Origin of the sequence: Cryobacterium sp. TMT2-14 (assembly GCF_004402465.1) — a bacterium.
Taxonomy (GTDB): Bacteria; Actinomycetota; Actinomycetes; order Actinomycetales; family Microbacteriaceae; genus Cryobacterium; species Cryobacterium sandaracinum.
Genome location: NZ_SOFV01000009.1, coordinates 55,188 through 170,530, shown reverse-complemented (window position 1 = coordinate 170,530; position 115,343 = coordinate 55,188). Strand labels below are relative to the sequence as shown.

Below are 115,343 nucleotides of genomic sequence, written 5' to 3'. Positions count from 1 at the left end.
TGACCAGGATTTGCATCTTTGCTCCTCAGTTGAAACGTCGGTCATTCCAGTATGGCGCGCAAAAATGTGCGGCCTGACGACCCGCCGACGCCGGTTATCGGCGTAGGCGCTACCGCTTCAGGTTGGTGAGCTCCTGAAGCACCTCGTCGGAGGTGGTGATGATGCGCGCATTCGCCTGGAAACCGCGCTGGGCGACGATCAGGTTGGTGAACTCCTGCGAGAGGTCGACGTTGGACATCTCGAGGGTGCCGCCGCTGAGCGAGCCGAGGCCGCCGTCACCGGGGGCGCCGAGAGCCGCCTGGCCCGAGTTGAAGGTGGCGCGGTAGGCCGAGGAACCGGACTTCTCGAGGCCGCTCGGGTTGGTGAAGGTGGCCAGGGCGATGCGGGCGATGGCTGTCTGGCTGCCGTTGCTGAACAGGCCCACCAGGGTTCCGTCCTTGCCGAGGGTGAAGGACTGGAGGGAACCCGCCGTGGAACCGTCTTGGCTGCTGATCGTGGCCGTGCTCAGGCCAGCCTGCCCGGTCAGGGCGGTCAGATTCACCTTGACGTCGTTCACGATGAACGGACCGGTTGCCGTGAGCACACCTTCTGCGTCGAGGGTCAAGGCCGTGGAGCCGGTACCCACTGCGTCGGTGCCGCTCGCGGTCCAGCCGGTGGTCGTACGCGCGAAGGTGACCGACAGGGTACGGGCGGCACCCAACGCGTCGTAGACCTTGACGTCGCGCACGATGGCGGAGCCTGCCGCCGCATCCGCCGGCAGGTTTCCGACCATGGTGACGCCACCGGTTGCCTTCGCCGGGATCATGGCCTGCAGCGGCAGGGTGATGTTGCCCACCGGGCCACCCTCGTTGATCTGCCCGTTGGCGCCGTTCCAGCCCTGCACGATCGCACCGTCCGGGGAGACCAGGCGACCCTCGGCGTCAAAGTCGAAGGCACCCGCACGGCTATAGAGCGTCTCGCCGGCCAGTTGGGTGACGAAGAACCCGTCGCCGGAGATCGCCATGTCGGTGGCCCGCCCGGTGGACTGCGCGGAGCCCTGGGAGAAGTTCGTGGCGATCCCGGCCACCTGCACGCCGAGCCCGACCTGGGCCGGGTTCGTGCCGCCCACCTGCTCCTGGGGGCCACCCGCACCCTGCTTCAGCTGCGAAAGGGTGTCCTGGAACTGTACGGCCGACGCCTTGAACGCGGTGGTGTTGACGTTGGCGATGTTGTTGCCGGTGACGTCGAGCATGGTCTGGTGCGAGCGAAGGCCGGAGATGCCGGAGTACAGGGAGCGAAGCATGGGGTGCTGCCTTTCGGTGGGAAACGAGAACGAGAACGGATGTGAGGTGTGGGTCAGGCGGAGAGGCCGGGAGTGGTGCCGGCGGCGGCGCTCGCGCCCGAGGTGACGCCGGTCACCAGGTCGAGGGCGACGAGGGTCCCGTCGACGGTGACCTGGGGAACGGCCCCGGCGTAGGAGACGCTCGAGGCGGTACCGGTGCCCACGGTGCCGTCGGCCCGCGTGAAGGTGACGTCCTGTCCGACCAGGGCCGCTGCGGCGACGCGCATCTGCAGGGAGAAGTTCTCGTCGGCGGTCGTTGAGAGCGCCGCGAGCTTCTCCATCATGGCCAGCTGCGTGGTCTGAGAGATCATCTGGTTGGTGTCCATGGGCGAACTGGGATCCTGGTTGCGCAGCTGAGTGACCAGCAACGACATGAACGCCTCGGAATCCAGGGTCTGTTTCGGGGCGCGCACGGGGGCGGTCGAGTACATCCCGGCCGGGGCGGCTGCTGCCACTGCGTCAATGGTCAAAGGGTCTCTTTTCTGGGATGGTGGGGTCTGTGTCGGTGGGGTCTGAGGTGGCAGCAGGTCAGGCGAGAACGTCGATGGTGGTGTGTGAGCCGGCGGCGCGCAGGGAAGACAGTCTGAGGTCGGCGGCACGGTCGGCGGCACGGTCGGCGGCAGGGCCGGCCGCACGGTCGCCTCGGGTCGCCCTGTCGTCTTCGGCCGGCCACTCCTGGCGGGCGTCGGGTCCGCCCTGTCGGGAGGCCGAGGGGTCCGAGGCGCGGGCGTCGGCCGACAGGGTGAGCTGCGCGTTCAGCCCGCCGCCCGACAGGTCCCGGCGCAGGTCGGGCAGGATGGCCCGAAGCGCCTCTCGGGCCAGGTCCGTGGGCGCGAACAGCTCGACCCGAATGTGCTCCCCGCGCACGTGAGCCCGCACGGTGACCGGGCCCAGATTGTCGGGACTCACGCTGATGGTCAGCACGTGGTCGCCGTTGGCGGCGCCCACCAGGGTGAACAGGGGTCGGGACACCTGGCCGGCCAGTGGCGCGGGCGGTGCTGCCGGGGCCGAGGCCGGGGCGCCGGGCGGCACAAGGGGGGCGGTGGCCGGGGTGCCGAGCGGCACGAGCAGGGCGGCGGGCGCCGAGGCTTCGGCCTGCTTCAGGTTCACGGTGGCCGCGCGGTCACCGGCGACGGATGTCCCTGCGGCCGCGCCGAGGCCGGTGGGCGCCGTGAGGCCCGTGGGCGCCGTGCCCGCGACAGTCGCTCCGGCGGAAGATGCCGTCCCGGCTACGGGCCCTGCGGTGGCACCGGGCCCTGCGGCGGTGACGGGCGCGGCGGTGACGGGCGCTACGGCGGCGGGTGCTACGGTGGCGGGTGCTACGGCGGCGGGTGCCGGTGGCACCGGCATCGGGGCAGCGAGAGCCCCGGCCGGAAGCGCGGTACCGCCAGCGGCGTTCGCTGCGGTGAAAGTGTTGGAGTCTGCGGCGGACGTCTCCGTGGAGTCTGAGTCGGCTACGGATTCGGTGGCAGCGATGGTGGAAGTCTCGGCGGTGCCGGCGGCGGCGGTCGGGATGGTCACGGCCTCGGTCCCGACGGAGTCGGCGAGGGCAGCACTGTCGGCTCCGGTGGCTATCGCCCCGGTGGCTTTCGCACCGGTCGGCAGTGGCGAGAGGCTGAACCCGGCGGCGGTCGGGATGGCGCTCGGCTGCTGGTGCTCCGGGGCCGGCGCCGCGCCGGTCAGGGCGTTCCTCAGATCAGTGGTCGGTCCGGAGGCCGGTTCGGCGGTGCGCTCCGAGGTCGGCTCGGGAGCCCGGGATGAGGTTGACGCGGAACCCGGCGGAGACGCGATCGCCGAGGTGCGCGGGCCCACGAGGGTGCCCTGCAGCACGGACGCGAATGAGCCGGCACCCGGGCGGGCACCCAGCGGGCCACGCGAAGCCGAGGGGGAGGCGGCGGCGGAGGAGGCGGATGAGGACGCGGCAGCGGATGAGGACGCGGATGCCAGCGCCTGCGCCGCGGTGTGGGGCGTCGGCGCCAGCCGGACGGACGTGGCGCTCATCGGGAGGCTCCGTTCATGAATGAGGCCAGTGCGGCGCTGAGCTGGCTGCCGGCGGCTGACGAAGCGGAGGCCGTGCTCGAGGACGCCGGGCTCGCGGTGGCGGCCGGGGCATCCGGAATCACACGGCGGATGGTGTCGATCTCGGAGTCGTCCATGTAGGCCTCGACCAGTGAGACCGTGCGGCCCTCGTAGGGCGCGTGGATGACCTTGTTGTCGCCGGCGTAGATCAGGATGTGCTCGCCGCCGCCGGTGACGATCAGGTCACCGGGCTTGGCCTCGGCGAGGGAGCCGACCTCGGTGCCGATCTTCATCTGGCCCGACACGAGGCGCGGCACGTCTATGCCCATTTCGGCATACACGGTTTGCACCAACCCGGAACAGTCCATGCCGCTGGCGTCTTCACCGCCGAAGACGTAGGGCACGCCCAGGTACTTCTTCGCGGCGTCGACCACGTCGGCGCCGGTGGCCCCACCCGGGTTCGGTGCGGCCGGGCCGACCGCGGCGGCGCCCGACGCCGACGCGAGGGCGTCGGCGAAGGTGTTCGCCGAGGTGCTCGCGCCCGCCCCGGCGGTGGCGCTGCCGGCTGCGGCAGTGGCCTGCGCCTTCTGGGCGTTCGCCCCGGCCGAGAGCTGAACGAGTGTCGCCTGGATCTCGCTGACCCGGCTCATCGCCGCGATCATGGTCATCGCGGGTCACCGCCCGCGCCCCGGTTGCGGTGCCAGCCGGTCGACGCAATCTCGTCGAGGATGGTCTGTTCGCGGTGCAGGTCGTTGGCCGCGACCAAGGCTCCGTGCCTGCCCTCGAGCTTCTCCAACCGCACCGTATCGGCACGGGTCGCTTCGAAGGCGACCTGCGCCTCGCCGACGGCAACCTGGTAGTTGCGGCCGAGGGCCTCCATGTCGGCCAACATGCTGTGCGCCGAGGCGCGGGCGGAGGCGATCGCCGACAGCGTGTCAGCCCCGCTGGCCAGACTCGGCGCGTGCCGCAGAGTGGCCCTGGTCGCGGCCCGGCGAGCCGCGTTCGCCTGAACGACCGCGTTGGCCTGGGCCAGGTCGCCGGCGGCCTGGTCCTGCTGCAGGTGCCGTAGCCGGAGGAGCCCGGCCAAAGCGAAAGTGCGTTTCATCAGAGCGCCCCCAGCGTTCGAGTAAGTGTCGTGAGTTGGTCCCAAGCGAGCGGGGCCGAGGTCTGGTCGTCCATGCGCTGCTGGAGGAACGCGTTGATGGCGCCCTCGTTGTCGACGGCGGCGTCGACAAGCGGGTTCGTGCCCCGCCGGTACGCGCCGACGTCGAGCAGGTCCTGCGCGGTGCGGCGTGCGGCGAGCACCCGGCGCAACAGGCCGGCGACCTGGTTCTGCTCGGGGCTGTTGACCCGGGAGGCGACACGGGAGATCGAGGAGAGCGCGTCGACAGCGGGGAAATGGCCGAGGACAGCCAGTTTGCGGTCGAGTACGACGTGTCCGTCGAGGATCGAGCGGGCGGCATCCGCAATCGGTTCATTGTGGTCGTCGCCGTCGACGAGCACCGTGTAGACGCCCGTGATCGACCCGGTTTCGTCGGTGCCGGCCCGCTCGAGTAGGCGGGCGAGCAGGGAGAAGGTCGAGGGCGGATAACCGCGGGTGGCAGGGGGTTCGCCGACCGAGAGGCCGATCTCGCGCTGGGCCATCGCCACCCGGGTGAGTGAATCCATCATCAGCATCACGTCGGCTCCCTCGTCACGGAACGACTCGGCGATCCGGGTGGCCAGGAAGGCGGCGCGCAGCCGCATCATGGCCGGTTCGTCGGAGGTGGACACGACCACGATCGAACGGGCGAGCCCCTCGGGTCCGAGGTCGTCTTCAAGGAATTCGCGCACCTCGCGGCCGCGCTCCCCCACCAGGGCGATGACCGAGACCTCCGCGTCGGTGCCGCGGGCGATCATCGAAAGCAGCGAGGACTTGCCGACGCCGGAGCCGGCGAACAGGCCCATCCGCTGTCCCTTCCCGACGGTGGTGAGGGTGTCGAGCACGCGCACACCCAACTGGAGCGGCGTCTGGATGCGGGAGCGGGCCATCGCGGAGGGGCTGTCGTGATCGAGGCCGACGAACCGGGCACCGGAGAGAGGGCCTTTGCCGTCGATGGGCCGGCCGAGGCCGTCGATGACGCGCCCGAACAGGCCGGCGCCGGTGGGCACGAGGTGCGGGGTTCCGTCCGAGCGCACGGGCGCGCCGATCCGAATACCGGTCATCCGGCCGAGCGGCATGCACCGGATGCCGCCCTGCGTCGTGGCGACCACCTCGGCGTCGATCTCCCCGCCGTCGCCGACCGTGACCAGATCGCCGATCGCGGAATTGAGCCCGCGCACCTCCAGACCGAGACCGACGATCGAAGAGACGACGCCCACCCGCTGGGGCCGCGCGGCGTCGAGGGCGGAGCGGATCTTTCCCGCGCGCGGACGCCAGGCGGGGGCCTGCGCCAGGGTCACGACCGGGCTCCGGTGAGTGCGGCCTTCGCGCGGGTAAGCGCGGTGCCGATCCGGGCGTCAAGGAATCCATCGGGGAACTCGGCGATCGCGTCGCCACGGGCGAGGTCGGCGTCCGCCGTGAAGTCCACGCCGGCATCCGCGCGGGTGATCAGGTCGATCAGAGCAAGGTCGGCGGGGTTCATCCGCACGGAGTGCGGGCGAACGGTACCGAGTGCGCCGGTGGTGACGGTCGCACCGGTCACTCCGGTCGCGAGGGCGCGGCCCAGTGCGGCCCGCGCCGAGGCGTCGGCGTCGCCGAGTGAGTAGCCGAGGATCGCTTCGGCCAGCTCCAGCGCGGTCGCGACAAGGGTGTCCTCCGCCTCCTGGATCACCGGAACGGTTCGCTCGTGCAGCGCGGCGGCGGCGGCACCCAGCAGCGCGACCGCCCGGTCGATCCGCGCCTGGCCGATGGCACCGGCGGCGGCCTGCTCGGCGTCGAGCCGCGCGATCCGGGCATCCACCTCGGCGGCGGCCGCCCGGAGTCCCGCGGTGTAGCCGGCGGCGTGCCCCCGGGCCCGGGAGGCGTCGCCGCCTGCGCCCCGCTCGCCCTGCAGGCTGGGGAAGGTCACGGCGGAGAAGTTCGACCGGGCGGTCGCTGCGTCAAACAACATAGTCGTCCTCCTCGGCACGTTGCACGGTGATGCTCCCCTGCGCCTCGAGGTCGCGGATGGCCCGCACGATCGTGGCGCGCGCTTCCTCGACCTGCGACACCCGCACGGGCGCCATGGCTTTGACCTCGTCGTCGAGGATCTCCCGGTTGCGCTCGGACAGGTTGGTGCGAATGATCGAGACCACAGCGTCCGCGGAGCCCTTCATGGCGATGGCGAGGATGCCCGCGTCGATGCCGCGGAGCACCTGCTGTACGTCTCGGTTTTCGAGCTTGACGATGTCGGCGAAGGTCAGCATCCGTGACCGGACCTCTTCGGCCAGGGCCGGATCGCGCGCATCGAGGGCTTCGAGAAGGGCGCGTTCGGTGGCCACATCGGCCCGGTTGATGATCTCGACGAGCGGCTGGATGCCGCCGACGATCTCCACCGAGTCGCGGGAGGAGGCGACGGCGCCGACCCGGGCCTTGAGGGTCTCGGTGACCACGCGCACGGCCTCGGGGGTGGCCGTACCCATGCCGGCGATGCACTGCGCCACCTCCGCGCGCAGGTCGGCGTCGAGGCCGCCGAGCACGGCGGAGGCGTGACCGGGGCGCAGGTGCGCGAGCACGAGCGCGATGGTCTGGGGCAATTCGCCGTCAAGCAGGGTGAGGATCTGCAACGGCTCGGCGGCGTCGAGAAACTCGAAGGCCTTGCCGGCCATCGACGAGGCCACCTTGACCATGACGCCGGCCGCTCGTTCCGCGCCGAAGGATGCCTCAAGCAGGCCGATCGCGTAGGCGTGACCGCCGCGCCGGGTATGGGCACCCTTGACCGTGAGTTCGTGGAACTCCAGAACGGTGGTTTCGGTCACCTCCGGGTCGACCCGGCGCAACTGCACCATCTCCGCGGCGATATCGGCCGCCTCGGCCTCGGTGAACTGCTTCATCACTTCGGTGGCGCGCTGGTGCTCCATGCTCATCAGCACCACGGCGACCTTCTGCGTGCCGGTCAGGGCCGGCTGGGCGTCGATCATGCGGGCTGCCGGTCATCCATCAGGCCGCGGAGGTATTCCGCGGTCTTCGCGGGGTCACGCTGAGCGAGTGCGTCGATCTCCACCCGCATCCGGTCGGAGGCCGGCGGCAGGTAGGCCACGGTCGGGGTGGGGTCGATCATGATCGGCGCGATCGGGGCGCTCAGCGGGAACGGCACCTCCGGCACGGACAGTGCGGGCCGGACCTCCATCATTTCGTCAAGCTCGATGGACTCGCGGCTCTGGCGGCGCGAACGACGCGCGTAGAGGATGAGCCCCAGCACGAAAGTGATGACAATCCCCGCGGTGATGATGGCGATGCGCATGACCTCTGCGAACCGGTCGGCGGCGGCCGCCGCTTCGGTCGCCGCGAGGGCCGCGGCGGCATCCTCTGCCGCGCCGCCGTTGAAGCTGACTACCTCCACGGTGACCGCGTCGCCGCGCTGCACGTCGATGCCCGCGGCCGAGGCCACCAGCGAGGTGACGTCGGCGACGTTGAGCTGACCCACGACGTCGGCGTTCACGGCCACCGAGACCGTCTGCCGGTTGATCTCCCCGGCCGGGATGGTGCGGGTCTCGGTGACCTTGTTGACCGCGTTGTTCTTGGTGGTGTCCTCGGAGGTGAAGGTTCCATCGCCCTCGGTGCCCGCCGGGACGGCGATGTTGTCCGGGCCGAGGACGCCGGCCGCGGAGCCGCCGGAGCCCGTGTACGACTCGGTTTTGACGGCCTCGTTGAGGGCCGGGGCATCCGTCGGGGTGGTGAACGATTCCTCGACCCGCTGGGCCGACTGGTAGCTCATGTCGGCGGCCACGACGACGGTGGCGTTGCCGGGCCCGACGACCTTGTCCAGCATGGCCTGCACGGCCCCCCGCACGCGGTCCTCGTAGGCGCCGGCCTGCTGGTCGGCGGATCCGGTCGCTCCCACGCCGACCGCCGAGAGCACGACACCCGTGGAGTCGATGACGGCCACGTCGGTGGGTGCCATCCCGGCGATGGAGGCCGAGGTGAGGTGCACGATGGACTGCACCTGGTCGGCGTTCAGGGTGCTGCCGGTGGCCGTCTCCACGAAGACGGATGCCGTGGGGTCGCTCTGCTCCGACGCGAACACGGTCTCTTCGGGGATCGCCAGGCGCACCGAGGCGTTCTTGACGCCCTTCATGGCCTTGACGGTGTTGGCGAGTTCGCCCTCGAGCGCCCGCTTGTAGGTGACCGACTGCTGGAACTCGCTGGAAGTGACACCCATGGTGTCGAGCAGCCCGTAGCCGCCCGTGCTGGAGGACGGCAGGCCGGCTGCGGCGGCCTTGAGGCGCTCGTCGTAGACGTTCTGCTGCGGCACCAGGATCGTCGCGCCACCGTCGCTGAGCTCGTAGGCGACGCCGTCGGTGCGAAGCTGCTCGACGATGGTATTCGCGTCGGAACCGCTCAGCCCGGAGAACAGGGGCGTGAAGGCCGGCTTGGTGGCCCACATGCTCAGGGCGGCGATGCCCAGGGCAAGCACGGCGACGCCGATGATGGCGACCGTGCGCTGGGCGACGGAGAAGGACCGGATGCTCTGGCCGAGGCGTGCGAAGGCCGACGTGATCGGGCGCGGCATCAGGCCTGCATCCTCATGATCTCGTTGAACGCGTCGACACCCTTATTGCGCACGGCGGCCACGAGTTCGAGGGTGACCTGGGCGCGAGTCGAGGCCAGGGTGGCCGAGTGGATGTCGGTCAGGTTTCCGGTTATGGCCTGCACCGTGAGGGTGTTGGAGGTGGCCTGCAGCTGCTGCAGATTGTCGACGGCGCCGACCAGGGCGCTGCCGAAGGCCGAACCGTCGGCGCCCTGGCTCCCCGGGGTTCCCTGCACACCCTGCAGGCCCTGCACGCCGGAGAGGTATCCCGTGCCGGTCACGGACTGGATCGGGTTGATCGAACCGATGGTCATCAGGAGCGTCCAATCTGGAGTGCGGCTTCGTAGGTCGTCTTGGCACGGTCGACGACGGCGGCGTTGGCCTGGTAGCCGCGCTGCGCCATGATCAGCGCGCCCATCTGCTCGGCCATGTCGACGTCCGGGCGGCGCACGTAGCCGGCCTCGTCGGCGAGTGGGTTGCTCGGGTCGAAGGTCAGAATTCCCTCGGCGTCGCCGAGTGCCGTCCCGGCCGCATAGGCTCCGGTGGTGCCTTGGCCGGCCTGGGCGACGATGTAGCGCGCCTGGAAGGCGTCACCGTCGGTGGCGGTGACCGTGTTGGCGTTGGCGATGTTGTCCGCGACGGCGTCGAGCCATTTGCGGTGCAGGGTGAGGCCGCTGCCGGCAATCCCGATGGCGTCGAGGGTCATCAGCTGGTTCGCATCGCGGAGCGCATGGCCGTGAACGGCCCGTTGACGGCCTGCGCCGCGAACTGGTACCGCAGCACGGTGTCGATGTTGGAGAGGGTCTCGGTGTCGAGGTTGACGTTGTTGCCGTCGAGGCGGGTGGGCTCGAGGGAACTGGCGGTGGTGGCGACAGTGCTGCCGCTGCCGGCCTGCACAGACTGCGCCAGGGCATCCTCGAACGCCACACGCTTGGCGTGGTAGTTCGGCGTGTTCACGTTCGCGATGTTGTTCGCGATGGTGCGCTGGCGCAGGGCCAGCCCGTCCAGCGCGCTGGAGAGCGCCGTCATGGTCACGGATTCAAACACGGATACCCGATTCGTCGGCAAAACGAGGGCGGCCGATCCGTGGCCTGTGGTCGAGCAATCCCTGCTCGCTCCTAGCTATCGGCCGGTGGCCGAGGCGCGTAAGGAGTTGTCGCGGAACTTCTTTCCTCACGTTTTCGAGCGGAACCCCGCAACTGTTGTCGAAACGGACAACTGTTGCCCGCGCACGGGCAACAAATGTCCGAGCGGGCAACAGTTGGCCCGCAGCGGCGGTAGCCGGCAACGGGCGCGAGGTGGGCGGGCAGTCAGCCGGCTATGTCGAGGTAGACGGCCTGGTCGGTGTGCTGGGCCGAGATGATGGTGCGCACTGCGGCGAGGTGCACGCCGGCGGAGCGCCGGGCATCCTCGATCTCGCTGATCAGTTCGAGCTGGCCGGAGAGCAGGCGCCGGGCGCGCGTCTCGAGGTCGGCGGGCAGCTGGCCCAGGTGTGCGGGCGCACGCCACTGCACGCCGGTAGAGAAGCGCTCCCCCGGGCCGGCCAGCACGGCGTCGCGCGCGCCCGAGCCGAGGCTCGACTCGAGCTGGTCGAGCACATCCAGCCACTCCTGGCGGTCGTTCGCAGATTCGTGGGTGTCGAGCAGAACCCTAGGCAAGACCGTACTCCCCGCCCGCACGCGCCGCGCTCTGGGCCGGCAGCAGCTCGGCCGCTTCGTGCCAGGTCTGCCGCAGCGGCTCGAGCAGGGCGATGGCCTCCCGGGTACGGGCGACATCCCGATGGATGTTGGCGCTCATCAACGCGTTGGACACGTAGGTGTACAGGGCGAACAGACCCTCGCCGCCCTCCCAGGCCTCCACGTTGAGCGAGGTCGACAGTTCGGAGACGATCGCCTGGGCGTGCAGGAGGTGCTCCGAGGCGACGGCCCAGTCCTCGATATTCTGGGCGATCTCGGCGCGGCCGAGATCGAGCAGCAACCGGTCGTAGAGCATCGTGAGCAGGCGCACCGGCGTGGCCGAGAGCACCGCTTCGCGGTTCAACTGTGCGCGCCGGGCCTGTGCCCCACCCATCATGCTCATAACAGCCATCATCATCCTGTGCTCGAGGTCGGGAGCCCGGCAACCTGGGCACTCAGCCACGAGGACTGTGCTTTCAGGGCGCTGAGCTGGGTTTCCAGTGCGGTGTAGGTGCTCTGCAGGGTCGCCCGGCGGGTGGCCAGGCTGCGGTCCCAGTCGGCGATGCGGTCGCCTAAGTTCTTGACCGTGGACTGCTGACCGGTGATCTTCGCGGTGATCTGACCGTCGTATTTGTCCGAGGCCGATGATGCCGCTGCTGCGACGCGGGTCGCGATCTCCTGCACTGCTGCTTTGACGGTTACCGGGTCCTTGGCGAGGGCCGCGGCAAACTTGGCCGCGTCGAACTCCATGGTGCCGGATCGGGTGATGCTGATGCCGTACTCCGACGGCGAGTGCCCGTTGATCGGTGCCGAGGCGGCCGTGAGAATGCGCTGCTTAACGTCGCGCACGGTGCTGTCGCTGGTGAAGATGCCGGCCGACAACACGGCGGCCCCCGACGCGTTGGTGCTGTTGACGACCGCGGACTTGGTGGAGATCAGCGCGAAGACGCCGTTCAGGGAGCTGACCAGACCCGAGGCCAGGGAGCCGATCTGCGCGTCGTCACGAGCGACCTTGATGGTGACGGGGTCAACGGAGACGGCGGATACCGTGATCGCGACGCCGGGCAGCAGGTTCGCGAACGTGTTGGTGGCCGAGGTGATCGTCTGGGCGGCGGTACTACCGGCCCACAGGGTGACGCTGGCGTCCTGGGCGGTGCGGATGACGGCGGCACCCGCGGCGGCCAGCAAATCGGGCGCGCTGTTCGCCGTGACCTCGGCGGCGGTGCCCTGATAGACACTGAAGGCCTTGGCCGCACCGGAGTCATTCCCGGTGAACTGGAGCCGGTACTGAGCGACGCCGCCGGCATCCACTCCGGACGCGACCTTCGTGGCGGTAACTCCGGTGTTGGCGGCGTTGATGGCCGTGGCGACGGCGTCGAGAGAGGTCGAGCTGACGGAGATCTCGGTCGTGACACCGCCGGAGACGATGGTCAGCACGGCCGGGTCGGCGGGCCAGGCGGTCATGGCCGCGGAGACGCCGATCTGGCTGCGAGCGAGGTTGGTGACGACGACGTCGAGTTGCCCGGCGCTGGCGTTGGCCGAGACCGCCGTCGTGACGGTGGGAGAGGTACTGGTGGCCGAATAGAGGTCGAGTGCGGCCGGCTTCGCGGCCTTGCCGGCCAGATCGGCCAGGCCGGCGATCTTGGTGTTGAGGCCCTGCAGCGCCGAGATCAGGTTCTGCGACGAGGAGACCTTGGCCTTCAGCAGCGTCTGCGGAACGGCTTCGACCTGCATCAGGGAGTTGATCAGGGAGGTGGTGTCGAGCCCGGAGACGAGTCCGTCGATGGCGTTCGTCATGTCTTCCCCTCCTTACGTTTCTGCGATCAAGCTGGATGGTGCGGGTGTAAACGTGAATGGCTGGCGGCGACCGAGGGATGAGGTCCAGTTCATCTCTTAGGTCACCACCAGCCATAGTTCACCGTGCGGTTTCCCGAAAGGTTCAGCTACTCAGGGTTAGCGGAGCAGCGACAGCACGCCCTGAGCGGACTGGTTGGCCTGCGCGAGCATGGCGGTACCGGCCTGCGAGAGGATGCTGGAACGGGTGTACTTGACCATTTCCTCGGCCATGTCGGTGTCGCGGATGCGCGAGCCGGCAGCGGTGAGGTTCTCCTTGGAGACGGCCAGGTTCTTGATGACGCTCTCGAACCGGTTCTGGTTCGCGCCAAGCTCGGCGCGTGACGTGGACACGGCCTTGATGTTCAGGTCCAGTGCGGCGATGGTGGACAGGGCCGTTGCTGCGTCCTTGAAACCGTCAGTCGCTGCAGTTCCCAGCACCTCAATGGCGGCACCGATAGTAGACACGTTCGTGAGATTCACAACAATCTGGTCGGTTGCAGCGACGCTGCCAGCGCCGACCTGGAAGGTCAGCGACGCCTTGACGCCGTCGAGCAGGGCCGTACCGTTGAAGTTGGTCGAGGCCCCGATACGGGTAAGTTCCTTGCCCAGGGCAAGAACCTCGGTCGTGATCGCGGTACGCGAATCGGTGTTGTTCGAGTCGTTGCCGGCCTGGACTGCGAGGTCACGAACGCGCTGCAGGATCGAGGTGACCTCGTTCAAGGAGCCCTCAGCGGTCTGGATGACCGAGATGCCGTCCTGGGCGTTGCGGCTGGCGACCGTGAGGCCACCGACCTGCGACTTGAGGCCCTCGGAGATGGCCAGGCCGGCCGCGTCATCCGCTGCGCGGTTGATGCGGAGGCCGCTGGAGAGCTTCTCCAGGGACTTGGACATGTCGTTCTGCGTGGCGGCCAGGTTGCGGTACGTGTTGTTGGCCGCGAGGTTGGTGTTGATCTGCATACCCATGATGAAATCCTCCGTGATTGGGTGGTGAACGCCAGGCCATCCATGGCCTGACACTGTGAGCTATCGGCCTCTGCTGAGACCGCGTTAGCCATTGATCGAAAAAACTTCCCGGGTGTCTGAACCGGCAGGATCGGCAGCATCCGTCGACCCGGCGGCGTACGCCACCCCGCTCGCGGTGGCGAGGCCGAGCATGGCCTGGTCGGCGAGGCGGGCGAGGTAGGCGCTGCGGCGGGCCGGCGCGATGCGGGACTCGGGAACGTATTCCACCTCGGCGTCGTCGGAGTAGTGCGTGCCCAGGCCGTCGCGGAGCAGACGGATGGCCTCCGCCCGCTGCTGAGACACCGCCGAGTGGGTGATTCCGAGCTCGACCGCGATCTCCTTGACCGAGCGGTCGTCGAAGTAGACCTGCTGCACGATCACGCGCATCTTATCCGGCAGTGCCGCGATGGCGGCGTGCAGGTAGGCCAGGCGCTCGGCGGAGAGCAGCGAGTCGCCGGGGAGTTCGGTTCCGGAAACCAGGAACTCGGCGGTGGCGTCATCGAGGGTCGAGACGGTGCGCTCGGAGTCGGACAGGCCGGCGATCGCGGTCTCCCGGTCGACGCCGAGGGCGGCGGCGACCTCGTCGACGGATGCCGCGCGGCCGAGGGCGCCGGCCAGCGTCTGCTGAACGGCACGGGTCTCCTTGATGCGGCGGCGGGCCATCCGAGTAGCCCAGTCGTTGGAGCGCATCTCGTCGGCGAAGGCGCCGATGATGCGGCGCCGTGCGAACGCTCCGAACGGAACGCCGAGGTCGGCGTTGAAGGCATCCGCCGAGGTGATCAGGGCGAGAGCTCCGGCCGAGGCCAGGTCGTCGCGGGAGAGGTGCCGGGCCTTGGCCCAGGTTTCGGAAACGAGGTAGCCGACGAGCGGGAGGTTGTCGATCACCAACTGGTTGCGTTCTGCACGATTCACACGGAACTCCCTGAGTGCTTGACACCTGAATTGTCCCGATCGATCAGGCAAGGGCCTGGTCGAACGAGTGGCCGGGTAGGCACGGGGACGTTGCGAGAAAGCGGGGATGTGACGCAGGGGTTCGGGGCCCAGGCCACAGAACTTCGCGGCCATGATTAAAACGTAAAGGCGCGGTCGGTGGCCGAATGCGCAACGGTGCCCCCACAACGGGGCCAGGCACCCCCACATCGGGGCGGATCACCCCGCAACGGGGGCCAGGCATCCGGTGTCTGCCGGAATCGTGTCCTTCCTTTAGTGGACACCTTCAGTCTCGGCTGGCAGTCTGAATCCACACCGTGGCTAACCGGGGGCCGCCACCTGCCGATAGTCGTAGTAACAAGCCGTTGACCTGCGCGATTTTGCGCGGACCGGCCGCACCAGACGACAGGCAGTTGGAGGAGACGTGGGCGCCAATGAACTATCAGCGTTGCTGTGGCGCGAGCGGGAGCTCCTCGAACTGCTCGTCTTCAAACTCGACGAGGAACAGCTGCTGCTGACCAACGGCAAGACCCGCTGGCTGCAGCAGGGCACCCGTGAGGTGGAGCAGGTGCTCGGCCACGTTCGGGATGCCGGCCTCGCCCGCTCGGTCGAGGTTGCCGCCGTCGCCCTCGATTGGGGAACGGCCGAAGACGCCACCCTGCGCGAGCTCGTGGCTCACGCCCCCGCCGGCCCGTGGTCCGAGATCATGGCCGCGCACCTCAAGGCGATGGGTGAACTGACCACCCAGATCAAGGAACTGCGCGACGCCAACGAGCAGCTGCTGCGCTCCGCCGTCCGCTCCAGCCAGGAGACCCTGGCCGACGTGCGCGCGAACACTCAGACGTATGACGCCACCGGGGCCGCCGGTGCGCGCCCCACCGGCTCCCGACTTTTCGACCAGATTCTGTGAGGGTGCCGCGATGAGCACCTTCGGAGGACTCAACACCGCCTACACCGGCCTGGTCGCCGCCCGGCAGGGTCTCGACGTCGTGGGCCAGAACATCGCCAACGCGAACACGGAGGGGTACACCCGGCAGCGGGTGACGACCTCCGCGGTAGACGCGTCGACCCGTACGGGCCTGATGAATTCCGGGGTGCGCCCCGGCCAGGGTGTCAGCGTCGACGGAATCGCCCGCCTCGGCAGCGCGTCGCTGGACGCCCAGGTGCGCGGCACCGCCGCGGTCGCCGGCTACTCCGCGGTGCGGGCGAACGCGCTGAGCGCCGTCGAGGCCTCGCTGAAGGAGCCCGGCGAGAACGGGCTCTCCGCCCAGCTGCAGGAGTTCTGGGCCGGCTGGCACGACGTGGCCAACGCCGCCGGTGAGACCGCGCCCGCAGGGGTGCTGCTGGCCCAGGCCGGCGCCGTCACCACCCAGATCAGGCAGGGGTACCAGGCGGTCGCCGCAAAGTGGTCGTCGGAACGCGGAAGCGTGGACACCATGGTCGCCGAGATCAACGGCGCGGCCGCCCAGGTGGCCGAGCTGAACGCGCGCATCCGTCAGTCGATTGCTGGCGGCGGAAACGCCAACGAGCTGATCGACCAGCGCAGCGGTCTCACCACGACCCTGGCCGCCCTCACCGGCGGCACCGTCGTCAACCGCCCCGACGGCACCGTCGACGTGCTCGTGGGCGGCAACGCGCTGGTCACCGGCGACACCGCCCGCCCACTCGTTGCGCTCGGTGCCCGCACCCTCGACGGTCCGAACGGCCTCACCGACCCGGTCGGCACCGCCGGGCCCGTGCGCGTGGAGTGGGCCGACCGCACCGGCGCGATCCCCGTCGACGGCGGCGAGCTCGCCGGCGCGCTCTCCCTGCTCACGAAAACGGATGCCGCCGGCACCGGCGGCGCCCTCGCCGAAGCCGCCGCGGCGTACAACTCCTTCGCCACGGGCCTGGCCGCGAAGGTCAACGCGATCTATTCCACCGGCGACAACTCGACCCGCCCCGGCCCCTTCTTCGGCTCGGCGGGCACGGGACCGGCCGCGCTCGGCCTGTCCGTCCTGCCGACGAACGCCGCCGAGCTCTCAACCGGGCTCACCGCGAACGGCGCCCTCGACGGCTCCATCGCCGACAGGATCGCCCAGCTCGGCGCCGGCACGGTCGTGGACGCCGCGGGAAACCCGGTGCGGTCCCCCAGCACCGACTGGTCGAACATTGTCACCTCGCTGGCCGTGACCACGAAGAACGCGCTGCGCCAGGCATCCCTCGCCGACCTCACCTCGACCGCCGCGGTGGGCGCTCAGCTCTCGAACTCCTCCGTCGATCTCGACGAGGAGAACGTCAACCTGCTTATGTTCCAGCACGCGTACCAGGGCGCCGCCCGGGTGCTGACCGCCGTGGACGAAATGCTCGACACCCTGATCAATCGCACCGGACTGGTGGGAAGGTAACCCATGATCGCCCGCGTCACCTCCCAGACCCAGATGCGCTCCGCACAGACCAATCTGCAGGCCAACCTCGCCCGGATGGCGCAGTTGCAGGAGCAGGCCACCACGCTCAAGGCCATCGCCCGCCCCTCCGACGACCCCGCTCGGGCAGCCGATTCCCTCACCGTGCGCGCCGAGCAGCGCGCGGTCACGCAGTACGCCCGCAACGCCGACAACGGCGACGGCTGGCTCACCACCGCCAGCATGGCACTGGCCGAGGCCACGAACCTGCTGAACCAGGTGCGCGACCTGACCGTGCAGGGTGCCAACGACGGTGCTCTCTCCCCCGCCGCGAAGGAGGCCATCGCGGCCCGCCTCGACGGCCTCACCCAGAACCTGCTCGCGCAGGCGAACGCCGACTACCTGGGCCGCAGCGTCTTCGCCGGAAATTCGGATGCCGGGCTCGCCTTCCGGGACGACCCCGACTTCACCTTCACGGGCACCGCGACCGCAAGCGTCGACCGCCGCATCGGCGCGGACACCACCGTGAGGGTCGACGCCGACGGCGCCGCCATCTTCGGCACGGCTACGAATTCGATTTTTGCTCTGATCGGCACCATCGCCGACGACTTGCGCACCGGCACGAACGTGGGTGCCCACCTCACAGCCATAGACTTGGCAATGAAGACCGTGCTCACGGCGCAGACCGATGTCGGTGTGCGTCAGGCCCAGATCCAGAAAGCCGGGGAAGCACTCGTGCAGCACAAGGGAAATCTCGAGGCCCAGCGGGCCGGAATCGAGGATGTCGACCTCGGCCAGGCCATCCTCGACCTGAAACTGCAGGAGGTCACCTACCAGGCGGCCCTGTCGGTCACCGCCCGGGTGCTCCAGCCGACGCTGATGGACTTCCTCCGATGAGCGCCGTTTCGACCGCCGGCACCGTGACCGCCGCCCTGAGCTTCGTGTCCCCGCCGCCCGGGCTGGACCCGCTGACCGAGTTCAGCCTGACCGAGATTCCCGGCGCCGACGGCCTGTTCTCGCTGCAGTCCGCAGAGGACCAGCGAACCCGTCTGTTCGTGCTCGACGCATCCGTCTACTTGCCCGACTACTCCCCCGTGATCAGCGACGAGCACGCGGCATCGCTCGACCTGACCGGGCCGGATGACGCGCTGCTGCTCGTGGTGACGAACCCCGGCGAGGACGGAACGACCGTGAACCTGATGGCGCCGATCGTCGTCAATGCCGCCACCGGTCGCTCGGCGCAGATCATCCTCGATGGCCAGGACTGGCCGCTCCGCGCCGAGCTGGGCGCCCACTCGGCCTGAGCGGACGGCTCACCCTGCCGGCTTGACGACCGAGTGGCTGCACCGCTGGGTGTCGCCCGGCGGATAGCCTTCGGATATGACCCAGGGCATCGATCTGCATTCCGGCGCAGACCACCTCCCCGCAGCACTCGACGTTGAGACGCTCCTGGCCGGCTGGATGCCGGTCGACCCGGCCCAGGCCCGGTTGCGAAGCGAATATATCGACTTCGTGCGGGCGGGCCGCGGTTCTGCGCTCGACCGCGACGGCGGCGCCGAGCATCTGACCGCGAGTTGCTTCGTCTTCACTCCGGACCTGGGTCGCGTGCTGCTCTGCTTCCATAAAAAGGGCCGGTTCTGGGTGCAACTCGGCGGGCACATCGAGGCATCCGACCTCTCCGTGGTCGCCGCCGCCCTGCGCGAGGCCCGCGAAGAGGGCGGCATCGCCGAACTCACTCCTCTCGACGGCCGACTCGTCGCCGGGACCGGCGACCCGTTGCCGGTCGACGTGCACCGGCACGCGCTCAGTTCGCGGTTCGGGCGCTGCACCACGCACTGGGACATCGGTTTCGCGGCTGTCGCACGGGCCGATGCGATGCCCGTGACGAGCCACGAGAGCGAAGACGTCGCCTGGTGGCCGACGGATGCCCTGCCGCAGCAGGTCCCGCAGGGTTTCGGCGACCGCCTGGCCGTGGTGCTTCGCGAGTTGGCACACCGGCTGGGCGCGCACTGAGTACGCGCCGAGCACGCACCGGGCACGCGCCGAGCACGCGCCGAGCATGACGGCCAAGCGAGGGACCGGGCGGCGCCTCCGCGCCGCCCGGGATCGGTGAGTGGGGTGACTGGGGTGGCTAGATCGTCTGCGAGATGCAGATGAAGTTGCCTTCGGTGTCGCGGAACCAGACCGATTTTATGTCTTCGGCCGTGACGACCCCGTTCACCGTCTTCATGCCGGGGATGTCGAATTCCTCGAAGACGACTCCGCGTTCGCGGAGCGTGCTCATCTCGGTGTCGAGGTCATCCGTGATCCAGCCCATCTGGGCGTTCTGGGCCGTGCCGGCATTACTGGTCTCGTAGATCTCGAAGACCGATCCCGACCCGACGTGATACACGAGGACTCCCTCGTTGGTTTCGTCGGGGTCGAGGACAAGCGCGTCGTGGTAGAACGACTGGGCTCGTTTGAGGTCCGCCGCCGGTAACACGGTGTGCAGTTCTTTCATCATTGTGAAACGCCTCCTTGGTGGTGCAGGTGATTCGTGGCGCGTGTGGAGGGGTAGACGTTGAAGCCGCCGCGTATCGGGCATCCCGCGCCGCACTGGATGTCGATCAGGGCGTGCTTCCGAGGCGGAGAGCCGACTGTCGGTGAAGCGGTGAGCGCGAATCGTGGCCGGAACTCCTCGCCCAGCAGGGGTAGGTTGACCACCCCGGCGGGCGTTGACTTTTCGCTTTTTCCACCTCAAACATACGCCGAAGGCCCGCCCGAGTGAAGAGCCGTTTCCGATGGCCAGCCCCGGTGGTCGGCCCGGTGGTCGAGCTTGTCGAGACCCGGTGCGTCGACCTCCAGAGGTTCACCGGGGCATCCGTCGCGGTCGAATTCGCTGACCTCGGAGATTCTCGCGACACGCCGGGCAACCGGCGACCACAACCGGTTTTTTGCCAGAAATCTCCGCGTTTACGTGACAACGGATGCGTGCCGCCGGCCCAGTAGCGGATGCCCGCAGCGGGCCCTGGGCGCATTGCTCTACTCCTCCACAATACGGGTGTGATCAAGTTATCCACAGGGTACTGACGGGTGCCGATCTGGCCCCACGAATGTCAGTGGCCGCCCGTAACGTGTGACTCATGAAGCCCTCCTACCGTGAGCAGCTAGAACGCCTGGGTCGTCACTTCGATGCGATCCGGGAGACGCAGGCGGAGTCCGCCCGGGTCGACGCCCGCCTGGCCGAGCAGGTCGATCAGGCCCGCCGGTTCGCCGAGGTACTGGCCCTGGACGCGGTCCAGGCAGCCAAAGACAAGGCTCGGGAAGGTCCTCCGGCCATATCCGGGGTCACGGCCGGGGTGCCTCGTGCCCGGTGGGATGCCGCCATGGTCGCCAAACGGGAGTTCGTCACCGAGCTGGCGTGCACCCTGCGGCTGCCGGTGCGCTCGACCGAGACCCTGATCGCCGAAAGCCAGACCCTGATGAATGAGCTGCCCGCCACCCGGGCCGCGCTGCAGGACGGGTCGATCACGTACCGGCACGCGCAGGCGATCATGAACCAGGCCTGGTCACTCCCCGCCGAGGCACTGGCCGGGTTCGAAGAGGCGCTGTTGAAATCCGCTCCGCACCTGACCGTGGCCAACCTGAAGTACAAGGCACGCGTCATGCGGGAACGGCAGCACCCGGAGTCGATCACAGCCCGGCACCAGAAATCGGTGGCCGACCGCAAGGTGGTCTTCGAGCCGGAGCCCGACGGGATGGCGTCGCTGTACTGGTTCGACTCGGCGGAGAAGGTGAAGGCCGGGTACGACCGCCTCACCGTGATGGGGATGAGCCTGCGGGGCCCGAACGAGACCCGCGCGTTGACGCAGCTGCGGGCGGACGTCTTCGAAGACCTCATCCTCGACGGGGTCACCGCCTCCGGGGTGGGCAAGGGAATCCGGGGCTCGGTGCACGTGACCGTCCCGGTGATGACGCTCCTCGGCCACTCCGAGGAACCCGGGCACCTCGAGGGATACGGACCGATCGACCCCGACACCGCACGCGAGATCGCGGCTCGGGCACCCGGCTTCATCCGAGTCCTGATCCACCCGGAGACGGGAGTGGTGCTCTCGGTCGGGCGCACCCGCTACAAGGTGCCGAAGGAACTGCGACGGTACCTCCGGGTGCGAGACGAAACCTGCCGGTGGCCGGGCTGCCGCCGGGCGGCGACACAGTGCGACATCGACCACACCCTCGACTGGCAGTTCGACGGGCTGACGGAGCACGACAACCTGGCGCATCTGTGTCCGGCCGACCATGCGCTGAAGTCAGAGACCCGGTGGACCTACATGCACCTGCCGGACGGCACGCTGAAGTGGACATCGCCGACCGGGCGCACGTTCATCAGTGAGCCGGCCACGATCATCCGTGCGCCGGAGCGTCGACCGAAGCCGGAGCCGCATCCGGGGCCGCCGCCGAGGCCTTCATCTGACGCGAGGTCTCGGCCACCCGAAGCGGGCGAGCCGCCACCGTTCTGATGTTCCACCGTTTTGATGCCCTGATGCTCGCAGCGTCGGACGCGCTCAGCGACCGACTCAGTGCGCGGCGTCGACGAATTTCAACCCGACGACGCACCCCACCAAGCCGAGGATGAGCACAATCTTCAGCAGGGAGGCCGGCTCGGCGCCGAAGACCATGGCGTAGAGCACGGTGAGCGCCGCGCCGATCCCGACCCAGACGGCATACGCGGTCCCGGTCGAGATGTCCCGCATGGCAAAGGCCAGCCCGCCCATGCTGAGCACGAGTGCCACCGCGAACACGACGGATGGCCACAGTCGGGTGAACCCGTCCGACTTACCGAGCGCCGTGGCCCAAACGGCTTCCAGAACCCCGGACACAATAAGGATGATCCACGACATGACAACAGCTCCCGTGGCCAGTCTTGTCGCGTGCCGGGTACTGAACCGTCGTCCGGAGCCGCGTCGCGCGGCCTCCGACCACCCTAGCCTCCGAGCCTGCGCGATCCCTGCGCAGACCTACACAAGCCCTACACAAGCCCTACACGAGCCCTACCCCGCGAGCAGAGCCGCCTCGAACGCCACCCACGGCAGCATCGCGCACTTGACGCGGGCCGGGTAGCGGGAGACGCCGGCGAAGGCGGCAGCGTCACCGAGCACCTCCTCGTCGGGCTCGATCGTGCCGCGCGAGCGCAGCATCTCGCGGAAGGTATTCAGCACGGCCCGCGCGGTGGCGACGTTCTCGCCCCGCACGATGTCGTGCAGCACGGATGCCGAGGCCATCGAAATCGAGCATCCGTCGCCGGCCCAGGCGAACTCCTCGATCACGACATCGTCGGCAGGCTCGCCGGCCGACGCGGGCGAGCCGCCGGATTCACCGGCACGCAGGCCGATGCGCACGGTCACCTCGTCCCCGCAGGTCGTGTTCACCTGGTGCGACTCCGTCACGCGCGACCCGGAACCCGCACCGGCAGGAGAAGCAGCGCCACGAGAAGCACCGGCAGCAGTCCCGGCTACCTCGAGCGGTGGCAGCCCCTCCGCCGAGGCACCGTTCCGGGACTTGGCGTGGTCGAGGATGATCTGCTGGTAGAGCTGCTGCATGGCACTTTGGGTCATGACTTCACTCCGAAGAACGGGGCAACCTCGGCCAGGGTCGCCAGGAACCGGTCCACCTCGTCGGTGGTCGTGTACAGGTAGGTGCTCGCCCGCGTCGACGCGGTCACGCCGAGCCGGCGGTGCAGCGGCTGGGCGCAATGGTGCCCGACGCGCACCGCGATACCGGCCTCGTCGAGGTACTGACCGACATCGTGGGCGTGCACCCCGGCCAGGTCGAAACTGGCCAGACCAATGCGGTCGACTCCGGCCGGCGGCCCGAGCAGACGCACCCCGGGGATGCCGACGAGCCCAGCCACGAGGCGCTGCCCCAGTTCGGCCTCGCGCGCGGCGATGCGTTCCATCCCGGTCTCGGTCAGGTACTCCACCGCGGCGGCCAGGGCGATCGCCTGGGAGATGCGCTGGGTACCGGCCTCGAACCGCTGCGGCGGGGCGAGGAACTCGGCGGTGTGCATGTCCACGGTGGTGATCATGGATCCGCCGGTGAGGAACGGCGGCAAGGCTGCGAGCAGCTCGGCCTTGCCGTAGAGCACACCGATGCCGGTCGGGCCGAGCATCTTGTGCCCGGAGAAGACGGCGAAGTCCACGTCGAGGGCGGCGACATCCACAGGCAGATGCGGCACCGACTGGCAGGCGTCCAGCAGCACCAGCGCGCCCACCGAGCGGGCCAGAGCTACGAGCTCGGCGACCGGGTTGATCGTGCCCACCACATTGGAGGCGTGCGTGAGCGCGAGCAGGCGGGTGCGGGCTCCGATGACTCCCGCCGCCGCGGCCAGGTCGAGCGTGCCGTCATCTAGAACCGGGATGAACCGCAGGGTCGCGCCGGTACGCAACGCGAGCTGCTGCCACGGAATCAGGTTGGCGTGGTGCTCCATCTCGGTGACGACGATCTCGTCGCCGGCGCCGAGTGAGAATCGTGTCGCCGCGGGGCCGCCGAGGCCGAGCGACGCGTTGGAAAAGGCGTAGGCGACGAGGTTGATGCCCTCGGTCGCGTTCGACGTCCAGACGATCTCGTCGGCCTTCGCCCCGATGAACGCGGCCACGGTCGCCCGGGCTGCCTCGAACGTCTCGGTGGCTCCGAACGCGAGCGTGTGGGCCCCGCGGTGCACGGCTGCGTTGCGCTGCTCGTAGAACTCCTGCTCGGCCTCCATGACGCTGAGCGGGTTCTGCGAGGTAGCGCCCGAGTCGAGGTAATTGAGCGGATGCCCATTGACCAGCTGATCGAGGATCGGGAAGTCGTTGCGGATGCGGTCGACTTCCTCGTCCGTCAGCGGGCGAGCCATCGCACGGGTGGACGGTGAAGCGGAAGACGTCATATCATCCAGCGTATTCCCTCCCCCGGGCAATGCACACCGAACTCTGACAGGGGTGTCACGGCGAGGCAGACAGGTCGAGCCCGAACGTCAGGGCCCGGGTGAACTCGGCCTGCGGGTGCGCGAACACCGAACGGGTCGGCCCCTCCTCGATGATGCGCCCGCCCTGCAGCACAATCACCCGGTCGGCCAGCGCGAGGGCGTCGAGCGGGTCGTGGGTGACCAGGATGACGGACCGATCGAGCAGTACCCGGTGCAGCAACTGTCGCTGGGCGGGCACCGCCGCCACGTCGAGCGCGGTCATGGGCTCGTCGAGCAGCAGCAGCCGCGGGCTGGCCGCGAGAGCCCGGGCCACCGCGACCCGCTGGGCCTGGCCGCCGGACAGCATCCCGGGCCGCCGGTCGGCGAAGTCGGACACCTCGGCGGCGGCGAGCCACTCGTCGGCGAGAAGTCGTGACGCAGCCCGGGATTCCCCCGCGCTGCGCGGCCCGAACGCCACATTGTCGCGCACGTTCAGGTGCGGGAAGAGCAGCGGCTCCTGGGCGAGCAGCACCGTGCGTCGGGCGTGCGGCGGTGTGAAGATGCCCGGCCGCCTACCGTCGGCACGGTCTGCACCGCCGGCACGGTCTGCACCGCCGGCACGGTCTGCACCGCCGGCCGCCAGATCGAAGAAGACCTGCCCGTCGAGGGTGGCCCGACCCGAATCGGGCCGCAGCAGACCCGCGCAGAGCTCGAGAATGGTGGACTTGCCGGCCCCGTTGGAGCCGAGCAGCGCCACCGTCTCGCCCGGCGACACGGTGAAGGCGACCTCCAGTCCGCGCCGGCGCATCACGGCGGCCAGTTCGAAGGTCACGAGAGTCCGCGCGGCCGGTGGGTGGCGACCATCACGATCAGGGCGACGGCCACGAGGAGGAGAGCCAGGGCGACGGCCGCATCCGCATCCGTTTCCCGCTGTAGGTAGATCTCGAGCGGCAGCGTGCGGGTGACCCCCTGCAGGCTGCCGGCGAACGTGAGGGTCGCCCCGAACTCACCGAGCGCGCGCGCGAACGCGAGCACCGCGCCGGAGAGCAGACCGGGCAGCACCAGCGGTAGCGTCACCCGCCGGAAGACCGTGCCGGGGGTGGCGCCGAGCGTGGCGGCGACCGCCTCGAAACGCGCGCCGGAGGCCCGCAGGGTCGCCTCCACGCTCAGCACCAGGAACGGCAGCGCCACGAAGGTCTGCGCGAGCACGACGGCGGTGGTCGAGAACGCGATCTGGATGCCGAGCACCTCGAAGGTCTCGCCGAGCAGGCCGCGGCGCCCGAAGGTCGACAGCAGGGCGATACCGCCCACAACGGGCGGCAGCACGAGCGGCAGCAGAACGACGGCGCGCACGAGGCGTTGTCCGGGAAACCGGCTGCGGGCCAGGCCGAGAGCCATCGGCACGCCGAACAGCAGGCAGAGCACGGTGCTCATCATGGCGGTGCGCAGGCTGAGCAGCAGCGCCGCGACCGCCGCTTCGGAGGTCACGAGCGCACCGAACCGGGACCAGTCAACGCGCAGGGTCATGCCCACGATCGGCAGCACGATGAACAGGACGCCGAGGGCAGCCACGAGGAGGGTCCAGCGGGGCACGCCGAGGGTGACCCGGCCGTCGTGGGGGCCGGTGTGGGAGTCGGAGCGACTCACCACCACCTCACGGCGCGCCAAAACCGGCCGCCCCGAGCACGGTCTGACCGGTCGCTCCGGTCACGAACCGGGTGAAGGCTGCCCCGAGCAGCGCCTGCTCACTGCCCGCCACGACGGCGATCGGGTATTCATTCACGGCCTGATCTGCCTCCGGCACCGGGATGCCGAGAACCGCGTCGCCGGCGGAGGTGACGTCGGTCACATAGACGAGCCCGGCATCCGCGTCGCCCGATGTGACCTTGCCGAGCACGCCGGTGACGGCGTTCTCTTCGCTCACCGGCGCGAGCCGGACGCCGGCCGCCGCCTCGAGGGCCGGCAGCGCGGTGCCGCACGGCACCTGCGGCGCGCAGACCACTACGTCCACATTCGGCGCGGCGAGGTCGGCGAAGGAATCGATGCCGGCCGGGTTGTCGGCGGGCACGGCGATCATGAGGGTGTTGGTGGCGAAGACCACCGGGACGCCGTCGAGGAGGCCGTCGCCGCTGAGCTTGGCCATGGTCCTGGCGTCCGCCGCCGCGAACACATCGGCAGGGGCGCCCTCCCGGATCTGGGTAACGAGGTCGGCCGATCCCCCGAAGTTGAGCGCGACCGTTACACCGGGATGGACGGCCTCGAACCGGTCGGCCAGCTCAGTGAAGGTCTCGGTGAGGGATGCCGCGGCGAACACGGTGAGCGTCTCGCCCTGCTCCGTAGACGCCCCGGTTGCCCCCGACGAGGCCCCGGCCGTTCCTGCGCAGCCGGCCAGCACGACGGATGCCGCCGCCAGCCCGACCGCGACGCGCACGCTCCACAATCGGGTCACGACTGGCCCTTCGGGGTTTCGACGATCACGGTGGTGGCCTTGACCACGGCCACGGCCACCGACCCCGGCACCAGGCCGAGGTCACGCACGGCCTCGGTGCTCATCAGGGACACCACCCGGTGGGGGCCGCACTGCAGCTCGACCTGGCTCATCACCGGATCGCTCACCACGCGGGTGACCAGCCCGACGAAACGGTTGCGGGCCGAGCTCGCCGTCGTGGACGGATCCGCGGGCGACAGCGCGTCCTCTCGGGCCAGCGCGGTCTCCCGGGCCAGATGGGCCAGGTCGGATCCGTCGACGACCATGCGTCCGGCGTCGTCGGTGCTCGCGGCGAGCGCCCCATTGTCGATCCAGCGCCGCAGGGTGTCGTCGCTGACCCCGAGGTATCCGGCGGCTTCCTTAATCCGTATCTGAGACATATTGAGCATCTTATTACCGCATCTGCGGAATAGACACCGGGAGGGGCGTGAACGCGGCTGCCGCAGTGGGGCAGGATGGAGCGCGTGACCGCCACAGCAAATTTTCCGTCGACTCCGTCCGAACCCACCGAACCACGCGCACCGCGCGCACCGCGCCGCGCGCAGGTCATCGTCGCCTCCACCCGCGCCGCGGCCGGGGTCTACCCGGACCGCACCGGCCCCGTCCTCGATGCCTGGCTGCGAGAGCGCGACTTCACGCTCGGCGAGCGCCGCGTCGTGCCCGACGGCGCCCCGGTCGGCGCTGCCCTGATCGAGGCCCTCGACGCTGGCATCGACCTTGTGATCACCACGGGCGGCACGGGCGTCAGCCCCCACGACCTCACCCCCGAGCAGACCCTCCCGCACCTCGACCGGCTGCTCCCCGGGCTGATGGAGGAATTCCGCCGCCGCGGCGCCGCATCCACCCCTCTGGCCGTCATCTCGCGCGGTCACGCCGGGATCGCCCGCGGGCGCACCCTGGTGATCAACCTCCCCGGCTCCCCCAACGGCGTGAAGGATGGACTGGGTCTCCTCGCCGACGTGCTCGACCACATCCTCGACCAGCTCCACGGTGTGGACCACTAGCTGGACTGGCCCCACTGGCCCCTCTGGCTCCACTAGCCCCACTGGACCCACTAACCCCTCTGGCTCCGGCCCGAACGAATTCGACGGAGATTCTGGTCAAATCGGCACAAAACGCGCCTAAAATCCGCTTTTGGCTCAAAATCTCCGTCGAATTGGTTCGCCCCCGCCCTTCCGCGCACCCGTGCCCTGCGCGAAAACAGGGTGGCTCGCCGTGAGGATGCCGCGAGCGAGCGCGTCGACTCGCGGGGCGACACGGGCGAGTGGATAATTCAGGGTGTCGACCTGCACCCGAGCGGTCGAGTGAGGGAAACGATGGACCTCAACACCGTGCTCACGATCACCCCCGCCCGTCACCGGGGCGATCTCGCGCTCCTCGACGCCCAGGTGGCCCCGCTCGCGGGCGGCTCCGACCTGTTCGCCGACCCGCAGACGCACCTCACCGGGCTGGTCGACCTGCAGACCCTGGGCTGGCCCGCTCTGACCCTGACGACGGATGCCGGCACCCCGGACACCGGCCCAGGTGCCGTCACCGGCACGGATGCCCACACCGGTGAGCGCGCCACCGGCACCACCCCCGGTCTCGTCATCGCCGCCACCTGCACCATCGCCGAACTCTCCCGGCTGGCGGCCGCACCCGGCTGGACCGCGCATCCACTGATCTACCAGTGCTGCACCGCCCTCTACGGCTCATTCAAGATCTGGAACGTCGCCACCGTCGGCGGCAACCTCTGCGCCTCCCTGCCGGCCGGCCCGATGACCAGCCTGGCTGCCGCCCTCGACGCGGAGGTGCTGATCTGGCGTCGTGACGGCAGCGACGAACGGATGCCCGCAGCGTCCTTCGTCACCGGCAACACCACCAACGCGCTCCGCACCGGCGATGTGCTGCGGTCCATCCACGTGCCGACCTCTTCGCTAGCGGCCCGCACCGCATACCGCAAGATCGCCCTCTCCCCACTCGGCCGCTCCGGCGCCGTGCTGATCGGCCGGCTCGACCGCGCCGACCTCTCCGACAGCGACGACACGACCGCCCGCGACGGCACCGGCCGCTTCGTGCTCACCGTCACCGCCGGCACTGTGCGTCCGGTCCAACTGCGCTACGATTCCCTGCCCGACGCGGGCACACTCGCCCAGGACATCGCCGCCATCGACTGCTGGTTCACGGATGCTCACGGCGCCGCCGACTGGCGCCGCGCCGTGAGCGGCGTGCTCGGCGAGGAGATCCGAGCAGAGCTGGAACAGCAGCCCGAACCGAGACAAGAACCCGAACCGGCCGCGCGAGACCAGGCGGCACCCCGGAACGGAGACCGCTCATGAGATTTCAGATCAACGGCGAACCCGTCGACGCCTCCCCTGCCCCCGGGCAGTGCCTGCGCTCCTTCATCCGCGACCAGGAGCACTTCGAAGTCAAGAAGGGCTGCGACACCGGCGACTGCGGCGCCTGCTCCGTGCTGGTCGACGGCACTCCGGTGCACTCCTGCATCTACCCGGCGTTCCGGGCCGAGGGCACAGAGGTCACGACCGTGGCCGGGCTCGGCCTGCCCGGTGATCTGGCCCCGATCCAGCAGCGCTTCGTCGACGCCGCCGGGTTCCAATGCGGGTTCTGCACCGCCGGCATGATCGTGACCGCGTCCGCCCTGACCGAGACCGACCTTGACGACCTCCCCCGCCTGCTCAAGGGCAACCTGTGCCGCTGTACCGGCTACCGCGCCATCGAGGACGCCATCCGCGGCAGCCACACCCCCGTCAACGGCTCAGCCAGGTCAGACGGCTCCTGTCGCACCGACGCACCGGCACGCACCGGCCTGGGCCCGGTCGTCCAGACCGGACCGCGCCCCGGCACGGTCGGCACCTCCCTGGCGGCCCCGGCCAGCGAACGCGTGGTCAGCGGGCAGGAGCCGTACACCCTCGACGTCACGGTGCCCGGCCTCCTGCACCTCAGCGTGCTGCAGAGCACGCAGGCGCACGCGCGCATCCGTTCGATCCAAACCGAGGCAGCCGCGGCCCTGCCCGGGGTGCACGCCGTGCTCACCCACGCCGACTCCCCGGCCACCCCGTTCTCCACCGCCCGGCACGAGGACCGCCTCGACGACCCCGACGACACCCTCGTGCTCGATTCGGTCGTGCGGTTCCGCGGCCAGCGCGTCGCGGCCGTCGTCGCCGACACCCTCGCCATCGCCGAGGCCGCCTGCCGCCTGATCGAGATCGACTACGAGACGCTCCCGGCCGTCTTCGACCCGCACGCCGCTCTCCTGCCCGGCGCTCCCCTGGTGCACGGCGACAAGGATGCCACCGCGAGCCGGCTGGCCGACCCGACCCGCAACCTGGTGGCCGAGCTGCACGGCGAATACGGCGACATCGCGGCCGGCCTGGCCGGCGCCGCCCACAGCGTGAGCGGAACCTGGCAGACCCAACGGGTGGCGCATACCCATTTGGAGACGCACGCCACCATCGGCTGGCTGGAGCCCGGCACGGCAGACGCATCGGCAGGCGGCGACCGGCTCATCCTGCGCACCAGTTCCCAGGTGCCGTTCCTGGTGCACCGCGAGATCTGCCGCCTGTTCGCCCTCGACCCGGGGCGGCTGCGCGTGTTCACAGCCCGGGTCGGCGGCGGCTTCGGCGGCAAGCAGGAAATTTTGACCGAGGACATCGTCGCGCTCGCGGTGCTGAAGACCGGGCGCCCCGTGCAATACGAGTTCAGCCGTTCCGACGAGTTCACCCTCTCCCCGGCCCGTCACCCCATGCGCATCGACGTCACCCTCGGCGCCGACGACGCCGGCCGCCTCACCGCACTGAAGCTGGGTGTGCTCGCCGACACCGGCGCCTATGGCAACCACGGCCCCGGGGTGATGTTCCACGGCAGCTCCGAGTCGGTCAGCCTCTATCGGGTGCCCAACAAGCGGGTGGATGCCCGAAGCGTCTACACGAACAATCTCCCCTCGGGCGCCTTCCGCGGCTACGGCCTCGGCCAGGTGATCTTCGGCGTCGAGTCCGCACTCGACGAGCTCGCCCGCACCGTCGGCATCAACCCGTTCGACCTGCGCCGGCGAAACTCGGTCGGCCCGAACGACCCGCTCGTGGTCACCCACGTGGAGGGTGAGGACCTCATCTTCGGCAGCTACGGACTCGACCAGTGCTTCGACCTGGCCCAGACGGCCCTGGCCCGCGGCAACGGCGCCACCGTGCCGCTCGGCGAGCACTGGAAGACCGGCGAGGGCATGGCCACCGCCATGATCGCGACCACCCCGCCGCGCGGGCACTACGCGCAGGCCTCGGTCACCCTCGAAAACGCGGTCCTCGAATCCCCCACCCACTACACCGTCCGCGTCGGCACGGCCGAGTTCGGCAACGGCACCACCACGGTGCACGCGCAGCTCGCCGCCACGGCCCTGCACACGACTCCCGACCGGATCGAGATCCTGCAGTCCGACACGGATGCCATCGGCTACGACACCGGCGCGTTCGGCTCCGCGGGCGTCGTCATCGCCGGCAAGGCCGTGCTCGCGGCGGCGAACGACCTGGCCGACACGCTGCGGTCCGCCGCCACGGAGAGGCACCCGGAGATCCCCGCCGCTGCCTGGACCCTGGAACCCGACGGGCTGCGCAGCGGAGCGGTGTTCACGTCGCTGGCCGAACTGGCCGGGCGGGCATCCGTAACCGGGGCATCCCCGCCCGGGGCCTCCGCTCTCCGCGGTGTCGGCGCCGAAGACGGCGCCCGCCGCTCGGTGGCGTTCAACGTGCACGCGTTCCGGGTGGCCGTGAACACGCAGACCGGCGAGGTGCGCATTCTGCAGTCGATCCAGGCGGCGGATGCCGGGGTCGTGATGAACCCGGAGCAGTGCCGCGGCCAGATCGAGGGTGGGGTCGCGCAGGCGATCGGCACCGCGCTCTACGAGGAGGTCATCCTCGACGGGGTGGGCACCGTGACCACGAGCGTGCTGCGGAATTACCACATCCCGCAGCTCGCCGACCTGCCCGTGACCGAGGTGTACTTCGCGGACACGAGCGACGTGCTCGGCCCGTTCGGGGCGAAGTCGATGAGCGAGTCGCCCTACAACCCGGTGGCGCCCGCCCTGGCGAACGCGGTGCGCGACGCCATCGGCATCCGTCCCACCGAACTGCCGATGTCGCGCGACCGGATCTGGCGGCTGCTGCACCCCGTTCGCTCCTGAACGGGGTGCGATCCGCGGGTTACCGCTTCTTCGCCGTCCGCTCCTGCGCGTCGACGAGCACCGCGACCGTACGGGCGGGAACCGTTACCGTGCCGGTCGCCGCGTCCCAGGTCGTCGACTTGACGAGCGCATCCGTCCCGGCGGCCTGGATGCCGCTGAGGGCGTAGCCGCGCCCGGCCAACTCGCTGAGCAGAACCGTCTGAGGTTCGGGGCTGGCGTTGAAGAGCACCAGCAGGCCGTCCAGTTTCTTGTCGACGTCGCCTCCCACCGTGTCGTCGACGCTCATCGCGATGACGCCGGGGGTGGCGTCCGGTCCGCTGGCCGGGAAGGTCAGCTTCTGGTTGATCAGCTTCGCATCGCCGAGCCGGAACAGTTCGGTCGACTGCTTGAGGCGCAGCAGGTCCTGGGCCTGGGCCGACGCGAAGCTGATGTCGCCCGGCGTCGGCTTGAGGGCCGGGTCCTCGAGCAGCGGGCGCATGATGGCCCACTTGTCCTCGTTGGCGGCCGCTGACGGCAGACCGACGCCGAAGTTGCTGGTCTGGCCGGTCCAGTCGATGCGGTTGAACCAGTCGCCCGAGTTGTAGCTGTCGCGGTCGAGCGACTTCGAGCGCAGCAGGTCGGTTCCGGCATGCCAGAGCGATGGCGCCTGCGACAGGGTCGCGGTGGCAAGGGACAGGGTGTTCATGCGCACCCGGTCACTCATCCCGGTGTCGGCCGGCAGCTTGAGGGCGAGCAGGTCGTAGAGCGTCTCGTTGTCGTGCGCGTCGACGTAGTTGATCACCTCGTCCGGCTGGTCCGCATACCCGGCCGGCGACCCGTTGTAGTCGAGTTCGTCGCCGCGCTTCACCGTGCCGTCGCTGGTGACGAAGCTGAAGTCGCGCAGGTTCGCGGCCAGGCCGAGCCGCACCAGGTCGCTGGCCTGCCCGAGCCGGGCGAGCGCCTGCTCGGGGGTGCCGTTGATCGCCACGCCGTTGGGATCGGTGCCGAGCCCGGTGCCGAAGCCCTGCTGCTGCACGGTGCTGCCGTCGACGGGGCTGCCGCCATGCACCGCGTCGCGCAGCCGGTCGTTGAACGTGCCGATGCCGGTTCCGCCCAGCTGGCCCTGCGTCGCCTGCTCGAACAGGGCGTTGTTCGCGACCTCGCCGAAGTTCCAGCCCTCACCGTAGAGGTAGATCGCCTGGCCGTTCACGCCGTCCTCTTTCAGGGTGAGCGCATCGAGGGCATCCCGCACGGCCAGCAGGTTGGCCTTCGAGTGGTGGCCCATCAGGTCGAACCGGAACCCGTCCACGCGGTACTCCTTCGCCCAGAGCACGACGGAGTCAACCATGAGCTTCTGGGCCAGTTCGTGCTCGGTGGCGATGTTCTGGCAGCAGGTGGAGGTCTCGACGGAGCCTTGCGGGTTGAGACGGTGGTAGTAACCGGGCACGACCTGGTCGAGCACCGATTTCTCCCCCTGGCCGCTCTGCGCGGTGTGGTTGAACACCTCGTCGAGTACGACCTGCAGGCCGTCCTCGTGCAGGGCCCCCACCATGCCGCGGAACTCGGCCACCCGGGCGCCGCCGTGGGCGTTCACCGCGTAGGACCCCTCCGGCGCCGAGAAGTGGAACGGGTCGTAGCCCCAGTTGAAGCCGTCCTGGTCCCTGATCGCCTGGATGCACGCCTGCTGGCCCGGCGAGGCCGGTCCGAAGGAGGCCAGGTCGCAGGCCGGAACGGCCTGGAGGGCGCGGTCTTCCTGGATCGTGGCGATGTCGAAGGTCGGCAGCAGGTGCACGGTGTTGAGCCCGGCAGCCGCCAGCTCGGACAGATGCCGGGTTCCCGCGCTGTCGACCCCGAACGCGCCGTAGGTGCCGCGGAGCTCTTCCGGCACGGTGTCGTCGGAGATCGAGAAGTCGCGCACGTGCAGTTCGTAGATCGACCGGTCCACGGCCTTCTCGATGACCGGCGCCTTCGCTTTCTCCCACGCCTTGGGGCGGTAAGCCTTATCGGCCAGGTCGATGAGCACCGACCGGGTGGAGTTCTGCGTCAGGGCGACCGAGTACGGGTCGGTGACCTGGTTCACCTCGATCTTCCCCGTCGTCGGCGCGAACACCGTGACCTCGAAGACGAAGGATGCGCCGGTCCAGTTCTTGGCGCCGGTCGCGGTCCACGTGCCGTCATCCTGGCGCGTCAACGCGATGCGCTCCGGGTCGGCCGTGTCGCCCGCCGTCCAGACGAGCGCGTCGACGTTCTGCGCCGTGGGAGCCCAGACCGCGATCGTGGGCCGCTTCTTGGACCAGGTGACGCCGAGCGTCCGGACCGCTGCGGCATCCGCGTAGAGGTCGTCGAGCACGCCGGGCAGTTGCACGCCCGTGAACGCGGTGAGGATGCCTGTGGTGTCGTCGGTGCCGGTGCCGGTGCCGGACTGGGCCACCGCCAGCTGGGTGGTCAGCAGCCGTTCCAGCTCCACCCGGTCCACACCGACCGGGCGCAGGGCCACGGACCCGGCGAGGGCCGGGAAACGCGCTTTCTCCGCGTCGGAGAGACCGGCCGGGTCGTACTCGAGGGCGACCGTGTCACCGCCGGTCACCGCTCCGTCGGTGACCGCCAGGTCGGCGGCCGACGAGGAGTGCAGCGTGTAACCGAGCGCGGCCGGGTCGGCATTCGCGGGCAGCAGGTCACGCGGCCAGGCGAGGGTCTTCTCGCTTACCCAGTGCGCGCGCTGCGCTCCGGTGCCGGCCAGCGGCGGGTCGGTCACCGTGATCGTGAGCACGTGGGCGGCGAGGTCGTAGCTGAACAGGGTTTCCTTGCCCTCGGTGGCCGTGAACGACAGGTTCGCTCCGTTCGGCACGCCGTCGGCGCCATAGTTCTCGTCCCAGCCGAGGTTGTGCGCGACCTTCGCCTCGTACGAGCCGGTCGGCAGGGTGTTCGAACTCAGGGTGAGGATGCCGTCGCCGTCCACGTCCTGCAGCCAGGTTGCGAGGCAGTCCGGTTTCCAGTCTCCGGGGCAACCGGCCTCCTCCTGGAAGGAACCGGCCGCGACGACGATATCGCCCTCGGCCGTGCCCTGAAAGAAGTTGTTGCGCGGGTCGAAGTAGAACGTGACCGGGCCGCCGTCGGTCGTGTAGCTCACGTTGTCGCCGCCGGGAACCCCGCCGGAACCGTAGTTGAGGTCCCAGGAGCCGTTGACGGCGATCTTGTACTCGTAGTCGCCGGCCGGAAGGTCGAAGGTGCCGGCGTAGATGCCGTCGGCCCGGAGGGTCAGTTTCGCGGCCTCACAGCCGGGCTGCCAGTCCCCGGCACAACCCATCTCGGAGTTGTGACTACCGGCCACCGTGACCAGGTCGATCGCGGCGTCGGGCGTGCCGGTATCGGCGAGCGAAACCGTGTTGCCCACGGAGGCGAAGCTGGACGCGGCGGCCCGCTGGCCGGCGGCATCCGTGGAGACGGCGCGGTATTCGACCAGGGTGCCCGTGGCGAGGCCGGCGGTGTCGTGGAAGACCCGCGGAGTGGTGTCTTCGGCGGTGCCGAGGCTGGTCCACGCAGTGTCACCCACGACCCGCCAGGCGAAGCCGGTCTCCTGCCAGGTCCCGTCGTCGACGGTGGCCCCGACGGGTGAGACGCCGGTGACGCCGGCTCCGGCTGCCGGGGCGGCGACCGTGATCGCGGCGGCCGCGGCCGGAGCGCTGACGGGTCGGTCGGCCACGAGCACGACCGAGCCGCGGGCCGGCACGGTGACGGCCAGATCCCCGGTGTCGCCGGATACCGCGGAAGCGGTGTCGCCGAACAGCACCGAGTAGGACGCACCCGTGGTGAGGGTGGGGATCGTCACGGTTTTCGCCGCGGCCGAGTTGTTGACGGCGACGAGGTGTTCGATCTTCTCCGTGCGGTCGACCCGGCTGAACGCGTAGACGCCGGCCCCGGTGTCGGCGTAGCGCTCGATCTGGGCGCCCGTCGCGAGGGCCGGGTGGTCGCTCCGCAGCGCGGAGAGCTCAGCGATCCGACTGTAGAGCGGCGCATCCGTCCCGAACCGGTCGATCGAACCGGCGGTCTCGCCGGTGATCAGCGGCTGGTTCGCGTACTCGGGCACCTGGCTGGCGAACAGCGACTGGCGGGCGTCCTTGTCGCCGCCCGCGCCCATGAAACCCTGCTCGTCGCCGTAGTAGACCACCGGCTGGCCGCGGGTCAGGAACATGAGCTCGTGGGCGAGCACGTCGCGGGCAAGCGGGTCATCGGTGTTCTTCAGGAAGTAGCCGATCCGGCCCATGTCGTGGTTGCCGAGGAAGGTCGGCAGCGCGGAGGCGTTGGAGTCGGGAGTCGTGTAGAGGTCGTCGGAGGCGAAGAGCTGGCTGAGCCCCTTCGCGGAGTTGCCGGCGGCGAAGCTGGTCGCCTGAGACTGGAATCCGAAGTCGAGCACCGAGTTGAGGTCGGTCTTGCGCACGTACGGGGACGTCTTCGCGGCATCCGCGTCGTAGACCTCACCGAACATGAAGAAGTCGGGCTTGCCCGCGGCGTGCGCGTAGTCGAGCACCTGCGTGGACCACGTGTCCCAGAACTCCAGGTTGACGTGCTTGACCGTGTCGATGCGGAAGCCGTCGATACCGAGGTCGACCCAGTCCGTGTATACGTCGACGAAGCCGTTCACGACGGCCGGGTTCTCGGTCATCAGGTCGTCGAGGCCGGAGAAGTCGCCGTCGAGGTTGCTCTCACCCTCGAAGGTCGAATCTCCCCGGTTGTGGTAAAGCGTCGGGTCGTTCAGCCAGGCCGGCACCTTGGCCGTGGCGTCGGCGGCCGCGACGAACGGCGTGTAGGGGAAGGATGTCCCGTCGAGGGTCGGGAATTCGTCGGTCCCCGCGTAGTCGGCCGGGTCGAAGGGCTCGCCGGCCGCGGTCGTGTAGGGCGACGTCGCCTTGTCGATGTAGGAGTACTGCTTCTCCTCGTTGTCGATGACGTCGGCGGTGTGGTTGGTGATGATGTCGAAGTACACCTTGATGCCGCGGGCGTGCGCGTCGTCGATGAGCGCCTTGAGCTCGGCGTTGGTGCCGAGGTGCGGGTCGATCTGGGTGAAGTCGGTGATCCAGTAGCCGTGGTAGCCCGCGGACGCGTTCGCGCCCTCGCCCTGCACGGCCCGGTTCTTGAAGGACGGCGTGAGCCAGAGGGCGCTCGTGCCGAGACCCTCGATGTAGTCGAGCTGGGAACGGAGCCCGGCGAGGTCGCCGCCGTTGTAGAAGCCCTTGTTCGCGGGGTCGTAGCCGGATACCAGTGGGTCGTCGCCGAGGCCGGCGGTGTTGTTGGCCGGGTCGGCGTCCTTGAACCGGTCGGTCATCACGAAGTAGAACTGCTCGTCGCTGCCGGGCTGGCGGATGGGCGCGGCCGCCACGGCCTCGTCCTCCGCGGAGTAGGCACCGGCCAGGGAGAGTACCTCGAGGCCGACGCGCTTCCGGCCGAGGTCGAAGGTGAAGCTCATTCGGCTTTCACCGGCGATGGTCAGCGGGATGTTGTCGGCGCCACCGTCCAGCCCGTAGGTCTCGTCCCACGCGTCGTTGAGGGCGACCTTGTAGTCGTAGCTGCCGGCCGGCACCGTGAACTCGGCGGACCAGACCCCGTCGACGCCCGTCGGGGCCAGCTCGGTGGACTCGCAGGCCGGCTGCCAGTCCTCCGTGCAGCCCAACTCGCTCTGCAGGCTGCCGACCAGGGCGACCGTCGGGGTGGCGGCGGCCGCGGACACCTCGGAGAAGGCGAGACCGGAGAGAACGATCGCGCCGGCTCCGATCGTGGCCACAATGCGGCGGATGGCCGGGCGGCGTGTAGCGGTGCGTTTCGTCAACAGTGACTCCCCCTGTCTCGCGCCCGGTGGCGCTGAGAACAACAGATGTGACGCTACTCCGTCGCGTACCGCTTATGCAAGCGTTTGCTGCAAGCGTTTACTTGATCGCGCGGCGGTCGAGCCTGACGACCCCCAATACACTGAACGAGTCCGGTGGAAACGAGTCCAGTGGAAGAGAACGACGAACAGAGAACGGGCTCTCACGTGACACCGTCCAGCCGGGTCTACCGCGGCCACATCTTCCACATTGCCGGCTCCCCCACCGTGGCCGCCGCGCACCGGCACCTCGTGTCCCTGCCCGACGGCGTCCTGGTGACCACCGACACGGGCCGGATCGCCTGGGTGGGCTCATTCGTCGACCTCCCTGCCGTCTACGAAACCCTGGCGGTCACCGACAACCGGGGCGGTTTCATCCTGCCCGGCTTCGTCGACACCCACGTGCACTTCCCGCAGACCTATTCCACGGATTCCTATGGCGGCGGCCAGCTGCTCGAGTGGCTGGACAACTGCGTCTTCCCGGCCGAGGCTCGCCTGGCCGACCCCGGGTTCGGCGAGCAGATCGCCCGGGACTTCACCCGTCGCCGCGTCGCCGCGGGCACGACCAGCGCCCTGGTCTTCGGCTCCGCGTTCCCTCCCGCGCAGGACGCCCTGTTCGAGGAGTCGCACCGGGCCGGACTGCGCCTGGTCAGCGGACGCGGAATCCAGACGGTCGGTTCGAAGCCCTCGCAGGCGCTGCTCACGAGCGAGGCCAGGGCCCTGGAGCTTGTGACGGATGAGATCGCCCGCTGGCACGCGGTCGACACCGGCGACGCCGCCACCGCGCTGCTTCAGGTGGCGGTGGTGCCGCGATTCAGCCTCTCCGTCACCCCCACGACCCTGGCGGGGCTCGGCGAGCTCTACGACGCGGTGCGCGGCCAGGGGGTCTACTTCCACAGCCACCTGAACGAGAACAACCGGCCCGGCACGGGCGAGATCGAGGCCGTGAAGTCGGTCTACCAGGTCGACACCTACCTCGACACCTACGACGGCCGGTTCCTGCCGGGTTCGGCGCGAGGCGGGTCGAGCCTGCTGGGGCGGCGCAGCATCCTCGCCCACGCCGTGCACTGCGAGAACAGCGAGCTGGCTCGCCTAGCCGAGACGGGAACGAGCGTGGCGCACTGCCCCACGTCGCAGCAGTTCCTGGGATCGGGCACCATGCCGTGGCTGCGCACGACGTCGTTCGGCGTGAATGTGGCGATCGGGTCGGATGTCGGCGCGGGCGACGAATGGCTCATCTCCCGGGTGCTCAACGACTGTTTCAAGGTGCACCTCTCCGAGCCCGGAGAGGCGGGCCTGTCGCTGGATCCGGCCGCCCTGCTCTTCACCGGCACCCTGGCCGGCGCGCGCGCACTCGACATGGAGGCCCGGTTCGGCAACTTCGACGTGGGCAAGGACGCCGACTTCCTCCTGATCGAGCCGGACCGCTGGGAGCCCCTTGCCACGGTGCTCGAGCGCGGCATCCGGGCCGACGACGAGGAGATGGCCACCGACCAGACCCTCTTCGCGCTTCTGCTGGCCCTCCGCCAGCCCGCGATCGCCGGCGTCTTCGTGCGCGGCCGCCGGGTGCTCGCCCCGACCGGTGGTTGAGCCGCCCGGCGATTGAGCCGCCCTCCCGCCTTCCAGTCCCGCCCTCAATCCCGTCCTGGCCGGACGAATTCGACGGAGATTTTGCTTAGAACCGGCCCCGAGCATCCATTTGGGCGCGAAATCGGTAAAATCTCCGTCGAATTCGTCAGGGGTTGATGGACTAAAAGGTGAGAATCGTGCGGGCCGTGCCCGACCGACCTTCACACCCGTGCCCACACCCGCACCGCCCTACGATGGCAGGCATGGCCACTTCCTCCGCACCAATCGCCGGCCTCGTGCTCGCAGCCGGCGCCGGCTCCCGTTACGGCATGCCGAAGGCACTTGCGCAGGGCGACGACGGCATCCCCTGGCTGGTGCGCACGATCCGCACGCTCACGGATGCCGGCTGCTCACCGGTGATCGTCGTGCTCGGCGCCGAAACCGCAGAAGTCCGGGCACTGCTCCACCAATTCGGCATGACCCCGTCGGTCGTCCTCACGCAGGCTGAAGACTGGGCAGAGGGACTCTCCGCGTCCCTGCGGGCGGGCCTGCGACAAGCCACCGAGCTGCAGGCCACCGAGCTCCTGCCTGCTCCGGTCGCCGTGGCGATCGTCCCGGTCGATATCCCGGGTCTGCTGCCCGGCACGGTCGCACGACTGATCGGCACCCTGCCCATCGGCACCCTGCCCATCGACACCCTGCCCGGTGACACCGTGCCCGGTGCCACGGATGCCGACGCGAACCCCGTCGGCCCGCTCACGCTCCGGCAGGCCGGCTTCGACGCCCGCCCGGGACACCCGGTGGTGATCGGGCGAGCACACTGGGGCGCGCTCATCGACTCCGCCACCGGCGACACCGGCGCACGTCCCTACCTGCAGTCTCACAACACCCGGCTGGTCGATTGCGCCGACCTCGAGACCGGGCTCGACGTCGACACGCGCGATTGAGCACCGAAACCGCACCGCACCACGCCCCCGGACACCGGCCACACCGGGTTGGAATTGCCCCCCTCCGTGTGAGGCTTAACCCGTGCCGAAGACTGACGAACGACTCGATCTGCGAGACGCCGTGTCCCTCGATCGCCCCTGGATCACCATCGTCTGGGACGACCCGGTGAACCTGATGTCCTACGTCTCCTACGTGTTCCGCAGCTACTTCGGCTTCTCCGCCTTGGAGTCCGAGCGCCTCATGCTGCAGGTGCACAACGACGGGAAGGCCGTCGTCGCTTCCGGCAACCGGGAAGCAATGGAACGCCACGTCGAAGCCATGCACGGCTACGGGCTGTGGGCCACCCTCACCAAGGCCGACGCGTGATGCAGTTCATGACGGGCAGCGAGAACGCCGGCAGCGTGACCGCCCGGTTCGAACCCGTCGAGATCGGCCTGTTGCGCCTGGCCGCGAGCCAGCTGATTGACCTGCTGGAGGGCGCCGAAACCCACGCACTCGGCACATCCGGTGACCCGGCCCTGCGTCGGCTGCTGCCGGATGCCTACGCCGATGACCCCGAGGCCGCCGCGGAATTCCGCCGGTTCACCGCCGATGACCTGCTCGAGCGCAAGGTGCGGAACGCCCGGTGCATGCTTGCGACGCTCGGCGAGGAACCGCTCGCCGACATCGCCGACGAACCGAACGACGCCGAGCTACCTGCGACCGCCGACGCGGCCGCATCCGCCGAGGCGCCCGTGATTATCGACCTCGACGCCGACGACGTGCAGTCCTGGCTGCGCACGCTCACCGACCTGCGCCTCACCCTTGCCGAACGCCTCGAGATCGGGCCCGACGGGGTGCCGGCGCGGAGCGCCGACGCGGCACCGTTCCTGAACGACATCTACGACTGGTTCGGTATGGTGCAGGAATCCCTGGTCTACGCGATCGACGTCTGACCCCCCGGATACTCGCAACCTACAGCTCGACCGGCACCGCCAGCAGCGCCGCGTACGCGCGCTTGGGCCCGGCCCCGCCCTGCAGCGAGGAACTCAACCGATCCAGGCTTCGCCGGGCGTCCCCGTCGAGCGCGAGCAGTTCGGCTATTCCGGCCCGAAGCTTCTCAACCGTAGCCGTGTTGGGCGCGAGGGACAGCCCGAATCCGGCCGCTTCGACCGCGGCGGCCCCGGCGAACTGGTCGGTGGAGAAGGGCAGCAGCAGCAGTGGCACCCCCGAGGTCATCGCCTCGGTGACGCTGTTGTTGCCGCCGTGCGACACCGCCAGAGCCGAGCGCGCCAGCACGGTGACCTGCGGCAGGAACGCGCGCACGAGCCAGGAGTCGGGGATCGGCCCGAGTTCCGCGGGGTCGGTGGCACCGGTGGCGACGGCCACCCGCACGTCGAGTGCGGCAAGCGCCTCGGCCACCCGGGCGAGAACATCCCCGCGCACCGACAGGAAGCTGCCGAAACTGACATAGACGATGGGCCGGTCACTGTCGGCGGCGAGCCAGGCGTTCACCTCGTCGTCGGCGGCCTCGTTGCGCACGGCGGAGCCGAGGAACGCGTGCGCCGGCAGCAACTCGCCACGTGCGGCGTCGTGCAGCTCGGCCGGATAATTGAGCAGCAGGATGTCTCCGGACTCCATGAACGCATCCGGGCTCGGCAGCGCGGCCGGGTCGAGAACCCGCAGGGCGTCGTTCCACTGGGTGGTGAACGCATCCCGCACGCTCTCGCAGATCGTCAGGAGTGCGCCGAGGTCGTCGCTGTCGGGCGCGAAGGCGAGCGGCCACTCCGGCGGGAAACCGTAGACCTCCGCGCCCACGGGCAGCGCCGACGGGTGACCGAGCACCACATCGGCGTGACGGATGCCCGCACTCACCAAAGCGAGGCGCGCACTGAACGCCAGGTGATCGACGATCACGTGGTCGGGTTGCACCTCGGCCACGATGAGCTGTACCGCGCGGGCCACCTCCACCGGGTTCCAGAGCAGGTCGCTGCTGCGTGCCTCGGCCTGGAAACAGAGCGTTTCCACCATTCCGAGCCGGGTGGCGTCGAAGAACCCGCGGAGCGCGTCGTCCTCGCCCGTCGGCTGTTCCTCGGCGCGGATCGTGCCGGGGTTCGAGCCGCGGCCCAGTTGCAGGTGTATGCGCTCGAATCCGAACGCGGCCACGATGTCGGCAGTGGCCGAACCGCTGGCCACCACGACGCGTTCGCCGGCCTCCAGCCACGCGGTGCCCAGAGTGGCCAGCGGGAACAGGTGGGAGGCGTAGTCCGGGCTGATGATCAGCAGCGTCATGAAACGCTCACCAGGTACGCGCCCGACTCGTTCGTGTCGGCGACGTCGCGGTAGACCCGGGTCAGCGTCTCAGCCATGGCCTGGATCGTGAAGGAACGCGACACCATTTCCCCGGCCCGGTCCGCGTACTCCGGTCCGAGGGGGCCGGCAGCCAACTCGAGTGCAGCGATGATCCCGCCCGCCAGGGCCGTTTGGTTGCCGGTGTCGACGAGGAAACCCGTCACTGCGTGCTCCACATAGGTGGCCGGGCCGCCGGAATTCGGGGCGACGACGGTGAGCCCGGTCGCCATGGCCTCAAGCAGGGCGATGCCGAATTCTTCCTTCATGCTCGCGCAGACATACGCCCCATTGGGGGCCGCCAGTCCGGGCCGGCCGTACCGGGCCGCGGCCAGCCAGTGCGCCACGGTGTCGTTGGTGCGGTGCCCGGCGAGCAGTAGGCCCTGGTCGGCCGCATTGGCGAGGTCGACGACCGCGGCCATCTGGTCCAGCTGGCTTTTCTCGTCGAGGGAGGGAGAATTCAGGTCCCCGCCGAGGATGAGCAGGTTGCAGCGGGCGCGCAGGTTGGCATCCGCAGCCCACGCCTGAACCAGGGCAGCCATGCCCTTGACGCGGTGCAGGCGTCCGACGGTGACGGCGAGCGGAAGCCCGCGCCGGCTCGGCGGGAGGGTGGTGAGCAGGTCGTCCAGTTCGGCTAGCGCCGCTGCGCCCGCCGCGCCCGCCGCGCTGGTCACGCCGGTCGCCCCGGTCGCGTGCGCGGCGGGCGGGTCGGCCGCGAGTCGGGCATCCGCCAGGGCACGCTCGATCACGGCGAGGTCGATGCCCTCCGCGATCACGGAGTGGCGTTCCGGATGCTGCCGGATATCGATTCCCACAAGGTCGCGCATGTCACGCCGCAGCTCGGGCCTCGGGAAGAGAACGGTGTGCGCGGCATCCGCGGCCAGCCGCTGAACGAGCCGGGCCCGGAACCAGAAGTGCTCGGTCTCGTCGACCGTGCCGAAGTTCGCCCGGGTGAGCACCCCGGAACTGTCGAGGGAGTGGATGACGCTGTGCGGGTCGGGGGCCACCGTGAACACGATCGGAATGTCGAGCTCGCGGGCGACGGTGGAGGCAGCCAGCGTGCCGATGTCGGCCATTCGCAGGTGGATCGCGTCGACGGTGCCGGCGGCGCGCAGAATGCGACGGATGCCGCGCTGCGTCGCAATCCGCCGCGGCCAGGCATCGACCGAGGCGACGGGTTCGCCCAGGAAGGGCACGGTCGCGAAGGCGTGCTCCGCGAGGGAAGACCCGACCTCGGACAGAGAGGTGAGCGCGCCGGCGAAGCTGCCGCGGGAGAGGGTGAGCACCCGTTCCACGGAGCCGCCGCGCTCACTGCCGCCGCTGCCGCTGCCGCCGGAGACGAGCGCGTCGCCCAGGCGCACGAGCAGCGTGGCGATGCCGCCGTTATCGCCGGCTCCCACCTGGCTGAGTTCGCGGTCGATGTCGGCGTGCAGGAAGAGTTGGGCCACCGTCAGCCCCCGGCTCCACGGCGGGCGCGGGTAGGCCGGCACGGTCAAGTCGATCAGGGCGAGCCGGGCCACGTCGGCAAGCACGCCGCTGCCCTGCGACAGGTCGCTCACGATACGGATGTTGGCCTCGTTCGGACCGAGGTCGCCGATGGCCGCGATCGCCGCCGCACGCACCGCGTTCGGCTCGGAGCCGTCGACTGCGACCCGGCGCAGCAGACGTTCGGGGATGCGCCCGGCGATGAGACCCATCGTTTCGACCAGGCGGGCGCGGGCGCCGCACTCATGCACGCCGATCAGGGTGCCCTCGAGGGCGAGCGCCACATGCACCGGCACCGACGAGCTCCACTGCTCCAGCGTGCGCTGGGCGATCATGCCGGAGAAGCCGCCGTCGACCACCATGCTCAGCAGTCCGGAGATCGCCTCGAACCGGGGCAGCCGGGCGCCGAACGCCCAGGCCGTGTGTTCGCGGATGAAGAGGGAGTCGTGGGTGAGCAGCGACACGAGCACGTCATCCGCGGACTCGTCGAACACCTGGCCGAGCGAGTGAATGGCCGCGATCGCGGTCAGCTGGTCGCCAGGGTCGGTCGCCGCCTGCGCGAGCAGGCGCACGGCGCGGATGCCGCCGTCCCGGCTCGCTGCGATGGTCAGGTCGTCGGCGCAGCGAATGCCGTCCAGGATTGACCGGGTCTGCCGCATCGTGTCCAGCGTCGTGTGAGTTCCCACGGTGCCCCCTCTGTCTCCTGCTTCAAGCAGTCCGATCCGAACATACACGTAGCCGATGTCGGAACGTCCTGTGAAATGGAGCAAAATGGTCACATGACACGACGCGCTCCGATCGAAGACATCAACGAAGACAATCTGGTCGTCACGAAGCCGAAGAAGTCCGCGGCCGGAGTGGAAGCGGTTCTGGTGGCGCTCGATCGCGGGTTCGCGCAGGCCGGCGTTCCCCGCACGGCGAAGGCGCTGCTGCGCCTCAACCAGCGCGACGGCACCGACTGCCCGGGCTGCGCGTGGCCGGAGTCGCAGGGCCACCGCAAGACCGCGGAGTTCTGTGAGAACGGCGCCAAGGCCGTCGCCGAGGAGAGCACCCTGCGCACCGTGACGCCGGCGTTCTGGGCCGAGCACTCGATCGAGGAGCTCGCCACGAAGACCGAGTACTGGCTCGGCAACCAGGGCCGCATCACGCATCCGGTGGTCATCCGTCCCGGCGACACGCACTACTCCCAGATTTCCTGGAACGAAGCCTTCGAGCTCATCGGCGAGCGGATCCGAGCCACCGTTCCCGACCGTACGGTCTTCTACACCTCGGGACGCACCGCCAACGAGGCGGCGTTCCTCTACCAGCTGTTCGCCCGCTCGATCGGCACGAACAACCTGCCCGACTGCTCGAACATGTGCCACGAGTCCTCCGGAAGCGCCATGAACGCCACCATCGGCATCGGCAAGGGCACCGTTTCGCTCGAAGACATCCACCATGCCGAGCTGATCCTCGTCGTCGGCCAGAACCCGGGCACCAACCACCCGCGGATGCTGTCGGCCCTCAAGGAGTGCAAGGACAACGGTGGCCGGGTCGTCGCCGTCAACCCGCTGCCCGAGGCCGGGTTGTTCAATTTCAAGGATCCCCAGTCGGTCTCCGGCCTGATCGGCGATGGCACAGCACTCGCCGACGAGTACCTGCAGATCAAGGTCGGCGGCGACCTGGCCCTGTTCCAGGCCCTCGGCCACCTGCTGCTCGAAGCGGAGGAGCGCGTTCCCGGCTCCGTCGTCGACGCGGAGTTCGTCGCGGCGAACACCCAGGGCCTCGACGAGTACCGCGCCGCCCGCACGACCATCGACTGGGCCGAGACGGAGAAGGCCACCGGGCTCACCGCGGTGGAGATCTCCACCGTCGCGCAGATGATGATCGACTCCACGGCCACGATCATCTGCTGGGCGCTCGGACTCACTCAGCAGCCGCACTCGGTCAACACACTCAAGGAGATCATCAACCTGCTCCTGCTGCAGGGCAACTTCGGCAAGCCGGGCGCCGGCGCCTGCCCGGTTCGCGGCCACTCCAACGTGCAGGGCGACCGCACCATGGGCGTCTGGGAGAAGCCCAAGGAATCGATGCTCGCCGCGCTGGACAAGGAATTCGGCATCGAGTCCCCTCGCAAGCACGGCCTCGACTCGGTGGACACCGTCGCGGCCTTCGAGAACGACGACGTCGACGTGTTCGTGTCGATGGGCGGCAACTTCGCCCTCGCCTGCTCCGACACAGTGGCCCTCGAGGCGGCAATGCAGCGCGTGGGCCTGACCGTGCACGTGTCGACCAAGCCCAACCGGTCGCACATCATGCACGGCACGACCTCGCTGATCCTGCCGACGCTGGGGCGCACCGACACGGACGACAAGCACCCGGGTGGTCGCCAGGTGCTCTCGGTCGAGGACTCCATGTCGGTCGTGCGCACCACGCAGGGGCGGCTGGACCCGGTCTCCGAGCACTTGCTCGCCGAGCCCGTCATCGTCGCCCGGATGGCCAGCGCCACCCTCGGCGACGACCACGTGATCGACTGGAAGGCGATGGCCGACGACTACGACGTCATCCGTGACCGCATCTCGCGGGTTCTCCCGGGCTTCACCGATTTCAACGCGCGCCTCAAGACGAAGAACGGTTTCGTACTGCCCAACCCACCCCGCGACACCCGCAGCTTCGCCACCGACATCGGCCGAGCCCGGTTCACGGTCAGCCCGCTCGAGTACCTCACCCCGCCGGCCGGCCACCTGATCCTGCAGACCATGCGCAGCCACGACCAGTACAACACCACGTTCTACGGCCTGGATGACCGCTACCGCGGAATCTCCGGCGGCCGCCGGGTCATCCTGATCCACCAGGACGACGTCACCGAGCTGGGCTTTGCGGACCGCGACATGGTCGACGTGATCAGCACTTTCCGGGGCGAGGAGCGGCGCGCCAACGAGTTCCGCCTGGTGGTCTACCCCACCCCGCGGGGCTGCGCGGCCGCGTATTTCCCCGAGGCGAACGCCCTGATGCACCGCGAGCTCGTGGCCCGGGAGTCGAACACCCCCGGTTACAAGGCCATGTCCGTGCGATTCATCGCCCACGAGGCAGCGAATTCAGCACCGCTGACGTGAGCCGAGGCGTGAACACGGGCGCTGGGGCACAGCGCGTCACCCACTGGTGGCCGCTGCTCTCCGGGCTGGTCACCGTCGCGCTGGCGGTGGGTCTGGGCCTGGTCATCTCCCGGAACGGCAAGCCGTTCGCCCTGGACACGGAGTGGATGATCGCGGTGTCCGGCAATCGGGCACCGGTGTGGGATTCCCTCGCCCTCGTGATGAACAGCCTGGGCGGCGGTCTCACCGCCTCCGTCGTCGTGCCCGGTCTGCTCATCGGCCTGCTCCTGTTCTTCAAGCGCCCGTGGGCCGCGGGCTTCGCCCTCGCGGTAACCGTGGTCTCCGGTGCCGCCGTGCACCTCCTCAAGTGGCTGTTCGGCCGGGCCCGCCCGGTCGAGCTCGACGATCTGTTGGTCAGCGTCGATTTCGGGTCGTTCCCCTCCGGCCATGTCGCCAATGCGGCGACGCTGGCGATAATCCTGGCGCTGCTCTTCCGGTTCTGGTGGGTGTGGCTGGCCGGGGCGCTGTACACGGCGCTGATGATGCTCAGCCGCACCTACCTGGGCGCTCACTGGCTGACCGACACCGTCGGGGCGGCACTGCTCGGCATCGGGATCGCGGTGGCGGTCTGGGCTCCCCTGGCCGTGACACTCGATCGCGAACGCCGACGCAGCCGCGCGTCGCATCCGTGGCGCACGTTCCACGACCGGTACGTCGTCGAGACGTGGGAACGCAATGCCCGGTCCCGCCGCATGCTCCAAGTCACCGCGATCGCCTGCCTGGGTTTCGGCGCCGTCGTCTTCACGCTCACGCTGCTGAGTGTGCAGAGCGGCGGCGGCGTCACCGCGATCGACCTCCCCGTGCAGGAGTGGCTGCTGGAAGCCCGGTCCCCCGTTCTGACGACCGTGATGGTGGTGCTGGCGGTCGTATTCGGGCCGGTCGCGCTGCCCCTGATCGTGCTGGTCGTGTGCGTCGGCTGGGGTCTTCTCACCCGGCACGCCTGGCGCCCCCTGCTGCTCGCCGGTGCCATGGCAACCGGCGTGGTGCTGGCCCAGGTCATCGGACGCACGGTCGGCCGCGAGCGGCCGCCGATCGACCTGATGCTGTACGGCACGGATCTCACGTTCTCGTTCCCCTCCGGCCACGTGCTGGGTGCATCCGACTTCCTGCTGGTGACCGCCTACCTTCTGCTCTCGCGCCGTTGCAGCATGCTGGCCACCACCCTCGGTCTCAGCATCGCCGTGGTCGGCACCGTGCTGGCGGCCCTCAGCCGCCTGTACCTCGGCTACCACTGGACCACGGATGCCCTGGCCTCCGTTTCGATCTCCCTGATAGTGGTGGGCTGCGTGATCACGGTCGACACCTGGCGCACCGGGCGGGTGGTCGAACCCGCGGAGCGCGGCTAGCCGGGGACGCTCTGCGGCGTCCGCTCGCCGCTCGTGATGCGTTCCGCCCCGGCGTAGATCACCATGGAGTCGCCGCGCAGGAACCCGACCACCGTCATGCCTACCTCGTCCGCGAACTCGGCGGCCAGCGACGACGGAGCCGACACGGCGGCGAGCACCGGAATCCCGGCCATCAGCGCCTTCTGCGCCAGTTCGAAGCTCGCCCGGCTCGACACCATCAGCACCGTGCCGGTGAGCGGAAGCAGGTCTTCCTTCAGCGCCCAGCCGATGACCTTGTCGACCGCGTTGTGGCGGCCGACGTCTTCGCGCAGCACCAGCATCCGCCCGGTGGTCCCGTCGAAGAGGGCGGCCGCATGGATGCCGCCGGTCTTCTCGAAAACGTCCTGGGCGTCGCGCAAGACCTCGGGAAAGCTCGTCAGGAGCTCTGCGTCGACCTGAAGCGGGTCAGCCGTCACCGGGAACGCCGACTTCGTGCGCACGGCGTCGATACTGGCCTTGCCGCAGAGCCCGCAGGAACTGGTCGTCAGGAACGATCGCTCCAGGCTCGGGTCGGGCGGTGTGACCCCGGGCGCGAGCGACACGTCGAGCACGTTGTAGGTGTTCACGCCTTCGACGGTGGCGCCGGCGCAGTACCGGGCCGTGGAAAAGTGCTCGTTCCGGGTGATGACGCCCTCCGACACCAGGAACCCGGCGGCGAGGTCGAAATCGTTGCCGGGGGTTCGCATCGTGACGGCGAGGGAGCGGCCGTTCACGCGGATCTCGAGTGGCTCTTCGACCGCCAGCACGTCTTCCCGGCTGGTGGGATTCTCGCCCGCCGTCAGTCGCACGACCTTGCGCCTGGCCGTGATCCTGCTCATCTGGATTCACCCACCGATGTACGACATTTCGATTCTCTTCTTGCCGGATGCGCGCAGCCGGCCGGTCTCGGCGCTGCGCAGCTCCGAATAGCGGTCCGTGCGCTCGCGCCAGATCTGCTTCAGCACCTCGGCCAGCTGCTCATCGGTGCAACCGCCGCGCATCAGGGCACGCAGGTCGTGCCCCTCGGTCGCGAACAGGCAGGTGAACAGCTTGCCGTCGGTGGAGACCCGCGCCCGCGAGCAGGAATGGCAGAACGACTGGGTGACACTGGAGATCACGCCGATCTCCCCCTCGCCGTCGCGGTAGCGCCACCGGCGGCTGGTCTCACCGGTCTTGTTGGGGGCCACCTCCTCGAGAGGCAGTTCAGCGTTGATGCGGGCCACGACCTCGGCCGAGGGCACCACGTCACCCATCTCCCAGCCGTTGCTCGAGCCCACGTCCATGAACTCGATGAACCGGAGGATGTACGGGGTGCCTTTGAAGTGGCGCGCCATGGCAACGATGTCCTGATCGTTCTGCCCGCGCTTGAGCACCATGTTGATCTTGATCGGGCCGAGCCCGACCGAGTGGGCCACGTCCAGGCTGTTCAACACCTTGGCGACCGGGAACTTCACGTCGTTCATGGCCCGGAACGTGGCGTCGTCGAGCGAATCCAACGACACCGTGACGCGCTTCAGCCCGGCGTCCTTCAGAGCCCGGGCCTTCAGCGCCAGCACCGAACCGTTGGTGGTCATCGCGATGTCGATCGGGCGGCCGTCCGGGGTGCGGAGCGCCGCCAGCATCGCCACCAGTTCCTCGATCCCTTTGCGCAGCAGCGGCTCACCGCCGGTGAGGCGGATCTTCTCGACCCCGTGCGCCACGCTGATCCGCGCCAGCCGGGTCATCTCTTCGAAGGAGAGCAGTTCGTCGCGTTCCATGAAAGCAAAGTCCTTGCCGAAGACCTCTTTGGGCATGCAGTACACGCAGCGGAAGTTGCAGCGGTCCGTGACCGAGATGCGCAGATCGTGCAGCGGGCGTTGGAACTGATCAATCATGTCTCCACACTAACCGCCGCCCTCCGCGGCAACAGTCCTTCGGGACGGTGACAAATGCCCGGCCTCAGCAGAACAGGGCATCCGGCCCGGGCGAACCGCGGGCCGGATGTCCTGTTACCGGTCGAACGCGCTTACTTGATGTACTGGTTCGGGTTCAGCACGTATTTGATCGACTTGCCGGCGTCGAACTCGGCGTAGCCGCGCGGGGCATCGTCCAGGCTGATCGCCTGAGCGTTGACGGCCTTCGCGATCTGCACCTTGTCGTGCAGGATCGCCATCATCAGCGACCGGTTGTACTTCATCACCGGGGTCTGACCGGTAGCGAAGGACAGGGACTTGGCCCAGCCGAGGCCCAGCCGGATGGACAGCGAGCCGACCTTCGCCGCCTCGTCGACCCCGCCCGGGTCACCCGTGACGTAGAGGCCCGGGATGCCCAGGCCACCACCGGCGGCCGTGACCGTCATCAGCGAGTTCAGCACCGTGGCCGGACGCTCCGTTCCGGCATCCTTGCCGTGGCCGCGGGCCTCGAAGCCGACCGCGTCCACGCCGCAGTCGACCTCGGGCACACCCAGGATCTGCTCGATCTGATCCTGCGGTTCGCCCTTCCGCAGGTCGATGGTCTCGCAGCCGAAGCTGCGGGCCTGCGCCAGCCGCTCCTCATTGAGGTCGGCGACGATGACGACGGCGGCCCCGAGCAGCTGAGCGGATGCCGCCGCGGCCAGACCCACCGGGCCCGCTCCGGCGATGTATACGGTCGATCCGACCCCGACGCCCGCGCTGAACGCTCCGTGGAAGCCGGTCGGGAAGATGTCCGAGAGCATGGTGAGGTCCATGATCTTCTCCAGCGCCTGGTCCCGGTCCGGGAACTTCAGGAGGTTCCAGTCCGCGTACGGCACCAGCACGTACTCGGCCTGGCCGCCGACCCAACCGCCCATGTCGACGTAGCCGTAGGCGCTGCCCGGGCGGTCGGGGTTGACGTTGAGACAGATTCCGGTTTTGCGCTCCTTACAGTTGCGGCACCGGCCGCAGGAGATGTTGAACGGCACCGAGACGATGTCGCCGACCTTGATGAACTCGACGTCGGGTCCGCATTCGACCACCTCGCCGGTGATCTCGTGGCCGAGGACGAGGTCCGACGGCGCGGTCGTGCGCCCGCGAACCATGTGCTGGTCCGAGCCGCAGATGTTGGTGGTGACCGTGCGGAGGATGACCCCGTGCGGCACCTTGCGGCCCACGTTCGCCGGGTTGACACCCGGTCCGTCTTTCAGCTCGAAGGTCGGGTAGTCGATGTCGATGACCTCGACGACGCCCGGGCTCTTGTAGGCAACTGCTCTGTTCCCAGTCATGAAGTACCTTCCTAGTTCCTGTTTGCTTCCCTCACAGCGAGACCCGTCGGGCCGCGCGAGACTGCATCGAAATTTCTAGTTGGTGCCTGTTTCACATCTAGAGGACTACATTGCGGCCTGAAATTCAAGGGGTGTGCTCAGATGACTGTTTTGGGTACACACCGGGCGCTGCCAACGCCTACCGTGGAAGCATGGCCATTCCCCCCCTTGTCGAGCCGATCGCCCGCCTGAGCGGCGCCGAATCCGTTCGCACCGCCCGCCAACGCCGTCTGCCCCAGCTCAACGAGCTCGGCCAGCGCCGCCTCGCCAACGCCCGGGTGCTCGTGCTCGGCGCCGGCGGGCTGGGGTCCCCCGCGCTCATCTACCTGGCTGCGGCCGGCGTGGGAACGATCGGCATCGTCGACGGCGACGACGTCGAACCCAGCAACCTGCAACGCCAGATCGTGCACGGCCAGGCGGATGTCGGACGCCCCAAGGTGGCCAGCGCCGCCGAATCGATCGCCCAGATCGCGCCGGAGGCCGTGGTCGTGCAGCACGCCGAACGGCTCGACGCTGGCAACGCCGCCGCGATCATCGGCGGTTACGACGTGGTCATCGACGGCACCGACAACTTCCCCACCCGTTTCCTGGTCAACGACACCTGTGCGGCCCTGGGCCTGCCACTGGTCTGGGCATCCGTTCTCCGTTTCGACGCCCAGCTGTCGGTGTTCTGGGCCACCCCACCGGCCGAGAGCGGCCTCACCGGGGTGCATCTGCGCGACCTGTTCCCGACCCCGCCCACAGAGGGTGAGGTGCCCAACTGCGCCGAAGCCGGCGTGCTCGGCGCGCTCTGCGGCCAGGTGGGCTCGCTGATGGCCACCGAGGCGATCAAGCTGATCGCCGGTATCGGCGCTCCGCTGATCGGGCGCGTGCTCGTGATCGACGCGCTCTCGGGCCGTTTCACCGAAGTGCCCCTGATCGGCACCGGCATCGCCGCCGCCGACCCGAACCCGGCAGCAACCCTCGCCGCCGCCCGCGGCTCCGCTCGGGCCGCCACCGCTGGGGCCTGGTCGACGCTCACCCCGGTGGAGCTCGTGGCCCGGCTCACTGCCCGCGCCGAGGGAACCGACCCGTTCGTGCTAGTCGACGTGCGCGAGCCCGACGAGCACGCCGAGAGCGCCATCCCGGATGCCGTCCTGCTGCCTCTCGGCGACCTGCTCACCGAGGCCGGAATGGCCACCCTGCCGCGGGACGTGCCGCTGGTGCTGCACTGCCATCTGGGGCCGCGGGCCGAACGCGCCGCGATGGCCCTGGACGCGGCCGGCTTCACCGGCCTCACCCTGCTCGCCGGCGGGATCGTCGCCTGGGACGTTGCCGTCGCCGCACGCACGGCTCCCGGCCGGGGCAGCAAGTGGGCCGGCGACGCCGTGTCCAACGAATCGACGACCACAGCGGGGAACTGACCATGACGGGGAACACGCACGAGCACACCCACGAGCACGACGGCGACGCTTGCGCCGTACCGGTCTCGGCCCGCAGCGTCGCCGACCAGCTCTCCTTCGTGCTCGCCGCGGTCGCCCCGCTGCCGCCCGTGCTGGTCTCGCTTGACGAGGCGCTGGGCCTGATGCTGGCCGAGGATGTTCGGAGCGCCACGGACACACCTCCCTTCGACAACTCGGCCATGGACGGCTATGCCGTCCGGCGCGCCGACCTGCTGCAGGCCTCCGCCGAGCACCCGGTGACGCTGCCGGTGGTCGCCGACCTCGCGGCCGGAACCAGCCAGAACCCGCACCTGGAGACCGGGCAGGTGGCCCGGATCATGACGGGGGCGCCGCTCCCGGACGGGGCGGATGCCGTGGTTCCGATCGAAGACACCGATCAGGGCATCGACACGGTCACCGTCGTGCGGGCGCCGCAGCCGGCAGCGCACATCCGTCGCGCCGGCGAAGACGCCCACGCCGGCGACACCGTGCTCACCCGCGGCTCGGTGCTCTGGCCGACCCGGGTTGCCGCGGCCGCCAGCGCCGGAACCTCGTCGCTCCGGGCGCACCCGGCTCCGCGCGTGGCCGTGATCTCCACCGGGAGCGAGCTCGTCACCCCCGGCGAACCCGCCCGGCGCGGCCAGATCCCCGACTCCAACTCCTACCTCCTCGCGTCGGCCGTCACCGCCGCCGGTGGGGTGCCGATCCGGCTCGGCGCGGTTCCCGACGACGAGAACACGCTCCGCAGCCTGCTGGCCAGCCTCGCCGGCACGGTCGACGCCATCGTGCTCTCCGGCGGGGTGAGCGTCGGCGCCTACGACATCGTCAAGGCCGTGCTCGCCCCGCTCGGCACCGTACGGTTCGGGCCGGTCAAGATGCAGCCGGGCAAGCCTCAGGGTTTCGGCCGCTGGCCGGCCGACGACAATGCAGTCGAGGGACCGCTCATCTTCGCCCTCCCCGGCAACCCGGTCAGCGCCTTCGTGTCGTTCGAGGTGTTCGTGCGGCCGGCCCTGCGCCGCCTCGGCGGGCACATCGACCTCTTTCGCCCCACGATCTCGGCGACCGCCGGGGAGAGCTGGGACTCCCCGCCCGGCCGTGCCCAGTACATGCCGGTGACGCTCGAGGGCGTGGGAATCCGCAGAGTGGTCCGCCGGTCCGCCGCGGGCGGGTCGGGATCCCACCTCGTCGCCGGGCTTGCTCAGGCCGTCGGGCTGGCCATCGTGCCGGAAAACGTGACGCGGATTGCCGAGGGCGACCGCGTCACTGTCATGCTGTTGACATGAGCATCCGCGACCTGTCCGCACACCCCTTCACGCATCTCGACTCTTCCGGCCAGGCCCGCATGGTCGACGTCACCGAGAAGCAGCCCACCGTGCGCAGCGCCACCGCCGCCGGCTTCGTGGCCTGCGGACCGACGGTCATCGCGGCCCTTCGCGACGGCAGCACCCCCAAGGGCGATGTGCTCGCCGTGGCCCGCATCGCCGGCATCCAGGGTGCCAAGAAGTGCGCCGACCTGCTCCCCCTCGCGCATGTGATCGGGGTGCACGGCGCCGCCGTCGACCTCGTCATCGAAAACACCGGGGTGCGCGTCACGGCCACCGTGCGCACGGCCGACCGCACCGGCGTCGAGATGGAGGCGCTGACCGCCGTGTCGGTCGCCGCCCTCGCCGTGGTCGATATGGTCAAAGGCCTCGACAAGTCCGTTTGGATCGAGAACGTGCGCCTCATCACGAAGACCGGAGGGAAGTCCGGCGACTGGCACCGCCCGAACGAGTAGCGATGACCCGAGCAGCCATGAGCGTCGACCTGATCGTACTGGCGGGCGGGCGCGCCCGGCGCCTCGACGGCGCGGTCAAGCCCGCGGTCGAGGTGGCCGGGCGCACGCTGCTCTCCCGGGTGCTGGACGCCCGCGGTCTCGCCCGGAACGTTGTCGTGGTCGGGCCGGAGGAGGCCCGTGCGGCCGTCCCGGACGACGACACGTCCGAGCTGACCTGGACGCTCGAAGATCCCCCGTTCGGCGGCCCGGTCGCCGGCATCGTGGCGGGACTCGCGGCGCTCGAGCACGCGACCGCGTCCGGGCCTGCGGACTGGGTGCTCCTGCTGGCCTGCGACCTGCCGTGGGCAGCGGATGCCGCCCGCCTACTGGTGCCGGCGGCGTCCGACCCGGGGCTGCCGGCATCCGTTCACGGCCTGCACCTGGTCGACGCGGGCGGCCGCGCGCAGTGGCTCGCGGGGATCTACCGTCTGGCGCCGCTGCGGGCGGCCGCGCACCGGCTCGGCGCCGACGCCCACGGCGCCAGCATGCGCGGACTGCTGGCCCCGCTCGAGCTGCGGGGCGTCCGCGACCAGAACGGCGAGGGGAGCGACGTGGACACATGGCAGGATGTGGAGTGGAGTTCCGCACTGCTGACCAGCACCCCACCGTGGAGCAATCCGACCGCGGAGCAATCCGACCGCGGAGCAATCCGACCGCGGAGCAATCCGACCGCGGAGCGATCCGATGAGGAGTGATACCCAATGAGCGCCTCGACCCCGCTTCCCCCTGAGGCTCTCGACGAGTGGCTGGTGGCCCTCGCCGCCGCACTCGGCCTGGATCCGGCCGACATCCCCGTGGGCACGCTGCTCGACGTGGCCCGCGACGTGGCCCACAACGTGGCCCGGCCCGCCGCCCCGCTGAGCACGTTCCTGGTCGGTCTGGCCGCCGCCCGGAACGGCGGCACACCCACCGCCATCGAGGCCGCCAGTGCGCTGGCCACCCGGCTCGCCCTCACCTGGCCGCCGGACCAGCCGGAGGTGACACGCTGATGGCGACCATCCGTTTCTTCGCCGCGGCAGCCGAATCCGCCGCCGCCGACGCGGCCGCGATCGATGCCGCCACCATCGGCGACTTGCGCGCCCAGCTCACCAGCCTCTACGGCGACGAGTTCGAGCGCATCCTCGGCCGGTGCTCCCTGCTCGTGAACGGCACGCGGGCGACGGATGACACGGTGCCGCTCTCCGGGAGCGACACCGTCGACGTGCTGCCGCCCTTCGCCGGCGGCTGACGCCCGCCGATTTCGGTTCTGTACGACCGAATCATTTTTCACGGCGTTCACGCGTTGTCGCATTTCCGCTGTACCGCGAGGGTGGAAGCTACGCGGGCCTGGTGCCCGGCAGCAACCAGCCGAGGAAGTCCATGTCAGTCGCAACGTCCCCGCAGTTCGCCTCGAAACTCAAACCGGATCTGTCCAACTGGGACCCGGAGAATGACGAGACCTGGGATCCGGGGCTCGCCTGGCGCACCCTGTGGATCACCACCTTCAGCCTGACTCTGAGCTTCGCGGCCTGGTACCTCGTCAGCGCGATCGCCCCGCGTCTGAACGACATCGGCTACTCCCTCGCACCCAGCCAGCTGTACTGGCTCGTCGCCCTCCCCGGGCTCGCCGGCGGCCTGCTGCGCCTGGTCTTCATGTTCCTGCCGCCGATGATGGGCACCCGCAACCTCGTCGCCATGTCGTCGGCCCTGCTCATGATCCCGATGCTCGGCTGGACCCTCGCCGCCCGGGACACGTCGACGCCGTACTGGGTGCTGCTCTCCCTGGCGTTCGCGGCCGGCATCGGCGGCGGAACCTTCTCCGGTTTCATGGCATCGACCAGCTACTTCTTCCCCAAACGCCTCGCCGGTACGGCTCTGGGCCTGCAGGCAGGCCTCGGCAACTTCGGCATCGGCCTGATGCAGCTGATCCTGCCCTGGGTCGTCGGATTCGGTCTGCTCGGCACCGCCGCCCTCACCCCCCAGAGCAGTGCCGACGGTGACCTCGTCTGGCTGCACAACGGTGGGCTGGTGCTCATCCCCTGGGCTCTGCTTGCCATCGTCCTGGCGGTGATGTACCTGCGCCGGGTGCCGATCACGGCGAACTTCCGCCAGCAGATGGACATCTTCCAGGTCAAGCACACCTGGATCATGACCGCCATCTACCTGATGAGCTTCGGCGCCTACAGTGGCCTCGCCGCCCAGATGGGCCTGATCATCCTCAACGTCTACGGCGACTTCCCGGATGCCCCGAACCCGCTGGCCTTCGCATTCATCGGCCCCGTCCTCGGCGCCCTGGTGCGGGCGGCGAGCGGCCCGTTCTGCGACAGGTGGGGCGGCGCGATCTTCACGTTCATCGGTGGCCTCGGCATGGTGGCGGGAACTGCCCTCACCGCCTTCTTCCTCACGCCGACCAGCGTGGACGAGTTCTGGGGCTTCCTCACCGGCATGTTGATCATCTTCTTCTTCGCCGGGCTGGCCAACGCCGGCACGTTCAAGCAGATGCCGATGATCTTCCCGAAGCGTCAGGCCGGCGGAGCCATCGCCTGGACCTCCGCCATCGCGGCCTTCGGACCGTTCGTCGTGGGCATCTCGCTCACCATGATCAGCCCGACCGCGTTCTTCGCCGGCTGCGCCGTGTTCTGCGTGTTCTGCACCTGGCTCGCCTGGTTCTACTACGCCCGCAAGGGTGCTCCCTTCCCCAGCTGATCGATCTGCCGGAGCGGAGTACGATCCCCGCATGGAACAGCTGCACTTCACGATTCGGATCGACGCTCCGGTACACGCCGTCTGGAGCACGATGCTGGACGCGTCGACCTACCGGGACTGGACCCGGGCGTTCCATGAGGGTTCCCACTACGTCGGAAGCTGGGCGGAGGGCAGCACGATCCGCTTCCTTGCCCCCGGCGAGGATGCTTCCCACAGCGGGCTGGTGGCCACGGTCGTCGAAAACCGGCTGGACGAGTTCATCTCCCTGGAAATCCACGGTGCTGTCTCCCGGGGCATCGACGACACCACGAGCGCTCACGCGCGGCGGTTCGCGGGCGCGCACGAGGACTACTCCTTCAGCGAGTCCGACGGGGTGACCACACTCGTGGTGACCGTCGACACCGACGAGGAATTCACGGCCATGTTCGCTGCGGATTGGCCCCGCGCCCTCGCGCGGCTCGCGGAGCTCGCCGAGGAACGGGCCGCCACCGCCGACTAGCTGCCCGAATCCTGCCAGCCGTGGGCGATGAAGGGGTCGGACTGGGAGTTCCGCGCCCCGAACGGAGCGGAGCGGGTGGTCGACGCCCGATCCGCACCAGCGCTGCTGCCCATCCGGCGGGGGCTGTGGCCAACTCAGGAGATCCGTCCGGCCGGGCCGAACATCCACACTGGTTCCGCACTGATCCGTGGCAGCCGGTGCATGCCGGCAACGGATGTCCTGAGTTGGCCACACACACACACACACACACACACACACACACACACACACACACACACACACACACACACACACACACACACACACACACACACACACACACACACACACACACACACACACACACACACACACACACACACACACACACACACACACACACACACACACACACACACACACACACACACACACACACACACACACACACACACACACACACACACACACACACACACACACACACACACACACACACACACACACACACACACACACACACACACACACACACACACACACACACACACACACACACACACACACACACACACACACACACACACACACACACACACACACACACACACACACACACACACACACACACACACACACACACACACACACACACACACACACACACACACACACACACACACACACACACACACACACACACACACACACACACACACACACACACACACACACACACACACACACACACACACACACACACACACACACACACACACACACACACACACACACACACACACACACACACACACACACACACACACACACACACACACACACACACACACACACACACACACACACACACACACACACACACACACACACACACACACACACACACACACACACACACACACACACACACACACACACACACACACACACACACACACACACACACACACACACACACACACACACACTCGCGCGCGCGACCGGGCCTAACCCGCGGAAGAGTCAGGGGAGCCAGAATCTCCGCCGAGTGGACCCGCGAGGTTGCCGCCGGCGTGGGCGCCGACAGCTCCGTGACCGACTGAGTTCAGGCCGGCTCAGTCGTCGTCTTCGCCCCCGGCGGGCGCCGGTGCTCCCCCGGCCTCGGACCAGACGGCCGCCGCCCCGCTGTGACCGATGCACACGGCCTGCACGATGGTTCCCGTGGCGGCGACCAGCGCGGCCACGGCCAGCACGATGGCCACCCACTTCGGGGTGCGGGCGACGGATGTCCGGCCGCCGACCTCCCGGTAGTTCCACCAGAGCAGAACGGCAGCGACCACGACCAGGGCGGCAACCCAGGGCAGCAGCCCGTCGGCCAGCTCGGAATGGGTCTCGACCAGCGCGGTCTCGGTGACCCGCTCTCTCAGCGCCTCCCCGGATTCGCGCGCCAGCGGCACGAGAACGAGTGCGGCCAATGCGAGGATCAGCGGCAGGAACTTCGCCCACCGGCGAAACCGGGGCCAGAGGGCCGCGACGACGACGACGAGGGCGCCGTGGGAACGACGACCGCGGTCGCGTGCACCACGAGGGGGTGCACAGGCAAACCGAAGATGGTGTCGAGCAGCGCATCGAACATGTGTCTCCTTCTGGGGCATCCTCAGGCACGAAATTGGACCCACACCGGCAATGCCAGGCACCGGAGCGGAACCCCGCCATACAGCGCAGGCTTCGCTTACCAGCCCGAGTGCGGCGGGATCAAGACGCCCTCGATCGCCTGCAGGCGGCCTGGCGTGCGCGCGGGCTAGCCCTTCGGGCAGCCCAGGTGCCGGCGGCCTGCATCATCCGTTGCCTGCGCGACCCGCTCCCCCGGCTGCAAATGGCGGCTGCGGGTCGCGCACCGGCGTCGACGTCCCTGGGATCTTCGGCTAGCGGCGGCCGCCCACCTTTTCGCGGGTGTCCCTCGGTAGTTCGCTCTTCTCCCAGCCACGGCGGGCCTTCTGGGAGCCCGCACCGCGGTGGCCGTCCCGCGAGCGGTAGACGATGTAGGGACGCACGAAGTAGCCGAGCGGCGCCGAGAATACATGCACCAGTCGGGTGAAGGGCCACAGCAGGAAGAGCATCGTGGCGGAGAGCACGTGCAGTTGGAAGAAGAACGGCACGTCGCTCATCAGCGCCGGGTCCGGCTGAAAGGCGTACAGGCTGCGGATCCACGGCGAGATCGACCCACGGTAGTCGTAGCCGGCGCCGAGCACCTGGTAGAGCACGGTCGCCGTCGTGCCGAAGGCGATGGTGCCGGCGAGGAACAGGTACATGACCTTGTCCATCACGGTCGTGACCAGCTTGACCCGGGCGACCAGGCGGCGACGGATCAGCAGGATGGCGAGGCCGGCGATGGTCAGCACCGCGGCGACGCTGCCCAGCCAGGTGGCCCCGAGGTGGTAGATGTGCTCGGTGACGCCAAAGAACTCGAGCCACGGTTTGGGGATGAAGAGTCCGACAATGTGACCGCCGAAGACCATCAGGATGCCGTAGTGGAACATGGGCGAGCCCCAGCGGAGCCACTTGTTCTCGTAGGTCTGGCTCGACCGTGAGGTCCAGCCGAACTGATCGAACCGGTAGCGCAGAAGGTGGCCGACGATGAAGACCCCGGCGGCGGCATAGGGGAACGCCACCCAAAGCAGAATGTCGAGCGGATTCATACCCGTACTTCCTCGCTGTTCGCGCCGGACGGCGAGAACGGTTTGAGATTGCCCAGGAAGGTCATGCCGACCGTCTCGGTCGGCGGACCCTCGTTCACCAGGTTGAGGTAACGCTGACGCGTCTCCTCGTCGATCTTCGGGAGAGACAGGGAGACCGCCTCCACAATGTGCGCGTAGGGGCTCGGCACGGCCTCGAGTGCCATGCGGAGCACCTCAATCCCGTCGCGGTGCGCGGCGAGCAGTTCCTGTGCGATCGGCGAGTCGCTCCGCGCGGAGAATTCGAGCACCATCGGCAGGTAGTCGGGCAGTTCGTCGGCGGCGACCTCCCAGCCCGCGGCACGGTAGGCCTCGACGAAGCGCACGAGCGCCATGCCGCGGCGACGGGTGTCCCCGGCCGCAAAGTAGCTCAGGTACGGGCAGCACTTGCGCTTGAGGTCGAAAGTGGCCGTGAAGTGGATTTCCAACTCCTGCTGCGTCATCGCATCCGCTTTCGTCAGGAACGCCTCGAAGGCGTGGCGGAGCGGATCCGGCAGCAACGCCACCGACGCGGCGACAGCACCGAAACGGGCCCGTCGCTCCTGGCTGGGGTAATCCAGCAGAATGGATGCCGCCATGTGCGCCATCCGGCCGTCCTCCGCGGACAGAGGCAGCGCCGTGACCTTGCGGGTCGGGAGCTTCGGCAGCCTCATGCGGGACTCCCGGAGGCCTTCGGCGGGAACATGCCCTCCGGCACGCCGCCGCCGGTCCAGTTGAGCAGGTTGACCCGGCCGGGCGTGGTGGGCTTCGTGCGTTCGGAGCCCTTGCCGACCATCTCGTTGTAGTTGTCGACGGTCGCGTTCAGCGGCATCCCGGGGGTCTTGCCATAGGGGCCTGCCGCCGTTGCGACGCTGGCGCCACCCATACCGGGGCCGCCGTCGGTGTCGAGCGAGCAGGCGAGTTCCTCAAGCTCACGCGCCGTCTCGACGTGCGCCTTGGGGATGACGTAGCGATCCTCGTATTTGGCGATGGCCAGCAGGCGGTACATGGCCTCGATCTCGGGACCGGTCATGCCGACCGCTTCCGGGATCGACTCGTCGCGGTCGCGGCCCAGGTTGATGTCGCGCATGTACGACCTCATGGCGGCGAGCTTCCGCAGCGAGGACTCGACGGGAACGACGTCTCCGGCCGAGAACAGCCCGGCGAGGTATTCCACCGGGATGCGGAGCTTGTCGATGGCGGCGAACAGGGTGCGGGCATCCTCACCGTCGTTGTTGGTGGTCGAGATGACGTCGACCACCGGGGACAGCGGGGGGATGTACCAGACCATCGGCATGGTGCGGTACTCCGGATGCAGCGGCAGAGCCACCTTGTACTCGGAGATGAGCTTGTAGATCGGGCTGTTCTGGGCCGCGAGGATCCAGTCGTCCTCCATGCCTTCGGCCTTCGCCGCGGCGATGACCTCAGGGTCGAACGGGTCGAGGAAGCAGGCGCGCTGGGCATCCAGCAGGTCGTGCTCGTTCTCGACCGAGGCCTGCGCGAGGACCGCGTCGGCGTCGTAGAGCATCAGGCCGAGGTAACGCAGCCGGCCGACGCAGGTCTCCGAGCAGATCGTGGGCTTGCCCTGCTCGATCAACGGGTAGCAGAGCGTGCACTTCTCGGCCTTACCCGTCTTGTGGTTGAAGTAGACCTTCTTGTACGGGCAGGCGGAGACGCACATGCGCCAGCCGCGGCATCCGTCTTCGTCGACGAGGACGATACCGTCCTCCTCGCGCTTGTACATGGCGCCCGAGGGGCAGGCCGCGACGCAGGCGGGGTTCAGGCAGTGCTCGCAGATGCGCGGCAGGTAGAACATGAAGGTGTTCTCGAACTCCATCTTCACGTGCTCGCTCATGGTGGCGAGGATGGGGTCGTCTGCCGCGGTCTCCTGCGAGCCGCCGAGGTCGTCGTCCCAGTTGCCGGACCACTTGATGTCCATGTTCTGGCCGGTGAGCAGCGACTTGGGCCGGGCGACGGGGCTTTCCGTGCTCAGCGGAGCCTTGGTCAGCATGTCGTAGTCGTAGGTCCACGGCTCGTAGTAGTCGTCGATCACCGGGAGGTCGGGGTTGTTGAAGATGGTGGCGAGGCGCTTGATGCGGCCACCGGAGCGCAGTTTCAGGCGTCCGCGCTTGTTGCGCTGCCAGCCGCCCTTCCACTTGTCCTGGTCTTCGTAGCGGCGCGGGTAGCCGACGCCGGGCTTGGTCTCCACGTTGTTGAACCAGACGTATTCGACGCCGGTGCGGTTGGTCCACACCTGCTTACAGGTGACCGAACAGGTGTGGCACCCGATGCACTTGTCGAGATTCATGATCATCGACATCTGAGCCATTACGCGCATTTAGTACTCAACCTCCTGGCTGCGTCGACGGATCACGGTGACCTCATCGCGTTGGTTCCCGGTCGGGCCGAGGTAATTGAAAGCGAAGGACAGCTGGGCGTAGCCACCGATCAGGTGACTCGGTTTCAGCAGGATCCGGGTGAGCGAGTTGTTCGTGCCACCGCGCATGCCGCTCGTCTCGGCGATCGGCACGTTGATGGTGCGGTCCTTCGCGTGGTACATGTACACGGTGCCCTCGGGCATCCGGTGCGAGACGACCGCACGGGCCACGACGACGCCGTTGCGGTTGTAGGACTCGATCCACTCGTTGTCGCGCACGCCGATCTTGTCGGCGTCCTGCGGTGACATCCAGATGGTGGGCCCGCCGCGGGACAGCGACAGCATCATCAGGTTGTCCTGGTACTCGGAGTGGATCGACCACTTGGAGTGCGGGGTGAGGTAGCGCACGGCCACCTCGGCCCGGCCCTTCGAGCCGGTCGCGCCGGTGGACGAGGTCGACCCGACGATGGAATCATCGAACAGGCGGTGCATGTCCAGCGGCGGCCGGAAGATCGGCATGGTCTCCCCCAGCTCGATCATCCAGTCGTGGTCGAGGTAGAAGTGTTGCCTCCCGGTGAGGGTGTGCCAGGGCTTGAGGTGCTCCACGTTGATCGTGAACGCGCTGTAGCGTCGGCCGCCGTGCTCGCTGCCGGACCATTCCGGGGAGGTGAGTACCGGGACCGGGGCACCCTGCACATCCGGGTAGGAGAAGCGACGGCCCTCGTTGTCGCTGGCCAGGTGCGCCAACTTCTGGCCGGTGCGCTCCTCCATCCTGCGGAAGCCTTGCGTGCCGAGCCGTCCGTTGGTGGTGCCGGAGAGCGCGAGCACCATTTCGCAGGCCTGGATGGCGGTCTTCAGTTGCGGCCGCCCGGCGGCGGGGCCGCTCTCGACGAGCCCGTTCTTCTTCGCCAGGTAGGCCACCTCGACGTCGGGGTTGAACTTGACGCCCTTGGTCATCATGCCGAGCTTCTCGGTCAGCGGGCCGAGGGCACCGAGCCGCGCGGCGAAGGCCGGGTAGTCGCGTTCGACCACGACCAGTTTGGGCATGGTCACGCCGGGCACCAGCACCTGGTCGTATTCGACGATGCCGTGCGGGGCGCTCATCGCATCCGGGGTGTCGTGCAGCAGCGGAACGGCGACCAGGTCCTTCCGCACCCCGAGGTGCTCCACGGACATCTCGGAGATCTTCTCCGCGAGGATGTGGAAGATGTCGAAGTCGGTCTTCGCCTGCCACGGCGGGGCGATCGCCGGGTTGAACGAGTGGATGAAGGGGTGCATGTCGGTGGTCGACAGGTCGTTCTTCTCGTACCAGGTGGCCGGCGGCAGCACCACGTCGCTGAAGATGGTGGTGCTCGTCATGCGGAAGTCGCTGGTGACCATCAGGTCAAGCTTGCCCTCGGGGGCGGTCTCGTGCCACTTCATGGTCTTCGGGCGCTTCTCGGGCGGCGATTCGGGGGCGCGAACGGCGTTCTTGGTGCCCAGCAGGTGCTTCAGGAAGTACTCGTTGCCCTTGCCCGACGAGCCGATCACGTTGGCCCGCCAGACGTCGAGGATGCGCGGGAAGTTCTCCGGCGCATCCGGGTCCTCGATGGCGTACTCGAGGGTGCCGTCGCCGAGGGACTCGACCACGTACTGGGCCGGGTCGACGCCCGCCCGGACCGCGTCGTCGACGAGGTCGAGCGAGTTGCGGTTGAAGGTGGGGTAGCCGGGCATCCAGCCGCGCTTGGTCGACTCGACCAGGCAGTCCGCGGTGGTGCGGCCGGCGAAGGTGCCTGCGCCGAGCGGGCTGGACAGGGTGTCGGCGGCGAGGCCGTCGTAGCGCCACTGGTCGGTGGCGAGGTAGAAGAAGCCCGTGCCGATCATCTGGCGGGGCGGGCGCACCCAGTCCAGGCCGAACGCGTACTGGCCGTAGCCGGTGAGCGGGCGCACCTTCTCCTGGCCGACGTAGTGAGCCCAGCCGCCACCGTTGACGCCCTGGCAGCCGGTCATGGTGGTCAGTGCCAGGAAGGCCCGGTAGATGGTGTCGGAATGGAACCAGTGGTTGGTTCCGGCACCCATCAGGATCATCGAGCGTCCATTGGAGTCTTCGGCGTTCTGCGCGAACTCGCGACCGATGCGTTCGGCGGCCTGCATCGGCACCGAGGTGATGCCCTCCTGCCAGGCAGGGGTACCGGGTGAGGTGGCGTCGTCGTAGCCGGTCGGCCAGACACCGGGCAGGCCTGGCCGGCCGACGCCGTACTGCGCGAGCAGTAGGTCGAACACGGTGGTGACCAGCTGGCCGGCCACCATCCGCACGGGGACGCCGCGACGGATGATGCCCGCACCGCCCGCGTGCTGCTCTCCGATCTCGTCGGTCTCCGGAGCAACGTCGAACCGGGGCATGTCGATGGCGACGGACGCCTGGTCGTAGTCGGGCGCGTCGGCGATGGACAGGAGCGGGTCGACACCCTCGAGGTCGAGGTTCCACTTGCCGACGTCGGTCTCGGAGAAACGGTGCCCGATCGAACCGTTGGGCACGACGACCTCGCCGTCGTGGCCCAGAAGCACCGGCTTGAACGCGGCGCTGGCGACCGTCGGGGCCAGGCCGGGCAGGGCATCCGCGGTCACGAACTTGCCGGGCACGTACGCGTCGCCGCGCCTGGTGAGGCTGATCAGGTAGGCGGAGTCGCTGTAACGCTTCATGTAGTCGACGAAGCGGGGCGTGCGGCGGTCGACCAGGAATTCCTTGAGCACGACGTGGCCCATGGCCAGCGCGAGCGCGCCGTCGGTGCCGGGGTGCACGGCCAGCCACTCGTCGGCGAACTTGGAGTTGTCGGCGTAGTCGGGCGAGACGGTGATGACCTTCTGGCCCTTGTAGCGGGCCTCGACCATGAAGTGCGCGTCGGGCGTGCGGGTGACCGGCACGTTGGAGCCCCACATGATCAAGTAGGAGGAGTTCCACCAGTCTGCCGATTCCGGCACGTCGGTCTGGTCGCCGAACACCTGCGGGGACGCCACGGGCAGGTCGGCGTACCAGTCGTAGAACGAGAGCATGGTGCCACCGAGCATGGAGATGAACCGGTTGCCCACCCCCTGCGAGACGATCGACATGGCGGGGATCGGCGAGAAGCCGGCGATGCGGTCGGGGCCGTACTTCTTGATGGTGTGCACGTGGGCAGCGGCGACGATCTCGGACGCCTCGTCCCAGCTGGTGCGCACCAGGCCGCCCTTGCCGCGGGCGCTCTTGTAGGCGCGGGCGCTCTCGGGGTCGCCGGTGACCTCGGCCCAGGCGAGCACCGGGTCGCCGGTGCGGGCCTTCGCCGCACGGAACAGGTCGAGCAGCACGCCGCGCACGTAGGGGTACTTGACCCGGGTCGGCGAGTAGGTGTACCAGCTGAAGGCGGCGCCGCGGGGGCAGCCGCGGGGCTCGTATTCGGGTGAGTCGGGGCCGACGGAGGGATAGTCGGTCTGCTGGGTCTCCCAGGTGATGATGCCGTCCTTGACGTACACCTTCCAGGAGCAGGAGCCGGTGCAGTTCACGCCGTGGGTGGACCGCACCTCTTTGTCGTGGGTCCAGCGGTCGCGGTAGAACGAGTCGGCGTCGCGGCCGCCCGCAAGGAACACGGATCGCAGGTCGGGTGAGGCCTTGCCTCGACGCAGGAACCGCCCGAGCTTCAGGATCGTGTCGTCGATGGGGCCGTCGATGCCGGGCTTGGCCGGCCGGGTCGTAGCCGGCTTCGAGAAAGCCGAATTCTTGAGTGTTTTCACAACGTACCCCTTGCACTGCCCGGGGTCACCATGGTCGGCAACCACCCTCGGACTCCAGTCTCAGGGGTGGCGAAATTCGCTACAAGCCGGAAACGCCGTGATAAATGATTGCCGGCTTGAGCTGTTCCGCGGCGGTTTGTGCGGCGCCTGTTTCGACACCTGGGTCGGCGTCGGACCGGTGCAGGTCGAGGGTGCAGGTGTTCAGTTCGACCAGCGGGTGCAGCGCGTCGGCGCTCAGGGGTCCCTCGGTCCTTTCGAGCAGGGTTTTCAGCAGCCCGAAGTGCACCCGGCAGACCTCGGGGTGCGCCTTGACCATCTCGCTGTACGGGCATTCGTGCAGGTGCACTCGGTTGCCGTCGGCACCGTCGATCTCGAGCCGCGCGTCGAAGCCGGACTCGTCGAGGTGGTCGTCGAGGGCGTCCAGCTGCCGCTGCAGCGGCGAGTGGATGACGGCCTCGACCCGCAGCATCCGTCGCACCTGGTCACCGTGGCGATCGGCGGCTTCGGCCTTCGCGGCCCGGATGGAGCCGTCGACGTGGTTCGGGCCGGCGGCGGCGCTGTACAACATCCGAGGCCGGCCCTTGGAGTCTTTATTTTCCGGGTGACAGGTGACGAAACCGTCCCCGATCAGGCGCTGCAGGTGCTCCCGGGCCGTGTTGTGGTGCAGACCGGTGGCCTCGGCCAGGTCGCCCACCGTCATCGTTCCGCGCTGCTGCAGGAAGTACAGAAGCTGAATCCTGCTGAAGGACGCGAGCGTGCGGTAGCTCGACGAGGGGGAGGACGGCGTCACCTCCTAATCATCTCCTTATTTTCTGAATTCTCTGACTTTTTCGGGGACTGGACATGCGATTCGGACGAAATCCGACGTCGTGCTCTGCGTTCCGCGCGCTGCCCGGACCGGCGCAGCAGGCGCATCGCATTCACAATCACGATCAGTACGGATGCCTCATGCACGAGCATGCCGCCGAACATCGTCACGCCGCCGAACAGCACACCGGCCAGCAACAGCACCACCGTGACCAGCGCAAGGGCCACGTTCTGGTGCATGACGCGCACCGTGCGGCGGGCCAGGTCGATGGCGGCGGGGAGCATCAGCAGGTTGTCACCCATCAGCGCGATGTCGGCGGTCTCGACAGCGACGGCCGAACCGGCCGCCGCCATCGCGATGCCGATGTCCGCCGTGGCGAGGGCCGGGGCGTCGTTGACGCCGTCTCCCACCATCGCCACGACGTGGCCGTCCCGCCGGAGCCCGGTGACGACGTCGAGCTTGTCCTCCGGCAGCAGCGACGACCGGATCTCGTCGATTCCGACGTGGGCACCCACGGCCTGCGCCACGAGCGGCCCGTCGCCGGTGAGCATGACGACCCGAACAATCCCCGCCGCGTGCAGCGCGTCCACCATGTCGGCGGCGTCGGGACGCACCTCGTCGGCCACGGCGAGGACACCGGCGACGACGCCGTCGAGCACGACGATCAGCGGCGTGCGCCCGTGGGCGGCGAGTTTCTCGGCCAGCGTCGTGGCGGCATCCGTGCCCGCGATCCGGTGGGCGCGGAGCAGGGCCGGATTGCCGATCAGCACGGTGCGGCCGGCCACCGCGGCGACGATGCCCTGCCCGGGCACCGACGTGATGTGTTCCGGCAGGCCGGTCACCTGGGCGCCCTGCGCGGCTTCGCGTGCGGCCTCCCGCGCGGCGGCCTGCACGATCGCTCCGGCCAGCGGATGCTCGGAGCCGGCCTCCGCCCGTGAAGCCCAGTCGAGCACCTCGGCACGGGTCAGGGCGGGGTTCAGCACCACGACATCCGTCAGGACCGGACGGCCCCGGGTGAGGGTGCCCGTCTTGTCGACCGCGACGACCGTGATCTTCGCGGCGGTCTCGAGGAACTCGCCGCCCTTGATCAGGATTCCGAGCTGCGCGGCGCGGCCGATCCCGGCGACGATCGCGACCGGGATGGAGATGACCAGGGCGCCGGGACACCCGATCACGAGCAGGGTCAGCGCCAGGAATACGTCGCCGGTCACCACGCCGACGATGATCGCGAGCACCAGGATGCCGGGGGTGTACCAAGCCGAGAACCGGTCCATGAAGACCTGGGTCGGGGCCGTGGCCTCCTGCGCCTCCTCGACCCGGTGCACGATGTGGGCCAGGGTGGTAGCCGCGCCGACCTCGGTGGCCAGCACCTGCAAGAAGCCGCCGGTCGAGACCGTGCCGGCGAAGACGCGGTCGCCGGCACGCTTCTCGGCCGGGGAGGACTCGCCCGTGATGGAGGCCTCGTCGATCGTGCCCGTGCCCTGCTGCACGGTGCCGTCGACGGGCACCCGCGCGCCGTTCTTGACCAGGACGGTCTCCCCGGTCCGCACGGACCCGGCCAGGACCTCGAGCTGCTCGCCGTTCCGCAGCACGAGGGCGACGTCCGGGGCCAGGGCCACGAGCGCGGTCAGGGCGGAGCGGGTGCGGTTGAGGGTGGCCGATTCGAGGGCATGCCCGATCGCGAACAGGAAGGTCACGGCGGCGGCCTCCCAGTATTCGCCGAGCACGATGGCGCCGACGGAGGCGACCGTGACAAGCAGGTCGATGCCCACGACCCGGGCGAGCAGTGCTCGCCCGGCGGTCCGCATGATCGGGAACCCGGCCACGACCGCGGCCGCCACCATCGCCGCGTCGGAGACAAGCGGCGGCACCGGCAGGAGGCCGAGCAGCCAGGCGGCGCCGATCAACGCGCCGGAAATGAGGGGAATCAGGTGGCGGCGCACGATGGTCATGTCACTCCCCCTGTCCGCCGGTCAGAACGCGGCCAGGCGGGCGGTGTAGCCGGCCTTGCCGACGGCGGCGATGAGGGCATCCGTGCTGACGACGGCCGGGTCGTGGTCGATCTCGATCCGGGCGGTGGCGAAGAACACGGTCACGGCGCTGACGCCGGCGAGGCGGCCGATCTGCTTCTCGATCTTGGCGACGCAGGACGGGCAGGAAAAGCCGTCGGCCCGCAGGATGGTGTGGACGGTGGCCGGGGTGGATGTCGGGGTGGATGTCGGAGTGGATGTCGGAGTGGATGTTGTGGTGGGGATGATTGTGGTCATGACTGCGACGTTACGAACCCGAGGCGGCGGCAACCATGACGGCCGTCACTTTGCCGCAACCAAGCCCGAACGGTCGAGCACGGCGGTCCACCGCCGTCCGGAATCGATCAACCCGTCCCGGCGCAGGCCGCTCATGGCGCGGGACACCGACTCGGCGCTCGTGCCGGTCATGGCGGCCAGGTCGGCGCGGGTCAGAGGCAGCTGGATCAGGGTGGTACCGGCGCCATCCCCCGGCACGCCGAAGGTGTCGGCGAGGCGCAGCAGGGTCGCTGCCACCCGCGTTGTGACGGTAACGGAGGCCTGCTCGGCCTCCCTCGACCGCGCCCGATGAAGGCGGTCGACGACGACATCCAGCACGCGCAGCGCCACCGGCGGATGCGCGAGCAACATCTGCCGGAAGGCGCCGGATTCGAGGCGCAGGGCGCAGGTGGTCACGAGGGCAACGGCCGTCTCGGGGTACCGACCCGCGTCCAGCGCGGTCAGGCTTCCCAGCACCGCTCCCGGGCCGAGGAAGTCGAGGCTCGTGAACTGCCCGGTCGAGGTCGATCGGAACACCTTCGCCTGGCCGGCCGCGAGTACGAACACGTGCTCGGACGGCTCGCCGGCGGTGAACAGCGTGTCTCCGGGACCCCAGGCGAGCGACAGCATCCGTTCGGCCAGGTCGGCGAGCTCGCCGGCCGACAGGTCCTGGAAGATCGGGATCTGGCCGAGAATGCTGTTCCGCATGGCGGAGGAGCACGGATGCGGCCGCGCACAGGTGCTGCGCAGCGGTGTGCGCCGGGCCACGCTCACGGCTTCGTCGCCGGGATCTCGAGGTGGGCGAGGCAGACGCCCGGGCGGGCGAACGGCTCGAGGGTGACGCCGACTCCGGGTGTGTGCAGGCGCTCGAGGGCGCCCTCCATCAGGCCGCGGTGCACCGCGCACACGACGTCGCTGTGCTCCTTGGCCACATCGAGGAACGGGCAACGGTGCAGCTCGATCACGACGTCGACCGGAGCGGCGGCGCCGCCGAAAGCGACGTCATCGGCAGCACCGGCAGCACCGGTATCACCGGCATCCCCGAGGCGCGGCTCGAAGCCGACCTCGTCAAGGATCTGAACGATACGCCCGACCGATGCTCCGTGGGCCGCCCCCGACTGCGCGTCGGAGAGTCCGGCATCCGTCTCGGCCATTTCCCTGCCCCAGCGCCGCCCGGCCTCCGCGGCCGCGGCCGCGCCTGCCCCCGAGGAAACGTCCCTGCCCAGGCCGCCGGCCAGGAGACCGGCAAGAAGCCGGTAGGACTCGGCGGGGACCTCGGCGGCGGGTGACGTGGCGCGAAAGAAAAGCCGGGGCCGCCCGGGACGCACGCGCGCCTCGACGGTCTCGGCAACCAGGCCCACCTCGACCAGCCGGTCGAGGTGGGACCGAACCGTGTTCGCGTGCAGCCCCACCGCTTGGGCGATGGCCGGCACATCCATCGCCGCGTCGGCATCGCGCAGGAGTTCGAGAATGGCGACCCGACTGATGCCGGAGAGCACCCGGTGGGTGCGGGCGTCAAGGGGTTCGATAGGCACCAGACTAGTTTTCCCTATATCTATGGTAAAAACAACTGAGGGCCGAAATTCGGCGCTGAGCTAGGACTTGCCCCATGACCGACACGCACGTGCGCCCCATCCGGGTGCTGCACCACGACACCGCCGAACGGCCCTTCATCGTCATCTGGGAGGTGACGCGCGCCTGTCAACTGGTCTGCACCCACTGCCGGGCCGACGCCATCCGCACTCGCAATCCGTTCGAGCTGAGCACGGACCAGGGTCGCAAATTGTTGGACGACCTCGCCGCCTTCGGCACACCGCGCCCGCTGGTCGTGCTCACCGGCGGGGACCCGTTCGAGCGCCCCGACCTGCCGGAGCTCGTCGCCCACGGTACCAGCCTCGGCCTGAGCATGGCCCTCTCCCCCTCGGTCACCCCACGCCTCACCCGTGAGGTCCTGGTCGAGCTCCACGACGCCGGGGCCAAGGCGGTCTCGCTCTCGCTGGACGGCGCCTCAGCGGCCACCCACGACGCCTTCCGCGGTGTCGACGGCGTCTTCGACGACACCATGATCGCCGCCCGAATGGTGCGCGAGGTCGGCTACCGGCTGCAGATCAACACGACCGTCACCCGCGACACCGTGCACGAGCTGCCCGGCATCCTGAAGACCGTCCTCGATCTCGGCACCACCCTGTGGAGTGTCTTCTTCCTCGTGCCCACCGGCCGCGGAAAGCTCCTGAACGCTCTGACCGCGGCCGAGGAGGAGGAGGTACTGCACTGGCTGCACGACGTCTCCGACCTGGTCGCCATCAAGACCACCGAGGCACCCCACTACCGACGCATCGCGCTTCAGCGGGCCGGCGTGGACGACGGGGTTGACCTCGACACCGCGTTCCCAGTCGGCCCACTGAGAGCCTCGCTGCGGGAGGCCACGGAGCGGTTGCTCACCGGTGACGAGCCGAGGCGGCGGCGTCCGCGGGCCCCCCTCGACGTCAATTCCGGGCGCGGGTTCGCCTTCGTCGACCATGTCGGTCTCGTTTACCCCAGCGGGTTCCTGCCCGTGTCCGTGGGGTCGGTGCACAAGCAGCCCTTCTCCGAGATCTACCGGGAGGCGCAGCTGCTCCAGGAGCTGCGCACCCCGGATCTCTTCGGCGGCCGGTGTGGTCACTGCGAATTTCGCACGGTCTGCGGCGGCTCCCGCTCGCACGCCTACGCGGTGACCGGGGACCCGCTCGCCGAGGACCCCAGCTGCGGCTACCAGCCCAGCACCGACTGAGCAGCCCGGAACGCTGATCGTTTTACAGCAGCTCACCGCACGCAGAAGCGCCCGGCCGATTACTCGGCCGGGCGCTTCTGCGTGCGGTGGTGCGCGGCAGGTCAGTCCAGGTGGTGCCCGCCCTTGACCCAGCGCAGGGCGCCAAGAATACCGATGGCCACGCCGAACATCCCGACGATCATGCCCACGAAGAGCCAGACGAAGAGCGGTTCCAGGCCGCCGACCGTCTGGTCGACTCCGACGATCGTGCCGCCGAGGAACCCGGCGATGGGTGCGAAGATGCCGGTGAAGGCTCCGATCAGCATCAGACGGATGCTGAGGGCGCGGTCGCGTGAAACGATGTCGGCCATTAGGAAGAAACCTCCGTTGTCTGTGCTGCGGCAGCCGCAACGGCGGTCGCAACGGCGGCGGCGAAGGCCGCGGCGGCCCCCGCCGGGTCCGGCAGGGGAACCGTGTCCGCACCGGGGGGCGCGGCGCTCGGCTGGGCCACCTGCTGGGTGACCTTGCCGTTGAGGAACGGACCGAGAATGTCCATCGGAAGCGGGAAGACCACAGTCGATTTCTGGTCGGCGCCCAGCTCGAGCAGGGTCTGCAGGTAGCGCAGCTGAAGCGACGCGGGATTGCGGCTCAGGATTTCCGCCGCCTGGCCCAGCTCCTCCGACGCCTGCAGTTCACCGTGGGCATTGATGATCTTCGCCCGGCGGTCCCGCTCGGCTTCGGCTTCACGGGCCATGGCACGCTGCATCGCCTGCGGAATCTCGACATCCTTGATTTCGACGACCTTCACCTGCACGCCCCAGGGTTCGGTTTGCGCATTGATGTTGCGGGCGAGGTCTTCGTTCAGGTCGGCCCGGTGGGCGAGCAGGGTGTCGAGGTCGGCGCGGCCCACGACCGAGCGCAGCGTTGTTTGCGACATCTGGGAGGTGGCGATGGCGTGGTTCTCGACCGCCATCACCGAACGGACCGGGTCGGTGACCTGGAATAGGACGACGGCGTTGACCCGGGCCGGAACGTTGTCCTTGGTGATGACGTCCTGCGGCGGGATCGTGAGGGTCACGATCCGGAGGTCGACCCGCACCATCTTGTCCAGTCCGGGGAACACCATCTGCACACCCGGGTCCCGCACCGGGCCCAGCCGGCCGAATCGGAACGCCACGCCGCGCTCGTATTCCTGCAGCACCTTGAAGGAAGCTGCCAGCCAGACGAGCAGCAGCGCCACCACGATCAGGGCCGCGATCTGCCAGGCCATCACGAGTTGCCCCTCCGGCTCCAGCCCACGGCGGGGCCGGAACGACCCGGGTCGGCCTCCGTCTCCAGTTCAGCCCAACGGGCTGAGAATGAGGCGCTCACTGTGTTTCCTTTCATCGTTTCCGGATCGGCGTCGGTTTGCTCCGACGCCTGGGCGCTCGCGTACGGTTCGATTTGAACCGGCCGCGGGCCCGTTTTTCTGATGCTGCCGTAGCCGCTGCGCCGCTGCGCCTCGACCGCCGCCGTGGCGGCGCGGGCCGCGACGCTTTCGTCGAGCCCTACGACCTTGAGATGCTCGGGAAAGCGAGCGGGCGTGCGACGCAGGTGCGACCACAACGGCCAACTGCCGGCGGCGATGACGGCCGAGGCTGACCCCAGGATCAGCAATTCCACGCCCGTGCGGTTCTGGAACATGGACGCCAGCGGCCAGATGAGCCCGAGCACGACGACGGAGCAGGCGATCCCGCGATGGAACCGTTCTGCCTCCGAACTGGGCCAGGGGTCGATGTTTCGCGCGAGCTGCCGGCCCGCATCCGAGGTGGTGCAGGTGTCCTTGACCGGGCAGGGGTTGCAGACCGTGGGGCTGGCCTGGTATCGCGTCACCCGGTTATCCGGATCGAAGGAGATCGGCCAGAGCCACTGGTCCTCCTGGCACTTCCAGGCGTCGTGGTTTTCGTGATACTCGAACCCGCTCGAACTCATGGCGGTGGTTTTCGCCCCGGTGCGTCTCGCCAGGAGGTCAAGCACGTGTGCCACGGCCAGCAGGAAGCCGCCGTAGACAAGCGCGAACCAGACCTCCGGATTGATGGAGGCCATCACACGCCGCCGCCCGGGCGGTCCCCACCGAGCTCTCCGGTGCCGGTGGAGCGGTAGTCCGAGGAATATCCGGATGTCGGCTCCGCGCCGCCGGTGACCGTCGCGCCGGTGGGGACCGCCTCGACGAACAAAGCCTCCATCGGCACGTCGTGGGTGGTTGCCTTGATGCGGTAGCGAACCCCGAGCCAGGTGATCCAGACGAACGGCATCACGCCTCCGACGATGAAGACGATGTCACCGGGCATCCGCAGCCATTCGAGAACGGCGTTGCCGGGCTCGTTGATGAAGTTGAGGCTGCGGGCTTCGAAGTAACCGTCGTTGATGGAGTGCCAGAGCTGAATGACGCCGAGCGGCAGCAGCGTTGCGAACGTCATCCAGGCCAGGCCGATGTTGAGGCACCAGAACGAGATCTTGGCGAGCTTGTCCGGCCAGCGCTCGGCCGGGATCAGGTAGCGCAGGGCGAAGAGCGACAGACCGACGCCCATCATTCCGTACACGCCCATCATCGCCGCGTGGGCGTGGTTGGCCGTCAGCGCGGTACCGATCTCGTAGTACGAGACGATCGGCAGGTTGATCAGGAATCCGAAGACGCCGGCACCCAGGAAGTTCCAGAAGCCGACCGCGACAAGGAACATCACGGCCCAGCGGTGCGGGAACGGAGCCGAACTGCGCGACTCCTGCCGGGCACCGAGTTGGAGGAAGCTCCAGGCCTCGATCGTCAGGAAGGTCAACGGGATGACTTCCAGGGCGGAGAAGAAGGCTCCCAGCGCCATGTGCTCGACGGGGGTTCCGGAGAAGTACAGGTGGTGCATGGTGCCGAGGATGCCACCGGCGGAATACAGGATGACGTCGAGCAGGATGATCTGCATCGCGATCTTGCGGTGCACAACCCCGAGCATGACGAAGATGTAGGCCACCATCACGGTCGTGAACAGTTCCAGGAAGTCCTCAACCCAGAGGTGCACCACCCAGAAGCGCCAGAACTCGGCGACGCTCAGGTGAACCTCGGTGCCGGCGAGCATTCCGACGGCGTAGAACGCGGGGATCGCGAGACCGGCGTAGAAGAAGAGCCACGGCAGGTTGAAGCGGTGCTCAGACTTCAGACGCGCCCGGATGCCGCGGTAGATGATCGCGATCCAGAGGAAGAGTCCGACGACGAGCATGCCCTGCCACACCTTGGGCAGGTCGATGTACTCCCACTGCATGTCCCAGAACGGCGAGCCCTTCGCGGCCTCGACGCCGAAGATGCTCAAGGCTTCACCCACGAACGATCCGACGATGACCAGGGCGAGGGCGCCGAGCAAGCCGTAGGCCAACCAGTGCTGACGTTTGGGTTCACGCCCGGAGATATACGGGGCGAGGAAGATGCCTGCGGCCAGGAACGAAGTGGCCGTCCACAACAGCGAGAGCTGCACATGCCAGGTTCGGGCGAGGTTGAACGGCAGCAGCTGAGCCAGGTCGACCCCGAAGAAGCTCGACAGGTCGACCCGGTAGTGCTCGATGGCGGCACCCAGGAAGGCCTGGGCCAGGAACATCAAAGCCACCACGAAGAAGAACCAGGCCGTGGCGGTCTGGGCGGGTGTCACCGCCACCTCCCCCGGCTGTCGGAAGGACAGTGCCGGGGTTTCTTCCCCGTGCTGCCAGCCCATCCTCTTGCTCCACCGGCCGTAGAGGCCGAAGAGGGCGCCGAGGGCGACCATCAGGGCCACGAGCGAGAGGCCGCTCCACACGATGATGTCGGCGGTCGGAACGTTATCCACGAGCGGCTCGGCCGGCCAGTTGTTCGTGTACGAGTAGTTGTGACCGGGCCGCTCAGCAGAGGCTGCCCAGGACGTCCAGGCGAAGAAGGCGGTCAGGTCGTGGATGTCCGCCGAGTCCGTGATGGCATTCGGGATCAGACCGTATTGGGTGGTCGGGGAACCGAAGAAATCGGCGTAGTGCTGCTTGAGCGTGTCGAAGGCCTCGATCTGCAGATCGGTGAATTCGAGGTCGCCGGTGGCCTTGTCGTAGCGGTTGGTCCGCATCATCTCGACGAGGGCACCCTGTGGGTCCTGCACACCGGACGCGGTCAGGGCCTCGAGCACCTCGGTCGAGGAGCGCCGCAGGTAGTCGGCCGTATAGTCCGGTCCGAGGTAGCCGCCGTGACCCAGGATCGAGCCATACTGCTGCAGGCCGCGCCGCACGAAGGTCTGCTGGCCCGCGGTGATGTCGGCCGTCGTGAAGACAACCTCACCCTGCGAGTCGACGACCTGCTTGGGCTGGGGCATCGAGTCCGTATAGGTCCTCAAGGCCAGGAAGCCCATCACGGCGAAACCGAAGACCATTACCAGGGCTACGCCCTGCAACCATCCTTTGGAAACCATCAACTCCGATCGCAGTTTTCCTGCACCGGCTCTCAATCGGACCACGGTGGGCCCCTTTCCATGTTGCGTGATTCAAGGGCGCGGAAGCAGGTGCTGCCACCTGTCACGGTTCCTCCCCCGGATAGGTCACGCGGGGTGGTTGAAAGCTACCACAGGATTAAAAGTATGAGTGACATTTCTAATCGCTTCACCAAACTCGCAGTGACGGTATTCCACAATAAAAACCCTGTCCAACGGTGTAATACCCTCACACAGCAGACTGAGGCGACGGGCCGCCCATTTCTTCCACCTAACCGGCGACACGCCGCACACAATCATTTTTGGGGAAACTCGGACAAAGGTCACGGACTGACCAGGACGACGCCGCGGGCGCCTTTCTCGGCATCAGACATGATGTGGCTGACGAAGGGGTAGCTGCCGGCCTCCGGGAAGGTCAACTCGACGAAGCCACCCTGGGCCACGGCCAGGTCGAGCACCTGGGAGCCGCCCGTGCCGGTGCTGCCGCCATCACGCAGCAGGTAGTCGCCCTCCTTGAAAACGGTGTCGAACTGGCCGCCCACGACGTGGAAGGAGCTGCCCACGTTGGGGCCGGCGTCCAGCACCCAGATGCGCACCTTCTCGCCAGCCTTCGCCGTCAGCGGGCGGGCTCCGTACTGGTTGGCGATGCCGTTGAAGACCACCAGGTCGGGGAACTGCGCCGCCACCTTGTCGGCGTCGGCCTCCCCGCCCTGCGCACCGAGGTAGAGCTCGGACTGCACCAGGACGTATTCCCGATCGACCGCTGAAAGCCCGGGTGGATCAATGATCACGGCGCCGAACATGCCGTTCGCCATGTGCACCGACATGGGCATCGTGCCGCAGTGGTAGAGCCAGATCCCCGAGCGGGTCGCGGTGAAACGATAGGTCAGGCTCTCCCCCGGATTGATGCTGCGCATGGGCCGATCGGGTGCGAGGGCACCCGCGTGGAAGTCGATGGAGTGCTCGATCGACCCGTCGTTGACGAAGGTGATGTCGAAGACGTCGCCGACCTTGCCATGCAGGGTCGGGCCGGGGGCTGTGCCGTTGAACGTCCACAGGGTCTGGGTGACGCCGGGAGACACCTCGGTCTCCACGTCTTCCACCCGCATGGTCAACGTGTGCACGGTCTCCGCCTCCGCCGCCCCCAGCGCCGGGTCGCGGGCGACGAAATCGGCGTCGGGCTCACGCATCAAATCGAGATCGTCTGCCGCGCTGGACGCGCCGCCGGCGGGCGCAGAGCCGTGGTCCATCGCTGGGGAGTCGTCGCCGGACTGAGGCTCGGCTCCGACGGCCACGACCGTGAGCACCATGCCCAGGACCTTGTGGCCGGCGATGGAGCACCAGCCCTCGACGTCGGCGCCCACGATGCCGGCGTCGACCTGCCGGCTGGTGCCGGGAGCGACGGAACCGGAGACCACGCCGGTGGCGAGCACGAGGTTGTGCACCATCTCGTCGTCGTTGGTCAGGTTGATCACCAGGGTGTCGCCGACGGGCACCTCGATGGTGTCCGGGCTGAAGCGCGTGTTCTTCATGACGACCTCGACCGTGGTCGTGTGGCCGGTCGACACCCTGTCGGCGGATGCCCCGCCGCTCGCGATTCCGGCGGCGGCCGGGTCCATGGCGATCCCCAGGGATACGGCCAGAAGCAGGGCGCCGACGGCCGTGATGGTCGCACCTGTGCGGCGCGACGGGGCCGCGGCAATCTGCGGGGCGGGCGGGGCCGTCGCATCCGTCGCCTGGCGGAGCCGGCGGTTCTGCCGCAGCGCCCGCGGCATCAGGACCAGGAAGGAGGCGAGCGTGCCGACGACGAGCAGCGAGACCGTGACCTTCACCAGGCTGGGCACCGGCATCAGATAGAGGACCAGGCCGACGTTGACGACGATGACCCGGAACAGGGCACCACGATCGAGCAGGGCGGCCGTGGCCTTCGAGACCGAGGGTCCGCCGCCGAGCACGACCGGCACCAGGTAGCTGAGGGCTCCGAGCAGGATCTGCGCGGCGAAACCGACCGCGAACACGGGCACGAGCTGCCCGAGCCGGTCGGTCGCGGCTACCCAGCTCGGTGCGAACGTCACGATCAGGCCGAACCCGAGCACGCAGGCGAAGAACCAGGTGAGGGCGGCACCGATGCTCCAACCGGCGAAGGTGACGGCCGGGGACTGCCTGGCCAGGCGCAGGGCCTCAACCAGCACCAGGCCGAGGCTGACCAGGTAGAGCAGAACACCCGCGGCGGCGACCAGGCGCTGGTCGATCAGCAGGCCGATCCCGAGCACCGCGAGGCCGGCCAGGAACAGAGGCAGGGTTCCGCGGGCCGAGGCGCGCGTCGTCTGCACCCGGGCGTGCAGCACAGTCGGCCAGAGCAGGGCCACCGTGCTAATCACGGTCAGGCCGACCCAGCCGAGCAGGTTGAACCCGATATGGGCGATGTACATCCGCTCCGCGGACTCACCATCGATATCGGTTCGGGCCATCAGCACGCCCAGGGTCACACCGATGGCCAACGCGATTCCGGCCGCAATGTAGTAGCGCACGAGCGGTGCGAACCGTCCCGGCAGCGCTCCCCGCGACTGCCGGAACAGCAGCAGGGCGTGGGCGAGGGCATTCGTGCCGACCAGGATGCCGCCGGCAAGCACGACCGGCCACCAGCCGCCGACGATGCCGGTGATCACGAGCACCGCTCCGAGGGTGTGCGCGCCGAGCCTCGCCCCGAGCGAGGCGCGGCCGCCGGGGGCCGGATGCCGGAGCAGGGTGTCGGCGAAGTGCTGGCTCCAGACCAGGATCGCGGTGCTCACGGCGCCCAGGAACAGGAGGTGCACCATGAGCCACGGCGCGACAGGGATGAAGCGGTGGATGAGTACGGCGATGAGAGTGAGAAGGAGCCACGCCGGAGTCAGAAGCCCGGTAATGAGGTGCCACAGTCGACGGTTCATGGTGTGACTTTCAGTTTGGTGTTTGGCTGGCGCCGCGGCACGCCGCGCACCACCGAGATCACGGCCAGCAGCACGAACAGGAGCACGGCCACGATGTTGGCCACGCCGCCCCACTGCACCAGTGCCGGCAGGTCGCGCGCGTCACCGAGCAGGATGCGCACCAGCAGGGAGACATGCAGCAGCAGCACCGGCAGGTAGAGCACCGGCCGGTACGGCAGCGGCCGGCGCAGCACGGCCGGCAGGATGGTCGGGGCGTGCGCCATGATCATCGACATCACGAACCCGAGGAAGACGGCGTGCAGCACGGCGTCATAGCCGGGACCGGAGAAGCTCGGGCCGACGATGATCCAGCTGGCGCCCACCACGAGCAGCCAGCCGTAGCCGGCCAGCAGGCACGCGGCCATGTACCGGGGCAGGCCGGTGCTGCGGATGAGCCGGGTCGCCACGTCGTGCCGGAACAGCCAGGCGACGAGACCGAGCAGCCCGAGCCCGAGAACCGGATAGCCTACCCCGGGCCAGACGAGAGCGACGACCGTGCCGAGGGTCAGGAACAGGCCGGCGGCCAGCATCCGCATTTCGGCCCGGTGGTCGACGGAGGGCGAGATGCGCGCGAGTTCGAGCCGCTCACCGGCGATCGTGAGCACCAGGTAGAGCGTCATCGCGGGCACCAGGACAGGCACGGGCACGCCGCCGAGCCACAGCACGGTTGCCGTGAGACCGAGCAGGGCACCGAGTGCCTGCACCGCGGCGGACGTCGACGGCTGCCGGAGCCAGATCGCCCGGTAGATGGCCAGCAACACGGCCGACCCGGCCACGAGGGCAAGCTGGCCGACCACCAGGGGAAGCGGCGATACGAGTGACAGGCCGCCGAGGCCCAGCAGCCCCGGCGACAGGTAGGCCCAGTTCCGGCGCACGGCGACGGCCCGTTCGAGCACGACGACGGTGCCCACGAACCCGAAGACCATCAGGGGTCCGTGCACATCCGCCAGGCGTGCGGTCACGACCGGCGCCGGGAAACCCAACAGGAGCAGCGCACCGTCGAGCCCGGCCAGCAGAGAGAGGCCGCCGAGCAGCAGAAACGCCAGTCGCCCGTTGCCGTGCACGGTGGTGTCGAATCTCGGGAGACTAGGCGGCGCGGGTGAAGCGGATGCGCCAGGCGTCCGGGCCACGCTCCACGTACGACACGGTGAACGCTCCCGGGCGTGCCTGCTCGAGCTGCGCCAGCAGGGGCAGCGGGTCGTGCGGGGCGATCAGGTCCAGCGAGAAGCCGAGCTGGATGGCCTCCAGGGCGCCGAAAATGGCCGCGTGGCGAACCGCGTGCGGGATGGTGCGACCGTCGAGCACGATGGTCTCGGCGTCGTCATGGTTGCAGTTGCAGGTGTGTGCGCTGCTCAGGGTGATGGGTTCGGCGGTCATAGGATGAATCCTCCTCGGTGGAACGACCGAGCCGGCCGCTAATAAACAGGATACACGTCCGGTTAATTATTCCAGAATCAGACCAGGTCGGATCACGTCAGGTCACGTCGGGTCCGGTCAGGTCAGGCCCACCCAGGCGGTGGACCCGTCGACCTCGTACTGCTTCTTCCAGATCGGCACCTCGAGCTTGACGGTCTCCACCAGGCGTTCGCAGGCTTCGAATGCGACGGCGCGGTGGGCGCTTGCCGCGGCCGCGACCAGGGCCAGGTCACCGACGTCGAGGTGGCCGATGCGGTGGCTGACCGACAGGTTCACCTGCGGGTACTCGCGGGAGTACCGGGCGACGATCTCGGACAGGATGCGACCGGCATCCGGATGCGCGCTGTAATCGAGGCCGGTCACCTGCCCGGCGGCGTCGGGGTCGTGGTCGCGCACCTGGCCGATGAAGGTCACGACGGCCCCGCAGGATCCGGTCGACACGGCAGCAACGTGCGCGGCCAGGTCGAGCGGCGCCGTGGCCACCTGGTTGACGGCACCCTCGCCAGGGTTCGCGTCGTTCTCATTCACGCCGCTTCGGTCAGTCGTTCCTGCTGAATTCACACATTCAGATTACGCGCGGAAGCGGAACGAGAAACGTACTCCACTGTTCCCGGAGCATCGAGGGCTAAAAAATCTGAGGCCGAGGCCCGCTGAGCAGCCCCGGAGTCCCGTTCGGCCCCTCTCGCGGGTCGTATTCTCGTGGTGGCTGCCAGGGGTCTCGAGCTGATCCACCGCACACGCTGCGTGGCCTGCCTGTCCACGGGCTCCCGCGACCTCGACCGAGGGTCATCCCCGTTCCGCGGCGCGCGGCGGGCCCGGCGAGCGACACCACCGAACGGTTACGGCCCACTCAGCTAACCGACGATCTCTGCCACAGTCGGGCAGGCCGCCTCGGCAGCCAGTTCGGCTCGGGTCTGCGCAACCGTCCAGGGCAGCGCAACCGACGGTTCGTTCCCGCGTCCAGCCGGCGCCTCGGCGATGATGGCGGCCAGCTGACGGGCCAGTGTCAGGGCGAACTGGTCACCCGCGCTCGAGTTGTTCAGCATGACCACCACGGTCATGGTCTGGTCCGGATCCGCCAGGGTCGCCGAGATGAATCCGGGGATCGATCCGGTGCGCCCGCGGAGGGGCCCGACCTGCTCCGCGCCGAGGCCGTAGCGCTGCCACGGCGGCGTCGTCACGTCTTCGTTCACGGTGTCCCACTGGGCGCTCGCCGACGACTCGGACAAGAGACCACCCGCGGCGAGAGCGCGTGCCCAGGTCCTCATGTCGGCCAGCGTCGAAACGACACCGCCCGCCACGCCGCTCATCGAATTGGAGAGCAGGGTGTTGTCGGTGATGGCCGTGCACACCGGACCGTCGGCGCCCACCGCGGCGGCGTAGCCGTGCGAGTGTGGTGCGGGGAGGTCCACATCGCCGGCGTGAGGATATGAGGTGTCGTGCAGACCGAGCGGATGGAAGATGTACTCATCGTAGAGCGCCGCCCACTGCCGGCCCGTGGCCCGCTCGAGCGCCATCCCGAGCAGCACGATTCCGGTGTTTGAGGGACCCCACACGCTGCCCGGAGCACCGGTTCGGGGCGTGGCCAGCCCCTGGGAGACGAGTTCCATCGCCGGCCAGGTGCGCAGGGGGTTGTGCACGAACTCCCCGGCCAGAACGGGACTGTAGGACCCAAGCCCCGAAGTGCCCTGGCAGAGCTGGCCGAGCGTCACGCCCGCCACACCGACGAGGCGGGGCAGGTAGGTGGAGACCGGGTCGTCGAGCGTCACGGTTCCCTCGTCGACCAACCGGAGCAGCACCGTGCAGGTCATGGCCGTGGTGTTGGTGCCGATGCGGAAGTGCATCCCGCCGGTCATCGGGGCGGAACCGCCGATTTCCGTCGTGCCGTGCGCGACGGTCCATTCGCCGGCGGCGGACCAGACCCCGACCAGAGCGCCGGAGGAACCCGATAGCGCCATCGCCTCGCCCACGGCCGCGTCCAGCTGCCCGGCGATGTCCGCCGCGATCGGCGTGCTGTTCTGGTCGACGCTGTTCCGGCCCGCGGTGCAGCCGCTCAGCACGACGGCTGCGGCGACGCCGAGTGCGAGCAGCGCACGACGACGGGTGGTGGGCTTGGTGATGGCATCCCCCAATGCTCTCCACCAGCTTGCCCTATCGGGGCCCGGGCGCCTAACCCGTGCGCGAGACAGACTCCCTACACCCGCTCGAAGATGGCGGCGAGCCCCTGGCCGCTGGCGTTTCCGGCGGTGACGGTGGCGTCGGCGTCCGTCTCCAGCAGGATCGGGCGGAGGCCGGCCAGAGCCGTCAGGCTGCTGTCGGCCCGCGGAGTTTCGTCGGCGGAGTTTCGTCGGCGGAGTTTCGTCGGCGGAGTTTCGTCGGCGGAGTTTCGTCGGCGGAGACCACGACGGGGCCCGTGCGGCCCGGCACCGTGACCGGCACGATCTCGTCGTCGAACCGGCCCTCGGCCACGGCGACGCATGCCCGCGCCTGCGACCGGAGAGCCAGGTCGTCCTGTTCGGTGCGGCCCATGCCGTACTCGCGGCGCAGGTTCTCGGCGGTTTCGAGCATGCCGCCGGGTACCGGGTAGCGGCGCCCGCCGGCGGTCTCGCGGCCGCGGCTGAGCGCGTCCCGGAGCAGGGTTCCGGCGACGCCGCCCACACCGAAGCGGGAGTCGACGGTGTGGAACGGGGCCTGGCTCATCGATTCGACCCCGCCGGCGACGACGACGTCGCTGACACCGGTCTGCACCTGCATGGCCGCGTCGAGGATGGCCTGTAGCCCTGAGCCGCATCGCCGGTCCACCTGCACGCCGCCGACCGTCACGGGCAGGCCGGCGTTCAGTGCGGCGACGCGCGCCACGGAGGCGGCCTCCGCGGTGGGATAGCCCTGGCCGAGGATCACGTCGTCGACCACGGCCCCGTCGATTCCGGTGCGTTCGATCAGCGCCGTGATCACGGCCGCGTCAGGTCGGCCGGCGCGACCGCCCTGAAGACGCCGCCGAACCGGCCGATCGGGGTGCGTAGCGGTTCGTAGATGACGACGTCTCTCACGATGCGGCCACCGTGTTCGGAGCGGAGAGGAGCGTGTGGATGACGGTCGGCGTCCCCGGCACGAGCAGCGGCACCTCGGTGGCGGCCTGCACCTCGGCCACGGTGAGTCCCGGCGCGATCTCGCGCAGCAGAAGACCCCCCGGCGTCACGTCGATCACGGCCAGGTCGGTGATGATGCGGGTCACGACGCGCTTGCCGGTCAGCGGCAGGCCGCACTCGTTCACAATCTTGAAGTCGCCGTTCTTCGCAGTGTGCTCCATCACGACGATCACGGTGTCGGCGCCGTGCACGAGATCCATCGCACCGCCCATACCCTTGATCATCTTGCCGGGCACGGCCCAGTTGGCGATGTCGCCGGTGGCGGAGACCTGCATCGCGCCAAGCACGGCCACATCGATCATTCCGCCGCGGATCATGCCGAAGCTCTGCGCGGAGTCGAAGTAGCTGGCACCGGGGTTGACCGTGATGGTCTCCTTGCCGGCGTTGATCAGCTTCGGGTCCTCCTCGCCCTCCCACGGGTACGGTCCCACCCCGAGCACCCCGTTCTCGGAATGCAGGATGACGTCCACCCCCTCCGGCAGGAAGTTGGGGATCAGCGTGGGCAGCCCGATCCCGAGGTTGACATAGCTGTCGGGGGTGAGCTCCTGCGCGGCGCGCGCGGCCATTTCATTGCGGGTCAACGGCATGATCAGCTGTCCTTTGCGACGGATGCGACGGATGCGACGGATGCGACGGGCCGCGGCCGGGTGGTGGTCTTCTCGATCGGCAGGTCGGCGGACTCGGCGCCGGAGAGCGCCACGATGCGGTGCACGTAGATACCGGCGAGGTGGATGGCATCCGGATCGAGCTCCCCCGGCTCGACCAGCTCGTCGACCTCGGCGATGGTGATGCGGCCGGCCATGCCGGCGACCGGGTTGAAATTGCGGGCCGACTTCTCGAACACGAGGTTGCCGTGCCGGTCGCCCTTCGCCGCGCGAACGAGGGCGAAGTCGGTGACGATGGCCTCCTCGAGCACGTACTCCTTCTCCCCACCGCGGAGCGACGCGAAGGTGCGGGTCTCCTTGGGCGGCGACGACACCGTCACCGACCCATCCGGCCCGTAGCGCCAGGGCAGCCCGCCCTCGGCGACCATGGTGCCGACGCCGCTGGCGGTGTAGAAGGCGGGGATTCCGCTGCCCCCGGCCCGGAGCCGCTCGGCCAGGGTGCCCTGCGGGGTCAGTTCCACCTCGATGTCACCGCCGAGATAGCGGCGGGCGAAGTCCTTGTTCTCGCCGATGTAGGAGGCGATCACCCGACTGATCCGCCCTTCCCGCAGCAGTTCGCCGAGCCCCCAGCCGTCGACGCCGCAGTTGTTGGATGCGACCCGGAGGTCGGTGCTGCCCTGGGCCAGGAGCGCCCGGATCAGCAGGATCGGGACGCCGACCAGGCCGAAGCCGCCGACGGCGAGAGAGGCCCCATCCGGGATGTCGGCGACGGCAGCCGCGGCGGAGGAGTACGTCTTGTCCATGGAGTGGTCCTTCAGCTTCAGTTCGTGGTGCCGATGTCGATCGTCTTGAAGGTATCGCGTGCCACCGCCAGAGCGGAATTCGCCGCCGGCACCCCCCGCGTAGATCGCGGTGTGCAGGATGGCCTCGCTGATCTCCGCGCGGGTCAGCCCATGGGTCAGGGCCGCGCGCACGTGCATGCCCAGTTCATGTTCGTGGCCGCCGGTCACCAGGCAGGCCAGGGTCAGGAAGCTGCGGGTGCGCCGATCGCGGCCGGGCCTGGTCCAGATCTCCCCCCAGGCATAGCGGGTGATGAAGTCCTGGAAATCCGCCGTCTCCGGGGTGGTGCAGGGCCAGTTCGAGTCCGACAGCGCCGCCGAACGACACCCCGGCGTAGTGGAAGGCTCCCCCGCCGACCAAGTCGACCAGGGTGATCACAACGTCGGCGACCTCAGCGACGGTGACCGGTTGCCGGGCGGCGGGGCTGAGGCCGGTGCCGGTGCCGGCGTGACCGTGCCGCGGATAATGGGCTGGGTCATAGTGAGGTCCCCTTGCTCGCGGTGGATTCGAGGTACCGGGCGAGCACCCGGTCGATTCCGGCGTCCGTCTGCCTGAGGCTGAGGTCGTCATCGAACGCGGACCAGGCCCGCGATCGGAGCTCCTCGGGATGTCCCCCGGCGGTGATCAGGGCGGAGAACACCACCCGCAGCGGGCGGTTGGTGCGGTAGCACTTCTCCGACGCGCGCTGCACGAGGGCGAACGCGGCGGCCTTGCCGAGGACCTCTGCGAGCAGGGTGGTCACCCGTTCGCTGAACACCAGGCCGTCGGTGAGGTCGAGGTTGCTGCGCATCCGTTCCAGGTCCACGTCGAGCCGGGCCGCCAGCGAGGCCGCGCCCGCGACGTCAACGCGAACGTGCTCACGATCAAACTCGCCATGGCCATCGCCCGGGCCGGCGCGCCACGGGGACCGTCACCGACGCCGAATTCGACGCCAACAAGGCGGAGCAGCTCGCCCGCTTCTGAGTCGCTGCGGAGTCGCTTCCGAACGATCTGAGTCTGTGCCGGTAGCGTGGGGTCCATGCTCGAGCTCATGGATGACCGGCCGGACATTCTGCTGCGCCGCGACGGGCGGCTCGCCCAGATCATCCTGAACCGCCCGGCGGCACTGAACGCCCTGACCCACGCGATGATCCGACGGATGTCCGCGGTGCTGACCGACTGGGCCGTCGACGGTCAGGTCGAGACCGTTCTGCTGACCGGTAGCGGCGACCGGGGCCTCTGCGCCGGGGGCGACATCGTGGCGATCTACCGCAGTGCGGACGCGGGCGCGGACGATCGAGCGGACGCTGACGCCGAGGCCGCCCGGTTCTTCGCCGACGAGTACCATCTGAACGCGCAGATCCACCGGTTCGCCAAACCGTACCTGGCCGTGATGGACGGCGTCGTGCTCGGCGGCGGGGTCGGCGTCTCCGGCCATGCGAACACCCGGATCGTGACCGAGCGCACGCGGCTGGGGATGCCGGAGACCGCGATCGGCTTCGTACCCGACGTCGGCGGAAGCTGGCTGTTGTCCCATGCCCCCGGTGAGCTCGGCACCCACCTCGCCCTGACCGCCGCCCTGGTCTCCGGGTCCGACGCCATCGCACTGGGCCTGGCCGACCACTTCGTGCCGAGCGACCGGCTCCCTGCCCTGGTCCGCACCCTGGCCGAGACCGACGCGGCCGAGGCGGTGCGCGCCCTGGCCGAGACTCCCCCGCCCTCCGTCCTCCTCGCCCAGCGGCACTGGATCGACGAGTGCTACGCGTCCGATGACGTGGGCGAGATCGTCGCCGCCCTGCGGCGTTCCCCGGTGGAAGCCGCCCGCGACGCCGCCGCCCTCATCCTCACGAGGTCGCCGACCGCACTCGCGGTCACCCTGGCCTCGCTGCGCCGGGCCCGGCGGCTCCCGAGCCTCGACGAGGCGCTCGATCAGGAGTACCGGGTGACGCTCCGTTTCCTGCAGCGGAGCGAGCTGCAGGAGGGCATCCGGGCCCAGGTGATCGACAAGGACCGCAGCCCCCGGTGGTCGCCGGCCGGCCTCGGCGAGGTGACGGAGGCATCCGTCGCCGCGTTCTTCGCGCCGCTCGGCGAGCAGGAGCTGGGGCTCGGAATGGGGCCCGGGCTGGGCGAGGTGCCCTACGTCGACGCCGACCTGATCTTCGTCACCGATCTGCTCACCCCGGGTGAGCGCGCGCGGCTGGCCGCGGCGCGATCGTTCTATCAGGCCGAGGTGCGCCCTCTCGCCGTGGACTACTGGAACCGCGCCGCGTTCCCGTTCGAGCTGCTGCCCCGCCTCGCCGCGCAGAACCTCGCCGCGACCGGTGCTGCCGCGACCAGCCATCTGCTCACCGGGCTGCTGCAGATGGAGCTGACCCGGGCCGACACCTCGATCTCCACGTTCTACGGCGTGCACCACGAGCTGTTCGCCGCCGCCATCGACGAGCTCGGCTCACCCGAGCAGCGGGAACGTCTGCTGCCGGGCCTCCTGGCCCTGGATAAGATCGGGGCCTTCGCCCTGACGGAACCGGAACACGGCTCGGACATCTCCCGCATGATGGAGACCACGGCCACCCGCAGCGGCGACGAGTGGGTGCTCAACGGCACCAAACGCTGGATCGGCAACGGCGCCATGGCCGACTACGTGCTGGTCTGGGCCCGGGACACCGCGGACGGGCAGATCAAGGGATTCATCGTCGAGACGGAGCGGCCCGGGTTCACGGCCACCCCGATCGAGAACAAGATCGCGGTGCGGATCGTGCAGAACGCCGACATCACCCTCACGGAGGTGCGGATCCCGTACACGAACTGGCTGCCGGGCAGCCGGAGCTTTCAGGACACGAACGTGCTGCTCCGGAACTCGCGGATCTGGGTGTCGTGGCAGGCGGTCGGCCAGCAGCTCGCCGCCTTCGACGTGGCCCGCGCCTATGCGCTGGAGCGGCGCCAGTTCGGCATGCCCATCGCATCCTTCCAGCTGGTGCAGGAGCAGCTCTCCCGCATGATCGGCAACGCCACCTTGTCGCTGTCGCTGATGGTGCAGATGGCGCGACTGCAGGAGAGCGGGCGGCTCACGATGGACCAGGCGGCCCTCGCGAAGGCGACCTGCACGACCCGGATGCGCGAAACGGTGGCCCTGGGCCGCGGTCTGCTCGGCGGCAACGGCATCAGCACCCGGTACGAGATGGCCAAGATCTTCGCCGACGCCGAGGCGATCTACTCCTACGAGGGCAGCTACGAGATCAACGCGCTGTTGGTCGGCCGGGCCGTGACCGGCATCTCCGCCTTCAGCTGATCACCGCTCGCCCGAACGAATTCGACGGAGATTCTGCCCGAATCGGCCCTGAAAACTCCGAAAAGGCAGTTGTGAACGAGAATCTCCGTCGAATTGGTTCAACACCGAACCTGGCGCGCATCGGCTAGGGTGTCGCGCCGGTCGCCCCGAGCGGCGGGGCAGGCGGGGCAGGCGGGGCCGATTCAATCGGCGCGACCGGAACTGGCGGCGTGGGAGCGTTCCAGGCCTTGATGACGGCCCAGCCCACGGCGGCGATCGGCACCGAGATGACCGCGCCGACGATGCCGCCCAGGATCGTGCCGGCCGTCAGTGCCAGCAGGATCACCAGGCCGTGCAGGCGCAGTGACTTGCCGAGCACCACCGGGGACAGGAAGTTGCCCTCGAGCTGGTTGACTGCGACCACGATCGTGACCACGATGATGGCGGTGGTCAGGTCGTTCGTGACGAGGGCCACCAGTGCGGCCAGGATGCCGGCGGCCGTCGCCCCGACGATGGGGATGAACGCGCCGACGAAGACGATGACGGCGAGCGGCAGCGCCAGCGGAACCTGCAGGATCCACAGTCCGATCCCGATGAACAGGGCGTCGACGAACGCGACGATCGCCGTGCCGCGCACGTAGTTGCCGAATACCTCGACGCTGCTCACGCCGACGCGTACGGCCCGCTCGTGCCGCTTGCCGGCGAGCGGCTGGATGAGGAAGCTCCAAATGCGGGGGCCGTCCTTCAGGAAATAGAAGAGCACGACGAGGCCGAGCACCACGCCGGCCACGATCTCGGCGGCCACGGAGACCCCGACCAGGGCCCCGGACCCGAACTGGCTGCTGGTGGCGAAGTCGATGACCGATTCGCGCACCGAATCGATCTGAGCGGAATCGATCGGCAGCGTGCCGCTGGTGAGCAGTTCCTGCAGGCTGTCGAGCCCCTCGCTGGCCGAGGTGAAGAGGGTGTCCCACTCGCCGCGGATGCCGAACACCACGAGGGTAACGACGCCACCGAAGACCGCGACGCTCAAGATCAGGGTGATCGCCGCAGCAAGGGATTCGTTCGCCCCGCGGGCCAGCAGGAACCGCATGAAGGGGCGCAGCGCCGACGCCACGATCAGGGCGATCAGGAGCGGGGTGAAGACCAGCTTGAGCTGCGTGATCCCGTAGATGGCCACCACCAGCAGGGCGAGGACCAGCAGGGCCTGACCGGAGCGGATGGCGGCCCGGCCGAGATAGTCCGTCCAGGACGAAGTGGGCGTGGTCATGGGGATCTCCAAACGAGGCGAACGACGGCTGAGCCACCAAGCCTAGCCAGACTGCCTCGCCAGACTGCCGGTAGCGCGTGTCGGCCGTGTGACGTACACTCCCTACATCGAACATTCGTTCTATCTATCACCCGTCGACCTGCCCGCCAGAGGAGTACACACATGTTCGCACACCTCCACGTCGCGAGCGCCTACTCCACGCACTTCGGGGTCACACTCCCCCAGGCGCTGGTGGAGCAGACGCAGGCGCAGAACGGCTCCTTCCTGGCCCTCACCGACCGGGACGGTCTCTACGGCGCGGTCAAGCACGTGCGCGCCTGCGCGGCCGCGGGTATCCGGCCGGGGCTGGGCGCCGACCTCGCGGTGCACGACGACGACGGGCATCCGTTGGGCCGGATCGTGGTGCTCGCCCATGGTGATATGAACGGTCGTGGCTATGCGGCCCTCTGCCGCGCGGTCAGCGCCGCCCACAACAGCGCCGCGCACAGCGCGTCGGGGCGCCCCAGCATCGCCCGCTCGCACCTCGCCGAGCTGGCCGGACTGCGCTGCCTCACCGTGCTGCTCGGCCCTACCTCCGATGTGGGCCAATCGGTCGAGCGCCGCGACACCGACGCGGCCGGCGCCTGCCTCACCGCGTGGCTGCGCGCCCTGCCGCCGCAGTCGGTGGTGGGTGAAATCGTCTGCCATCTGGCGGCGCCGGGGACTCCCGGCAGCGTGACGCCGGCCACCCGCATGCTCGCCCTCTTCGAGCACGCCGCGCTGCCCGCCGTGCTCACCAACGCCGTGCGCTACGGCACCCCCGACGAGGCCGTCACCGCCGACCTGGCCGACGCGGCCCGCACCCTGACGGCGCTGGCGAACCTGGAGCAGCTGCAGACCAACGGCCAGGCCTGGCTGAAACCCGAAGTCGCCATGAGGCAGGTGGCGCGCATGGTCGTCGACGCCGGGCTGCACGACGACGGCGCCGTCGACCGACTGTTCCGCGACACCGAGCAGCTTGCCGAGCGGTGCAGCCTCGACCCGGACTCCGACATCGGCCTGGGTCGCCCGCGCATGCCGGAGGCACGCATCATCGGCGTCAGCGGCGACCCGCTGACCGAGCTGCACGCCCGGGCCCGGGCCGGCATCGACGACCGCTACCCCGTCACGTCGCCGGCGGGCCGGTCGCTGGCGGATGCTGCGCACGCACGTCTCGTGCATGAGCTGAAGACGGTGGAGCACCTCGGTTTCGCCGGCTACTTCCTCACCGTCGCCCGGGTGGCGGACATCATCCGGGAGATGGGCATCCGCATCCAGGCACGCGGGTCCGGGGTGGGCTCGGTGCTCAACTACGCCCTGCACACCTCCTCCGTCGAGCCCATCTCCAACGGGCTGCTCTGGGAGCGATTCCTCTCCCCCGAGCGGCAGACCCTGCCCGACATCGACCTCGACGTCGAGTCCGCCAGAAGGCACGACGTCTATCGCACGCTCTTCGACACCTTCGGCAGCGATCGGGTGTCGCTGATGTCCATGACGAACGCCTACCGCGGCCGCGGGGCCGTGCGCGACGCCGGCCTGGCCCTCGGCATGAATCACGAGCAGGTGGCCGCGGTGGCCAAGCAGATGTGGCGCTTCAACGCGCGCGACTTCCGCCGCGCCCTGGCCGAGAAGCCCGAGCTCGAGCCGTTGGCCGCCGAGGTGCGCGCCTCCTCGCAGCTCGACCTGCTGGTCGACCTGACCGCCAAACTCGACCGGCTTCCCCGGCACATCTCCGTGCACCCCTGCGGCGTCATCCTCTCCGACGCCTCCCTGCTCGACCGCACCCCGGTGCAGGCGTCCGGCATGGGGCTGCCCATGTCCCAGTTCGACAAGCACGACATGGACCCGATGGGCCTGATCAAGCTGGACATCCTCGGTGTGCGCATGCAGTCGGCCATGGCCCACGCCGTCGAGGAACATCACCGATTGTCGGGCGAGACCATTGACCTCGACCGAATCCCACTGAACGACCCGGACACCTTCGAACTGATCCGCTCCACTCGCACCCTCGGCATCTTCCAGATCGAATCTCCCGGCCAGATGGAGCTGGTCGGCAAGCTGCAGCCCGAGGTGTTCAACGACCTCACCGTGGAGATCTCCCTGTTCCGGCCCGGGCCGATGCAGAACAACATGCCCCTGAAATACCTTCAGGCCCGGCATGGGGAGGTGATGCCCGACTACATCCACCCTCGGTTCGAGCCGTTCCTCCGGGAGACCCAGGGTGTGGTGATCTTCCACGAGCAGGTGATGCGACTGTTCGACGAACTCACCGGCTGCGGGCTCGGCCGAGCGGATGTCTTCCGCCGCCACCTTGGCAAACCGGAGCAGCTTGCCCGGATCGAGGAGTACGTGCGGATGCGTGCCCTCGAGCGCGGGTTCACCCCCGCCGTGATCGACCGCGCCTGGACGGTGCTCGCCGGGTTCGGTAGTTTCGGTTTCGCCAAGGCGCACGGGGCGGCGTTCGCCCTGCCCACCTACCAGTCCGCCTGGCTCAAGACCCACCACCCCGCGGTGTTCCTGGCCGGACTCCTCACCCACGCCCCCGGTATGTGGCCGAAAGACCTGATCGTGGCCGAGGCTCGGCTGCTCGGCGTGCCGGTACTGGGCCTGGACGTGCAACACAGCGCCCTCGACTACCGGGTGGAGCAGATCGACGGCGAGCAGTCCGACGGCGGCCGGCGCGGCATCCGTCTCGCCCTGCCGGAACTCTCCGGCTGCACGGCCGCCGAACGCGCCCGCATCGTGCGCCACCAGCCGTTCACCTCGCTGCAGGACTTCCGGGACCGGGTGCGCCCGCGGCGCAGCACGTTCGAGGCGCTCGCCCGGGTGGGAGCGCTCGACAGCTTCATCGGGTACGACCGCACCCGTCGGCACGAGCTGCTCGCCCACATCCAGTCTCTCCGCGGCACAGCGGTCACCATCCACGACGACCAGCTCGCCTTCGACGTGCCTCTGCCGGTGCTCGAATACGAGGGGTCCCGGTTCAACGCGGTGACCTCGCTCGAGCTGCGCGGCCGCAGCCAGACCGACCTCGAACTCAGGGATCTGGGCCTGGCGGTGTCCGGGCACCAGATGGCCCGGTTCTACCCGCTGTTCACGGAGCTGGGCGTTACGCCGGCCTCCGAGCTGATCAACCTGCCCGGCGGCACCGAGGTGCTCCTGGCCGGGGTGCGCCGAGCCACGAACACGCCGCCGATGCGAAACGGGCGCCGGGTGGTCTTCGTCAGCCTCGACGACGGCACCGGACCGGTCTCGAACGTCGTGTTCTTCCACGACGCCCAGGAGCGCATCGGCGGCCCGGTGTTCCACACCGGCCAACTGCTGGTGCGCGGCCGCACCCGTCGGTCCGGCGCGAAGGGCGTCTCCGTCACGGGCGAGAACCTGTGGGATCTCACGGATGTCGCCCGCCGGGTCAAGCTGCGTCACGCGGGCGAGGCGGCCGCCCGGAACGCCGACCGCGCCCACGACCTGGCCGACGAACTGGCCGAGGACCTGGCGGCCATGGCGACCACGAATGTGCACCATCTATGGCCCCGACGCACCGCCTGACCCGCGCTTACACTGGTGTCCATGACCGAGAAACAGCGCTACGACGTGCTTCGTCAGTACGCCGACTTCGAACTGCGTCACTATCCCCGCACCGTGCTGGTGCAGGTGGAGGTGGCCGGGGACTTCTCCGCGGCCGGCAACCGCGGCTTCGGGCCGCTCTTCCAATACATCAGCGGCAACAACCAGACCTCGACACGCCTCGCGATGACCGCGCCCGTGATCCAGGAGACCACGACCCCGCAGAGCCACACCGTCAGCTTCGTCCTCCCCGACGGGATGCCGCCCGCGGAGGTGCCCGTGCCCCGCGACGCGCAGGTCAGCACGAAGGAGGTCCCCGAGCGCACGGTCGCCGCCCGCCGCTTCAACGGCGGCTGGAGCGAGGAAAGGTTCGCGCAGAACGGCACCCTCCTCGTCGACGCGGTGAGCCGCGAGGGTCTCCTGCTCGCAGGCCGACCCTATTTCGCCCGCTTCGACCCACCCTGGAAGCCGGGCTTCCTCAGGCACAACGAAGCGCTCATCGCCGTCACCGTCACCGGTTCCGGTTCCGGTTCCGGAATCTCCTAGTCGTCGGAACTGTCCGTCGAGCTGCCGTGTTGTCGGTCATCACCCGACGCGTCGCGTAGACCATGCCCGCGAAGGCACCGGCCATGGTCAGCGGAGCTACCTCATTCGTTCCGATCACGGCCGCCGCGGTCTGCACGAGCGGGCTGCCGTCGGCGCGATGCACTCCGAAAGCCGCGGCCGTCTGAAGGATGCCGCACAGGTCCAGTTTCTTCGCCATCCCGATGAAACCCGTATTGATCGAGCCGAGGGTGGACTCGAGCGCGCTGGAGTTTCCGCCGCTCTCCCCGGCGTCGTTTCTCGGGTTTCGGTTCTGAAAATCATAGTTCTGCGGCCCCGACAACTGTCGTTGAACGTGCCCTGGATGGCCGGTTGAACCGGTGTGGCCACGGCAGCCTGGAATTCCGCTGCGGTGATCTTCACCTGCTCGACCATCTCGCGCGGGATGTAGTCCCGGCGTGCCTTGTTGACTGCGTAGCCGTTGGTCTCACTGCCGGGATTGTCGAGGCGGAACTTGGCCGGGTTGTCCACGATCTCCACCAGGTTTGCGGCCTGCGGCAGGGTGAGCTCTGCGGCCGTCGTGCCGAAGTAGTAGTTCGCCGCGGCCTCGTTGCCGTAGACGGTGCCGCCGAAACCGGTGATGTTGAGGTACTGGCGCAGGATGTCGTTCTGGGGGAATTTCTTCTCCGCCCCGATTGCGAGGCGCATTTTCTTGATCTCGCGGGCGGGGGTGGCGGCGATGACGGCATCCCGGGCGTAGGGGCTGATCTCGTCCCAGTCGACCTCGATGCGGTTCTGATCGTAGAAAGAGGCCAGCAGCACGGACGTGCCGTCGTTCTGGGCGGCGTAGGTGTTGCTCTTCTGGGAGAGCGGTTCGATGTCCGGGTAGCCCGGCAGACTCTCGAACACGGCACTCGAAACCACGAGGCCCAGCCCTCCGATGAGCAGAAATGCGAGTCCGCCACCGAGCCCGCAAATGCCGAGTAGTCGAACCACTCCGGCTTTTCTGCGGTTGGCAGGAGGCATCCTCTGGCTTACTGCGCAGAAAAGGCGTGGCACCGCTAGAGATGCCACGCCTCGTCTGGTTCGAGTCTGATTCGCGTCTAGAAGACCGTCAAGCCCCGCGCCTCGAACTGGGCCCTCACCCGCACCAGCAGTGCCTCATCCGGAGGATGAGAGCCGTGCAGCGGGTATGGAATGTTCAGCCGGTCCCATTTGTCCTCCCCCATCTGGTGGAAGGGCAGAACCTCGACGCGCTGCACGTTCGGCCAGCGCGACACGATCTCGGCGACGGCGTCGACGTTGTCGACGGCGTCGGTCAGACCCGGGACGAGAACGAAACGCGCCCAGACGGGAATGTTCCGCTCGCTCAGGCGGTCACCGAATGCGATCGTCGGAGCGAGGTCTCGGCCGGTCACCTCTTTGTACGTCTCGGGGATGCCGGACTTGACGTCGAGCAGCACGAGGTCGAGGTTGTCCAGCAGCGTGTCCGACGCGCTCTTGCCCAGGAACCCAGAGGTGTCCAGGGTGGTGTGCACGCCGAGCTTGTGGCACTCCTCGAAGAGTCGAGTCACAAAGGCAGGCTGCATGAGCGGTTCGCCACCGGAGATGGTCAGCCCTCCGCCGGTCGAGTCGAAGACGCCCTTATAGCGCTTGACCCTGGCGACGAGGTCGTCCAGCGTGGTGAGCAACCCATCCTTCATCTTCCAGGTGTCCGGGTTGTGGCAGTACTGGCAGCGCAGCAGACACCCGGAAAGGAAGAGTGTCATTCGCGTGCCGGGACCGTCAACGGCGGTGACCAGTTCCCACGAGTGGACACTGGCGACCGATCCGTTGTGAATCGCCTCCATTTCGAGGTGGTGGAGTTCAGCCAGTTCGGCTTGTTCACTGCTCACGGATGAACCGTCCACCAGGGCGATCGCCGCGCCGGCGCTGGGCAGACCGAGGTTTACTGCTGGCATTGTCTCGTCCTACTCAGCGTCGCCGCGTTGATATCAGTGATCAGTGCGAGTGGAACGTGCGGCTGATGACATCCATCTGCTGCTCGCGGGTCAGGCGGACGAAGTTCACCGCGTAGCCGGACACGCGAATCGTCAGCTGCGGGTAGTTCTCCGGGTGCGCCATGGCGTCTTCGAGAGTGTCGCGGTTGAGCACGTTCACGTTGATGTGGTAACCGGTTGCCGACGTGAACGCGTCGATGAGGCCGACCAGGCTGGTGATCTGCTCTTCCTTGGTGTGGCCGAGACCACTGGGAACCACCGTGTTGGTCAGCGAGATGCCGTCCTGCGCTTCACTGTAGGGGAGCTTGGCGACGCTGAGCGCCGACGCGAGCATCCCGTGGGTGTCGCGGCCGTTCATCGGGTTGGCACCCGGAGCGAACGACTCGCCCTTGCGGCGACCATCCGGCGTGTTGCCGGTGGCCTTGCCGTAGACCACGTTGGACGTGATCGTCAGGATCGACTGGGTGTGGATGGCGTCGCGGTAGGTCGGGTGCTTGCGGATCATTTTCATGAACCGCTCCATCACGTCGACGGCGATGGTGTCGACGCGGTCGTCATCGTTGCCGAACTGGGGGAACTCGCCCTCGATCGTGTAGTCGACGACCAGGCCGGTCTCGTCGCGCACCGGGCGGACCGTGGCGTACTTGATGGCCGACAGGGAGTCGGCGACCACACTCAGGCCGGCGATTCCGCAAGCCATCGTGCGGATGATCTCCTTGTCGTGCAGCGCCATTTCGAGACGCTCGTAGGCATACTTGTCGTGCATGTAGTGAATACAGTTCAAAGCCGTGACGTAGGTCTCGGCGAGCCACTCGAGCGTTTCCAGGTAGGCCGGGAAGACGGTGTCGTAGGAAAGCACCTCGTCGGCGTTCGGCGTGGTGGCCGGGGCAACCTGCTTGCCGGACACCTCGTCTTTTCCACCGTTGATCGAGTACAGCAACGCCTTGACGGCGTTGACGCGTGCACCGAAGAACTGCATCTGCTTGCCGACGCGCATGGGAGAGACGCAGCAGGCGATCGCGGCGTCGTCACCCATCTCGGCGCGGATGATCTCGTCGGACTCGAACTGGATGGCCGAGGTGTCGATCGACACCTGCGCACAGAAACGCTTGAAGCCCTCGGGCAGGGCGTCGCTCCAGAGAACGGTGAGGTTCGGCTCGGGCGCTGCGCCGATGTTGTAAAGCGTCTGCAGGAAACGGAACGTGGTCTTGGTAACGAGCGGGCGGCCGTCTTCACCGATGCCGGCGAGCGACTCGGTGACCCAGGTCGGGTCGCCGGCGAAAATCTCGTCGTATTCGGGGGTGCGCAGGAAGCGCACGATGCGCAGCTTGATGACGAGGTCGTCGATCAGCTCCTGGGCGCCCTCTTCGGTCAGGGTGCCGGCGACGAGTTCGCGCTCGATGTAGGTGTCGAGGAAGGCCGCGTTGCGGCCGAACGACATTGCAGCACCGTTTTGTTCCTTGACGGCGCCGAGGTAGGCGAAGTAGAGCCATTGCACGGCTTCGCGCGCGGTGGTGGCCGGCTTGGAGATGTCGGAGCCGTAGGAGGCCGCCATCTGGATGAGTTCCTTGAGGGCCCGGATCTGCTCCGAGTTTTCCTCGCGGGCGCGAATGATGTCCTCGGTCGAGGGCTCCATGTCGAGCTCGGCGCGGTCGTTCTTCTTGCCCGAGATGAGGGCATCGACGCCGTAGAGGGCGACACGGCGGTAGTCGCCGATGATACGGCCGCGGCCGTAGGCGTCGGGCAGTCCGGTGATCAGGTGGCTGTTTCGTGCACGACGGACCCCGGGAGGGTAGACGTCGAAGACGGCGGTGTTGTGGGTCTTGCGGTAATCGGTAAAGACTTTTTCAAGTTCGGGAGACACGGGGTAGCCGTAGGTCTCGAGCGAGGTGGCAACCATGCGCCACCCGCCGAAAGGCATAATGGCACGCTTGAGCGGAGCATCCGTCTGCAGTCCGACGATTACCTCGTTTGCCTGGTCGATGTAGCCCGGAGCGTGGGCCGTAATGGACGACGGCGTGGTGGCGTCGACGTCGTAGACGCCTTTACGGCGTTCCTCGGGGAACATCTCGGACAGCTTGGCCCAGATCCCCGTGGTGCGTGCGGTCGCTCCGACAAGGAAGCTCGAGTCGCCCAGGTAGGGGGTGTAATTGCGCTGGATGAAGTCGCGCAGATCGATCGAATCCTGCCAGGGGCCGGAGGCGAAGTCAGTCCGACCGGCATCATCCGTTCCGCTGCGAACACCTTCAGTGATTGTCATGTAGATTGCTCTCCTCGTGGGATCGAGACACCCTCCGCGAAAGTGTCTCTCCCGCAGTCGGGCCGAGAGAGCAGGACCACGAGGCTCCGGCTAATGCAACGATGCACCGTGTGACTTGCCCTCTTTCCCAACACTACTCCCGTCAGACCCACCCGAACGCGAAATTTATGAGATTGCATCCATTGATGCATTTATAGATAGGTGCATGTGTGACTAAGGTTGAGGCATGAGCTTCCTCCCGATGTCCCGCGGAGCCGCCAGGCCCCCCGCCGCGGCCCCCTCCGCCGTCGACCGGATCTACACGACCGTCGCCGACGCCATCATCTCCGGCACCTTGGCCGCAAGCTCGCTGATCACCGAGGGCGAAATTGCCGAGGCCCTCTCCACCAGCCGCACCCCCGTGCGGGAGGCCTTCCTCGAACTCCAGGCTCACGGGCTCCTGACGCTCTTCCCCAAGAAGGGCGCGGTCGTCACAGCCCTGGGCGACACGGAGACGGCCGAGCTGCTACAGGTGCGCGTCATGCTGGAGAACACGGCGGTGACCCTGCTCAGCGAGCGGCCGGACGACATCCCGGGCGTCGACGCCGAGTTGCAGGACCTTATTCGGGTCCAGTCCGACGCCGCCCTGGCCGGCGACCTGCTCACGTTCGCCCGGGCCGACCACCGGTTCCATGCCCGCATCGTCGACGAGACGCATAACCGGGTCATCGACGGGATCTACACCCGGCTCGGCCCCAGACTTGAGCGCCTCGTGCACCGGGCAGCCCTGCGCGACCCGCGCAACCTCGACCGTCTGGTGGCCGAACACCGAATCCTTGCCCACCACCTGCGCGGCGGCGACACCCTCGCCTACGAGGTCGCTCTGCGCCAGCACGTCGAAGACGGTCATCACGCGCAGCTGGCGCCCTGACCGTCCCCCACCTTCCCGCACCTGCTTTTCAGAAAAGACCCATGACTTTCCGCCGCACCGTTCCCGCCTGGCAGCTCGCCGCTCCTGCCCTGTTCGTCATGGCTTGGGGTGGGAACCACTTCACGCCCCTCCTGCACATGTACGAATCGCTCGGCCACTATTCCGTCGTCATGACCGACCTCTTCCTCGGCTTCTACGTGGTGGGCCTGGTCCCCGGGCTGCTGCTCGCCGGCGCACTCTCGGACCGCTACGGGCGCAAACCCTTGACCTTGGCAGGCGTCGCCCTGGGAATTCTCGCCAGCATCCTGCTGGGTCTGGGATTCTCAAGCGGGATCATGCTCTCCGCCGGGCGCCTGCTGGCGGGGCTGAGCGTCGCCGTGGCGATGGCGGTGGGAACCGCGTGGCTCAAGGAACTGTCCAGCCCGCCGTTCGACAACCAGGCCGGCCGCACGGCAGGGGCACGGCGGCCTTCACTCACCCTCACGGTCGGGTTCGGGCTCGGGGCCGGGGTGGCCGGAGTGCTCGCGCAGTGGGGGCCGATGCCGACCCTCTCCCCTTATGTCGTGCACATCGTGCTCAGCCTGCTTGTGCTCCCCCGCCTGCTGAGGGCCCCGGAGACCGTGCCGCGCTACCGAGCACACCGGCCCTTCTGGCAGGACCTGGCGGTTCCGCTGGCCGGACACCGCCGCTTCGTGCGCGTGATCATTCCGTCAGCTCCCTGGGTCTTCGGCGCCGCCGGCATCGCCTACGCGATCATGCCCACTCTGGTCCAGGACCAACTCGGCAGCCTCAACCTCGCCTACGCGACCCTGCTCACGGTTGTGACCCTCGGCACCGGCGCGCTCGTGCAACCGCAGGTGGCTCGGATCAACCGGGTCACCGATGGGCGTGCACTGATGGTCGGGATGTCCGTGATGCTGCTGGGAGTGGGTCTCAGCGTGGCCACGGCGATCGTGCTGTCCCCGGTGCTCGCGTTCCTCACGGCCGTCGTGCTCGGCGCCGCCTACGGTGTGAGCATCGTGGCCGGGCTCGTGGAGATCCAGAAGATCTCCACGGTGGCCGACCTGGCGGGCATCACCGGGGTCTACTACAGCCTCACCTACATCGGCTTCCTGCTGCCGGTCGCCTTCGCCTGGCTCAACGCCGTGGCCGGTTACCCGGTGCTTCTGAGCATTCTGTTCGTGGTCTGCGCGCTCTGCCTGGCCCTGGTGGCGAACGGGATGCGCCGGCGCGTCACCGAGTAGGCGGCACCTGGATTATCGTCATCCCATGCCCTATTCGCTCCGCCATCTCCTTCCCGCCGACGCCGCACCGGTGCTCGGACTCAACAACGCCGCTGTGCCTGCCGTCAACGCACATGACGAGGCGAGCCTCTCCGCCCTGCTCGCGGCCAGCAGCCACGCCCTCGCGGTCGTGCACGACGACGCGCCGGGAGAGGTGCTCGGCTTCGCCGTGCTGTTCGGGGCCGACGCCGACTACGCGAGCGAGAACTACCGATGGTTCTCCGCCCGGTCGAAGTCCTTCCTCTACGTGGACCGCATCGTGGTGTCGGACCAGGCCCGCAACCAGGGTCTCGGCGCCCTGCTCTACACCGCGATTTTCGCGGCGGCCCGCGCGGCCGAGGTCGGCCAGGTCTTCTGCGAAGTGAACATCGCACCTCCGAACCCTCGGTCGCTGGCGTTCCACTCCCGGCTCGGCTTCGAGCCGATCGGCGAGCAGTCGACGAAGGGTGGCACCGTCGTGGTGTCCCTGCTGTCGGCTCCCGTCGGCGCGGGCGTACGCTGAGGCCATGACTGTCGACGGTCGCGCAATCCCACTTCCGGATTACCTCAACCACTGGGTGGCGACGCAGCGATGGTTCGCCGACAAGGGCCGTGTGCCGAGACTGGTCAGCATCGGGCGCTGGGTGCTTCCGAGCGAGGAAGCCGAGGTGGACATCCGCACTGAGCTCGTCTTCGATGCCGCAGCCCCGACCCGCACCCTCTACCAGTTGCCCCTCACCCAGCGGACCACTCCCCTCCCCGCAGGCGGGCAGGGCCTCATCGTCACCCTCGCCGACGGCAGCGCGGTCTACGACGGCACCGCCGACCCGGCCTACGGGCGCGCTCTGCTGGGTTTCATCCTGCGCCAGGCCTCCTCACCTGAGCCCGAAAACCTCGGCGCGCGGGCTCGCGGCGAACTCCACTCGAGCGCAGATCCCGCCGAACGGCCGGCCCGGGTTGTCGCCGGCCGTCTGCTGCGCGGAGAACAGTCGAACACCTCGATCATCCTGGACTGCGTCGACGCCGCCGGGCGCCCGGCTCGTCCCGTCATCTGCAAGGTGTTCCGGATGCTGCATCCCGGCGAGAATCCAGACGTGTCCGTGCAATCGGCCCTGGCCCGGGCCGGCTCACACTTCGTGCCGGAACCGGTGGGCTGCGTGGTCGGCGAGTGGACCGAGCCGGAGCAACCGCGGGTCACCCTCACGGGCCATCTCGTCTTCGCCCAGGAGTTCCTGCCGGGCGCCCCGGATGCCTGGCGGGCCGCCCTGGCCTCGGCCGGGGCCGGGGAGGACTTCAGCGAACAGGCGCGGGCGCTGGGCGTGGCGACGGCAGCCGTGCACGCCGACCTGGCCGCCGTGATGCCCACTCACGACGCCACCCCCGCGGTCATCGCCGCCGAACTCGGCCGGATGCGCGAGCGCTACCGCAGCGCCGCCGCCGAGGTGCCCGCCCTGACCGGCTACGATACGGCCGTCGAGGCGATCTTCGAGCGGGCGGAGAGGGCCTGCTGGCCCCGGCTGCAGCGCATCCACGGCGATTTCCACCTCGGCCAGGCCCTCGAGGTCCCCGGCCGCGGCTGGGTGCTGGTGGATTTCGAGGGCGAACCGCTGCGCCCCCTGGACGATCGCACCCAGCCGGATGTGCCGTTGAAGGACATCGCCGGGATGCTGCGGTCCTTCTCCTATGTGGCCGGCACGGTGGAGCGGTCCTCGCCCGGCGACCAGACGGCGTCGGCCGAAGCGTGGGCCGCGGCGTGCCAGCACGCGTTCCTCGACGGCTACACGCTGCGATCCGGCCAGAGCCTGGCCGGTCAGGAGCCCCTGCTCGACGCGTTCGAGCTGGACAAGGCCCTCTACGAGGCCGTCTACGAGACCCGCAACCGACCCTCCTGGCTGCCGATCCCGCTCGCGGCCATCCGCGGCCTCGTCCTGGAGGTCTCCGCCGGATTGCCGTGAGCGGCCGGAACGGCCGGTCAGCGCTTGAGCTCGGGGAATTGGTCGTCGCGCCACTCACCGGGGAGCCGGGTGTTCTCGGCGGCCGCGGCATCCTCGCGCATGCGCAGTTCCACCCGGCGGATCTTGCCGGAACTGGTCTTGGGCAGCTCGTAGAACTCGACCCGCCGCACCCGCATGTACGGGGGCAGACCGGTGCGGGCGTGGCGCAGCACCGAGAGCGCCGTTTCGCCGTTGGACTCCCAGCCCGCCGCCAGGGCGATGTAGGCCTTGGCGATGTTCAGCCGGGTGTCGTCGGGCGCGGGCACGACGGCCGCCTCGGCCACGGCCGGGTGCTCCAGCAGCACGCTCTCGACCTCGAACGGGGAGACCTTGTAGTCGGAGGACTTGAAGATGTCGTCGGTGCGGCCGATGAACGTGATGTAGCCTTCGGCGTCGCGGCTGGCGACATCACCGGTGTGGAAGTAACCGTCCCGCACGGCCTCCCGCGTGCGTTCGGGATCCCCGTGGTAGCCGGCCATCAGGTTGACCGCGGTGCGGGACAGGTCGAGGCAGATCTCGCCCTCGTCGCTCTCCTCACCGGTGATGGGATCGAGCAGCGTGATCGCGACGCCCGGCAGGGGCATCCCCATCGAACCGGCCAGAAGTGCGGAACCCGGGGCGTTGCCCACGATCGCCGTGGTCTCGGTCTGGCCGTAGCCATCCCGGATGGTGAGTCCCCAGGAACGCTGGATCTGGTGGATGACCTCCGGGTTGAGCGGCTCGCCGGCCGAGATGATCTCGCGCAGGCCTACCGGCTTGGCGCCGACGTCGGATTGGATCAGCATGCGCCACACGGTCGGCGGGGCGCAGAAGGTGGTCACTTTCGCGCGGTGCAGCTGGTCGGCGAGGGCGAACGGGTCGAACCGGGCGTAGTTGTAGACGAAGACGGTGGCCTCGGCGATCCACGGGGCGAAGAAGCTGCTCCAGGCGTGCTTGCCCCAGCCGGGCGAGCTGATGGCCAGGTGCACGTCGTCCGGGCGGAGTCCGATCCAGTACATGGTGGTCAGGTGCCCCACGGGATAGGACGTCTGGGTGTGCACCACCATCTTCGGCTTGCTGGTGGTGCCCGAGGTGAAGTAGATCAGGGACGCGTCGTCGGAGGACACGACCACGGCGGGCTTCTCGGCCGCGACGAGCGCGGCATCCGCGTAGTCGGCCCAGCCGGGGGTGGCCGCACCGACGCAGACGCGCGAGAAGTCGCCGGGCACCGCGTCGAACTTGGCGGCGTCGCCGGCGTTGGCGATGACGTGCTGCACACCGCCGCGCAGAACCCGGTCGGCCAGGTCGCCGGTCGCAAGCACCGTGGACGTGGGCAGGATGACCGCGCCCACTTTCATGATGGCGAGCATCAGCTCCCAGAGCTCGACCTGGTTGCCCAGCATCAGCATGACGTGGTCGCCGTGCCCGACGCCCCGGGAGATCAGCCAGGTGGCCACCTGGTCGGAGCGCGCCGACATCTCACTGAAGGTCACCGTCAGTTCGCGACCATCTTCCTCCACGATCCACAGGGCGGTCTTGTCGTTGCCAGCGGCGATGACGTCGAACCAGTCGACGGCCCAGTTGAAGTTCGCCCCCACATCCGGCCACTCGAACTCGGCCTGGGCGCGCGCATGATCGTCTCGCAGCTGCAGAAGGTGGTCGCGCGCGCCTCGAAGGGCGGTGGTGCTCTGGGGGGTGGTCATCCGTCCCATCTTCCTCGGTTCAAATGCCCAAAACGGAATACGACACCCGGCCGCGGGGCCGGCAGGTCCCGCAGGTTCCGCAGCTCGGCGCCGTTCGGGCCGACAGCGCGAAGATCTTCCTCGGCGTGATAAAGCGCTTCAGGGAGTGGCGCGGATCGCGTCCACCAGGGCGGCGAAGCGGGCGTTGCCGGGCAGGTCGTCGATGAGCACGGACTTTCCGTCGGGGCCGGCCAGCGGGATGCGCCAGTTCGGGTACTCGTTCGAGGTCCCGGGCTGGTTCTGGGTCCGGCGCTCGCCGACCGCATCCACCAGAGCCACGCCAAGGAGCGACGAGGGCGTCAGTGCGGTGTACGCGTAGAGCGCCTCAACCGTCTCCTGCACGGTCGGGGCTGGCTCGGTGCCGAGCGGCGGCAGCAGGCCGCGTTCGCGAAGCGCGGCCAGCATGGCGGACTGCTCGGCAAGGTCCGCGGTGCGCTCTTCCTCGACCGATCGCCCGAGCAGACCGAGCGATTCGCGCAGGGCCACGTGGTCGCCGGCGAGATAGCCGGCCGTGGGAGGCAGATCGTGGGTGTTCACACTGGTCAGGCAGGCCTGGCGGTACCGTTCGGGGGCCAGCGGCACGCCGTTGTCTCGTTCGAACCAGAGGATCGAGGTTCCGAAGATGCCGCGTTCGGCGAGGTAGTCGCGCACCCAGGGCTCGAAGACGCCGAGGTCTTCGCCGACCACCACGGCGCCGGCGCGCTGGGCCTCGAGGGCCAGGATGCCGATGAGTGCCTCGTGGTCGTAGTGCACGTAGGTGCCCTCTCCCGGTCCGGCGCCGACCGGGATCCACCACAGGCGGAACAGACCCAGAATGTGGTCCACCCGGATGCCGCCGGCGTGGTGCAGGATGCTGCGGAGCATGTCCCGGTAGGCGACGTAGCCCGACTCGGCCAGCCGGCCGGGGTGCCACGGCGGCTGCGACCAGTTCTGGCCCTGCTGGTTGAACATGTCCGGCGGGGCGCCCACGGTCATGCCCGGGGCGAGAACGCCCTGCAGGGTCCAGGCGTCGGACCCGGTGAACTGCACCCCGACCGCGAGGTCGTGCACGATGCCGATGGCCATCCCGGCATCCGTCGCCGCGCGTTGAGCGGTCTCCAACTGCTGGTCGCAGAGCCACTGGAGCCAGCTGTGGAATTCTATGCGGTCCGCGAGCTGCTTCCGGTGCTCGGCGGCGAAGGGACCGCGGGGGCCGCGCGGCTCGATCGACCATTCCGGCGCATCCGCCGGGAACAACTCGGCCAGGGCGCACCAGAGCGCGAAGTCGACCAGACCCTGACCCTGCTCGGCGCAGAATTCCTCGAACCGGTGGGCACGGGAGGGGCTCGGCCGCACCTTGTGCACGGCTTCCAGCGCGGTCAGTTTGGCGGCATAGGCGCAGTCGCGGTCGAGGTGGTCCGCCTCCAGGTTGGCCGAGTGCTGCCGGTCAGCGAGGGACTCGACAACGGCTCGTGCCGCCGGGGCGAGGTAGGCGTATTCGGGCACGTCCTCGACCCGAATGTACAGCGGGTGGAAAAAGCGCCGGCTCGACGGCAGGTAGGGGGAGGGCTCGACCGGCGGGGCGGGCTCGGACGCGTGCAGCGGATTGACCAGGACGAAGTCGGCTCCGTATTGGGAGCCGGAGATGGCGGCCAGGTCGGCAAGGTCGGCGAAGTCGCCGATCCCCCAGCTCCGGGAGGAGCGCGCCGAGTAGAGCTGGGCCATCAGACCCCAGTCGCGATGCCCGGCCAGGTTGCGGGTGGTCTCGAGCCGGGGCGGGGTCACGACGAGGCCGCAGCGCGCCGTGTGGTCTCCGCTCTCTGCGTGCAGGGTATGCCAGCCCAGAGGCAGGCCGGCCGGAATTTGGAACATCGCCCGGCTCGTCGGCCGACCGTCGACGGTGCGGGGTTTCTCCCAGAGCCCGGTCTGCAACACCTCGTGCCGGGTGCCGTCCTCGGCGACGATCCAGACGAGGGCCGTCGAACCTGCGCCGGCGTGCACGGGCACCTCGGCCTCGCCGCCCGCGCGGAGCACCACGACGGGAGGCAGGAGCCGGCGCCAGGGCGCGAGGCTCTGCTCGGTCAGGGCCGCATCAACCTCGGCAGGCGTGCCGGCGGGAACGCCGAGGGCACCCAGGACCTTACGCAGGGTGCCGAAGTCGACCGCCCGTGAAGCACCGTCCCAGCCGGTGAAAGAGGTGTCAACCCCGAGTGATCGTGCCAGTTCCAGCAGCGCCGCCGCAGAACGGTCGGTTGGTTCGAGTTCCATGGGACCACTCTAGATCCGGGACCGGTTCCGGACCCGCGCCGGACCCCGCCGGCTCTACCTGCCGAAGCGCGAGACGAAGGCCTTCATCAGCTTGGCCGGCTCGGTGACGATGGATGCGTCGATCGCCGCGATGACGTCGTCCAGGGCGTCGGGATCGAAGTAGCCGGACTCGCGGTAGATGCGGATGCGGGTCAGGATGCCGGCATTGGTCAGTTCCGGATGGAATTGCGTCGCGTAGACGTTGTTGCCGACCCGGAACGCCTGCACGGGACAGTTCTGCCCGGTCGCCAGCAGGACGGCGCCGGGCGGCAGCTCTGAACAGGCCTCCTTGTGCCCGACGAAGGCCTGGAAGGTGGGCACGAGCGCGGCGAACAGCTGGTCGGCTGCGCCCGCCTCGGTGAGGGAGATCCAGGTCGGCCCGGCCTCCTCGGACCAGGTGCGGTCCAGCCTGCCGCTCAGATGGCTGGTGAGCAGTCCGACACCGTAGCAGGCACCGAGGAAGGGGAAGTCCCGGGCCAGCACCTGGTCGAGGAGGGCGGCCAACTCGGCCTCGACGCGGCGTTGCACGGACGACTTGATCTCGGCGGAATCGCTCGCGTTGAAGGGGCTGCCGCCCACGATGATGCCCGAGTATCCGTTCAGGTCGATCGGCGGCATCGGCGCAGCCTCGAGCCGCACCCGGTGGAGCTGGTCGGGTTCCAGATCGCCGGCCGCGAGGAAGCCGGCGTACTCGTCATCGGCGGCTTCGTCCTCAGAACGGGTGGCGAGCAGCAGGAAGGGCTTCACAGCATCATCGTAGTGGCGGGCCTCGGTAGACGCGGCTCCGGCTTCGACCTGGCTGTGAGCGCGTCGAAGACCTGGTCTCCCCCTGCACCAGGAGCTGCTGCATCTGCGCGGCGTCGAATGCGAACCCCCCACCACCGACCTATGCGGGTGCGCCGGCGATGTTGACCATCCAGCTCACGCCGAATCTATCGACGCACATGCCGAAGCTGTCGCCCCACGGCGACGGCTCGAGCGGCATGACGACGGTGCCCCCGGCCGCGAGCTTGTCCCAGTAGCCGCGCAGCACCGGTTCGTCGTCGCCGCTGAGCGACACGGAATAGTTGGTGCCCGGACGGTACTCCATCCGGTTCGGAGTGTCGGAAGCCATCAGCACCAGGCCGTCGTCGGTGGTCAGCATGGCGTGCATAATCTTGTCCTGCTCAGCCTTGTCGTCGCTCGCCTCGAACTCGGCGAACGTGCTCAGCGTCAGCTCGCCGCCGAACACCGTCCGGTAGAACTCCATCGCTTCCCGGGTCGTATCCCGGAACCCCAGGTAGGGATTGAGTTGGGTCGTCATGGTGGAGCCTCTTTCTGTCATGGGGCGAATGCTCCGATTATCGGCTCAACCCCGCGCCAGCACGAGGCGTGCGGGGAAGTCTCCTACGCTGGAACCATGGACTCCCCCAGGGCCGCCCTGCTGCGGCCGATTCTCACCCTCACCATCAACCCCGCTCTCGACGTGAGCACGTCAACCGAGCACGTGGTCAGCGAGCACAAGATGCGCTGCGGCCGGTCCCGCCTCGACCCGGGCGGCGGCGGCGTGAACGTGGCTCGGGTAGTGCAACGTCTCGGCGGGCAGGCCCTGGCCGTGTACACCGCGGGCGGCCCTACCGGGGAGGCCTTCCGCCGGCTGATCGAAGCCGAACGCATCCCGACCATCGCGGTGCCGATCCATGGCAGCACCCGCGAGAGCTTCACCGTCGACGAGACTGGCACCGGCAAGCAGTTCCGTTTCGTGCTGGAAGGCCCCGAGCTCAGTGAAACCGAGTGGCGGGCCTGTCTCGCGGTCGTCGGAGAGTCGATTCCGGTCGGCGGCTATTTGGTCGCCAGCGGCAGCCTGCCGCCGGGAGTCCCGGATGATTTCTACGCCCGGGTCACCCGTCTGGCGCACGGGCACGACGCCCGCTGCATCGTGGACACGTCCGGTCCCGCTCTCGCGGCCGCGCTCGACGAGGGGGTCTACCTGGTCAAACCGAGCGGGCGTGAGCTGGGAGAGCTCGTCGGCGCAACCCTCGACACCGAACAGAGCAAGATCGACGCGGCCGCCGAGCTCGTCGCCCGCGGGTCCGCGGAAGTCGTCGCGCTGACGCTCGGCGGAGCGGGAGCCGTGCTCGCCTCGGCGAGCGGGATCATCCGTCTGGGGGTGCCGCAGGTCACGGTGCAGAGCACCGTCGGGGCCGGCGACAGCTTTCTCGGTGCGTTCGTGCTGCGGATCGCGCAGGGGTTCCCGGTGGACCGGGCGTTCCGGGCCGCCGTCGCCGCCGGCAGCGCCACCGCGATGACACCGGCCACGGAACTCTGCCACCGGGTCGATGTGGAACGCCTGGAGGCCGAACTGGTGGCACTCGCGTGAAGCTCACCGACATTGACCCGCCCAGCCGTAGCTTTTCCCGGTGGCTCACCGACGAAGAGGTGGGGCAGGTGCTCGCCTCCAGCCGCGGCTGGAGGCTTGCGCCGGACGGCGGCGTGATGGCCGGCAAGATTCGCAAGACCCGGATCGCGCCGTCTCTGACCGCGCTCGGCGCCACCGCGGCCGCCGAGCGTTGGATCAGCCGCGCGGCGGCGCCCGGCAGGGACGGCAGCGGCCCGACGCACATCATGTGGGGTGTCTTCAACGCCCGAACGGACGCCGAGATCGCGGCTAAAGTCGATTCATGACCGCTGACCCTGCCACCGGCACCCGCACCCCCCGCACCTCGATCCCCCGCTTGATCGGCCGATTGGCTCTGGGGGCATTCCTGCTCTTCGCCGGGATCAGCCACCTCGCCTGGAACCGTGAGGCGTTCCTCGCCCAGGTGCCCACCTGGTTGCCGCTCGAGGGTGATTTCGTCGTGGTTGCGTCGGGCCTGGTCGAGATCGCTCTGGGCCTGTCGCTGCTGCTGCTGGCCAGGCGCAAGGTGCAGGTGGGTTGGGTCGTGGCCCTGTTCTTCCTGGCAATCTTCCCCGGCAACATCTCCCAGTTCGTCACGGCCACCGATTCGTTCGGCCTGGATTCGGACCTGTCCCGTGGCATCCGCCTGCTCTTCCAGCCGGTGCTCGTGGCGTGGGCGCTGTGGTCGACCGGTGCGTGGCGCGCCTGGCGGGCACGCCGTGCAGCATAAGTGATACCCCATGGGGTATGTTGGGCGGACGAGTTCAACGAAAGGGTTCAACGGATGTGCCGTCAAGTCACGTGTAAGAAGTGTGGAAAAACGACCTGGGCCGGGTGCGGCCAGCACGTCGACCAGGTGATGCGAGGCGTTCCGGGTGCACAGCGGTGCCGCGGACACGAGAAAGACGCCCCGACCCCCGGCTTCTTCGCGCGGCTCTTCACCCGCAACTGAGTCCGGAGTCAGTAGTCGCTGGCGGACAGGTCGGACGCGGCGTCGTGCTTGAGCTTCAAAAGGGCGAGGTCGATGTGCAGAAACACCTCGGTGCGGGCCTCCCGCCGTGCCTCGTAATCGGGGTCATGCCAGTCGATGTTCAGCCTGATCAGGCGTGACGACACCGCGTCACTGACCTCGTCGCTGGCGGCCCGCTGGGCCCGCCGCACGAGACGCGCGACCTTGTCGTCGTCGGCGGCCACGGCCTCGAGGGCCTCGGCGAGCTTCTCATGCACGCGTCGGCGCAGTTTGAGCTGAATGATGTCGTGGTGCTGGTCTTCCGTGAGATCGGAGGTCCACCGTGACCTGGTCAGCTCTGTGCGCAGGTCCTTGACCCGGCGGGCGTACTGCTCGTTCTGCCGGGTGAGCAGGTGCAGCTCGTGCCGGGCGGTCGCCGCGTAGCGTTCCGGATCGTAGTCGGCGTGATCACCGAGAGCGCCCACGATGATGTCGTTCTTCACCGCCATTCGGACGGCGGAAAGCGCGATCTTGAGCCCCTCGTCGACGATCACCTTAATTGCGGCCACGCTACAAAATCTTACTGTGCAGGCCTGCCGAAATCAGGGCTCCCCCTGTCGCGGTAGGGTCCTGCGCGGAGCTTAATGCGAGCGCACCGGCGACGAGAGCGGCGTGATGTAGGAGAACCCGGTGCTGTTGTTCTTGGTCATCGAGAGCACCAGCTCCATGTGCGGCTCAAGCGCGGTGACCTTGTCGAGCGGGGAACCGATGATGAGCTGGAAGCCCAGCCCCTTCCACGCCGACACGGCACGGCCGGCGAACTCGGAGTCCGATTTCACGAAGCCCTCATCGAGGAAGACCGGCGCGAAACGCGGGCGGGTGCGACTCTCGTCGCCGAGCTGGAACCGCAGGGCGGCTCCCACGACGAACGCCACCAGTTCCTGGGACTCGCCACCGCTCTTGCCGCCGAGCGACGAGTAGGTGCTGACTTCCACGCCCTCCGGGGTGGTGCGCACGGCGGTGATCTCCACGTGCCGGCGCACGTCGAGCAGCAGATCGCGCTGGGATTCCTGGCGCGGACCGTCGGCGGACTTGCGGATCAGGTTCATGAACGCCTGCAACCGGGTGAACCGGCTTTCGGTCTGCTCGTCGGTGAAGGCATCCGTGGATCCGGAGGACAGCACCTTGAGTTCCGTGCGAAACGCGGTGGCGTCATCGCGGTGGAGGCGACGCAACGCGATCTTGAGGCGGTCGCGCCCGGCTCCGAACGGCAGTGTGGTGAGGATCTCGTTGATGGGACGGAGACGATCTTCGATTTCCTCGATGGAGGAGGTGAATGCCCCGACCAGGGGAACCAGGTCCTGGCCGCTCCAGAGCGCGAGGCGGCGCTTCCACTCCTGGCGCCGATCGTGCAAGCCGAGTGTGTAGACGGCGTCAAGGATGTCCCGGTAGCTCGGGTAGGAATCGAGCGAGACGCCGATGTTCGGGTCGGGCCAGCGGCTCTGAAAGGTCTCGAAGATGCCGATCAGGGTGTTGCGGGCGCCCGCGGCGCTGTCCCGGTCCTGACTGGACTGCTCGGTGAGGCGCTCGCGCAGCCGCCTGATGGCCCCGTCGAACGCGTCGAGGTCGTGCTGGTCGGCGACAGCCGCGAACTGGGCGTCGAGGTGGGTGGCGTGTTCCTCCGACAGGGACAGCGCGGCTTCCGGATCACCGTCGATGCGGTCGAGGCGGCTGCTCACCGCATCCTGCCGGTCCACGAAGCGGCCCTGCTCGGCGACGAGGGCCTGCAGGGCAACCTCCGTGGCGTGCTTCAGCTTCTGGGCTGTTTCCAGTTCGGCGGCCAGACGCTCTTCCTCGTCTTTCAGGGCGCGCAGCACGTCACTGTCGGCGAGCACGCGCTCGCGCTCGGCCCGCTTGTCAGTGATGAGGACATCCGCGGCTTGCACGTCGATGGCCGGCCAGGCCGCGTCGACGATGAACTGGTGTGCGGCCCTGCGGGCCCGGAGGTCGGCGAGGCTCGCCCCGTGCGCAAAGGCTTCACGCGCCAGGCTGTCGGCCTCCAGCCGCAGGCGGGCCAGCTCCTCGTCGATGTCGTGCAGGCGGGTGCGGCTGGAGAAGCCGATGATCGACTTCTGGTCGCTGTTCCAGCCATGGGCGCCGCGGGAACCGTTGCGGGTCTGCCCACTCGGGGTGACCCTCGGGCCGTCCCCGACGAGGTCGGCGGCCGTGGCGACGCACTCCGCGTCGAGGTTCGCGGCCTGTACCCGGTCCCGCACCCAGCCACTGAAGGGCGAGTCCTTGAAGACGAGCTTTCCCGACACGAAGCGCGGGTCACCGTCGATCTGCTCGTGCGAGCGCAGCGGCACCCCGTCGAAGTGGATGCGCACGGGGATGCGGAGCGGGTCGATGGCCAGGCTGAGCGCGCGCAGACGAGTCTCGTCGACGAGCAGGACGCGCACGACGGAGGCCAAGGTGACCTCGGCCGCCTGGCGCCAGGCGTCCTCGCCGGGGGCCAGATCGATCAGTTCGGCGACAAAGGGCAGCTCCTCGGCGGGGATGCCCGACGCCTCGGCGATCAGCAGGCGTGCGCTGTGCAGGTGCTGGGGAACCAGACTCGCCCGCCCGGACAGGAACTGGTGCTCCTGCCCCAGGGTGCGGAGGTTCTCCTCGACCGGATAGGCCGTGCGTTGCAGCGCGCTTCTCTTGTTCTCGAGGTCGATTTCGGCAGTGGGAAAGCCGGACAGGAACCCGTCGGCCGCGGCGCGGGCCCGATCGAAGTCGTCGCCGGAGTCGATGGAGAGGCCGAGAGGCCGGATGCGCTCGTCGAACTTGGAGCGCTCGGCGGCCACGTCGTCGCGTTTGTCGGTGAGCTGGCCAAGCTCGTTCTGCAGGCTGACGAGCACGTCGCCGCCGTTGTCACGCTGCTGGCGCTGCAGGTCGGCGACACGCGCTTTCAACGCGGTCTCGGCATCCCGGGCCGTCGTGGAGCGAAGCTGGGTGTCGCGCCGCTGCACCCGGTTGACGTCGGCGGCTTCCTCGAGCAGGCTCTGCTCCGTGCGGAGCTGCCACAGCACGAACGGCGTGTCGCCGGAGCGGTGCACGCCGAAGGTGTCGATCAGGTCGGCCTTATCGGTCGCCGTCTCGTAGACGCGGTGCAGGACGGGCAGGCGTTCCAGCACCTTGGCCTTCTGCGCCTCGGCGACCATGGTGCCGTAGGACCGTTCGAGGTCTTCGAAGTGGGCAACGGCCTTGTCGGCGGCCCCGTAGGTGGACGGTTCCTCAAGCACCATCGACTTGTAGAGCCCGTCGACCGTCTTGACCTGCTGGCCGGCCTGGATGCGTGCGAGCAGCCTGAGCGCCTTGCCGCCCTCGCCGTTGGCGCCGATGCCCAGGCGGGTGTACAGGGTCTGGGCGAACGCCGCATAGGTGTCGAAGACATCCAGTTCGGGGAACCGGGATTTGAGGGCGCGCTTGTCGAACCGGGACTCGGTCACGTCGGCCAGGTCGCGCAGGTCGAGGTATCCGTCGATCGTGGCCATCTTCATGGTGATGTCGGCGAACCGGGTGGCGCCACGGGGCACGAAGTAGGCCCGTAACACTGTGAAACGGCGCTGGTTGTCGTCGATGAAGGTCATCGACACGGCACCCCAGGTGGACTCGTGGGCACCGCGGAGCACCTGGTCCTGCAGCTCCCCCGTGCCGGCCTCCCGGTTGGCGTCGGTCTTGCCCTTGAGGTAGGTCATCAGGCTGCGCTGGTCGGCGCTGCGCGCCCGCCCGGAGCCGGCGTCGTTGGAGGCGCCGTTGAAGGGGGTGTCCGACGGCATCATCAGGGCGAGGTAGGCGTCGAGCAGGCTGCTCTTGCCGGTTCCGGACGCGCCGGACACCAGGGTGGCGCTGGGCGCGAACGCAACCTCGTGGTGGCCCTGAAAGCCGCCCCAGTTCACCATCTGGAACGACTCGGCGCGCCACTGCGTGGTGCCTTCGGTGAGGCCGTCGACATAGAAGAGCGGGGAATCGTTCATGACAGGGCCTCCGGCAGGGCTTCGGACAGGAGAGGCAGATCGTCAAGATCGGTGGCATCCGGGCCGGGATCAGCGTTCTGGGTGACCAGCCACTCCAGCAGTTCGCTCAGCCGTTCCACCGGCAGCAGCACCTCGATCACGGCGGAGATGCGGAATCGGTCGGGGTCGCTGGTCTTCAGCAGCACCCGCGCCTTCGCGAGGCTGTCGACGGCGGCCGTGGCCTTTCGGGCGTCGCCCCACCGGTCGGTGGCGTGTTCGGGCCGGAAATGGCCGACGTTCTCCACCAGGTTGTCGCGGTCCACGATAACGATGTCGTGGCCGTTGGCACGCTCGCTGCGGAACCGCTGCCGCAGCAGCACGAGCAGAATGGTCTCCTCCCGCGTGTAGGACACGTCGTGCAGCAGGGTCGGGAACCGGTCTCCGCCCTCGGCGACCGCCTGCCGTTTGAATGCCACCTCGTAGTGCAGGTCGACGTGCAGATCGAGGAACATGTCGTTCAGGCGCGATTTGAGCAGGCTCTGGGAGCGCAGCAGCGTCTGCCATTCGGCCGGCTGCAGCGCGGCGGAGATGTAGCGGTGCTTCAGCAGCAGCACCAGGGTGCGACGCTGCTCCACGGTGAGTCCGCCCTCGTCGCCCTCGAAAAGGGAAAAGCTGGGCATATCGATGTCGGGGTGCTCGGCGGTGGGCTCGTCAGTCATTGTCGGATCCGTAGTTCAGGGCGGACAGCGCCGCAGTTTCGTCGTCGCTGAGCATGATTCGGGGCACCTCGAAGCTGCGGGTGGAGCCGTCGGGTCGCACGGTTTCGAATCGTTCGAGCGTCTGGGACCGGCTGACCGCATCGATCTGGGTGGCGATCTGAAGCATCCCCAGAATCTCGACCGGGCGGCGCAGGGTGACGTCGAGATCGTTGAAGGCGTCACCGACGGATGCGGCGTCGCCGTGGTTGAAGGCCGTCACGATCGCGTCGCGCAGCTCCCCCAGCAGCGGGCCGCCCTGCGTGC

At 68.8% G+C, this 115,343-nt stretch carries 102 protein-coding genes, 1 pseudogene and 1 riboswitch (2 of these 104 cut by a window edge); of the genes and pseudogenes, 34 read left to right on the top strand and 69 right to left on the bottom strand.

Going from position 1 to position 115,343, the window contains the following annotated elements:
- The 18 genes from E3O28_RS03335 to E3O28_RS03250 form a co-directional block, all read right to left on the bottom strand.
- Positions 1-16: the 5' portion of an HPF/RaiA family ribosome-associated protein gene (locus E3O28_RS03335; RefSeq protein ID WP_104099147.1), read on the bottom strand. The gene continues 335 nt to the left of window position 1, outside the view; only the first 16 of its 351 coding nucleotides appear in the window; it begins with the start codon at positions 14-16; its stop codon lies off the left edge, out of view.
- A 93-nt stretch (positions 17-109) separates the two neighbouring features.
- Positions 110-1,282 (bottom strand): flagellar hook protein FlgE, encoded by a 1,173-nt coding sequence (locus E3O28_RS03330; RefSeq protein ID WP_104099148.1) that lies wholly within the window; start codon positions 1,280-1,282, stop codon positions 110-112.
- A gap of 53 nt (positions 1,283-1,335) precedes the next feature.
- Entirely contained in the window at positions 1,336-1,752 is a 417-nt protein-coding gene (locus tag E3O28_RS03325) for a flagellar hook capping FlgD N-terminal domain-containing protein (RefSeq protein ID WP_104099149.1), read from the bottom strand.
- 97 nt (positions 1,753-1,849) lie between these two features.
- Positions 1,850-3,322 (bottom strand): flagellar hook-length control protein FliK, encoded by a 1,473-nt coding sequence (locus E3O28_RS03320; RefSeq protein WP_134415177.1) that lies wholly within the window; start codon positions 3,320-3,322, stop codon positions 1,850-1,852.
- Positions 3,319-4,008, bottom strand: a complete 690-nt coding sequence (locus tag E3O28_RS03315) for a C40 family peptidase (protein WP_104099357.1) — start codon at positions 4,006-4,008, stop codon at positions 3,319-3,321. Before E3O28_RS03315 ends, E3O28_RS03320 begins: the two co-directional genes overlap by 4 nt.
- The gene (locus E3O28_RS03310) at positions 4,005-4,445 is read right to left on the bottom strand and encodes a hypothetical protein (RefSeq protein WP_104099358.1); all 441 of its coding nucleotides are present in this window, start codon (positions 4,443-4,445) and stop codon (positions 4,005-4,007) included. The genes E3O28_RS03315 and E3O28_RS03310 overlap by 4 nt, the downstream gene beginning before the upstream one ends.
- Complete coding sequence (locus E3O28_RS03305; protein WP_134374482.1) at positions 4,445-5,776, bottom strand: FliI/YscN family ATPase; 1,332 nt, start codon at positions 5,774-5,776, stop codon at positions 4,445-4,447. The genes E3O28_RS03310 and E3O28_RS03305 overlap by 1 nt, the downstream gene beginning before the upstream one ends.
- Positions 5,777-5,778: 2 nt before the next feature.
- Positions 5,779-6,432, bottom strand: a complete 654-nt coding sequence (locus E3O28_RS03300; RefSeq protein WP_134415176.1) for a hypothetical protein — start codon at positions 6,430-6,432, stop codon at positions 5,779-5,781.
- Entirely contained in the window at positions 6,422-7,441 is a 1,020-nt protein-coding gene (fliG, locus tag E3O28_RS03295) for a flagellar motor switch protein FliG (protein ID WP_104099360.1), read from the bottom strand. The genes E3O28_RS03300 and fliG overlap by 11 nt, the downstream gene beginning before the upstream one ends.
- Entirely contained in the window at positions 7,438-9,033 is a 1,596-nt protein-coding gene (gene fliF / locus E3O28_RS03290) for a flagellar basal-body MS-ring/collar protein FliF (RefSeq protein WP_134415175.1), read from the bottom strand. Before fliF ends, fliG begins: the two co-directional genes overlap by 4 nt.
- A complete protein-coding gene (gene fliE / locus E3O28_RS03285; RefSeq protein ID WP_134401500.1) occupies positions 9,033-9,365 on the bottom strand; it encodes a flagellar hook-basal body complex protein FliE in 333 nt (110 codons plus the stop codon). The genes fliF and fliE overlap by 1 nt, the downstream gene beginning before the upstream one ends.
- Positions 9,365-9,757: a flagellar basal body rod C-terminal domain-containing protein gene (locus tag E3O28_RS03280; RefSeq protein ID WP_104099363.1), complete on the bottom strand. Its 393-nt coding sequence runs from the start codon at positions 9,755-9,757 to the stop codon at positions 9,365-9,367. The genes fliE and E3O28_RS03280 overlap by 1 nt, the downstream gene beginning before the upstream one ends.
- Positions 9,757-10,098, bottom strand: a complete 342-nt coding sequence (locus tag E3O28_RS03275) for a flagellar basal body protein (protein ID WP_104099364.1) — start codon at positions 10,096-10,098, stop codon at positions 9,757-9,759. Before E3O28_RS03275 ends, E3O28_RS03280 begins: the two co-directional genes overlap by 1 nt.
- 263 nt (positions 10,099-10,361) lie before the next feature.
- Positions 10,362-10,709 carry a hypothetical protein gene (locus tag E3O28_RS03270; protein ID WP_134401499.1) on the bottom strand — a complete coding sequence of 116 codons (348 nt, stop codon included), beginning with the start codon at positions 10,707-10,709 and terminating at the stop codon, positions 10,362-10,364.
- Positions 10,702-11,130, bottom strand: a complete 429-nt coding sequence (gene fliS / locus E3O28_RS03265) for a flagellar export chaperone FliS (protein WP_104171316.1) — start codon at positions 11,128-11,130, stop codon at positions 10,702-10,704. Before fliS ends, E3O28_RS03270 begins: the two co-directional genes overlap by 8 nt.
- Before the next feature lie 11 nt (positions 11,131-11,141).
- The gene (fliD, locus tag E3O28_RS03260; RefSeq protein WP_134415174.1) at positions 11,142-12,524 is read right to left on the bottom strand and encodes a flagellar filament capping protein FliD; all 1,383 of its coding nucleotides are present in this window, start codon (positions 12,522-12,524) and stop codon (positions 11,142-11,144) included.
- Between the two features lie 156 nt (positions 12,525-12,680).
- Positions 12,681-13,526, bottom strand: a complete 846-nt coding sequence (locus tag E3O28_RS03255) for a flagellin (RefSeq protein WP_194085914.1) — start codon at positions 13,524-13,526, stop codon at positions 12,681-12,683.
- 84 nt (positions 13,527-13,610) lie between these two features.
- Positions 13,611-14,477: a sigma-70 family RNA polymerase sigma factor gene (locus tag E3O28_RS03250; protein WP_104099368.1), complete on the bottom strand. Its 867-nt coding sequence runs from the start codon at positions 14,475-14,477 to the stop codon at positions 13,611-13,613.
- Positions 14,478-14,919: 442 nt separating this feature from the next.
- Here E3O28_RS03250 and E3O28_RS03245 point away from each other — a divergent pair, with 442 nt between their 5' ends.
- The 5 genes from E3O28_RS03245 (at position 14,920) to E3O28_RS03225 (ending at position 18,892) form a co-directional block, all read left to right on the top strand.
- Positions 14,920-15,405: a flagellar protein FlgN gene (locus E3O28_RS03245; RefSeq protein ID WP_104099369.1), complete on the top strand. Its 486-nt coding sequence runs from the start codon at positions 14,920-14,922 to the stop codon at positions 15,403-15,405.
- Positions 15,406-15,415: 10 nt separating this feature from the next.
- The gene (gene flgK, locus E3O28_RS03240; protein ID WP_134415173.1) at positions 15,416-16,882 is read left to right on the top strand and encodes a flagellar hook-associated protein FlgK; all 1,467 of its coding nucleotides are present in this window, start codon (positions 15,416-15,418) and stop codon (positions 16,880-16,882) included.
- A gap of 3 nt (positions 16,883-16,885) precedes the next feature.
- Positions 16,886-17,776: a flagellar hook-associated protein FlgL gene (gene flgL / locus E3O28_RS03235; RefSeq protein WP_104099371.1), complete on the top strand. Its 891-nt coding sequence runs from the start codon at positions 16,886-16,888 to the stop codon at positions 17,774-17,776.
- Positions 17,773-18,183 (top strand): flagellar assembly protein FliW, encoded by a 411-nt coding sequence (locus E3O28_RS03230; RefSeq protein ID WP_134342035.1) that lies wholly within the window; start codon positions 17,773-17,775, stop codon positions 18,181-18,183. The genes flgL and E3O28_RS03230 overlap by 4 nt, the downstream gene beginning before the upstream one ends.
- Positions 18,184-18,259: 76 nt before the next feature.
- Positions 18,260-18,892 carry an NUDIX domain-containing protein gene (locus E3O28_RS03225; RefSeq protein WP_104099373.1) on the top strand — a complete coding sequence of 211 codons (633 nt, stop codon included), beginning with the start codon at positions 18,260-18,262 and terminating at the stop codon, positions 18,890-18,892.
- 118 nt (positions 18,893-19,010) lie between these two features.
- On the opposite strand, the gene E3O28_RS03220 is transcribed toward E3O28_RS03225, so the two are convergent.
- The gene (locus E3O28_RS03220; RefSeq protein WP_134415172.1) at positions 19,011-19,382 is read right to left on the bottom strand and encodes a VOC family protein; all 372 of its coding nucleotides are present in this window, start codon (positions 19,380-19,382) and stop codon (positions 19,011-19,013) included.
- Positions 19,383-20,001: 619 nt separating this feature from the next.
- On the opposite strand from E3O28_RS03220, the gene E3O28_RS03215 reads away from it, so the two are divergent.
- Positions 20,002-21,378, top strand: coding sequence for an HNH endonuclease signature motif containing protein (locus E3O28_RS03215; protein ID WP_134415171.1), 1,377 nt, complete (start codon positions 20,002-20,004; stop codon positions 21,376-21,378).
- 57 nt (positions 21,379-21,435) lie between these two features.
- Here the strand turns inward: E3O28_RS03215 and E3O28_RS03210 are convergent, their stop codons facing one another.
- The 7 genes from E3O28_RS03210 to E3O28_RS03180 form a co-directional block, all read right to left on the bottom strand.
- Positions 21,436-21,759 carry a multidrug efflux SMR transporter gene (locus E3O28_RS03210; RefSeq protein ID WP_104099376.1) on the bottom strand — a complete coding sequence of 108 codons (324 nt, stop codon included), beginning with the start codon at positions 21,757-21,759 and terminating at the stop codon, positions 21,436-21,438.
- Between the two features lie 12 nt (positions 21,760-21,771).
- Positions 21,772-21,835: riboswitch (guanidine-III (ykkC-III) riboswitch) on the bottom strand.
- A gap of 74 nt (positions 21,836-21,909) precedes the next feature.
- Positions 21,910-22,473 (bottom strand): Fe-S cluster assembly sulfur transfer protein SufU, encoded by a 564-nt coding sequence (gene sufU / locus E3O28_RS03205; protein ID WP_134415170.1) that lies wholly within the window; start codon positions 22,471-22,473, stop codon positions 21,910-21,912.
- On the bottom strand, positions 22,470-23,786 hold the full coding sequence (locus E3O28_RS03200) for a cysteine desulfurase (RefSeq protein ID WP_134415169.1): 1,317 nt from the start codon (positions 23,784-23,786) through the stop codon (positions 22,470-22,472). The genes sufU and E3O28_RS03200 overlap by 4 nt, the downstream gene beginning before the upstream one ends.
- Positions 23,787-23,841: 55 nt before the next feature.
- Positions 23,842-24,636: an ATP-binding cassette domain-containing protein gene (locus E3O28_RS03195; protein ID WP_134415168.1), complete on the bottom strand. Its 795-nt coding sequence runs from the start codon at positions 24,634-24,636 to the stop codon at positions 23,842-23,844.
- Entirely contained in the window at positions 24,633-25,451 is an 819-nt protein-coding gene (locus E3O28_RS03190) for an ABC transporter permease (RefSeq protein ID WP_241972988.1), read from the bottom strand. The genes E3O28_RS03195 and E3O28_RS03190 overlap by 4 nt, the downstream gene beginning before the upstream one ends.
- 7 nt (positions 25,452-25,458) lie before the next feature.
- Positions 25,459-26,253 (bottom strand): molybdate ABC transporter substrate-binding protein, encoded by a 795-nt coding sequence (modA, locus tag E3O28_RS03185; RefSeq protein WP_198411526.1) that lies wholly within the window; start codon positions 26,251-26,253, stop codon positions 25,459-25,461.
- Entirely contained in the window at positions 26,250-26,672 is a 423-nt protein-coding gene (locus E3O28_RS03180; RefSeq protein WP_104171331.1) for a TOBE domain-containing protein, read from the bottom strand. Before E3O28_RS03180 ends, modA begins: the two co-directional genes overlap by 4 nt.
- Positions 26,673-26,840: 168 nt before the next feature.
- Here E3O28_RS03180 and E3O28_RS03175 point away from each other — a divergent pair, with 168 nt between their 5' ends.
- The 3 genes from E3O28_RS03175 (at position 26,841) to E3O28_RS03160 (ending at position 31,465) form a co-directional block, all read left to right on the top strand.
- Positions 26,841-27,296 (top strand): MogA/MoaB family molybdenum cofactor biosynthesis protein, encoded by a 456-nt coding sequence (locus E3O28_RS03175; RefSeq protein WP_241973011.1) that lies wholly within the window; start codon positions 26,841-26,843, stop codon positions 27,294-27,296.
- Positions 27,297-27,608: 312 nt separating this feature from the next.
- Positions 27,609-28,610, top strand: a complete 1,002-nt coding sequence (locus E3O28_RS03165) for an FAD binding domain-containing protein (RefSeq protein WP_134415166.1) — start codon at positions 27,609-27,611, stop codon at positions 28,608-28,610.
- Positions 28,607-31,465, top strand: coding sequence for a molybdopterin-dependent oxidoreductase (locus E3O28_RS03160; RefSeq protein ID WP_134415165.1), 2,859 nt, complete (start codon positions 28,607-28,609; stop codon positions 31,463-31,465). Before E3O28_RS03165 ends, E3O28_RS03160 begins: the two co-directional genes overlap by 4 nt.
- Positions 31,466-31,484: 19 nt before the next feature.
- Here the strand turns inward: E3O28_RS03160 and pulA are convergent, their stop codons facing one another.
- A complete protein-coding gene (pulA, locus tag E3O28_RS03155; RefSeq protein ID WP_134415164.1) occupies positions 31,485-37,268 on the bottom strand; it encodes a pullulanase-type alpha-1,6-glucosidase in 5,784 nt (1,927 codons plus the stop codon).
- A gap of 204 nt (positions 37,269-37,472) precedes the next feature.
- Here pulA and E3O28_RS03150 point away from each other — a divergent pair, with 204 nt between their 5' ends.
- The 4 genes from E3O28_RS03150 (at position 37,473) to E3O28_RS03135 (ending at position 40,756) form a co-directional block, all read left to right on the top strand.
- A complete protein-coding gene (locus E3O28_RS03150; RefSeq protein ID WP_104099389.1) occupies positions 37,473-38,894 on the top strand; it encodes an amidohydrolase family protein in 1,422 nt (473 codons plus the stop codon).
- A 242-nt stretch (positions 38,895-39,136) separates the two neighbouring features.
- Complete coding sequence (locus tag E3O28_RS03145) at positions 39,137-39,820, top strand: nucleotidyltransferase family protein (protein ID WP_134415163.1); 684 nt, start codon at positions 39,137-39,139, stop codon at positions 39,818-39,820.
- Between the two features lie 82 nt (positions 39,821-39,902).
- Positions 39,903-40,187 (top strand): ATP-dependent Clp protease adapter ClpS, encoded by a 285-nt coding sequence (gene clpS / locus E3O28_RS03140; RefSeq protein WP_241972987.1) that lies wholly within the window; start codon positions 39,903-39,905, stop codon positions 40,185-40,187.
- Positions 40,187-40,756, top strand: coding sequence for a DUF2017 family protein (locus tag E3O28_RS03135; RefSeq protein ID WP_134415162.1), 570 nt, complete (start codon positions 40,187-40,189; stop codon positions 40,754-40,756). The genes clpS and E3O28_RS03135 overlap by 1 nt, the downstream gene beginning before the upstream one ends.
- Before the next feature lie 19 nt (positions 40,757-40,775).
- Here the strand turns inward: E3O28_RS03135 and E3O28_RS03130 are convergent, their stop codons facing one another.
- Together E3O28_RS03130 and E3O28_RS03125 are read right to left on the bottom strand one after the other, a co-directional pair.
- Positions 40,776-42,092, bottom strand: a complete 1,317-nt coding sequence (locus E3O28_RS03130) for a glycosyltransferase (protein WP_134415161.1) — start codon at positions 42,090-42,092, stop codon at positions 40,776-40,778.
- A complete protein-coding gene (locus tag E3O28_RS03125) occupies positions 42,089-44,320 on the bottom strand; it encodes a glycosyltransferase (RefSeq protein WP_134415160.1) in 2,232 nt (743 codons plus the stop codon). The genes E3O28_RS03130 and E3O28_RS03125 overlap by 4 nt, the downstream gene beginning before the upstream one ends.
- Positions 44,321-44,413: 93 nt before the next feature.
- On the opposite strand from E3O28_RS03125, the gene E3O28_RS03120 reads away from it, so the two are divergent.
- A complete protein-coding gene (locus tag E3O28_RS03120; protein ID WP_104101320.1) occupies positions 44,414-46,729 on the top strand; it encodes an FdhF/YdeP family oxidoreductase in 2,316 nt (771 codons plus the stop codon).
- On the top strand, positions 46,726-48,114 hold the full coding sequence (locus tag E3O28_RS03115; protein ID WP_174721873.1) for a phosphatase PAP2 family protein: 1,389 nt from the start codon (positions 46,726-46,728) through the stop codon (positions 48,112-48,114). Before E3O28_RS03120 ends, E3O28_RS03115 begins: the two co-directional genes overlap by 4 nt.
- On the opposite strand, the gene fdhD is transcribed toward E3O28_RS03115, so the two are convergent.
- The 3 genes from fdhD to fdhA all read right to left on the bottom strand — a co-directional run bounded on the left by fdhD (position 48,111) and on the right by fdhA (position 51,352).
- The gene (gene fdhD, locus E3O28_RS03110) at positions 48,111-48,971 is read right to left on the bottom strand and encodes a formate dehydrogenase accessory sulfurtransferase FdhD (protein ID WP_104101323.1); all 861 of its coding nucleotides are present in this window, start codon (positions 48,969-48,971) and stop codon (positions 48,111-48,113) included. The two genes, E3O28_RS03115 and fdhD, sit on opposite strands and share 4 nt — an antisense overlap.
- A 6-nt stretch (positions 48,972-48,977) precedes the next feature.
- Entirely contained in the window at positions 48,978-50,006 is a 1,029-nt protein-coding gene (gene moaA / locus E3O28_RS03105) for a GTP 3',8-cyclase MoaA (protein ID WP_104101326.1), read from the bottom strand.
- 131 nt (positions 50,007-50,137) lie between these two features.
- Positions 50,138-51,352 carry a formaldehyde dehydrogenase, glutathione-independent gene (fdhA, locus tag E3O28_RS03100; protein ID WP_104101328.1) on the bottom strand — a complete coding sequence of 405 codons (1,215 nt, stop codon included), beginning with the start codon at positions 51,350-51,352 and terminating at the stop codon, positions 50,138-50,140.
- A gap of 191 nt (positions 51,353-51,543) precedes the next feature.
- Between fdhA and E3O28_RS03095 the strand changes: the two genes are divergently transcribed.
- The 8 genes from E3O28_RS03095 (at position 51,544) to E3O28_RS03060 (ending at position 57,812) form a co-directional block, all read left to right on the top strand.
- Positions 51,544-52,794, top strand: coding sequence for a ThiF family adenylyltransferase (locus E3O28_RS03095; protein WP_104101331.1), 1,251 nt, complete (start codon positions 51,544-51,546; stop codon positions 52,792-52,794).
- Positions 52,795-52,796: 2 nt separating this feature from the next.
- Positions 52,797-54,095, top strand: a complete 1,299-nt coding sequence (gene glp / locus E3O28_RS03090) for a gephyrin-like molybdotransferase Glp (RefSeq protein WP_134415159.1) — start codon at positions 52,797-52,799, stop codon at positions 54,093-54,095.
- Complete coding sequence (gene moaC / locus E3O28_RS03085; protein ID WP_104170175.1) at positions 54,092-54,589, top strand: cyclic pyranopterin monophosphate synthase MoaC; 498 nt, start codon at positions 54,092-54,094, stop codon at positions 54,587-54,589. The genes glp and moaC overlap by 4 nt, the downstream gene beginning before the upstream one ends.
- Before the next feature lie 2 nt (positions 54,590-54,591).
- Complete coding sequence (locus tag E3O28_RS03080) at positions 54,592-55,323, top strand: NTP transferase domain-containing protein (RefSeq protein ID WP_198411525.1); 732 nt, start codon at positions 54,592-54,594, stop codon at positions 55,321-55,323.
- A 6-nt stretch (positions 55,324-55,329) separates the two neighbouring features.
- The gene (locus E3O28_RS03075) at positions 55,330-55,617 is read left to right on the top strand and encodes a DUF6457 domain-containing protein (RefSeq protein ID WP_104101339.1); all 288 of its coding nucleotides are present in this window, start codon (positions 55,330-55,332) and stop codon (positions 55,615-55,617) included.
- On the top strand, positions 55,617-55,856 hold the full coding sequence (locus E3O28_RS03070) for a MoaD/ThiS family protein (RefSeq protein ID WP_104101341.1): 240 nt from the start codon (positions 55,617-55,619) through the stop codon (positions 55,854-55,856). The genes E3O28_RS03075 and E3O28_RS03070 overlap by 1 nt, the downstream gene beginning before the upstream one ends.
- A gap of 131 nt (positions 55,857-55,987) precedes the next feature.
- On the top strand, positions 55,988-57,313 hold the full coding sequence (locus E3O28_RS03065; RefSeq protein WP_104101344.1) for an MFS transporter: 1,326 nt from the start codon (positions 55,988-55,990) through the stop codon (positions 57,311-57,313).
- 31 nt (positions 57,314-57,344) lie between these two features.
- Positions 57,345-57,812, top strand: a complete 468-nt coding sequence (locus E3O28_RS03060; protein ID WP_104101347.1) for an SRPBCC domain-containing protein — start codon at positions 57,345-57,347, stop codon at positions 57,810-57,812.
- Between the two features lie 1,094 nt (positions 57,813-58,906).
- Here E3O28_RS03060 and E3O28_RS03055 read toward each other — a convergent pair.
- From E3O28_RS03055 to E3O28_RS03010, 11 genes are all read right to left on the bottom strand, one after another.
- Complete coding sequence (locus E3O28_RS03055; protein ID WP_134415158.1) at positions 58,907-59,266, bottom strand: hypothetical protein; 360 nt, start codon at positions 59,264-59,266, stop codon at positions 58,907-58,909.
- A gap of 8 nt (positions 59,267-59,274) precedes the next feature.
- Positions 59,275-59,427: a hypothetical protein gene (locus E3O28_RS16210; protein ID WP_158250273.1), complete on the bottom strand. Its 153-nt coding sequence runs from the start codon at positions 59,425-59,427 to the stop codon at positions 59,275-59,277.
- A 289-nt stretch (positions 59,428-59,716) separates the two neighbouring features.
- Positions 59,717-60,490 carry a respiratory nitrate reductase subunit gamma gene (gene narI, locus E3O28_RS03050; protein WP_104194627.1) on the bottom strand — a complete coding sequence of 258 codons (774 nt, stop codon included), beginning with the start codon at positions 60,488-60,490 and terminating at the stop codon, positions 59,717-59,719.
- Complete coding sequence (gene narJ / locus E3O28_RS03045) at positions 60,487-61,179, bottom strand: nitrate reductase molybdenum cofactor assembly chaperone (RefSeq protein WP_104101355.1); 693 nt, start codon at positions 61,177-61,179, stop codon at positions 60,487-60,489. The genes narI and narJ overlap by 4 nt, the downstream gene beginning before the upstream one ends.
- Positions 61,176-62,843: a nitrate reductase subunit beta gene (gene narH / locus E3O28_RS03040; RefSeq protein ID WP_134415157.1), complete on the bottom strand. Its 1,668-nt coding sequence runs from the start codon at positions 62,841-62,843 to the stop codon at positions 61,176-61,178. Before narH ends, narJ begins: the two co-directional genes overlap by 4 nt.
- Positions 62,844-66,629 (bottom strand): nitrate reductase subunit alpha, encoded by a 3,786-nt coding sequence (locus tag E3O28_RS03035; RefSeq protein WP_134415156.1) that lies wholly within the window; start codon positions 66,627-66,629, stop codon positions 62,844-62,846.
- A 79-nt stretch (positions 66,630-66,708) separates the two neighbouring features.
- On the bottom strand, positions 66,709-67,419 hold the full coding sequence (locus E3O28_RS03030) for a helix-turn-helix domain-containing protein (protein ID WP_134415155.1): 711 nt from the start codon (positions 67,417-67,419) through the stop codon (positions 66,709-66,711).
- Positions 67,416-69,389, bottom strand: a complete 1,974-nt coding sequence (locus tag E3O28_RS03025; protein ID WP_134415154.1) for a cation-translocating P-type ATPase — start codon at positions 69,387-69,389, stop codon at positions 67,416-67,418. Before E3O28_RS03025 ends, E3O28_RS03030 begins: the two co-directional genes overlap by 4 nt.
- A gap of 21 nt (positions 69,390-69,410) precedes the next feature.
- Positions 69,411-69,704 carry a heavy-metal-associated domain-containing protein gene (locus E3O28_RS03020; RefSeq protein ID WP_134342352.1) on the bottom strand — a complete coding sequence of 98 codons (294 nt, stop codon included), beginning with the start codon at positions 69,702-69,704 and terminating at the stop codon, positions 69,411-69,413.
- Positions 69,705-69,749: 45 nt separating this feature from the next.
- The gene (locus tag E3O28_RS03015; protein WP_104101694.1) at positions 69,750-70,430 is read right to left on the bottom strand and encodes a Crp/Fnr family transcriptional regulator; all 681 of its coding nucleotides are present in this window, start codon (positions 70,428-70,430) and stop codon (positions 69,750-69,752) included.
- A gap of 62 nt (positions 70,431-70,492) precedes the next feature.
- Positions 70,493-71,257: a helix-turn-helix domain-containing protein gene (locus tag E3O28_RS03010; protein ID WP_104101367.1), complete on the bottom strand. Its 765-nt coding sequence runs from the start codon at positions 71,255-71,257 to the stop codon at positions 70,493-70,495.
- A 74-nt stretch (positions 71,258-71,331) separates the two neighbouring features.
- On the opposite strand from E3O28_RS03010, the gene E3O28_RS03005 reads away from it, so the two are divergent.
- Complete coding sequence (locus tag E3O28_RS03005; protein ID WP_104101370.1) at positions 71,332-72,492, top strand: TIGR04053 family radical SAM/SPASM domain-containing protein; 1,161 nt, start codon at positions 71,332-71,334, stop codon at positions 72,490-72,492.
- A gap of 101 nt (positions 72,493-72,593) precedes the next feature.
- Here E3O28_RS03005 and E3O28_RS03000 read toward each other — a convergent pair whose 3' ends face one another.
- The 14 genes and pseudogenes from E3O28_RS03000 to E3O28_RS02935 form a co-directional block, all read right to left on the bottom strand.
- Positions 72,594-72,842: a hypothetical protein gene (locus E3O28_RS03000; RefSeq protein WP_134415153.1), complete on the bottom strand. Its 249-nt coding sequence runs from the start codon at positions 72,840-72,842 to the stop codon at positions 72,594-72,596.
- A complete protein-coding gene (locus E3O28_RS02995; protein ID WP_104101375.1) occupies positions 72,842-73,741 on the bottom strand; it encodes a slipin family protein in 900 nt (299 codons plus the stop codon). Before E3O28_RS02995 ends, E3O28_RS03000 begins: the two co-directional genes overlap by 1 nt.
- Positions 73,741-74,556: a hypothetical protein gene (locus E3O28_RS02990; protein ID WP_174721872.1), complete on the bottom strand. Its 816-nt coding sequence runs from the start codon at positions 74,554-74,556 to the stop codon at positions 73,741-73,743. Before E3O28_RS02990 ends, E3O28_RS02995 begins: the two co-directional genes overlap by 1 nt.
- Complete coding sequence (locus E3O28_RS02985) at positions 74,556-76,919, bottom strand: cbb3-type cytochrome c oxidase subunit I (RefSeq protein ID WP_104101377.1); 2,364 nt, start codon at positions 76,917-76,919, stop codon at positions 74,556-74,558. The genes E3O28_RS02990 and E3O28_RS02985 overlap by 1 nt, the downstream gene beginning before the upstream one ends.
- Positions 76,920-77,260: 341 nt before the next feature.
- Positions 77,261-79,867: a multicopper oxidase domain-containing protein gene (locus E3O28_RS02980; protein WP_134415152.1), complete on the bottom strand. Its 2,607-nt coding sequence runs from the start codon at positions 79,865-79,867 to the stop codon at positions 77,261-77,263.
- Complete coding sequence (locus tag E3O28_RS02975; protein WP_233191430.1) at positions 79,864-80,970, bottom strand: hypothetical protein; 1,107 nt, start codon at positions 80,968-80,970, stop codon at positions 79,864-79,866. Before E3O28_RS02975 ends, E3O28_RS02980 begins: the two co-directional genes overlap by 4 nt.
- 22 nt (positions 80,971-80,992) lie before the next feature.
- Positions 80,993-81,283, bottom strand: a complete 291-nt coding sequence (locus E3O28_RS02970; RefSeq protein WP_104101381.1) for a DUF2249 domain-containing protein — start codon at positions 81,281-81,283, stop codon at positions 80,993-80,995.
- A gap of 117 nt (positions 81,284-81,400) precedes the next feature.
- Positions 81,401-81,850 carry a molybdenum cofactor biosynthesis protein MoaE gene (locus E3O28_RS02965; protein WP_104101383.1) on the bottom strand — a complete coding sequence of 150 codons (450 nt, stop codon included), beginning with the start codon at positions 81,848-81,850 and terminating at the stop codon, positions 81,401-81,403.
- 326 nt (positions 81,851-82,176) lie between these two features.
- A complete protein-coding gene (locus E3O28_RS02960; protein ID WP_134415151.1) occupies positions 82,177-83,454 on the bottom strand; it encodes a serine hydrolase domain-containing protein in 1,278 nt (425 codons plus the stop codon).
- Between the two features lie 172 nt (positions 83,455-83,626).
- Positions 83,627-84,277, bottom strand: a complete 651-nt coding sequence (locus E3O28_RS02955) for a hypothetical protein (RefSeq protein ID WP_241972986.1) — start codon at positions 84,275-84,277, stop codon at positions 83,627-83,629.
- A gap of 91 nt (positions 84,278-84,368) precedes the next feature.
- A complete protein-coding gene (locus E3O28_RS02950) occupies positions 84,369-85,058 on the bottom strand; it encodes a CoA transferase subunit B (protein ID WP_134415150.1) in 690 nt (229 codons plus the stop codon).
- A 2-nt stretch (positions 85,059-85,060) separates the two neighbouring features.
- The gene (locus E3O28_RS02945) at positions 85,061-85,879 is read right to left on the bottom strand and encodes a CoA transferase subunit A (RefSeq protein ID WP_134415149.1); all 819 of its coding nucleotides are present in this window, start codon (positions 85,877-85,879) and stop codon (positions 85,061-85,063) included.
- A 99-nt stretch (positions 85,880-85,978) separates the two neighbouring features.
- Positions 85,979-86,227 (bottom strand): annotated as a pseudogene (locus tag E3O28_RS17180) (carboxymuconolactone decarboxylase family protein); the annotation flags it as partial.
- Between the two features lie 164 nt (positions 86,228-86,391).
- Positions 86,392-86,706, bottom strand: a complete 315-nt coding sequence (locus E3O28_RS02935; protein ID WP_134415148.1) for a hypothetical protein — start codon at positions 86,704-86,706, stop codon at positions 86,392-86,394.
- 228 nt (positions 86,707-86,934) lie between these two features.
- Between E3O28_RS02935 and E3O28_RS17295 the strand changes: the two genes are divergently transcribed.
- Positions 86,935-89,184, top strand: coding sequence for a 3-hydroxyisobutyryl-CoA hydrolase (locus E3O28_RS17295; protein ID WP_347232365.1), 2,250 nt, complete (start codon positions 86,935-86,937; stop codon positions 89,182-89,184).
- A 124-nt stretch (positions 89,185-89,308) separates the two neighbouring features.
- Here E3O28_RS17295 and E3O28_RS02920 read toward each other — a convergent pair whose 3' ends face one another.
- Entirely contained in the window at positions 89,309-90,433 is a 1,125-nt protein-coding gene (locus E3O28_RS02920; protein WP_134415147.1) for an AI-2E family transporter, read from the bottom strand.
- Positions 90,434-90,595: 162 nt separating this feature from the next.
- Here E3O28_RS02920 and dnaE point away from each other — a divergent pair, with 162 nt between their 5' ends.
- On the top strand, positions 90,596-94,000 hold the full coding sequence (gene dnaE, locus E3O28_RS02915; protein ID WP_134401473.1) for a DNA polymerase III subunit alpha: 3,405 nt from the start codon (positions 90,596-90,598) through the stop codon (positions 93,998-94,000).
- A 21-nt stretch (positions 94,001-94,021) separates the two neighbouring features.
- On the top strand, positions 94,022-94,564 hold the full coding sequence (locus E3O28_RS02910) for a heme-binding protein (RefSeq protein ID WP_104101402.1): 543 nt from the start codon (positions 94,022-94,024) through the stop codon (positions 94,562-94,564).
- A gap of 114 nt (positions 94,565-94,678) precedes the next feature.
- On the opposite strand, the gene E3O28_RS02905 is transcribed toward E3O28_RS02910, so the two are convergent.
- From E3O28_RS02905 to pflB, 3 genes are all read right to left on the bottom strand, one after another.
- Positions 94,679-95,470: a transglycosylase domain-containing protein gene (locus tag E3O28_RS02905; RefSeq protein ID WP_166784719.1), complete on the bottom strand. Its 792-nt coding sequence runs from the start codon at positions 95,468-95,470 to the stop codon at positions 94,679-94,681.
- Between the two features lie 194 nt (positions 95,471-95,664).
- Positions 95,665-96,522 (bottom strand): pyruvate formate-lyase-activating protein, encoded by an 858-nt coding sequence (gene pflA, locus E3O28_RS02900; protein ID WP_104101408.1) that lies wholly within the window; start codon positions 96,520-96,522, stop codon positions 95,665-95,667.
- A 40-nt stretch (positions 96,523-96,562) separates the two neighbouring features.
- Positions 96,563-98,821 (bottom strand): formate C-acetyltransferase, encoded by a 2,259-nt coding sequence (pflB, locus tag E3O28_RS02895; RefSeq protein WP_134342363.1) that lies wholly within the window; start codon positions 98,819-98,821, stop codon positions 96,563-96,565.
- Positions 98,822-99,047: 226 nt separating this feature from the next.
- Here pflB and E3O28_RS02890 point away from each other — a divergent pair, with 226 nt between their 5' ends.
- The 4 genes from E3O28_RS02890 to E3O28_RS02875 are packed head-to-tail and all read left to right on the top strand — an operon-like array spanning position 99,048 to position 102,948.
- Positions 99,048-99,731 carry a GntR family transcriptional regulator gene (locus tag E3O28_RS02890; RefSeq protein WP_104101413.1) on the top strand — a complete coding sequence of 228 codons (684 nt, stop codon included), beginning with the start codon at positions 99,048-99,050 and terminating at the stop codon, positions 99,729-99,731.
- A 41-nt stretch (positions 99,732-99,772) separates the two neighbouring features.
- Positions 99,773-100,975, top strand: coding sequence for an MFS transporter (locus tag E3O28_RS02885; RefSeq protein ID WP_134415145.1), 1,203 nt, complete (start codon positions 99,773-99,775; stop codon positions 100,973-100,975).
- Between the two features lie 25 nt (positions 100,976-101,000).
- Positions 101,001-101,516 (top strand): GNAT family N-acetyltransferase, encoded by a 516-nt coding sequence (locus E3O28_RS02880; RefSeq protein WP_134415144.1) that lies wholly within the window; start codon positions 101,001-101,003, stop codon positions 101,514-101,516.
- A 4-nt stretch (positions 101,517-101,520) separates the two neighbouring features.
- Positions 101,521-102,948, top strand: a complete 1,428-nt coding sequence (locus E3O28_RS02875; protein WP_104101420.1) for a phosphotransferase — start codon at positions 101,521-101,523, stop codon at positions 102,946-102,948.
- A 17-nt stretch (positions 102,949-102,965) separates the two neighbouring features.
- On the opposite strand, the gene E3O28_RS02870 is transcribed toward E3O28_RS02875, so the two are convergent.
- The 4 genes from E3O28_RS02870 to E3O28_RS02855 form a co-directional block, all read right to left on the bottom strand.
- Complete coding sequence (locus E3O28_RS02870) at positions 102,966-104,678, bottom strand: AMP-binding protein (protein WP_277613279.1); 1,713 nt, start codon at positions 104,676-104,678, stop codon at positions 102,966-102,968.
- A 129-nt stretch (positions 104,679-104,807) separates the two neighbouring features.
- Positions 104,808-106,955, bottom strand: coding sequence for a 4-alpha-glucanotransferase (malQ, locus tag E3O28_RS02865; protein WP_134415143.1), 2,148 nt, complete (start codon positions 106,953-106,955; stop codon positions 104,808-104,810).
- A gap of 54 nt (positions 106,956-107,009) precedes the next feature.
- The gene (locus E3O28_RS02860; RefSeq protein ID WP_104101427.1) at positions 107,010-107,741 is read right to left on the bottom strand and encodes a glutamine amidotransferase; all 732 of its coding nucleotides are present in this window, start codon (positions 107,739-107,741) and stop codon (positions 107,010-107,012) included.
- Positions 107,742-107,880: 139 nt separating this feature from the next.
- Entirely contained in the window at positions 107,881-108,297 is a 417-nt protein-coding gene (locus tag E3O28_RS02855) for a VOC family protein (RefSeq protein ID WP_104101430.1), read from the bottom strand.
- A gap of 96 nt (positions 108,298-108,393) precedes the next feature.
- On the opposite strand from E3O28_RS02855, the gene E3O28_RS02850 reads away from it, so the two are divergent.
- The 3 genes from E3O28_RS02850 to E3O28_RS02840 are packed head-to-tail and all read left to right on the top strand — an operon-like array spanning position 108,394 to position 110,101.
- Complete coding sequence (locus tag E3O28_RS02850; RefSeq protein WP_174721871.1) at positions 108,394-109,353, top strand: 1-phosphofructokinase family hexose kinase; 960 nt, start codon at positions 108,394-108,396, stop codon at positions 109,351-109,353.
- Positions 109,350-109,658, top strand: coding sequence for a hypothetical protein (locus E3O28_RS02845; protein WP_134415142.1), 309 nt, complete (start codon positions 109,350-109,352; stop codon positions 109,656-109,658). The genes E3O28_RS02850 and E3O28_RS02845 overlap by 4 nt, the downstream gene beginning before the upstream one ends.
- Positions 109,655-110,101, top strand: a complete 447-nt coding sequence (locus E3O28_RS02840; RefSeq protein WP_134342369.1) for a hypothetical protein — start codon at positions 109,655-109,657, stop codon at positions 110,099-110,101. The genes E3O28_RS02845 and E3O28_RS02840 overlap by 4 nt, the downstream gene beginning before the upstream one ends.
- Before the next feature lie 230 nt (positions 110,102-110,331).
- On the opposite strand, the gene E3O28_RS02835 is transcribed toward E3O28_RS02840, so the two are convergent.
- The 4 genes from E3O28_RS02835 to E3O28_RS02820 all read right to left on the bottom strand — a co-directional run.
- The gene (locus tag E3O28_RS02835) at positions 110,332-110,889 is read right to left on the bottom strand and encodes a hypothetical protein (protein ID WP_134342370.1); all 558 of its coding nucleotides are present in this window, start codon (positions 110,887-110,889) and stop codon (positions 110,332-110,334) included.
- A 72-nt stretch (positions 110,890-110,961) separates the two neighbouring features.
- Positions 110,962-114,342 carry an SbcC/MukB-like Walker B domain-containing protein gene (locus tag E3O28_RS02830; protein ID WP_134415141.1) on the bottom strand — a complete coding sequence of 1,127 codons (3,381 nt, stop codon included), beginning with the start codon at positions 114,340-114,342 and terminating at the stop codon, positions 110,962-110,964.
- Positions 114,339-115,040, bottom strand: coding sequence for a DUF4194 domain-containing protein (locus tag E3O28_RS02825; RefSeq protein ID WP_104101444.1), 702 nt, complete (start codon positions 115,038-115,040; stop codon positions 114,339-114,341). Before E3O28_RS02825 ends, E3O28_RS02830 begins: the two co-directional genes overlap by 4 nt.
- On the bottom strand, positions 115,033-115,343 hold the 3' end of the coding sequence (locus E3O28_RS02820; RefSeq protein WP_104101447.1) for a DUF3375 domain-containing protein. It continues 1,192 nt past the right edge of the window; the window shows 311 of its 1,503 coding nt (coding positions 1,193-1,503); the start codon falls outside the window, past its right edge — the gene reads right to left on this strand; it ends in the stop codon at positions 115,033-115,035. Before E3O28_RS02820 ends, E3O28_RS02825 begins: the two co-directional genes overlap by 8 nt.

Coding starts and splice junctions, on each gene's coding strand:
- E3O28_RS03330 (WP_104099148.1), bottom strand. CDS start 1,282: ATGCTTCGCTCCCTGTACTCCGGCATCTCCGGCCTTCGCTCGCACCAG.
- E3O28_RS03325 (WP_104099149.1), bottom strand. CDS start 1,752: ATGTACTCGACCGCCCCCGTGCGCGCCCCGAAACAGACCCTGGATTCC.
- E3O28_RS03320 (WP_134415177.1), bottom strand. CDS start 3,322: ATGAGCGCCACGTCCGTCCGGCTGGCGCCGACGCCCCACACCGCGGCG.
- E3O28_RS03315 (WP_104099357.1), bottom strand. CDS start 4,008: ATGACCATGATCGCGGCGATGAGCCGGGTCAGCGAGATCCAGGCGACA.
- E3O28_RS03310 (WP_104099358.1), bottom strand. CDS start 4,445: ATGAAACGCACTTTCGCTTTGGCCGGGCTCCTCCGGCTACGGCACCTG.
- E3O28_RS03300 (WP_134415176.1), bottom strand. CDS start 6,432: ATGTTGTTTGACGCAGCGACCGCCCGGTCGAACTTCTCCGCCGTGACC.
- fliG (WP_104099360.1), bottom strand. CDS start 7,441: ATGATCGACGCCCAGCCGGCCCTGACCGGCACGCAGAAGGTCGCCGTG.
- fliF (WP_134415175.1), bottom strand. CDS start 9,033: ATGCCGCGCCCGATCACGTCGGCCTTCGCACGCCTCGGCCAGAGCATC.
- fliE (WP_134401500.1), bottom strand. CDS start 9,365: ATGACCATCGGTTCGATCAACCCGATCCAGTCCGTGACCGGCACGGGA.
- E3O28_RS03280 (WP_104099363.1), bottom strand. CDS start 9,757: ATGACCCTCGACGCCATCGGGATTGCCGGCAGCGGCCTCACCCTGCAC.
- fliS (WP_104171316.1), bottom strand. CDS start 11,130: ATGAGCATGATGGGTGGGGCACAGGCCCGGCGCGCACAGTTGAACCGC.
- fliD (WP_134415174.1), bottom strand. CDS start 12,524: ATGACGAACGCCATCGACGGACTCGTCTCCGGGCTCGACACCACCTCC.
- E3O28_RS03255 (WP_194085914.1), bottom strand. CDS start 13,526: ATGGGTATGCAGATCAACACCAACCTCGCGGCCAACAACACGTACCGC.
- flgK (WP_134415173.1), top strand. CDS start 15,416: ATGAGCACCTTCGGAGGACTCAACACCGCCTACACCGGCCTGGTCGCC.
- flgL (WP_104099371.1), top strand. CDS start 16,886: ATGATCGCCCGCGTCACCTCCCAGACCCAGATGCGCTCCGCACAGACC.
- E3O28_RS03230 (WP_134342035.1), top strand. CDS start 17,773: ATGAGCGCCGTTTCGACCGCCGGCACCGTGACCGCCGCCCTGAGCTTC.
- E3O28_RS03225 (WP_104099373.1), top strand. CDS start 18,260: ATGACCCAGGGCATCGATCTGCATTCCGGCGCAGACCACCTCCCCGCA.
- E3O28_RS03220 (WP_134415172.1), bottom strand. CDS start 19,382: ATGATGAAAGAACTGCACACCGTGTTACCGGCGGCGGACCTCAAACGA.
- E3O28_RS03215 (WP_134415171.1), top strand. CDS start 20,002: ATGAAGCCCTCCTACCGTGAGCAGCTAGAACGCCTGGGTCGTCACTTC.
- E3O28_RS03210 (WP_104099376.1), bottom strand. CDS start 21,759: ATGTCGTGGATCATCCTTATTGTGTCCGGGGTTCTGGAAGCCGTTTGG.
- sufU (WP_134415170.1), bottom strand. CDS start 22,473: ATGACCCAAAGTGCCATGCAGCAGCTCTACCAGCAGATCATCCTCGAC.
- E3O28_RS03200 (WP_134415169.1), bottom strand. CDS start 23,786: ATGACGTCTTCCGCTTCACCGTCCACCCGTGCGATGGCTCGCCCGCTG.
- E3O28_RS03180 (WP_104171331.1), bottom strand. CDS start 26,672: ATGTCTCAGATACGGATTAAGGAAGCCGCCGGATACCTCGGGGTCAGC.
- E3O28_RS03165 (WP_134415166.1), top strand. CDS start 27,609: ATGGACCTCAACACCGTGCTCACGATCACCCCCGCCCGTCACCGGGGC.
- E3O28_RS03160 (WP_134415165.1), top strand. CDS start 28,607: ATGAGATTTCAGATCAACGGCGAACCCGTCGACGCCTCCCCTGCCCCC.
- E3O28_RS03145 (WP_134415163.1), top strand. CDS start 39,137: ATGGCCACTTCCTCCGCACCAATCGCCGGCCTCGTGCTCGCAGCCGGC.
- E3O28_RS03135 (WP_134415162.1), top strand. CDS start 40,187: ATGCAGTTCATGACGGGCAGCGAGAACGCCGGCAGCGTGACCGCCCGG.
- E3O28_RS03130 (WP_134415161.1), bottom strand. CDS start 42,092: ATGACGCTGCTGATCATCAGCCCGGACTACGCCTCCCACCTGTTCCCG.
- E3O28_RS03120 (WP_104101320.1), top strand. CDS start 44,414: ATGACACGACGCGCTCCGATCGAAGACATCAACGAAGACAATCTGGTC.
- fdhD (WP_104101323.1), bottom strand. CDS start 48,971: ATGAGCAGGATCACGGCCAGGCGCAAGGTCGTGCGACTGACGGCGGGC.
- moaA (WP_104101326.1), bottom strand. CDS start 50,006: ATGATTGATCAGTTCCAACGCCCGCTGCACGATCTGCGCATCTCGGTC.
- fdhA (WP_104101328.1), bottom strand. CDS start 51,352: ATGACTGGGAACAGAGCAGTTGCCTACAAGAGCCCGGGCGTCGTCGAG.
- E3O28_RS03095 (WP_104101331.1), top strand. CDS start 51,544: ATGGCCATTCCCCCCCTTGTCGAGCCGATCGCCCGCCTGAGCGGCGCC.
- glp (WP_134415159.1), top strand. CDS start 52,797: ATGACGGGGAACACGCACGAGCACACCCACGAGCACGACGGCGACGCT.
- moaC (WP_104170175.1), top strand. CDS start 54,092: ATGAGCATCCGCGACCTGTCCGCACACCCCTTCACGCATCTCGACTCT.
- E3O28_RS03080 (WP_198411525.1), top strand. CDS start 54,592: ATGACCCGAGCAGCCATGAGCGTCGACCTGATCGTACTGGCGGGCGGG.
- E3O28_RS03075 (WP_104101339.1), top strand. CDS start 55,330: ATGAGCGCCTCGACCCCGCTTCCCCCTGAGGCTCTCGACGAGTGGCTG.
- E3O28_RS03070 (WP_104101341.1), top strand. CDS start 55,617: ATGGCGACCATCCGTTTCTTCGCCGCGGCAGCCGAATCCGCCGCCGCC.
- E3O28_RS03065 (WP_104101344.1), top strand. CDS start 55,988: ATGTCAGTCGCAACGTCCCCGCAGTTCGCCTCGAAACTCAAACCGGAT.
- E3O28_RS03060 (WP_104101347.1), top strand. CDS start 57,345: ATGGAACAGCTGCACTTCACGATTCGGATCGACGCTCCGGTACACGCC.
- E3O28_RS16210 (WP_158250273.1), bottom strand. CDS start 59,427: ATGTTCGATGCGCTGCTCGACACCATCTTCGGTTTGCCTGTGCACCCC.
- narI (WP_104194627.1), bottom strand. CDS start 60,490: ATGAATCCGCTCGACATTCTGCTTTGGGTGGCGTTCCCCTATGCCGCC.
- narJ (WP_104101355.1), bottom strand. CDS start 61,179: ATGAGGCTGCCGAAGCTCCCGACCCGCAAGGTCACGGCGCTGCCTCTG.
- narH (WP_134415157.1), bottom strand. CDS start 62,843: ATGCGCGTAATGGCTCAGATGTCGATGATCATGAATCTCGACAAGTGC.
- E3O28_RS03025 (WP_134415154.1), bottom strand. CDS start 69,389: ATGACCATCGTGCGCCGCCACCTGATTCCCCTCATTTCCGGCGCGTTG.
- E3O28_RS03020 (WP_134342352.1), bottom strand. CDS start 69,704: ATGACCACAATCATCCCCACCACAACATCCACTCCGACATCCACTCCG.
- E3O28_RS03015 (WP_104101694.1), bottom strand. CDS start 70,430: ATGCGGAACAGCATTCTCGGCCAGATCCCGATCTTCCAGGACCTGTCG.
- E3O28_RS03005 (WP_104101370.1), top strand. CDS start 71,332: ATGACCGACACGCACGTGCGCCCCATCCGGGTGCTGCACCACGACACC.
- E3O28_RS03000 (WP_134415153.1), bottom strand. CDS start 72,842: ATGGCCGACATCGTTTCACGCGACCGCGCCCTCAGCATCCGTCTGATG.
- E3O28_RS02995 (WP_104101375.1), bottom strand. CDS start 73,741: ATGGCCTGGCAGATCGCGGCCCTGATCGTGGTGGCGCTGCTGCTCGTC.
- E3O28_RS02990 (WP_174721872.1), bottom strand. CDS start 74,556: ATGGCCTCCATCAATCCGGAGGTCTGGTTCGCGCTTGTCTACGGCGGC.
- E3O28_RS02985 (WP_104101377.1), bottom strand. CDS start 76,919: ATGGTTTCCAAAGGATGGTTGCAGGGCGTAGCCCTGGTAATGGTCTTC.
- E3O28_RS02980 (WP_134415152.1), bottom strand. CDS start 79,867: ATGAACCGTCGACTGTGGCACCTCATTACCGGGCTTCTGACTCCGGCG.
- E3O28_RS02970 (WP_104101381.1), bottom strand. CDS start 81,283: ATGACCGCCGAACCCATCACCCTGAGCAGCGCACACACCTGCAACTGC.
- E3O28_RS02950 (WP_134415150.1), bottom strand. CDS start 85,058: ATGCCGTTGACCCGCAATGAAATGGCCGCGCGCGCCGCGCAGGAGCTC.
- E3O28_RS02945 (WP_134415149.1), bottom strand. CDS start 85,879: ATGGACAAGACGTACTCCTCCGCCGCGGCTGCCGTCGCCGACATCCCG.
- E3O28_RS02935 (WP_134415148.1), bottom strand. CDS start 86,706: ATGCGCAGCAACCTCGACCTCACCGACGGCCTGGTGTTCAGCGAACGG.
- E3O28_RS17295 (WP_347232365.1), top strand. CDS start 86,935: ATGCTCGAGCTCATGGATGACCGGCCGGACATTCTGCTGCGCCGCGAC.
- E3O28_RS02920 (WP_134415147.1), bottom strand. CDS start 90,433: ATGACCACGCCCACTTCGTCCTGGACGGACTATCTCGGCCGGGCCGCC.
- dnaE (WP_134401473.1), top strand. CDS start 90,596: ATGTTCGCACACCTCCACGTCGCGAGCGCCTACTCCACGCACTTCGGG.
- E3O28_RS02910 (WP_104101402.1), top strand. CDS start 94,022: ATGACCGAGAAACAGCGCTACGACGTGCTTCGTCAGTACGCCGACTTC.
- pflA (WP_104101408.1), bottom strand. CDS start 96,522: ATGCCAGCAGTAAACCTCGGTCTGCCCAGCGCCGGCGCGGCGATCGCC.
- pflB (WP_134342363.1), bottom strand. CDS start 98,821: ATGACAATCACTGAAGGTGTTCGCAGCGGAACGGATGATGCCGGTCGG.
- E3O28_RS02890 (WP_104101413.1), top strand. CDS start 99,048: ATGAGCTTCCTCCCGATGTCCCGCGGAGCCGCCAGGCCCCCCGCCGCG.
- E3O28_RS02885 (WP_134415145.1), top strand. CDS start 99,773: ATGACTTTCCGCCGCACCGTTCCCGCCTGGCAGCTCGCCGCTCCTGCC.
- E3O28_RS02880 (WP_134415144.1), top strand. CDS start 101,001: ATGCCCTATTCGCTCCGCCATCTCCTTCCCGCCGACGCCGCACCGGTG.
- E3O28_RS02875 (WP_104101420.1), top strand. CDS start 101,521: ATGACTGTCGACGGTCGCGCAATCCCACTTCCGGATTACCTCAACCAC.
- E3O28_RS02870 (WP_277613279.1), bottom strand. CDS start 104,678: ATGGGACGGATGACCACCCCCCAGAGCACCACCGCCCTTCGAGGCGCG.
- malQ (WP_134415143.1), bottom strand. CDS start 106,955: ATGGAACTCGAACCAACCGACCGTTCTGCGGCGGCGCTGCTGGAACTG.
- E3O28_RS02855 (WP_104101430.1), bottom strand. CDS start 108,297: ATGACGACCCAACTCAATCCCTACCTGGGGTTCCGGGATACGACCCGG.
- E3O28_RS02850 (WP_174721871.1), top strand. CDS start 108,394: ATGGACTCCCCCAGGGCCGCCCTGCTGCGGCCGATTCTCACCCTCACC.
- E3O28_RS02840 (WP_134342369.1), top strand. CDS start 109,655: ATGACCGCTGACCCTGCCACCGGCACCCGCACCCCCCGCACCTCGATC.
- E3O28_RS02830 (WP_134415141.1), bottom strand. CDS start 114,342: ATGAACGATTCCCCGCTCTTCTATGTCGACGGCCTCACCGAAGGCACC.
- E3O28_RS02825 (WP_104101444.1), bottom strand. CDS start 115,040: ATGACTGACGAGCCCACCGCCGAGCACCCCGACATCGATATGCCCAGC.